The sequence below is a fragment of the Pseudonocardia thermophila genome (assembly GCF_900142365.1).
GTDB lineage: Bacteria > Actinomycetota > Actinomycetes > Mycobacteriales > Pseudonocardiaceae > Pseudonocardia > Pseudonocardia thermophila.
This window is the reverse complement of the sequence record NZ_FRAP01000009.1, coordinates 113,633-214,104: the sequence shown is the minus strand read 5'-3', so window position 1 is coordinate 214,104 and position 100,472 is coordinate 113,633. Positions and strand designations below refer to the sequence as shown.

Below are 100,472 nucleotides of genomic sequence, written 5' to 3'. Positions count from 1 at the left end.
GAGGTCGCGCTCGCCTGCGAGGGCACGATCGCGGTCGCCGAGCTGGACACCAGCTGGTTCCTGCACAACGCACCCGCCGCCGCACAGCTGTCCGGACACGGCGGCGACGGCCGTTGGCGGCCACTGCTGGCGCGCACCCCGCTCGTGCCGGACACCCGGCACCGGTTCGTGCTGGACGCGCACGAGCCGGTCACGCACGTGCGGCTGGACGTCCACCCGGACGGCGGCATGGCGCGGCTGCGGCTGCACGGGCGGCCCACCGAGCGCGGGCTGGCGGCGCTGACCCGGCGCTGGGGTTGACGGGAGGGGCCGGAAGACCGCAGTGCTGCCTGCGCTCTGCTCCTTCCGCGCAGAGCGCGGCTCGCGCGCCTGTGGGTCGACAACAGCCCTGCGCTGGATCGGTGAGTCGCTCGCGCGGTGCTCGCGCCCTCCGCCGTCGTCGACGCGCGCGAGCTGTGTGGGTCCGCCGTGGTCACCGTGCGGTGGTGCTCGGTCAGGAGCGGCGGGACAGTCCGGGTGGTGAGACCGGGGCGCTGTCGCAGCGGATCGCGTCTACCGGAGCTTCCTTCTCACCACGAAATGGCAGGAGAGTGGCTCTCCGACCATCAGGGCGGCGCGGCGGGTGTCAGCCGAGCAGGGCGTGCACCGTGTTGCTCAGCAGCCGCGTGACCGTGCCGATCAGGCCTCGTGGCTGATCACCCGCCGACTCGTCGTCCTCGGAGCCCTCCGCGTCAGCGTCGTCGTCGGCGTCGTCGGTGTCCTCGTCGTCGGTGTCCTCGTCGGTGTCCTCGTCGTCGGTGTCCTCGTCGGTGTCCTCGTCGTCGGTGTCCTCGTCGGTGTCCTCGTCGTCGGACGCGGAGTCGCTGCCCTCGTCGCGCTCGGCGCGGGAGCTGCCGCCGGCGGCGGGGGAGTCGTCGGACGGATCGGTCGCGTCGTCGTCAGCGTCCGAGTCCTCCTCCGTCGTCGAGCCGGTGCTGCGCGCAGCCGGCGCCGGGCCGGCGGACGAGCCCTCGCTCGACGGGCCGCTACCGGATGGTCCGCTGCTCGACGGACCGGCGCTGGAGGGGCTGCTGCTCGGCGGAGCGCTGCTGGAGGGGGTGCTGGTCGAACCGTCACTGGTCGGCTCCCCGGCGGACGGTCCCGGCGCCGAATCGGCCCCACCCGAACCTGAGGGCTCGGCCGGCGGCGAGGGTGGCTCGGAGACCAGTGCAGTCGGTTCGTTCGGCTCCGGTCGGGTCGAGCCGGCCGACACCGACGGTTCGTTCGCGGGTCCCGCAGTGATGGGCCCGGACGGCTCCCCAGCGGGCGGGGAATGGGTCGTCCCCGGCTCGGCGGGCGGTGCGGCTGGTCCGGCAGGGGCTGGACTCTGGTCGGGCGGTGGCGGAGGGGCCGCCGAGACACCCGGATCGGCCGGCGGCGCCCCGCTGGACGGCGGGGCGGGCTGGGCCGACACGGCAAGCCCAGTGGGTGGCGCAGCGGCCTGTGCCGATGGGGTCACCGTGGGCGCGGAGGCGAGCGGGCCGAGCCCGGTCGGGTCCGGGGACTCCAGCACCGGCGGAAGGCTCGGGATGATCTCGCCGCCGACGACCGCGACGATGATCTCGGCGTGCTCCTTGGCGAGGAGCTCGCGGCCTTCGTCGGGCCGCACTGCGGCCAGCTCCCGCTCGGCGACGGCCAGCGCGGCCGCGGCAGCGGGGCGGTCACCGCGGGCGAGTGCCTCCCGCGCGGCCAGGTGCAGCTTGCTCACGTCGAGAGCGGCCTCGATGGAGCGGGCCTTCTCCGCGTAGAAGACCTTGGCGACCGGCCACAGCGCGCCGCCGGGCTCGGCCTCGTACGCGGCGATGGCCAGCCCGGATCCGGCGATCGCGACGATCGTGGCGGCGACGGCGAACCGGCGCACGTACGGCCCGGCGCCCGCGGCTTCGTGCCGGCGACCGATGAGCGCGGGCGGCGGGGGCTGCGGATCGGGCACGGGCTGTAACCGAGGTGCGGCCCGCACCAGCTCGGGCTCGCCGTCCTGCGCCGGGGTCTCGGCCTCCGGCGCGGCCGACTCCGCCTTCAGCGCGCCCGAGTCGGCGGTCTCCGGTCGCACCTCCGCCACCCACGCCGCGAACATGGCGGCGAGCTCGTCCTGGACGGGATCACCGGTCGGCGGTTTCGGGGTACCCGAGGTCGCGAAGTGCTCGACGAACTCGTCGTCGGCTCGCAAGGCGGCGAGATCGAGCGGATCGCCCGACTCGGTACCGCGCTGCGGGTCGTCGTCGCGCAAGACCGGGCCCCTCCCATCGGGCGGTGTCGTCGAGCATCGGAACCGGTCGACCGGGACGCACTGTACCTCCCGTCGATCCGGAGGCCACTCCGGTGTCGCCCATAGGTCAGCTCGTCGTTCGTCTCGAAACCGTTACGACCCGCACGTGCGAACTCCGGTCCTGGTCAGGGCCCGATTTCGCGTGAACGTTCAATCGAGCAAGATCCGCTCGACGGCGTTCGCGCGGGCGGTCGCCGCGTAGAACCAGGCGCTGTCCTTCGGGGTGCGCCGCTGAGTGGCGTAGTCGACGGCGACGATCCCGAACCGCTTGGAGTAACCGTGCGACCACTCGAAGTTGTCCAGGAGCGACCAGACGTAGTAGCCGGTGACCGGAGCTCCCGCGCTGATGGCCTCGTGCACGGCGGCGAGGTGGTCGCGCAGGTACGCGATGCGCTCGGGATCGGCGACCCGCCCGTCCGGGCCGGGTTCGTCGGGGTACGCGGCGCCGTTCTCGGTCACCATCAGCTCCAGCCCCGGCCGCTCCGCGGCCACCCGCAGCAGCAGCTCGCGCAGGCCGCGCGGATCGATCGTCCACCCCATCGCAGTGCACGGTGCCCCGTGCTGGACGGGGAACTCGACGTCGTCGGCGGCCACCCACGGCCGTGCGCCGCCGCCGGCGTGCCCGTCCGCGCCCTCGCGGGGGCGTTCGCGGGTCCAGTGCCGCACGTGGGTCGGGTGGTAGTAGTTGACGCCCAGCGCGTCGATCGGCGCCGAGATCACCTCGAGGTCGCCGGGCAGCACGAACGACCAGTCGGTGACGGCCGCGGTGTCGGCGAGGACGTCGGCGGGGTAGCGGCCGTGCAGGATCGGGTCGAGGAACACCCGGTTCTGCAGGCCGTCGATGCGGCGGGCGGCGTCGGCGTCGCGCTCGGAGTCGGTTTCCGGGCGCACCCACGCGAGGTTCAGGGTGATGCTGACCCGCGCGTTCGGCGCGGCCTCCCGGATGGCCGCGACGGCGAGGCCGTGGGCGAGGTTGAGGTGGTGCACCGCCCGCAGCGCGGCCACGTCGTCGGTGCGGCCCGGCGCGTGCACGCCGCTGGCGTAGCCGAGGTAGGCCGAGCAGAACGGCTCGTTGAGCGTGGTGAAGCGGGTGACCCGGTCGCCGAGCCGGGCGGCCACCACGGAGGCGTACTCGGCGAACCGCTGCGCGGTGGCCCGGTTCGCCCAGCCGTCTGCGTCCTCCAGCGCCTGGGGGAGGTCCCAGTGGTACAGCGTCAGCATGGGCGTGATCCCGGCGGCGAGCAGTTCGTCCACCAGCGACGAGTAGAACGCGATCCCGGCCTCGTTGACCGGGCCGAGCGCGTCGGCGGTGACGTGCGGGGTGATCCGTGACCACGACACCGAGAACCGGTAGGCCGTGATGCCCAGCTCGGCCATCAGCGCGACGTCCTCGCGGTAGCGGTGGTAGTGGTCGGCGGCGACGTCACCGGTGTCGCTGTTCAGGACCTTGCCGGGGGTGTGGGAGAAGGTGTCCCAGATCGACGGGGTGCGGCCGTCCTCCGCGACGGCGCCCTCGATCTGGTAGGCGGCGGTCGCCGCGCCCCAGAGGAAGCCGTCGGGGAAGCGCAGCAGCTCGGTGCGCCGGGCAGGCTGGATGGCGGTCATGGTGCCTTTCGGGGAGAACGGGGTGGGCGGAGGAACCGGACGTCAGCCCTTGACGGCGCCGGCGATGATGCCGCCGACGATCTGGCGGCCGAGCAGCAGGAACACGACGATCACCGGCAGGGTGCCGACGAGCGTGCCGGCCATGATCACGCTCGTGTCGGGGACGTAGCCGGTGCCGAGGTTGGCCAGCGCCACCTGCACGGTCGGGTTCGACGAGTCGAGGGTGATGACCGGCCAGAAGAAGTCGTTCCAGGTCGTCATGAAGGTCAACATGGCGAGCACGGCCATGCCCGGCCGGCAGATCGGCAGCACGACGCTCCAGAATGTCCGCAGCATGGTGGCGCCGTCGATCTTGGCGGCGTCGAGCAGCTCGTCGGGCAGCGCCTGCACGACGTACTGACGCATGAAGAACACGCCGAACGCGCCGACCAGCGACGGCAGGATCACCGACGCCAGGTTGCCGGCCAGGCCGAGCGCGACCATGAGGCTGTAGAGCGGCACGACGCCGAGGCTCGGCGGGATCATCATCGTGCCGACGGCGAGCCCGAACAGCTGGGTGCGTCCGCGGAAGCGCAGCTTGGCGAACGCGAAGCCGGCCAGCGTGCACAGCAGCACGGTGCTGACCGTCACCACGCCGGCGACGAAGAACGTGTTCGCCAGCGCGAGCCCCAGGTCCTGCTGGGCGAGCGCCTTCTCGATGTTGTCCAGCAGCAGCGGGCCCGGGGTCATCGGGGGCGGCAACTGCGCCATCTCCGACATCGGCCGGCTCGCGGCGACGATCATGTAGTAGAAGGGCAGCACGAACAGCACGGCCGTCACGCCGAGCACGGTGCAGGCGAGCGGACCGGCCGAGGTGACGCCGCGCCGGGTGCGCCGCCGGGCCGGGGGCTCCTCGGTCACGGTCCGGGTGGACACGCGGTGGGTTCGCGTGGTGTCGGGGCCGGCGGTCACGGTCATGCCGCACGCTCCCGGCGCCGGGCGAGCCAGGTGTTGATCAGCACCAGCACGACGATCACCGCGAACGTCACCCAGGCCACGGTCGCGGCCCGGCCGAGCTGCCCGAACGTCCAGCCCTGCTCGTACATGAACAGGCCGAGGGTCTGGTACTGCCCGAGCGCGCCGCCGGTCGGCTGCCCGCCGCCGAAGATCAGCGGCTCGCCGAAGACCTGGCTGGCCCCGATCGTGGAGACGACGATCGTGAACAGGATGGTCGGGCGCAGCCCGGGCAGGGTGACGTGGAGGAACTGCTGCCAGCGGCTGGCGCCGTCGATCGCGGCGGCCTCGTAGAGGTCCTGCGGGATCGACTGCATCCCGGCGAGGTAGATCAGCGCGTTGTAGCCGGTCCAGCGCCAGATGATGATGATCGAGATGGCGATCTGGGCTGTCCAGTCGCCGTTGCGCCAGTCGATCGAGTCGATGCCGACCAGGCCGAGCAGCCAGTTGATGGCGCCGGCGTCACGGGCGAACAGCTGGGTGAACACCAGCGTCGCCGCCGCGACCGACGTCGCGTACGGCATGATCATCGAGACCCGGAAGAACGTGCGGCCGCGCAGCTTGTAGTTGAGCAGATGGGCCAGGCCCAGCGCCATCAGCAGCTGCGGCACGGTCGACAGGATGCCGATCGTGATCGTCTTCCAGAGCGCGTTGTAGAACTGCGGGTTCGTGAACAGCCAGATGTAGTTGTCCAGGCCGATCCACGACATCGAGCCGCCGAGCCGGTAGCGGTGCAGGCTGATCCACGCCGTGTAGATCAGCGGGAACAGCCCGAACGCCCCGAACACGAGGAAGAACGGCGCGATGTAGACGTACGGTGCACTGCGGCCCTCCCACCGGTGGAGGCGGGAGCGCCACGCCGGCCGGGCGGAGGTCGCGGTTCCGGCTGGCGTGGGGTCCAGGGAGAGCGTCACGGTCAGCCGACCTGCTGGCGGACGTCCCGCAGGGCGTTGGCCCAGGCGTCGGCGGGGGAGACCCCGTTCGCCTCGACGGACAGCAGCGCCTTGTTCATCGCCTTCTTCACCACGCCGTCGTCGGGACCGAGGACCTGCACCGGGGCGGCCTCCGCGGAGGCGGAGTAGATCTGGCCGATCGGGGCGCCGTTGAAGTACGGGTCGGTGGTGTTGCTGACCTGGGCGATGGCCTCCTTCGTCGACGGGAAGTTGCCGACCGAGTTGAAGATGCGTGCCTGCTGCTCGGGCGCGGTGAGCCAGGCGATCAGCTCGGCGGCCTCCTGCTTGTGCTCGCTCGCGGCGGGGATGCCCAGGTAGGAGCCGCCCCAGTTGCCGCCCTTGCCGCCGGGCAGCGGGACGACGTTCCACTTGCCCGAGCCGGCGTCGCCGGCTTTGCCCTTGATGTAGCCGATCATCCAGGACGGGCAGGCGATCGTGGCGAATGTGCCGGCGCCGAAGCCGGAGTCCCAGCCGGGGTCGATGAACTGCTCCAGCCGGGCGGTGAGCCCCGCCTGCGCGGCGCCCGCGGCCATGTCGAACGCGGCCTTCACCGCCGGGTTCGAGTCGACGACGAGCGTGCCCGACTCGTCGTAGTAGATCTTCTGCTCGGTGGAGACGATCGCGTTGTAGAGCCCGCCCGCGGAGTCGATCCAGGCGCTTCCGGCCGGGGCGTTGCGCTGGTACTCGGCGCCGAGGGCGAGGAAGTCCTGCCAGCTGCCCATGCGGGCGGCGAGCGCGGCGGGCTCGGTCGGCAGGCCGGCCTGACCGACGAGGTCGGTGCGGTAGCAGATGGCCATCGGCCCGATGTCGGTGCCGAGGCCGAGCACCGCGCCGTCCTTGGTGGTGGCGGCCTTCTGCTTCCAGTCGAGGTAGTTGGGCAGGTTCGCCGCGGCGGGGGTCTCGCGCAGGTCGGTCCACAGATCTGCCTGGTTGGTCACGACCTCGGAGATGCGGGCGACCTCGATGCCCTGCACGTCGGAGGCGCCCTTGCCGGACGTGAGTCGGGTCTGCAGGGCGGGCCAGTACTTGTCCTCGCCCTGCGTCGACTCGTACTTGATCGTGATGCCCGGATGGGCCCGCTCGTACTCCTCGAGCAGCCCGCTCTCCTGGTAGCCGAAGGTGCCGAACAGGCTGACCGTCAGCTCGACGGGACCGCCGCCGGACGCGCCGGCGCCCGAGCCGGATCCGCACGCGGAGAGGGCGAGCGCGGCGCTGGTGACCAACGCGGCCAGTGCCGCGACACGGCGCCTGCGCGGGGACGGGATGTGCATCGTTGCCTCCGGGAGCGGGATGAGAGAGCGCTCTCACGAACGGGTGACAGCGTGGCGCCGACCACGTGATCCTGTCAAGAGAGCGCTCTCACGAGCGTTCATGATCGGGTTCGGGTCGACCGGTCCGCGGTGCGCACCGCGGACCGGTCGACCCGAACGCGGTCTCATGCGCTGTCCCGGACCACCAGCTCGGCCGGCATGAGCACCGGTTCGGGCACCTCGCCGTCCTCGATGGTGCGCAGCAGCTGGCGGGCCAGCGTCGCACCCATGTCCACCACGGGCTGGCGGACGGTGGTCAGCCCGGGCCGGACCGTCGCCGCGAGCGGGGAGTCGTCGAACCCGACGACCGCGATGTCGTCAGGCACCGACCGGCCGGCGTCCGCGATCGCCTGGAACGCACCCAGCGCCATCAGGTCGCTCGCCGCGAACACCCCGTCGACGTCGGGATGGGTCGCGAGCAGGTCGGCCATCGCCCGCCTGCCGCTCTCCATCGAGAAGTCGCCGTCCACGACGACCCCGGTCAGTCCGCGCTCCGTCAGCTCGGTGAGGAACCCGTGCTCGCGGTCCAGGGCGGCGGTCATGTCCCGCGGGCCGGTGATCGTCGCCAGCTTGGTGCGGCCGATGTCGGCCAGGCGCGCCGCCGCGAGCCGGCCGCCCCCGACGTTGTCGGCGGACACGTAGCTCACACCCTCGATCGGCACGAGCGGGCGGCCCATGAGCATCACCGGGATGCCGGCCGCGTGCAGCGCCCGGGGGAGCGGGTGGTCGCCGTGCAGCGAGACCAGGATCGCGCCGTCGAGGTGCCCGGCGCGGGCGAAGCGCTCGAACCGCAGCCGGTCCGCCTCGAGGTGGACGATCGAGAAGACCAGCTGCACGTCCTGCTCGGCCACCGCCTCGTGGGCTCCGCGCAGCGCCAGCGCGAAGTGCGGATCGTTGAAGAACCGCTCCTCCGGCTCGGTGACGACGAACGCGATCGAGCCGCTGCGCCGCGTCATGAGCGCGCGGGCGGCCCGGTTGGTCACGTAGCCCAGCTGTTCGGCGGCGCGCAGCACCGCCTCGCGGGACCGCTCGGTGACCCGCGTCGACCCCGAGAGGACGCGGCCCGCGGTGGCCCGGGACACGCCGGCCAGCGCCGCCACCGACTCGAGCGTCGGTGCGGTGCGACCCGTCGATCGGGGAGCAGCCATGCGCAGATGATGCCAGCCGCCGCGCCGGTGGCCAGTCGGTCGCCAGCGCGGTCAGCCGTCCGGCCAGGCGTCCAGCCGGCGTCGCGAGCGGAAGCTGCGCAGCTCGCCGGTGATCGGGTCGGTGAACTCCAACGTGGCCGCGAGCAGCTGCAACGGGTTCGTGAAGTCGTCTAGCGGCCGCTCGGTGAGCACCGGGTAGAAGTCGTCGCCGATGATCGGGATCCCGAGCCGGTGCATGTGCAGGCGCAGCTGGTGGGTGCGCCCGGTGGCCGGGGCGAGCCGGTAGCGGCCGAGCCCGCCGCGGTGCTCGAGCAGCTCGACGAGCGTCTCGGCGTTGGGCGGTCCGTCGACCTCACGGGCCTGGATGATCCCGCGCTCCTTGACGATGCGGCTGCGCACCGTCTGCGGCAGCGGCAGGTCCGGGTCGTACGGGGCGATCGCCTCGTAGGTCTTGCGCACCCGCCGGTCGCGGAACAGCGTCTGGTAGGCGCCGCGGTGCTCGCGGTTGATCACGAACATCAGCAGCCCGGCCGTCATCCGGTCCAAGCGGTGCGCGGGTGAGAGCTCGGGCAGACCGTGCTCCCGGCGCAGCCGCACGAGCGCGGTCTCGAGGATGTGCTGGCCGCGCGGGATCGTGGCCATGAAGTGCGGCTTGTCGACAACCAGCAGCAGGTCGTCGCGGTGCACGACCTCGATCTCGAACGGCACCGGCGCCTCCACCGGCAGGTCCCGGTGGAACCACACGTACTCGGCGGGCCGGTACGGGGTGTCAGGCGTGATCGGGCCGTCCCGGCCGACGAACCGCTGCTCGGCGAGCATCGCGTCGATCCGCTCGACCGGGACCCGCTTGAGCCGTTCGACGAGGTGGTCGCGCATCGTCGCCCACCGCGTCTCGGCCGGGGTGCGCAGGCGCACCGCATCCAGCCCGTGGCGCTGCTCCAACGGTGACGCGGGCAGCCTGCGCCCTCGACCCAATCCGTGCCCGTTCCGTCCCGGTCCGTGCAGTCCGCCCGCTACAGCTCGTCCCGGATCGCCAGCAGGATCGGTTCCGTCCGGTTCGGCTGTTCGACCTGGGCGCACAGCCGGTCCATGACGGCGGCGTAGTGCTCGACGTCCGGCCGCTTGTCCAGGTACAGGGCGCTGGTGAGCTGCTCCAGGTAGACGATGTCCGGCAGGTCGGGCTCCGCGAACCGCAGGATCGTGAACGGACCGCCGGCCGCGGCGTGGCCGCCGTAGCGCAGCGGTGCGATCTGGATCGAGATCGAGGGCAGCCGGTTCATCTCGAGCAGGTGATCGATCTGCTCGCGCATCAGCTGCGGGCTGCCCAGCCCGCGGCGCAGCGCCGCCTCGTCGATCACCGCCCACAGCCGCGGCCCGTTGCCGGACAGGAAGATCTCCTGGCGGCGCATCCGCAGCTCGACCCGACGCTCGACCTCGAGCGTGTCGGTCCGGGCGAGCTGGGTGACCGCGCGGGCGTAGTCGCGGGTCTGCAGCAGCCCCGGCAAGAACTGCAGCTCGTACGTGCGGATCAGCGACGCCGCCTGCTCCAGCCCGAGGTAGGTCTCGAACCAGGTCTCCAGCAGGTCGGAGTAGCGGTGCCACCAGCCCGGAGCGTTGGCCTGCCGGGCCAGGCTGAGGAACTCGGCGCGTTCAGTGGGGTCGGTGACGCCGTACAGCGTGATGAGGTCGGCGACGTCGCGCTCCTTGAAGCCGACGCGGCCGAGCTCGAGCCGGCTGATCTTGGCGGGCGACGCCCGGATCGCCTCGCCCGCCTGCTCGCGCGTGACACCCGCGGCCTCCCGCCGGCGACGCAGCTGAGCCCCGAGAGCGATGCGCAGGACCGTCGGGCCGGAGGCCGACGAACCACTGGACAGAACGTCAGCGCGACCCGCGGAGTAGTCCGCGGACTCACCCCGCAGCACGTTCATATTCAGGACCTCCCCGTTCGGGGGAACACTGTGCCGTGAACGGGCGTCCCTCGGCAAGTCGCGGACGGGTGGAACCGCCTCGACGGCTACGGGGCGTGGTGGATCACACGGAAATCACACGGCCAGATCATCGAACTCACCCGCTCGGGCACCCTCGAGGAACGCGGCGATTTCGGCGGGTGTGTAGACGATCACAGGGCCGTTCGGGAAACGGGAGTTGCGCATCGCGACCTCGCCGCTGGGGAGTTTTGCCAGCTCAACGCAGTTTCCGGTGGGGTTGCTCGCGCTGGCCTTCCGCCAGATGAGGGGCTGCTCGTTCAGATGCACGTGCAGATGGTCATGCATCAGAGCTTGCGCGCGCAAGCCGGACGGGCCACGATCCCATGCGGGCGCGGAACCCGATCGGATGTCGACCAGAACGGGCGGCGCGTTCACGGACTGTCACATCCAGTCGCGTGGGGGGAAGAAGATGAGCTATGCGTGGGGGGCGGGTGGTGCGGGGAGAAGCCCCGCGCCGGGCCCGCTGCACACCTCGATCGGAATCGTCCGGGGGGTGAGCAGCAGGAGCCCGGCTCCCGCTTCGCCCCGGCGGCACCGGCAGGACGCACCGCCGGCCGCAGTGTCCCAGTCGATGTCCGGGCCTGCCGCACCGCAGGCCGAGGACGAGGAGGAGACCGGCACCGAGCCCGCCGCCGGCTCCCGGAAGCCCTCGGAGCTCGAACTGCGGCGCCTCGCCGCGGAGCTCGCGCCGATGGTGGACGTCTGGCAGCGCCTGCTCGACCAGCACCTCCCCGACCGGGCGGGCCGGTGCCAGACGTGCACGAAGGGCGGAACGGGGTTGCCGGCGGCTCCCTGGCCCTGTTCGATCCACGGCATCGCCGACCTCGCCCGGCAGTGGCACGACCGCTCGGCCTGACCTGACGGCCCCGACCGTCCCGAGCCTGACCCGGACCGCCTGGCCCCCGACCTCGCGGTCCGGGTCACCCCAGCAGGTCCAGCGTCACCGAGGCCGTCCACGAGTGCTCGTGCGGGCCGATCGGTTCCCCGGTGATCGGCTCGTAGAACTCGGCGAACGAGTGATCGCCGAGCATCTCCAGCGCGGCGTCGCGCAGCACGGCGCGCAGGTCCCACGCCCCGTCCCGGGTCGCCGCCCACACGAGCGCCAGCACCATCCACGGCGACACCGGGCCCCGCCAGCGCTCCCGGCGGCGGAACTCGGGGTGCGACGGCGACACCGTCGGCGGCAGCGGGTGGCGCAGCACCGGGTGCCCCATCCAGTCGTCGCCGAGCAGGATCGCTCGCTGCGCGGCGAGCACGTCCACGTCCCCGCCGGCGATGAGCGGGGCGAACCCGGCGATCGTCACCTGGTCCAGCCACACGCCGGCGCGCACGTCGTAGTCGCGGGCCAGGCCGGTCCGCGGGTCGATCGTGGCCGCGATCCCGGCCCGGAAGCGGGCGGCGTCCTGCTCGAGCTCCTCGGCGACCTCGGTGCGGCCCACCTCGTCGGCCAGTTCGGCCAGGACCTCCGCGGAGCCCGCCAGCAAGGCCGACGCCAGCACGTCCCGCACCCGGAACTCGGCCACTTCGCGCACCGCGGTCTCGTCCCAGCCGACCGCGTGCATCCGATCGAGCAGGTACCACTCGCGCTCGGCCCGGCTGGCCCCCGGATGCGGCCCGGTGCGCGACAGCGGGGCGTCCCAACGCGGACAGGCGGCGAACATCGACTCCCACGGGTGGTGGATCTCGACCAGCCCGACCCCGTCCGGGTCCCGGTGAGTGACCGTCCAGCGGTGCGCGGCGAGGAGGACGTCGAACACGTTCGCGACGTACTCCTCGGCGAGGTCCATCTCCGCGCCGCCGTTGTCGCGGCCGCGCTCCAGGATCATGCGCGCCGCGATCGGCTGGCCCGGCAGCGCGGCCAGCCCGCTGGTCGGCGCCGGATCCGGGTGCTTGGCGTACGCGGTGGTGCTCCAGCGCCGCGGGTCGAACCCCCAGCCGATGCCCGGGTCGTCGAACACGCACAGCGGCAGCATCCCGGTGCGCCACTGCGCAGCGAGCAGACCGTCCAGCTCCGCCATCGCGCGCCGCAGATCCGTCCGGGCCAGGCCGGCGACGACGAGGATCGATGCCCGGTGCCAGCGGTAGTTCCGGCTCGGATCGGGCACGGCCGCGATGATCCGGCCGCGGTCGTTCCGGCGCAGGACGGCCGCAGCGGCGTCGCGCAGGATCGTGCTCTGGAGCCGGGTCACCGGAGCATGGAATCCGACGGGCGGCGATCGCGGCAAGCGGACGTGAGATGTGCTGGCAGGTCTTGATCGCGTCCGGATCGTTCGTCCAGCGGGATCGTGGCCCGTTGCCCGGGCGCCCGGTCAGGTGCGGTGAGGGTCCGGACATCGGGACCGGTGAGCACGGAGGTGCGGCGAGGCGAGTCCGCCGGTCGGGGTGACCGACGCTGCGGGAACGGTGACGATGACGGCGGGCAAGCCGCAGTGTTGGTCAGGAAACCGCAGTGTTGATCAGGAAACCGCAGTGTTGGTCAGGAAACCGCAGTGTTGGTCAGGAACTGCAGTGTTGATCAGGAAAGGCCACGGTGCGATCAGGAAAGCCGCTGTGGTGATCGGGCTCTGCGGCGAAGGAGCAGAGTGCGGGCTCGTGCGCCTCGGTGTCGACGACGGCGAGCGCCGCGGTCGCCTCGCGGTGGCGCTCGGTCAGCGGTGGTGGGACGGTCCAGGGCGTGAGGCCCGGGGTGTTGAGGTGGATCGCGCCTGCAGAGGATTCCTCCCCGCCGTTTCTCGCTGGGGAAAGCTGCTGTCCTGCCATCACGCGTCCCGGAGCGGTATGAGGCGCGAGAACCGAACGCTCCGATCTTCGATTGCGGTCACGCGGCTTTCCCGGTCGTTCGCGTGGGGTGTCGACCGGGGATTCGTTGGGGGTGCCGGAAATCGGAAGCCGCGAACTCCGGATGCGCGGGTCCGGAAGTGCGGACGCGCCGCGCGGGATGCGGAGATCGGCTGACCCGATGCGGAACTCGCGGGACTACATGCGGAACTCGCCGCACCGTCTGCGCGACTCGCCGGGCCGAACGCGCGACTCGCGCTCTTCCCCCGGCCCGGCCCCGCCCGTCGTCGCCGAGGGGCGGTCCGGGGCGGCATACTCCGGGGGTGGCCGGCGAGCAGTGGTTCTGGTGCCTGAAGCACAACACCGTGGAGCCCCTGGAGGGCTGCCGGGCGGCGGACCGGCTCGGTCCCTACCCGGATCGCCAGACGGCGGCGCGCGCCCTCGAGATCGCCCGCGAGCGCACCGAGGCGAACGACGCCGCCGACGAGGACTGGGAGGAGGGCCGCCGGTCCTGAGCGGTGCGTCGGCGGGCCGGGTTGATCGAGGGCCGGGTTGATCGAGGGCCGCGTTGATCGAGGGGCATTGATCGAGCACCGCCCCGATCGAGCACCGCCCCGATCGCTACCGCTGCGCGGCCAGCCGCGCCAGGAGCGGGATCGCCGCGATCTTCTCCGGGGTGAGCTCCTCCCACCGGATCCCGTCGGCTGGGCGGACCCCGCGACCGGGCCGGCAGTCCACGACCCGCTCCGGGGTCACCACGAGATCGACCGGCGCGTCGTGCGGCGTCGTCGGGATCTCCCCGGCGCCGCGCACCTGCAGCTCGTGCACCGTCGTGACGACGGTGGTGTGCTCGCCGATCAGGCCCGCCGCCGTGGCCAGGGCGAACTCCAGGTCGGCGAAGCCGCCGCCCTTGCCGAGCCGCGCCCCGTCGACGCCGACCGCGACGCAGCCGGTCACCACCAGGTCGACCGGCTCCAGCTCGGCGACCGCCACTCGGCGCGCCGACCGGGCCGCTCCGGCGATCGAGGCGGCCTTGCGCGGCGGCTCGGCGAGGTGGTCGGGGTCGAGCAGGAAGAACGGCTCCTCCTCGGCCAGGCGGGGCACCGCCATGTAGAGGAGCTTGCCGTCCTCCAGCGCGCGTTGGCGCACCGGCAGCTGCGCGGAGTCGGGATTGCACTTCACCGTGCGCGCCGCCTGCCACACCGGGTGCGCGCGCAGCCGCTCAGCCGCCGCCTCCGCACCCACGAAGTTCGAGATCCGGTTCCGGGCGCCGGGGAACCGCGTCACCTTCGCCTCGGTGAGCGCGGTCCACACCTCCTCGCGCAGCGCGGCCTTCGCGGCCAGCACCTCGGGGTCGCCGCCGGCGTCGTGGTCGTGGCGGCGGGTGCGGCGGCCGGACGGCCGCGGGGACGAGACGCTCACCCGGTCATCCTCGCGCCAGCAGGTCCCGCAGCTCCGCCAGCCCCCGCTCCACCTCCGCGAACGTCGTCGACAGCGGGGCGAGCCCGAGCCGGATCCCGTCCGGTTCCCGGTAGTCCGGCAGCACCCCGCGCGCCCACAGGGCGTCGCAGACGGCCCGGAAGCCCGGCCGCGTGATCGTGACGTGGCCGCCGCGGCGAGCCGGATCCCGCGGCGAGACCAGCTCGACGCCGAGCGGGGCGAGCCACTCGTCGTACAGCTCGACCGCGAACTCGGTGAGCGCCACCGACTTCGCCCGCACCGCCGCGGTGCCGGCCTCCGCGAGCAGGTCCAGCCCCACCACGAGCGGCACTGCGCCGAGGATCGGTGGCGTGCCGCTGACGACGTGCCGGATCCCCGGCGCCGGCCGGTACCCCGGCCCCATCTCGAACGGATCGGCCCGGCCCATCCAGCCTTGCACCGGCTGGCGCAGCACGTCGTGCAGGTCCGGCCGCACGTACGCGTACGCGGGCGACCCAGGGCCGCCGCACAGGAACTTGTAGGTGCACCCGACGGCCAGGTCGGCACCCCAGCCGGCCAGGTCCAGCGGCACCGCCCCGGCCGAGTGCGACAGGTCCCACAGCATCCGCGCCCCCGCGGCCTGCACGGCCGCGGTGACGGCCGCGCCGTCGGCCAGCTCCGCCGTGCGGAAGTTGACGTGGCTGGCCACCACCAGCGCGGTCCGCGGCCCGGCCAGCGCCGCGGCCTCGTCGACGTCCGCCGCCCAGACCACCGCGGCGCCGCGCTCGGCCGCGATGCCCTCCACGACGTAGCGATCGGTGGGGAAGTCGTCGGTGCAGGCGATGACCTCGGTGCGGCCTGGCGGCGCCGCGTCGACGGCGGCCCGCGCGAGCTTGTACAGCAGTACGGTCGTGGAGTCCGCCAGGACGGTCGTCCCGGGCGCGGCGCCGAGCGCCACCTCGGCGATCCGGTCGCCGATCCGTTCCGGCCACTCCATCCACGGGCCCTCGGGCGAGGTCCATGGCCCGTCCCCGGTCCAGCCGCGGATCAGCGCGCCGGCCCACTCGTCGCGCACGAAGTCGGCCAGCCGCTGGGCGGCGGCCGCGGGCGGGCGGCCCAGCGAGTTCCCGTCCAGGTACGCAACGACGTCGGGCGAGGGCAGGAACCGGCCGGGGAAGCCCGCCAGCGGGTCGGCGGCGTCCAGCTCGGCGGCGCGACCGCTCACCGGCCGATCTCCGTCCGCACCGCGTACAGCTCGGGGAAGAACGAGTGCTCCAGCGCTCGCCGCAGGAACGCCACGCCCGCCGTGCCACCGGTGCCCCGCTTGAACCCGATGGTCCGCTCGACGGTCTTCATGTGCCGGAACCGCCACAGCTGGAAGTTGTCCTCGAGGTCGACGAGCTCCTCACACGTCTCGTACGCCGACCAGTGCTGCTCGGGGTGCTCGTAGATCGTGCGGAACACCGGGACCAACTCCTCGGTGAACTCGTGCGCGATGGTGACGTCGCGCTCGAGCACCGACTGCGGCACCGGGTGCCCGGCGCGGGCGAGGTGGCGCAGGAACTCGTCGTACAGGCTCGGCCGCCGCAGCGCGTCGGTGAGCAGCGCGGTCGCCCGGTCGTCCCCCTCCAGCACCCGCAGCATCGCTGCGTCCTTGTGCCCGAGCAGGAACTCGACCGCGCGGTACTGGTCGGACTGGAACCCCGACGACGCCCCGAGGAACCCGCGGAACTGCGCGTACTCGGTGGGGGTGAGCGTGGCCAGCACCGCCCACTGGTCGGTGAGCACGTCCTGGATGTGCTTGACCCGCGCCAGCCCCTTCAGCGCCGGTCGGAGCTCGTCGGCCGCGATCCGGTCGAGCACCGCGTGCAGCTCGTGCAGCACCAGCTTCATCCACAGCTCGGTGGTCTGGTGCTGTACGATGAACAGCAGCTCGTCGTGCTGCGGCGGCGAGCTCAGCGGGTGCTGCGCGGACAGCAGCTCGTCCAGGTGCAGGTAGGAGCCGTACGTCAGGCGTTCGCTCACCCGCACGACCCTAGGGCCGGAACGCCCTGCTCTCCCACGGTCGCGTCGTGGCGATCCCGGCGCGCACGGCGATCGCGGCCGCGCGTTCGGTCGCCGAGGCCAGCAGATCCGCTTCCGCTTCCGCGTCCAGCCAGTCGACCACGCCGTCGCGCACGACCACCCGGCCGTCGACGATCACCGTGCGCACGTCCCGCCCGGACGCCTGCCAGACCAGCACGGCCGGCAGCGACGACGCCGGCGTGAGGTGCGGCTGCCGGGCGTCGAGCAGGACGACGTCCGCCTTGAACCCCGGGGCCAGCCGGCCGATGTCGCCACCCATGCCGACCGCGTGCGCTCCGCCGATCGTCGCGATCTCGATCAGCTCCTCGGCTGTGACCGCACCGGGATCGTGGTGGGTCCCGCGCTGGAGCACCCCCAGCGTCTTGAGGTCGGCCAGTACGTCGCAGGCGTCGTTGCAGTTCGCGTCATCGGTGCCGATGCCGACGGTGACGCCCGCCTGGAGGAACGCCGGGACCGGCGCGATCCCCGAGCCGAGCACCCCGTTGCTGACCGGCTGGGTGGAGATCGACGCACCCGCCCGCCGGATCATCCGGATGTCGGCGGCGTCGACGTGCACGCAGTGCCCGAGCAGCAGGCGGGAGTCCAGCAGCCGGTGCGAGTCCAGGTACCGGACCGCGCTCATCTCGCCGACCGGGCGGTCGCCCGGGGTCTCGGACAGGTGCAGCGCCCAGATACCGCCGTGCGCCCGGGCGCGGTCACGGGCGAACGCCAGCGCCCGCAGCGACGTCGTGCTGGCCGTCGAAGGCGACGCGCACACGCGCACTCGGCCGCCGTAGCTGTTGTCGTGCTCACGGTAGATCGCGTCGAGATCCGCCAGGATCGCGTCCGTGTCCCGCAGGACGCTCGCCGGGCGGACGTCCGGTTCGCGGGCCCGCACGCTGTCGAGGAAGCCTGGGGAGGCCGGCCGGACGGCATCGGTGAACATCCGCGCGTAGACGGCTCGGATGCCGGTGCGCCCGAGCACCTCCACGGCCGTGTCGACAGCGGGGAGCGGGTCGAACGGGTGCACGTGGTCGTTCAGCACGACGGTGGTGATCCCGGCCCGGAGCGCCTCGAGGCAGAACAGCTCGAGCCCGACCCGCACGTCCGACAGCGTGTACGCGGCCAGGCCCGGGTACAGGTCGTTGAACATCCAGTCGAGCAGGTCCCGGTCCTGGTTGCCGCCCGCCCGCAGCAGCGACTGGGTGCCGTGGGTGTGGGCGTTGACCAGCCCCGGCATGACGATCCGGCCGCGCGCGTCGAGGACCTCGGCCCCGGCCGGAACGTCGATCTCGCGGTCCGGGCCGACCGCGGCGATCCGGTCGTCCTCGACGAGCACGGTCCCCCGGTCGAGGATCCGCCGTTGCTCGTCCATGGTGAGCACCCGCCCACCCGTGATCGCGATCAGCGTCACCGATCCGCCGCCTTCGACGCTGCTGAGATCTTCGAGGCTGCCGAGACGGCCGCTTGCACGACGGCCGTGTATCCGGTGCACCGGCACAGGTGGCCGGTGAGGGCGTTGCGGACGTCGTCCGCGGTGATGGGCTGCCCGACGGCTGCTGTGGTCCGCAGCAGCCAGGAGAGGGTCACGACGATGCCGGGTGAGCAGAACCCGCACTGGACCGCGCCGTGCTCGGCCATCGCGGCGACGAGCGCGTCGTCGGCGGCCGTGGCGACGGTGGCGACGCTGCGGCCGCGCGCTTCGGCGTGCGGGACGAGGCAGGACGGCACCGGTACGCCGTCGAGCAGGACGGTGCACGAGCCGCAGTGCCCGCTCGCGCACCCCAGGGGCAGCGCGACGCCGTGGTCCTCCAGGACGTCCCAGAGGCTCTCGGTGCCGGTCTGCGGCAGGGTGATCGGGCGGCCGTCCACCGTGCAGGTCGCGGCGCGCACGTCCGGTGCGGTCACGACCGTCCTCCGGGTTCGTGCAGGGCGCGGTGGACGCGCACGGCCAGGCCACCGACGAGCTGCCGTACGGGATCAGGCGCAGCCGAACAGCAGGCGGCCGCGAAGCCGGGCGAGCCCGCGGGGTCGCGCAGGAACTCCGCGGCGCCCTCGACCACGAGGGTGGGCCCGCCGACGCCGACGGAGATCGCCGCACCGCACCCGTCGCCGAGCGCCGCCGCCACCCCGATCTCCGTGCGGCTCAGCCGCGGCCGCAGGGCCACCCGGCGGAACGCGATCCGCTCGGGCACCGCCAGCTCGGCCGCGCACGCCACCGCGCCGGGCTCGAGCCCGTTCGGCGGTACCGCGGTCACGTCGATCGAGCGGGTGCCGCCCTCGGCCAGCACGACGAGCCGCGCACCGCAGGCCGCCAGCACCGGCACGACCTCTCGCGGCCCGAACGGCGAGACCGCGTTGCCCACCACGGTCGCCCGCCGCCGCACGGCGGGTGTGGCGAACCACACCGGCTCGGTCCCCCCGAACACCGGGCGCAGCGCCGGGTCCGCGACCGGGACCATCGCCCCGATCCGCAGCCTCCCGGCCATTCCGTCGACGGACCGGGCACCCGCTACGTCCCGCAGGTGCACCAGCACCGACGGCTGCGCCCCGGTACTGGTCAGCCACGGCTGGACACTCGTCGCGCCGCCGACGACGACCGCGTCGCCGTCGAGGGCCGCGTGCCCGGCCTGCTCCCAGGTGGCCGGGAAGACGTGCCGGGTCATGCGGGCACCCGCGGCGTCGCGCGCCGCAGTGGGATCGCCGGGACCGGGTCGCCCGAGGCCGCCCGCACCGCTGCCGCGACAGCGGCCGGCGAGGAGACCGCGGGGCCCTCGCCGATCCCCTTCGCGCCGAACGCCAGCTCGGGATGCGGATGCTCGACGATCACCGGCACGACCTCGGGCACGTCGGTGGCGCCGGCCAGCAGGTAATCGCCGAAGCCGGTGGTGAGCTGGCGCCCCGCAGCATCCACAGCGCGCTCCTCCCACAGGGCGAACCCAGCGCCCTGCACCGTCCCGCCCACCAGCTGGCCCTCGGCCCCGACCGGGTCGACGGCGCGTCCGCAGTCCTGCGCGCACACCAGCTGCACGACCACGCACTCCCCGGTCAGCTCGTCGACGTCCACCACGGCACGGTGCGCGATCACCTGGAACGCCTTGTGCGGCCGGTCCGGCCCGGTCCGCGGTTCGTCGAGGGTCACGCGCTCGCACCACACGGCGTCGCTGCCGAGCAACGCGGTGAGATCGGCCGGCGTCCACCGGTCCGGAACCGGCCGGCCCAGGACGCGGGCGCGGTCCCGGAGCCGTCCGGCGAGGCGCTCGGCGGCCCGGGCGGCCGCGCCGCCGCTCGCCATCGTCTGCCGGCTCGCCTTGCTGCCGCCCGCCGTGGGGAACCGGGTGTCCGCGGCCCGCACGGCCACGGGCACGCCGGGTAGGTGATGACCGACCACCCGGCGCAGCACCTCCTCGACGCCCTGGCCGGCGTCGGCCGCCGCGGAGACCACCTCGACGCCGTCCGGGGTGAGCCGGACCTCGGCGGTGGCCGGATCGGGCCGGCCGTGCCCGAGGCCCGCGCTCTTGATCCCCAGCGCCACACCCGTGCCGCGGCGCGCCGCGTACGCCGGGGGTCCGGCCGGCTCGGCAACGGCGAGCGCTGCGTCGAGCACGGCGCGCGGATCGGCGCACCCGGTGAGCGGCTGCCCGGTGGTGGCCAGCGGCTCGCCCGGCTCCAGGAGGTTCCGCCGCCGCAGCTCCACCGGATCGACGTCCAGCTCGGCGGCCACGGCATCGACCGTCGACTCGATCAGGAAGCACGCCTGCGTCGCGCCGAACCCGCGCATCGCACCGGCCGGCGGGTTGTTGGTGTAGACGGCGGTCGTCTCCAGGTCGACCGCGGCGAACCGGTACATGCCCGCGCTGAAGTCGTGCACGATGCCGGTGACCGGTGCCGACGTGTGCGCGTAGGCACCGCCGTCGAGCAGGGTGCGGGTGCGCAGCGAGACGAACCGGCCGTCGTCGTCGTAGGTCAGCTCCACCTCCGCCAGCATCGGATGGCGACTGGGGTGCGCGATCAGCGACTCGGCGCGGCCGTAGACCATCCGCACCGGCCGGCCGGTCCGCAGGGCGGCGAGCACCAGGTGCGCCTGGACCGTGATGTCCTCCCGCCCGCCGAACGCCCCGCCGATCCCGCTGTGGTGCAGCACCAGCTCGTCGGCCGACAGCCCGAGGGCGCGGCACACCTGCTGGTGGTCGGCGTGCAGGTCCTGGGTGGCCACCCACAGGTGCACGCTGCCGTCCGGGTCCGGCACCGCCAGCCCCGCCTCGGGAGCGAGGAACGCGGCGTCCTGCCGGCCGGTGCGCCAGGTGCGGCGCACCACCCGCCGGCCGCGCGCGTCACCGCGGCACGTGCGGGCAGTGGCCACGAGGTTGCCGGCGGGGCCGATCGGCGGCGCGCCGGGGCCCAGCGCCCGGCGCGGATCGATCAGCGGCGGCAGCACGTCGAGATCCAGGGAGACGGCGGCCGCCATGGCGCGCGCCGCCCGCGGCGACGTCGCGACGACCACCGCCACGGGCTCGCCGGCGTGCCGGACCTCGCGGTCGGCCAAGACCGGCTGGTCCACCACCTTCGAACCGAGCCGCCGACCCGGGACGTCGGCCCCGGTCAGCGCCGTGACCGCACCGGGGACCGTCAGCGCCGCGGCGGTGTCCACCCGCCGGATCACCGCACGCGCCACCGGCGACCGCACGGTGGCCGCGTGCAGCTCACCCGGGGCGTGCAGCATGGCCGCGAACCGGTGCTCGCCCCGCAGCTTGGCCTCGTCCCGCGGGCGGACGCCGCGCCGCCCGACGGGGACGGGCACGGTGCTCGATCGCGGACCGGCGGGCCTCACGGCATGATCGGCTGGCTGGGCAGGTAGTCCAGCGACACGAACTCCGCCGTCGGGCGGTCCTTGGCCAACCCGGCGCTCTCCAGGACCTCCTGCGTCTTCTCGATGCCGGCGATCTCGAACGTGCCGATGCCGTGCTCCTTCGCGTACCCGCCGGTGTAGCCGTCGAAGTAGGCCTCCATGCTGAACTTCAGCGCGGCGGGATCGACCTCGGGACACTTGCTCACCAGCAGCTGGTACGCCTGGTCCCAGTGGTCGACGACCCACTTGGCCGACTCCGACCACGCCGTCACGAACCCGCGGACCGCGTCGGGGTGCTCGGCGAGGTAGCGGTTGTTCGCCACCATCAGGTGGCCGTACGCGGGCACGTGGTCCTGCATGGGCAGGATCGTCAGGTCGGGTCGGGCCGCGAGCACCGCCTGCGTGGACGCGGTCGGGTAGAACACCACGAGCGCGTCGATCTTGCCGGCGAGGAACTCGGCGGTGGTCGCGTCGTCGGCCGGGATCACCTCGACCTTGCTGCCGTCGATGCCGGTGGCCTTGACGTAGGCCTCCCACATGGCGCCCTCGAACTGATCGGTCTGCACCGCCAGCGACCGGCCCTCCAGATCGGCGGGCTGCTTGATGTCCGGCGAGGCGAGGATCGTGACCGGGCCCGAGGTGGCGGCGGCACCCACGATCGTGATGGGCAGGCCCTGGCCCGCACCGATGATCGTCGGGGCGGCGCCGAGCAGACCCACGTCGAACTCGCCCGCGGCGACCATCGGGACGGTGTCCGAGCCGCCCTGCCCGCGGTCGTAGGTCAGGGCCAGGCCGTGCTTCTCGAAGATCTTCTGCTCGAGGCCGGAGTACACCACCGACCAGTCGCCCGAGCAGGTCCACTCGAACGCCATCTTCAGCGGGGTCGGACCGCCCGCGGGCACGTCCGCGGAGCTCGACGAGCCACCGCACGCGGTGGCCAGCAGGGCCGTGACGACGCCGACGGCAGCCGTCAGCCAGGCACGACGGGCACGGAGGGGCATGGTTGTCTCCAGGCGGGTGTGGGGGAGCGGGGTACGTCGGGGAAGGAGCGCCGGGGGGCAGCGCTCGATCGTCTCAGCGCACGACGTCTCAGCGCACGACCGTCCGCCACGGGACGACGATGCGCTCGAGCCAGACGCAGACGTTGAAGAACACGATGCCGACCAGGCACGACAGCAGCGCCAGCACGAACACCGCGGCGGTGTTCAACTGGGCCGAGTAGACGGTGATGAGGTAACCCAGCCCCCTGCGCGCGCCGATGAACTCGCCCAGGAGCGCGCCGACCACCGCCCCGGGGGCCGCGACGCGGAACGACGAGAACAGGTACGGCAGGGCGTTGGGGATGCGCACGTGCAGCAGGATCGACAGCTCACTGGCGTTGGCCAGCTTCATCACACTCACCAGGTCCTCGTCCACGGAGGTGAGGCCGTGCGCGACGTCGACGAGGATCGGGAAGACCGCGATCAGGAACGAGCAGATGATGATCGGCAGCGCGTTGCGGCCGAACCAGATGATCAGCAGCGGGGCGACCGCCACCGTCGGCATGACCCGCACGATGTTGAGGAAGGGGTAGACCAGCTCCTCGAACAGCGCACTGCGGGCCATCAGCACCGCCAGCGCCACACCGACCACCAGGGCGACACCGAAGCCGCCCAGCGACATCAGTGTCGTCATCAGCAGCCCGTCGAGGAACAGGCCCGCGTTGTCGGCGAACGAGGCGATCATCTCCGACGGCGCCGGCAGGATGTACGGGGCGATCCCGAACACCTCCACGACGACCTGCCACAGGACGACCGCCGAGCCCAGCACGAGCCACGAACGGGTGATCCGGAAGACGCGCAGCAGGAGCCCCGCGCGGGCGGCGGGTGGGATCTCCGCCCGCACGGGTGGCTCGGCGACGGAGGTGGTGGGAGCGGCGGCGGTCGTCATCGGTTGTGCTCCAGGGACACGCGGATGCGGTGGGCGATGCGGGAGAACTCGGGGGAGTCCTTGAGGTCGGTGCGCCGCGGCCGGGGGAAGTCGACTTCGATCGTGTCGGCGACGCGGCCCGGGTGGGAGGACATGACCACCACGCGGTCGGAGAGGAAGATCGCCTCGGCGAGGGAGTGGGTGACCAGGACGATCGAGACGTGCGTGGTCTCCCAGATCCGCAGCAGCTCGGAGTGCATCTCGTCGCGGGTGATCTCGTCGAGGGCGCCGAACGGCTCGTCCATGAGCAGCACCTCGGGCTCCATCATCAGCGCCCGGGCGAGGGAGACCCGCTGGCGCTGACCGCCGGACAGCTGCTTGGGGTAGCGCTTCTCGTAGCCCTTCAGACCGACCAGCTCGAGCTGCTCCGACGCGGTCCGGCGCGGGGTGCGCGTGCGGCCGCGCGCCACCTCGAGCGGCAGCGTCACGTTGCGCTCCACCGTTCGCCAGGGCGCGAGCACCGATTCTTGGAAGACCATGCTGATGAGGCCGGATCTGCGCGCCTCGTCGGGAGAACGGCCCATCACGGAGATCCGGCCCTGCACGGACGCATTCGGCAGAAGGCCGGCGATCGCGCGCAGCAGCGTCGATTTCCCGCACCCGGAATGGCCCACGATCGACACGATCTCGCGGGCCCCGACGTGCATGTCGACGCCCTCCACCGCCACGACGGCCTGGTCACCGCGGCCGTGGACGATGCACACGTCCTGTAGGCGGACCCGTTCGTCGCTCCTGGCGACCGCGCTCGATCCGGTGCTCGACTCGGCACGGCTGACGGTGATCTGGGACGCCCCGGGCACGCTGTCCTCCTGTAGCGAAATGCAGCCGATTCGACATCGACTGTCGCGGGATGTTGTATCCAGAATTGTTCGGATCAGGTTGGTGAGCCACTTCGGTGGCTCGCCTCATCAGTTCGAGCACCGGTTCGATCACCTTTCATCGGTAACGCCCTCCGATTCCGTACTGGCCGTACTGGTTCACGCGCGGTGCATCCCACTAGGCGGCCAGGCGGCTGCGCGCGGCGCACGTGGCCGCGACGATCCCGAGCACGACGGCGTGCTCCGGGTGCGGCGCGAAGCGGGGCCGGCACACGACCCGTCCGAGCGGGGCGGAGGTGACGTGCTGGGCGTACACCGCGTCGGGGCGCGGCACCTGCGCGGACAGGGCGCCGGCCACCAGCTCGTCGAGCATCGCCAGCGCACCGCGGCCGGTCTCCTCGGCGGGCTGGAAGACCCCACCACCGTGCCCCGCCAGCCCGCCCGGTCGCGGTCCAGCTGGCGGAGGCAGCCGACGAGGGCGGCGGTGTGCACATCGTGGCCGCAGGCGTGCATGACGCCGACGACCTGTCCGTCGGGGAGCGTCGCCCGCTCGGTGCCGGCGTAGGGCAGGCCGGTCTGCTCGGTCAGGGGCAGCGCATCGGTGTCGAAGTGCAGCCACACCACCGGGCCGGGACCGTTGCGCAGCATCGCGACCAGCCCGGTCCCGGCGCACTCGTGCAGATCCGCGCGCGTGCCGGCGAGCGCCTCGGCCACCCCCCGCTGCGTCCGGTGCTCCTGGCCGGACAGCTCGGGGTGCCGGTGGAGGTCCTGGTACAGCGCCACGACGTCGTCCTTCAGCCACCGGGTGTCGATCCCGCGCCGGGTGCCCTCCTGGATGACCGCCGCGACGATCCCGTCGGTCGTCGGCGTGGTGGACGGGGGAGCGCTGCCTCTACCCAACGGGGGAACCTCACTGTTTTGGATACAAGATGCACCAGCCGTGGGTGCGAGCACATCGTGACAGAGCGGCCCGGATCCGTGAAATACCAGGCATGCGAGGTTTTCTCCGGTGTCACATGTCGAAACACGCGTGTAACGGAGACTCCCTAGTCTGGATACAACATCCTCTCGAGTAAGGAGCCAACCGTTGAAGAGGCCCCTGAGTCCCCGCGCCATCGCGGCCGCCGAGAGAGTGCTCGCGGACGTCGACCGATGCACCGACCCCGTCGCGACCGCCCGGCTGCTCCCGCCCGAGGTCTACACCAGCGAGGACTTCTGGGAGTTCGAGAAGGAGGCGATCTTCTACCGCGAGTGGCTGTGCATCGGGCACGTCAACGAGATCCCCCGGCCCGGCGACCAGCTGCCGCTGACGATCCTCGACGAGCCGATCGTCATGCTCCGCGACCTCAGCGGCGAGGTGCGCGTCATGTCGGCGGTGTGCCGGCACCGCGGCATGCCGCTCTTCGGCGGGCTCGCCGCGGAGGGCCGCACCCCCGCATCACCCTGCCTCAACGGGCGGCGGATCAAGTGCCCGTACCACAACTGGCAGTTCGAGCTCGACGGCCGGCTGGTCGCGGCTCCGTCGATGACCGAGACCGTGCCGGTCAAGCAGCTGCGCGAGATGATCCGGCTGCCGCAGATCCGCCACGAGGTCTTCCACGGCCTCGTCTTCGTCAACTTCGACGACGAGGCCGAGCCGCTCGCCCCGACCGTGCGGCGCATGGACGAGGAACTGTCGACGTTCGGCCTGGAGGACCTGGTCCCGATGCCGGCGGTGGTCTACGAGAACCAGCAGTGGAACTGGAAGATCCACCACGACAACGCCCTCGAGCCGTACCACACCAGCTACGTGCACCGCGGCGTGCACGAGGCCGCTCCCGCCAAGAACGCCCGCTTCTACGAGTTCGAGGAGGGCGACGGCCAGATCATGCACCCGACGTACCTCGTCGACGAGGACGCCGGGCTCGCCAGCACCGACGGCAGGCGCACCACGCAGATCATCCCCGGCCTGACCGAGGAGCAGCGCAAGCGCGTGATGTTCGCGTCGATCCCGCCGATGCTGTTCAGCATCCTCCAGCCGACGTTCGTGCAGCTGGCGATGATCCATCCGACCGGCCCCGGCTCCTTCGACCTGCGGCGGGTGAACCTCTACCCGAAGTCTGCGGTCGAGTCGCCGGGCTTCCACGAGGCGTACCGGAAGTTCCAGGAGCGCAAGGAGCTGGCCATCCACCAGGACGCGGTGACCACGGCCGCGCTCCAGCAGGGGCTGCGCTCGCGGTTCGCCCCTCGTGGCCCGCTGTCCTGGCTGGAGTCGAACATCCCACAGCTCAACCAGTGGCTCATCGAGCGCTATCGAAAGGCCCTCGCCACCGATGTCTGACACCCTCTCCGGCGCCGTGACCGATCCCGGCGTCCTCGACGCCGTGCTGCGCCGACTCGACGAGCTCGAGTCCCGCGAGGCCATCACCGGCCTGATGATCGACTACATGGCGGCGACCGACGCCGAGACCGACAAGGGCGTCAAGGTCGCTCGGCTGTTCACCGAGGACGGCGAATGGGAGAGCGTCGGCCCGCACGGCAACCCCGGCTGGGCCGCCAAGGGCCGCGAGGCGCTGATCAAGAAGTTCGACCGCAACGTCGAGCGGATGCCGTTCTCGGCTCACTTCGTCACCAACCCGTCCATCGACGTCGCCGGCGACGTCGCCCGCGGCCGGTTCATGTACTTCCAGGCGTGCACCTACCGCGGCAAGCAGGCCTTGTGGATCGCCGGCAAGTACGACAACGACTTCCGGCGGGTGGACGGCAGGTGGCTGATCTCCCACATGCGGGTCCACAACCTCTTCACCACCCCCTTCGACCAGGGCTGGGTGAAGGTGCCGCACACGGACACCCCGTAGCCGGGCCACCTGTTCGCAGAGTTCGTCTCGTGAAGGACCTCGATGCCGACCTACCGCCACCAGATCCTGCGCAACCTCAAGTACGGCACGCTGCCGACGTTCCTCCAAGCGCAGCGCGAGAAGAACGCGCTGCTCACCGCCGCCGGCCTCACCCCGTACTCGGTGTGGGCCCCGGCGTTCGGCGGGCTGCACCACATGGTGCTGGAGGCGTACTTCGACTCGATGGCCGAGTTCGAGCGGCAGCACCTCGCGCAGAAGCAGATCCCCGAGATCGCCGCCCTCAACGCCAGGCAGCTCGAGTGCGTCATCGAGGGCACGGCGGAGGACCGGCTGCAGCGGATCGGCCTCGACGCGTCGGCGCAGGTGTGACGTCGTGGCCCCGCTCGCCGAGCCCTCGCTGAGGGAGTCCTCCTGGTACGTCTGGCACGCCCCCTACGACGCGCTCGACTCGGTGGAGACCGACCGGCTCAGCGCGGTCCAGGACGTGCTGGGCGAGGCGCTGGACGGGTCCCCCGCAGGGCCGCTGCGCGTGGTGAGCGCGTGCGCGGGCCAGGCCCGCGATCTGCTGCCCGTGCTCATCCACCATCCCCGCGGCAGGGACGTCACCGCGCGGTTGATCGAGCTCGATCCGCTCAACGCCGCGTTCCTCGACGGAGCGCTCGGCAGCACCCGCCTCACCGGTGTCGAGGTCGTCCGCGCCGACGCGGGGGAGACCTCCGCGTACGCCGGCGCCGTGCCCGCCGACCTCGTCCTGCTGTGCGGGGTCTTCGCCAACGTCGATCCCGGCGACGCCGCCCGGACCGCGCAGATCCTGCCCTGCCTGTGCCGTCCGGGCGGGCTCGTCGTGTGGAGCACCTACGGCGCGGCGGGCACCGGACCAGTGCGGGTGAACGCCGTGCTCGGCGAGAACGGCTTCGTGCCCGTCGCCGTCCGGGAACCGGCCGACCGGGGATGGACGGTCGGTGCGCACCGCTTCACCGGGCGGAGCCGGCCGCTGCCCGACAGCACCCGGTTCTTCCGGTTCGTGTCCTGACCGGCTAGGCCTGCGAGCGATGCAGACCACCCTGGTTGGCGTGCCGCTGGGTGAGGTGGCGGCGCATCAGCATCATCGCGAGCTCCTCGTCCTCGTCGAGGGTCGCGGTGATGATCGCGGCGTGCTCGGACCAGGACGGTTCGACCGCGTTGCTCTTGCCGCCCACGAGGTGGTGGGCCTGGTTGCGGACGGACCGCAGGACCTCGCAGAGGAAGCGGGATCCGCTGCCCTCGCCGAGGACGTCGTGGAACTGGTCGTTGATGGCGTCCAGGGTCTCGCGGTCGCCCGCCGCGCTGGCGGCGTTGCCCTTCTCGAGCAGGTCACGCAGGGTCGCGCGCACCTGCGGATCGGCCTTCATGATCGTGCGCCGGACCGCGATCAGCTCGAGCGCCACCCGCATCTCCCGGACGGTGTCCAGCTCGTGCTGGTCGAGCTCGACGACGCGGACCCCGCGCCGGGGGAGGGCCTCGACCAGGCCTTCCGCCTCCAGCCGCCGGAAGGCCTCGCGCACCGGCAGCCGAGAGACGCCCAGCCGCTCGGACATGCTCAGCTCGGACAGCCGCTCACCGGGTGCGAGCTCGCCGTCGAGGATGAGCCTGCGGATCTCGTCGACGGTCTCATCGCGAAGCGATCGATGGCGCGATCCGACAGACGACATGGGCTTCCTCGCTTGGCTACTGGATACGCAAACCGGTGGATGGTGCCGATCGTAGCCGAGTCCATGTGACAACCGTGTTCCGAAGTGGGAACACACCGTCGCAGGTCCGACCGAATGTGGAGGCGCCGAGGGCCACAGATCTGGGAAAGCATCTCGTTCATTCTTCGCGACCGACTACACCCATAGATTGGATACACCATCCCGATGACCGTCACGTACTCCCACATCCCCGCCACCGGACAGGGCTGCGTCACCGTCAAGCAGATCGACCACATCGTCCTGCGCGTCAAGGACCCCGAGGCGTCTCTGCGCTGGTACGTGGAGAAGTTCGGGTTCCTCGTCCACCGGCTCGACGAGTTCCGCGCGGGGACGGTCCCGTTCCCGTCGGTCGAGATCCGGCCCGGCCAGATCATCGATCTGGACGCCCGCCAGCCGAACACCGGAACGAACGTCTCGCACTTCGCCGTGGAGATCGAGGCGACCGATCTGAAGGCGCTGGTCGAGTCCGGTGCCTTCGAGAAGATCGAGGGGCCCTACCGGCGCTGGGGTGCCCGCGGCCTCGCCGATCTCGTCTACGTCACCGACCCCGACGGGCACGTCATCGAGCTGCGCCATTACGGGCCCAGCCAGGTCGAGGCCTGACCGTGCCCGGCGTGGGTGCCCGCAGCTGCGTCGCGTCCGGGACCATCGGCGCGGTCGCGGCCGGAGTCGAGGCCGCGGCCGCCGTCGGTGCCGCGGTGCTCCGCGACGGCGGCAACGCGTTCGACGCCGCCGTCGCGACCGCGCTGGCCGAGACCGTCGCGCTGCCGCCCAAGTGCGGCCTCGCCGGCGACGTGGTCGCGCTCGTCGTGACCCCCGAGCACCCGCAACCCCGGTCGGTGGTCGCGCTCGGCGGCGCCGCGGCGGGACTGCACGACGCCGCGGCCGCGGCGGGCTGGCGGGTCGCGCCCACCGGGCCGTTGTCCGTCGGCGTCCCCGGCGCGCCGGCGGGCTACGCCGCCCTGGCCGCGCGCGGGCGGCTGCCGCTCGAGCGGCTCACCGCCCCGGCGATCGACCTCGCCCGCTCGGGCATGCGGTGGTCGCCGATGAACGCCGTGCTCGAGGCGGAGTCGCGGGACCTGCTCGCCACCTACCAGCCCGGCGGCTGCCGCTACTCGCCGCGGTCACGGCCGCACGAGGTCGGCGACACCGTGGCGCTCCCCGGACTGGCCCGGGTCCTGGAGGAGTTCACCGAGCGGGGCGCGGCGCTGTTCCACGACGGGCCGGTCGCCGGCGCGCTGCTGCGCACCGTCGAGGGCCACGGCGGTGTGCTCACCGCGGCCGACCTGTGCTCCGTGGCCGTGGACGAGCGCGCCGCCCCGGCGTCCGCGATCGCGGACACGCCCGAGAGCCTGTGGGTGACCCATCTGCCCACCTACGGCGCCGCGCTCGCCGACGTGCTCGCCCGGACCGCTCCGGCCGCGATCTCCCCGCAGGCCGTCGCGGCGAGCCTGGCCGCGCTCCTGCGCGGTGACCTCGGCGCCGACGAGGGCACGTCGACGGTCGCCGCCGCCGACGCCGAGGGCAACGCCGTCGTGCTGGTCCACTCGAACTCGTTCCCCCAGTACGGCAGCGGCATCGTGGTCGAGGACTACGACCTCGTGCTGTCCAACCGGGCCGGCCGCGGCTTCACCTTCGCACCCGGTCACCCCAACGCCCCGGTGCCCGGCCGCCGGCCGCTGACCACGCTGCACGCTTGGGCGCTGCGCCACCCGACCGGCTGGCTGCTCGGCGCCACCCCGGGCGGGCGGCAGCAGGTGGCGTGGAACGCGCAGCTGCTCGGCCGGCTGCTGTGCGGCCCGCCGGATCTGCCCGAGGACCGGTTGACGGACGCGCTCACGTCGGCCCGCTGGCTGCTCGACGCCGACGGCACGGTCCGCGCGGAGGGCCGCGACCTGCCGGAGCTGGGTGCGCGGTGCACGCACACCCTCGTGCGCACCGCGCCGGACGGGATCACGGCGGCGGCGGATCCGCGCTGGGACGCGACGGCGGTGGCTGTATGAGCGGTGGCGGCATGAGCGGTGGCGGCGAGCGGGGGGTGTGCGTCGTCGGGGCCGGCGCCATCGGGTCCGCCGTCGCCGAGGCGATCCGCGGCGGGCGCGTTCCCGGGGCCCGGCTGGCCGCCGTGCTGCGGTCGGCCAGCACCGCCGCCGAGACCGAGCGGGCGATCGCGGTGAGCGACCTGGTGGTCGAGGCCGCCTCCGTCGCCGTGGCCCGCGAGCTGATCCCGCGGGTCACGCGGTGCGGCAAGGACGTCGTCGTCTGCTCGGGAGGTGTGTTCGCCGAGTACCCCTGCGCGTCGGCGCTCATCGCCGGGCCCGGCCGGGTGCTCCTGCCGACCGGCGCGCTCGGTGGCTTCGACATCCTCGCCGCGGCGGCCCGGGCCGGCACGGCCGTCGCCCGGGTGCGGCACACGACGATCAAACGGCCGGCGGCGCTCGGGGCCGGCGAGGGGGTGGCGCAGCCCCGGGAGGTCTTCCGCGGATCGGCCCGGGAAGCCGCGCTGAGGTTCCCCCGGACCTCCAACTCGTCGGTGACGCTCGCCCTGGCCACGCTGGGCCTGGACCGGGTCGAGGTCGTCGTGGTGGCCGATCCCGCCGCGACCTGCACCCGGCACGTCGTCGAGTGGGAGTCGCCGCTGGGCCGCTACGAGCTGCGGTTCGAGAACGCGGTCGACCCGTCGTCGGGCGGGCGCACGTCGGCGGTGACCGCGTGGTCGGTGATCGAGGTCCTCGCCGCGCTGGCCCGCGGCGCGGGACCCGGGGTGGTGGTGCTCGAACCGCGGGCCGGGTAGCCGGACGGGTAGCAAACCCTTACCCCGTGGCGATCACTCCCGCACTGCGCGGGGGATCCCGGCGCGGGGCTCGCCGGCGGATCCTCCTCTGCAGCAGGAGATCGACCCGGGAGGGACCCGTTGATGAGCACTCCGTACGCGCAGCCGATCGACGGGGCCACCGTGTGGATGGGAGCCGGGCAGTCGTGGCCGCCGCAGGGCGGCGGCCACCAGCCCGGGCCCCAGCAGGCGGGGTTCCACGGCCCGCCGCAGCCGTACCCGCCCCCGGCGTCCCCGTACCCGGGGCCGCAGCAGTACGGCACTCCGCCGCCGATGCCCGCGCGCCCGCCCGTCCCGGGCCGTGACCTCCCGCCGCAGGACGTGCCCGCCTTCCCGGCAGAGGGCGGCTGGGTGGTGGACGAGGAGACCGTGCGCCACACCGGCCGGCCGGGCCGTCCGCCCGCCCGGCGCTCCACCGGTCGGCGCACCGTGGTCCTGTCGGCGATCTCGGCGATCGTGGTCGCCACCGGCCTGCTCGTCGGGGGGTTCTTCGTGCTCGGCCGGGTCAGCGACGCGCCCGCGGCCGCGGTGGTCGGCGACTGCCTGGCCCGCTCCGGCGACAGCGCGGTCGTGGTGCCGTGCTCCGACCCGACGGCGGAGCTGATCGTGCTGGGCCGGCTCGACAGCCGCACCCAGGTCGAGGCGGGGTTGTCGGCGTGCACCGGGTTCCCGGGCACCACCGACGTGTACTGGCAGGGCCGGGAGGGGCAGCGCGGGCTGGTCCTCTGCCTGGGTCCGAAGACCTGACCGGGAGTCGGACGCCGGGGCGGCAGGAGACCGTGCTCCTGCCGCCCCGGCGGAACCGAAGCTCCCGCAGACGCGATCCACCTCAACAGCGCCCAGCTTCGACCCCGGACCGGCCCACCATGCCTGACCGAGCAGTGCCGGAGGGCGGTCACGGCGGCCGGCACCGAGGCACGCGAGCATCCCATGCAGCTCGCGTGCGTCGACGACGGCGGGGGCGCGCAGCGCCTGATGAACGAGGCGCGAGCACCGCAGATGCACTTCGCCGACTCACCGGGCCGCGAGCACCGGTCCGGTGCGGAGCCCTCGTCGACACCGAGGCGCGCGAGCGATCCGACAGGCTGGCGATCCGAACACTGCGCGAACCGCGCTCCGGCGACGATGCAGCCGTCCGCGGTCGACGCTGCGACTTCCCGCCGAGATCACCGGGCCGTCGGGTCCAGGCCTAGAAGTCCGTCCCGTGCCACGGCTCCCGCTCCGGTACGAAGGCGACGTCGAACCGCGCGAGCGCAGCGTCCTCGGCCTGCAGGCGAGCGGCCGCCGCCAGCGAGCGGGCCCGCACGTTTCCCGTCACGAGGCTGCCGAGATCGGCCATGCCCACGTGCACCTGCGCGGCGCCGGCCGTCGGTGTGCAGCTCGCGCCGTCCGGGCCGCCCTGCAACCGGAACCGGCCGCCCCTGCCGAGGAAGTCGTCGCGCACCTCCAGCACCACGTCGATCTCGCACCCGTACCGGCGCGCACCCAGCACCGCGGGCACGTCGAGCACCCGCAGCCAGAGACCGTCGGCCACCGACGTGGTGCGGATCAGCCGCGGATCGGTGAGCATCAACTGCAGAGGGTCGTCGAACGTGAGCCGGGTGGAGATCTTCTCGACCAGCTCCTGCGCGAGCAGCACCCGCCACAGCGCTGCGTGCGCCTCCGGCGTCACCGCGAACAGCTCGACGGACAGCGTGGAGCCCTCGGTACCCCACTTCGCGCGGTAGGCGGCCCACCCGTCGGGGTGCACCAGGTGGAACATCGAGCTCGCGCCGCCGCGGCGGTACTCGCGGTCGAGGAAGAACCGCTTCCACCACGCCTCGCTGCGCGACACCGCGCCCGGGGTCCGCGCGGCCCAGCGGCGGTGGATCCGCGGGGCGTGCTCGGTGACCTCGGAGGTCTCGGCGAACCGGACGCCACCCGGATCGGGTGCGTCCGCCCGCAGCTCGGCACGCGGATCGATCTCGACACAGCGGTTACGGGTGGCCTCGCCGTAGCCGAAGCGGCCGTAGATGGAGGCGTGGCTCGCGGTCAGCATCGCCAACGGCAAGCCCTGCGCGACGAACCCGCCCAGCTGCCCGGCCATGAGCGCACGCAGGATCCCGCGCCTGCGGTGGGTGGCCGGGACCGACACCCACGCCACGCCCGGGGACGGCAGCGCGGCCCCGCCGGGCAGCGTGACCGCCATGTCGTAGGCGGCGGTGACGCCGACCAGCCCGTCCTGCGGATCGACGGCGACCAGGAACCGCTCCGGCGGCAGCAGCGTGAGGGTGTCGGCGATCTCGGTGTCGGACATCCGGGCGTGGAAGCTGCGCTCGTCGGCCCGCTTGATCGCGGGGATGTCCGCCTCCGTGGCCGGGCGAATGATCAGATCGCTCACGACGGCCCAGTCTGGCGGGCCACCACGGGGCGCGCACGTCGGATTCCCGGTGGAGGATGCCGCGGTGCGTGACCGGCGCGGCCGAGATGCGCCAGGATGGCCCGATGCACGCCGATGAGTCACCGGGGACCACCGTTTCCGCTGGACCGGCCGCGGGCGGACCGGTGGTGCTGACCGACGCGGTGAGCGAGACCGAGCGGGCCCTCGTTGCCTCCTGGCTGCAGGACCGCGGGATGACCGCGGCGCAGGTGCTGCCGGTCGACGGAGCAGTGATCGCCGGCCCGCTCGGGCAGCTGCCGGACGACACGCTGATCGTCCCGGTGCGGGTGGCGTGGCTGCCGCGGGAGCGCGACGGGCAGCGCCGAGCCCGCTGGTCGGACCTGCTCTCGCTGACCAACCCGTGGCGGCCTGCGGCCCACGCGCAGACCAGGATCCTCAAGCGCGAACCGGACCGGGCCGCGGTGGTGGCCGGCGAGCCGGCGACCGTCGCCGATCTGCGCCGCACCTTCGCGTCCCGCGCCGGCGGCGCTGCGATCGGGTTCGGCGACTTCGTGGCCCGGCAGGCCGCGCTGGCGCTGGAACGGGCCGAACGCGCGCTCGTCGGGCGCCGCTACAAGGTGCCCAAGCGGATCGTCGAAGCCGTGGAGGCCAGCCCGGAGTTCCGCCGGGACGTCGCGGAGCTCGCCGCGAAGCTGGAGCTCGACGAGGAGGAGGTCGCCCGGCGCGCCTCCCACGACCTGCACGGGCTGGTCGCGTCGATGAGCCCGCTGGCCGTCGACCTGCTGAGCGGGGTGCTGCGACCGCTGCATTCGCGCGCGTGGAACGTGCAGGTCGACACCGCGGGCCTGGAGCGGCTGCGCGAGCTCAACCGCCGGTACGCGCTGGTGTTCCTGCCCAGCCACCGCTCCTACGTCGACCCGTTGCTGCTCGCCGACGTCCTCGCCGAGCACGACTTCCCCCGCAACCACGTGCTCAGCGGGGACAACCTCAACTTCTGGCCGTTCGGGCCGCTGGCCAAGCGGGCCGGGGTCGTGTTCATCCGGCGCACCTTCGGCGACGACGAGATCTACAAGCTGGCTGTCCGCCAGTACTTCGGCTACCTGTTGTCGAAGCGGTTCAACCTCGAGTGGTACATGGAGGGCGGCCGGTCGCGCACCGGCAAGCTGCGCCCGCCCCGGTACGGCCTGCTGGCCAACGTGGCCGAGGCGGTGGAGCGCGGCCGCGCCGAGGACGCCTACCTGGTGCCGGTGTCGATCACCTACGACCAGCTGCGCGAGGTGTCGGCGATGGCCGCCGAGCAGGTCGGCGTGCCGAAGAAGGGCGAGGGGCTCACCTGGCTGGCGAGCTACGCCAAGGCGCAGCTCTCGCCGATCGGGTCGGCCTACGTCCGCTTCGCCGAGCCGATCTCGCTGCGCGCCGCGCTGGCGGCCGGTGCCGCCGATCCGGGCGGCGAGGCGGGTCGCAGGCGGGCGCTGCAGAAGGTGGCGTTCGAGGTGGCGGTCGGGATCAACCGGGTCACTCCCGTCGTCGCGACGGCGCTGGTCACGCTCGCGTTGCTCGGTGTGCGGGACCGGGCGCTGACGCTGGGCCAGGTGCGCCGGGTGCTGCAGCCGGTGCAGGAGTACCTGGCCGAGCGGGACCTCATGGGCTCGGCGCAGAGCCTGGCCACCGACCGGGGGCTGCGCCGGGTGCTCGGCGCGCTGACCGAGTCGAAGGTGGTCACCACCTACTCCGGCGGCGAGGAGCCGGTCTACGCGATCGAGCGCGGATCGCACCTGGTCGCCGCCTTCTACCGCAACTCGGCCATCCACCACTTCGTCGACCGGGCGATCGCTGAGTGCGTGCTGCTCGCCCCGCCCGGCGAGCGGTTCGACCGTGCGCTCGCTCTGCGCGACCTGCTGAAGTTCGAGTTCTTCTTCCCCGACCGGGACGTCTTCCGCACCGAACTGGGCGCTGAGCTGGAACGGCTGGGTGCCGGCTGGGGCGAGCAGGACGCCGAAGCCGTCCTCGGGAGGGCCGGCTTCCTCATCGCCCCCCGGGTGCTGCGGTCGTTCCTCGACTCCCAGCTGGTGGTGGCCGAGCGGCTCGCCGTCCGCAACCCGCGCACCCCGGTCGTCGAGAAGGAGTTCCTCGACGAGTGCGGCGGCATCGGGCAGCAGATGCTGCTGCAGGGCCGGCTGCACGGGCCGGAGTCGCTGTCGCGGGAGCTGTTCGCGAGCGCGCTGAAGCTCGCCGCCAACCGCGACCTGGTCGACCCGGGCCGCGACGAGCTGCGGGAACGCCGCGAGGTGTTCCGCGACGAAGTGCGTGCGGCCGTGGCGGCGGTCGTGCGGATCGCCGAGATCGACGCGGTGCGGCTGCGGGAGGTGATGGACGGTGCCGCGTGACGGGGGACGGCAGCCGGAGGTCTGGGACGAGGCCCGGCTCGTCGCCGAGGTCCAGGCCGGTCCGCGGGGCCCGCAGATCGGAGCGTTCTTCGACTTCGACGGCACCCTGATCGACGGCTTCTCCTTGGCCGCGTTCGCCAAGCACCACCTGCGGTCCGGCTACATCAGCCCGGCCGACGCCGGGCGCATGCTGCTGATCGGGCTACGTGGGGTCACCACCGAAGCCGACTTCGAGCGGTTCTTCGTCACCGGCATGCGGGCCTGGGCCGGGCGCAGCGAAGACGAGCTCACCGAGCTGGGCGAGCGGCTGTTCGTGCAGGGCATCGCGGGCTCGCTCTACCCGGAGGCGTGGCGGCTGGTGGAGGCGCACCGCCGCGCAGGCCACACCGTGGTGCTGGCCTCGTCGGCCACCCGGTTCCAGGTGGAGCCCGCGGCGCGCGCGATGGGTGTCGAGCACGTCCTCGTCACGCCCGTCGAGTTCGAGAACGGGATCGCCACCGGACGGCCGGGCGGGCCGCCGCTGTGGCGCTCCGGCAAGGCCGCCGCCGTGAGGAAGTTCGCCGCCGAGCACGGCATCGACCTCGCCCGCAGCTACGCGTACTCCAACGGCACCGAGGACGAGCCGTTCCTGTCCGCGGTGGGCATCGCGCGGCCGGTGAACCCGGAGCCCGGCCTCGCCGCGGTCGCCGCTCAGCGGGGCTGGCCGATCGCCCGGTTCACCTCCCGCGGGCGCTCCGGGGCGCTGCGCCGGGTCGTGCGCACCGCGGCCGCTGCCGGCGGCATGATCGGCGGCTTCACCGCAGGGGCGCTGCTGGGGCTGCTCGGCGGCTCGCGCCGCGAGGGCGTCGATCTCGGCATCGCGCTGGCCGGCGACCTGGGCAGCGCGCTGGCCGGCGTCGAGCTGGACGTGCGCGGCGCCGAGCACCTGCGCACCCGCCCCGCGGTGTTCCTGTTCAACCACCAGAGCCAGCTCGACGTGGTGATCCTGGCGAAGCTGCTGCGGGGCGGGTTCACCGGCGTGGCGAAGAAGGAGGTCGCCACCATGCCGGGCTTCGGCCCGCTGTTCCGCTACGCCGACGTGGCCTTCGTCGACCGCGGCAACACCGAGCAGGCCAAGGCCGCGCTCGCGCCCGCGGTGGAGCGGCTGCGCGAGGGGATCTCGCTGGTCGTCGCACCGGAGGGCACCCGATCGCCCACCCCGGCGCTGGGCCCGTTCAAGAAGGGCGCGTTCCACGTCGCGATGCAGGCCGGGGTGCCGATCGTGCCGATCGTCATCCGCAACGCCGGCGAGCTGATGTGGCGCGGCGCCACCACGATCCGCGAGGGCACCGTGCAGGTCAGCGTGCTCCCGCCCGTGCCCACCGACGGCTGGCAGATCGCCGACCTCGACCGGCACGTCGCCGAGGTGCGCGAGATGTTCCGCCGCACGCTCGAAGACTGGGACGACACCGAGGTCACGGTCACGACCGGTCCCGACGGGCCCGTCGCGGCGGTCCCGGTGTGGCGCGCCGACCCGCAGATGTCCGCCCTGGAGACCGCCGTGTGGCGGGCCGAGGCTGCCGACGAGCGGTGGCGGGCCAACGTGACGCTGCTGGAGGTGCTCGACCGCGCACCCGAGTGGGAGCGGTTCGTCGCCGCGCACGAGTGGGCTTCGCGGATGGTGCCGAGGATCCGCCAGCGCGTGGTGGAGCCGCCGCTGGGCGTCGGGCCGCCCATGTGGGTCACCGTCGACGAGCTCGATCTCGACGCGCATGTGCAGCGCATCCGGCTGCCGGAGGGCGCGGGGGAGCGGGAGCTGCTCGACGCCGTGACCGCCTTCGCCGAACCACCGCTGCCGCGGGACCGGCCGCTGTGGCGCGCCGCGCTCGTGGAGGGCCTGCCCGACGGAGCGGCCGCGTACGTCGTGACGACCCACCACAGCGTCACCGACGGTATGGGCATCGTGCAGCTGCTCGGCATGCTGCACAGCCGCACCGCCGAGCACGACCCGCAGCGGCCCGAACCACCCGCCCCGGTCGCCGATCCGCCGCCTGCGCCGTCGGAACTGCTGGCCGAGCAGGTGGGCGAGGTCGCCCGGGGCGTGAGCGGGCTGGTCACGGCGCTGCCGCGCCTCCTGACCCGGCCGGTCCGCAAGCCGTTGGCCACCGTGACCGAATCGGTGTCGGCGGCGCGGACCGTCGGCGAGGCGATCGCTGGCCCGCACGGCGGCTCACCGCTGCTCGCGCAGCGCAGCGGGCACTGGCACCTGGAGACCCTCGACGTCGACCACGACGCGCTGCGGGCCGGGGCGCGGGCGGCCGGCGGCTCCGTCACCGATGGGTTCCTCGCGGCCCTGCTGGGCGCGCTGCGCCACTACCACCGTGAGCTCGGCGCGGCCGATGTGAGCTCGGTGCCGATCGGGCTGCCGCTGGGCCTGCGGCCGGAGGACGATCCGCAGTCCGGGCGGCTCACCGCGACCCGGTTCGACGCGCCGCTGGACCTCGTCGACGCCGCCGACCGGGTGCGCGCCGTGCGCCGGTTCGTGCTGGGCGCCCGGGCCGGAACGGCCGGGCCCGACGCGGCGCTCGCCCCGGCGCTGGCGTGGGTGCCCGGGCCGGTGCTCGGTGCGCTGTCGGGGCGGCTGACCCCGGTGAACGACGTGCAGGCCGCGACCGTCCCCGGCCTGGCGCATGCCGCGTACCTGGCGGGGGCGCGGATCACGCGCATGTACCCGTTCGGAGCGCTGATCGGCTGCGGCGCGGCGCTGACGATGGTCGTGCACGAGGGCGTGTGCTGCATCGGGCTGAACCTGGACCCCGCCGCGGTCACCGAACCCGAGGTGTTCGTCGGCGGGCTGCAGGCCGGGATCTCCGAGGTGATCGCGCTCGCCTGACCCCCGGCGGGCCGCGTCGAGAACGACCCTGACGTGATCGAGTCGGCCCGTTGATCACGGCACGTCGTTCTCGACGGGGCGCCCGCCGGGGGAAGATCTCGGCGTGACCGTGTTTCCTCTCGACGGGATCGTCGTGGTGTCCTGCGAACAGGCCGTCGCAGCACCGTTCGCCACCCGCCAGCTCGCCGAGCTGGGCGCTCGCGTGATCAAGATCGAGCGCCCGGGCAGCGGGGACTTCGCCCGCGCCTACGACACCACCGTCCACGGCCTCAGCAGCCACTTCGTGTGGCTGAACCGCTCGAAGGAGTCGCTGGTGCTCGATCTCAAGGCCGAGGTCGAGGTGATGTTCCGGCTCCTGGAGCGGGCCGACGTGTTCGTGCAGAACTTCGCGCCCGGCGCCGCCGAACGGCTCGGGCTCGGCGCCGACGCGCTGCGCGAGCGGTTCCCGCGGCTGATCACCTGCTCCATCTCCGGGTACGGGCCCGACGGGCCGTACCGCGACGCCAAGGCGTACGACCTGCTCGTGCAGGCCGAGACCGGGGTGATCGCGGTGACCGGCACCCCGGAGGAGCCGGCGAAGGCCGGCATCCCGGTCGCCGACATCGCCGCCGGCATGTACGCGTTCTCCGGCATCCTCGCCGCCCTCCACGAACGCCACCGCACCGGCACGGGTCGCCACGTCGAGATCAGCCTGTTCGACTCGCTCGTGGAGTGGATGGGCTTCCCGCTGCAGTACACCGCCGGATCCGGGACCGCGCCGAAGCGGGCCGGCACCAGCCACGCGGCCATCGCCCCGTACGGCGCCTTCGGCGTCGGCGACGGCGGCGAGGTCGTGCTCGGCGTGCAGAACGAACGCGAGTGGGCGTCCTTCTGCACCGAGGTGCTGCGCCGCCCCGAGCTGGCCACGGATCCGCGGTTCGCCACCGGCTCCGACCGGCTGGCCAACCGCCCGGCGCTGACCGAGGTGATCCACGCCGTGTTCGCCGAGCTCACCACGGATGAGGTCATCGCCCGGCTCGACGCGGCCCGCATCGCGCACGCCCACCGCCGCGAGGTCGCCGATGTGCTGGAGCACCCGCAGCTGCTGGCCCGCGGCCGCTGGACCGAGGTCGACTCCGAGGCCGGGCCGGTGCGCAGCCTGCGCCCGCCGCTGGAGCCCGCCCGGCTGGGGCCGATCCCGGCGCTCGGCGAGCACACCGAGGCGATCCGCCGCTGGCTCGACAGCTGAGTCACTCGCAGCCGATGCCGTCCTTGTCGGCGTCCAGGCGGTACGAGTCGGGGCCGATCACTCGCACCGGGTGGCCGATGTCCTTGCAGTCCAGGTCCGGGCCGTTCGGCAGGCACGGGTCGTAGCTGGGGTGGCAGCCGGAGCCGACCAGCGGCTGCGGCTTCGCGGCAGCGGTCTGCGGTGAACGCGTCGCGGGCGACGAGGACGGCTTCGGCGGGGCGGCCGCGGCCGCAGGCTTCGGTGCGGTCGTGCGGGGCGGTTGCACGCGCGGGGCAGGTGTGGCGCGTGGGGCAGGGGTGGCGCGTGGGGCAGGGGTGGCGCGTGGGGCCGCCGTCGGCGCGTCCGTGCAGGTCCGCGGGCCGTCGTCGGCGGCGCGCAGCCCCACCACGTAGGCGACGGAGGCGTCCCCGCCCTCGTACACGCCGGTGTGCGGGCGGGCGACCATGAGGACGGCGAAGTCGCGGCCGTCGGGCAGCGTCACGTAGCGCAGCAGCCGCCCGTACCGGTCGCGGTCGACGCCCGGCTCGGGCCGGATCGTGACGGTGGCGCCCTCGAGCAGGGCGGTCGCGTCGGCGGTGGCGGTCCGGCCGGGACCCGTGTCGCCTTCGCACGAGTCGATGCCCAGCACCCGCACCTTCCGGCCGTCGGTGAGGGTGAACGTGTCGCCGTCGTCGACGTGGTCGACCCGCACGGTCTCGGGGCCCGGCGCCGCAGTCGTCGTGGGGACGGGAGCTGCGGCCGGGAGCACGGGCGTGCTCGCGACGGGAGCGCTGCAGGCGGCGAGGGGGAGCAGGGACAGGACGATCAGGTGGCGCACACGCACCGGGGAGCCTCGCAAGACGTACGGACTACAGGGGAGCACGCCGGGAGTCGGGCCCGCCCCACCGGTCGTTAGCAGCTCCGCCGCAGAAGCCGAAGATCGGCGCAGCGGAAGACTCCACCCGGTGGCCGCACCGTTGCGCGGCTGGGCCGGTCACCAGGGCGACGGCCGGTAGTCCTTGAGGAAGCAGCCGTAGACGTCCTCACCCGCCTCGCCGCGCACGATCGGGTCGTAGACGCGCGCGGCCCCGTCCTCCAGGTCCAGCGGGGCGTGGAAGCCCTCCGCGGCCAGCCGGGCCTTCGTCGGGTGCGGGCGCTCGTCGGTGATCCAGCCGGTGTCGACGGAGGTCATCAGGATCCGGTCGGTCGCGAACATCTCCCCGGCGCTGGTGCGGGTGAGCATGTTCAGCGCGGCCTTCGCCATGTTCGTGTGCGGGTGGCCGGGGCCCTTGTAGCGGCGGGAGAACTGCCCCTCCATCGCCGAGACGTTCACGACGTACTTCCGGCGCGCCGGCGACGCCGCCAGCACCGGGCGCAGCTTGCTGACCAGTAGGAACGGTGCCGTCTGGTTGCACAGCTGCACCTCGAGCAGCTCCAGCGGGTCGATCTGGTGCACCACCCGGCTCCAGCTGTTCTCCGGCGAGGTGTCCGGCACCAGGCCGCCGGCGTCGACCTTCGCCTCGAGCGTCGGGGTGGCGGCGGTCAGCGCCAGCGCGGTCACCGCGTGCGGGGAGATGCCGGTGCTCTGCTCCAGCGCCGGCAGGCTCGCCGAGGCGAGGTGGCCGAACGTGATCGTTTCGACCAGCTCGGGTGCCGGTTCGCGTTCACCCGCCAGCAGCGCGGCGTAGGAGCCGGGCGGGCGGCGCACCGTCTGGGCGGCGTTGTTGATCAGGATGTCGAGCCGGCCGCGGCTCGCGACGTCGTCGGCCAGCGCCAGCACCTGGGCGGGGTCGCGCAGGTCGATGCCGACCACGCGCAGCCGGTGCAGCCAGTCGCCGCTGTCCGGGACCGCGGCGAACCGGCGCACCGCGTCGTTCGGGAAGCGGGTGGTGATCGTGGTGTGCGCGCCGTCGCGGAGCAGCCGCAGCGCGATGTACATGCCGATCTTCGCCCGACCGCCGGTGAGCAGCGCCCGACGCCCGGTCAGGTCCGTGCGGGCCGTCCGCTTCGCGTGGTGCAGCTCCGCGCAGCTCGGGCAGAGCTGGTGGTAGAAGGCGTCGACGACCGTGTAGCGCTCCTTGCACGTGTAGCAGGACCGCGCCTTGCGCAGCACGCCCGCGATCGGACCCGTGGCCCGGGCCTTGAGCGGCAGCCCGGCGGTCTCGTCGTCGATCCGGCCGGGGGCACCGGTGGCGGTGGCCTCGGTGACGGCCCGGTCGGCGGCCAGCACCTCGGCCCGCTTCGCCCGGCGCCGCTGCTTGCGCACGGCCTTGAAGATCCGGGCCGTCGCGCGCCGCACGGCCACCGCGTCGGGATGGTCCTCCGGCAGCTCCTCGACGGCGGCGAGCACAGCCAGGGTGGTGCGCAGATCGGCAGGATCGATGCCGGGACGGGTGCCCGGGTCGTGCGATGTCACGGCTGCCAGTCTCGCCGACGGGTTCGACGGGGACCTCGGGGAGGGCCATGGCCCTCGTGGTGCGGGCGAGGAGGGGAACGGTGGGAAAGCCGCTTGCTGCGCTCCCCTGGCGTGACGGCAACTCCTGCATGAGCGATCCAGCTCTCCAGCGCCCGGCCGCGTACCCCGATCTGCCCCACAGCACTCCACCGATCACCACCGGAAGGTGACCACGACCCCCGCGTCGGCCCTCGGAGGACCGACGCGGGGGTCGCGAGCACAGCACGAGCGGCCGTCGTCGAGGTGCGGGGGAGGGTGCGAGCACCGCGGTGCACCTCGACGACTCACCGGGCCGCGAGCACCGATCCGGTGCAGAGCGTCGTCGACGCGGGTCGAGCGCGCCGCGATCCGGCGACGAAGGAGCCGGGCGCGATCGACGCCGTGGCTTTCCTGCGACTCGTCCGGGCCGCGTCCCGATGCCTGGGACTCGAACGCCGAACTCGCCGGGTCGGGACGCGCGACTCGCCTTACGGAACGCGCGACTCGCTGGACCGGATGCCGCACTCGCCGGCCGAAGCGCGGGACTCGCTCGACCGGACGCGGGACTCGCGCCCCGGCGCGGGCCTACGGACCGGGCGCCTCTCCCAGCGGGTTCACCGGCCAGGCGTGCTTCGGGTAGCGGCCGCGCAGCTCCGCCCGGACCTGCGGGTACCCGGTCCGCCAGAACGACGCCAGGTCGCTCGTCACCGCCGCGGGCCGCCCGGCGGGGGAGAGCAGGTGCAGCACCAGCGGCAGCCGGCCGCCCGCGATCGTCGGCGTGGTCGTCACCCCGAGCAGTTCCTGCAGCTTCACGGCGAGCACCGGGGGATCGGTGGAGTAGTCCACCGCGAACCGGCGGCCCGACGGCAGGGCGATGCGCTCCGGCGCCAGCTCGTCGAGCCGCCCGGCCACCCGGGGATCGAGCAGCCCGCGCAGGATCGGTGCTGCGTCGATCTTCGCGAGGTCGGCGCGGGAGCGGGCGGTGGTGAGCGGCCCGGACCACCAGCGACCGGGATCCGCGAGGAGCGCCTCGTCGGACACGTCCGGCCACGGATCGCCGAGCACCCGGTGCAGCGTCGCGATCCGGTCGCGCAGCGAGCGGGCGTGCGGGGTCCAGTGCAGGAGCCCCAAGCCCTCGCTGCGCAGCCCGTCGAGCAGGGCGGCGCGCAGCCGCTCGGGATCGGGGCCGTCCAGGCGGCGCTCCTCCAGCACGATCGCGCCGAGCCTGCGCACCTGCCGGGCCACCACAGCGCCGCGCTCCCACGCCACTTCCTCGGCCGTCTCGACCAGCGCGGGCGCGGCGACCTCGGCCAGGTCGCGATCGGCCGCGGCGGCCAGCCGCACGGTGCCGTGCCGAGCACCCGGCGTCCGGTCGGCGACCGCCACGGCCAGCCACTCCTGCCCGGCCAGCGGGCTACCCGGCGCCAGCTCCACCGCGGTGCCACCGGCGAGCAGGTACACGTCCTCGGTCCCAGGGCGCCGCCGCGCCAGCCGCTCCGGGTGCGCCAGCGCCACCACCAGCGCCGCAGCCCGCCCCTCCGGGGCGCAACGAACGGCACTCTCGTCCACTCCTGGTGGACGAGAGTGCCGTTCGTTGCCTCCGGGGCCGGGGCGGGACCGCCGCAGAGCGCAGACCTGGCGCTCCAGCCTGCGCGCCTCCTCCCGCCACCGGCCACCCCGCCGACGCAGGCTGCGCAGCGCGGTGTCGACGTCGGCGGAGTCGGTCACCGCGTCGTCGTCGAGCCGCGCCACGACCTCCGCCGCCGTGCGCGCCCCGACCAGCTCAGCCCCGTCCAGCAGGGCCCGGCCCAGCCGGGGATGCAGGCCCAGCGCGGCGATCCGCCGGCCGCGCTCGGTGATCGAGTCACCAGCGAGCGCCCCGAGCGCGCGCAGCACCTCCTGCCCGGCGCGCAGCGGACCCTCCGGCGGTGGGTCCCACCAGGCCAGGCCCGATCCGTCCGGCGTGCCCCACTCGGCGAGAGCGAGCGCGAGCCGGGTCAGGTCGGCGGTGCGGATCTCCGGCTCCGGGAACCGGGGCAGCAGTTCGCCCTCCGGCCAGCACCGCAGCACCCGTCCCGGGCCCTCCCGCCCGGCCCGGCCCGCGCGCTGGTCGGCCACCGCCGCAGACACCCGCACCGTGACGAGGCCGGCCAGCCCGCGGCGGTGGTCCGTCCGCGGCACCCGCGCCAGGCCGCCGTCCACGACCGCCCGCACCCCGGGCACCGTCAGGCTCGACTCAGCCACTGCCGTCGCCAGCACGATCCGCTTCCGCGGGCCGGGCGTGAGCGCACGGTCCTGCTCCGCCGCGGGCAACCGGCCGTGCAGCGGCAGCACGTCGGCGTCGACGCCGGCCAGCGCGGCCTGCGTCCGGCGGATCTCCGCCGCCCCGGGCAGGAACGCCAGCACGTCACCCGGTCCGGCCAGCAGCGCCCGCACCGCGCGGGCCACGCACGCCTCGATCCGCTCACCGCGCAGCGGCGGCTGGTACCCGATCTCGACGGGGAACGCCGCGCCCGGCACCTCGATCACCGGGCCGTCGAGCAGCTCGGCGAGCCGGCTCGTCGCGACGGTCGCGGACGTGGCGAGCACCCGCAGGTCCGGCCGGAGCCCGGCGCGGGCGTCCAGCAGCAGCGCGAGCAGCAGGTCGGCGTCGAGGTGCCGCTCGTGGCACTCGTCGAGCACGACCGCGGTCACCCCCGAGAGCTCCGGGTCGGCGGCCAGCCTGCGCAGCAGCAACCCGGACGTGACGACCTCGACGCGGGTGCGGGCCGACGCCTTCCGGTCGCCGCGCACCGCGTAGCCGACGGTCTCCCCGACCGGCTCACCCAGCAGGGCGGCCATCCGCGCCGCGGCCGCTCGCGCCGCGAGCCGGCGCGGTTCGGCGACGAGCACCCGCCCGTCCTGCGCGGCCGCCAGCGCCAGCGGCACGAGCGTCGTCTTCCCGGTGCCGGGTGGCGCGACGAGCACGGCCGCCCCGGCCGCGTCGAGCTCACCGGCGATGTGCTCGAGGTGCGCACGGACCGGCAGATCGGGCAGCGCCGGCAGTCGCAGCGGTTGTGCCGTCACGGCTCCAACTCGGCCAGCTCGGCCCGCGCCCGCTCGGCCCGGGCCGCCGCGGCCTCGGCCGCCCGCGCCGACTCCTTCGCCCGCGCGGCCGCCGCTCGTGCTGCTGCCGCCGCCTCGCGCTCCCTCTCCCGCGCTGCCTCCAGCTCCCGCACCAGGTCGGCGACCACCTCCTGCGCGGCGGCGTGCGCGGACTCCGCGTCCTGCATCGCGGCGGTGTCCTCGTCGCGCCGCGCGGCGGCCGCGGCCTCGGCCTCCTCCGCCTCCTCGACGGCCCGGCGGCGCTCGGCCAGCTCCCGCTCCCTGCGCTCGCGCTCGGCCGGGTCCTCCTCCGGTTCGGGCTCCGGTCCCGGTTCCGGCGTCCGCGGCGTCGGGCGGGTCGCCCGCGTCGGGGTGACGTCGGGCTGGCCGACCGGGCCGAACCCGCTGTAGGCGATCGTGCGGGTCAGCTGCCCGGAGCGGACCTCGTCGGCGACGGTCGGATCGGCGAGCGCGGCATGCAGGATGTCCTGCAGCTCCCGCAGCACCGACTCGCCCGCCCGGTCACCCGCCTCGTACGCCAGCCGGCCCGCCTCCCGCGCCATCGCCGCGACCAGCCGGTTGCGCTGCGCGGACAGCGCCCGCAGCTGCGGCCCGTCGAGGTGCCGCTGCGCCTCGGCGAGATCGCCGCCGAGCGCGAGCAGCCCGTCGAGCTGCTCCCCGCGCTTGCGGGCCAGCAGGTTCGCCAGCCACGCGGCCTTCGTCGGCCGCCGCAGCCGCGCGATCGCCTTCGCGAGGTCCTTGTCGCCGGCCGCCTTCGCCTCCGCGACGGCGTCGTCGCGCGCGGGCACGAACTCGTCGGGACGCAGCTCGTAGAGCTGGTCGACGACCTCTTCGAGCGTCATGGCGATCGTCAGTGCTGCTGTCCGGCCAGCCGCTGCTGGATCGTCCGCTGCAGCTGCTGCAGCGAGGGCACGCTCAGCGTCTGCACCTGCCCCTCCAGCTGGCGCAGCAGCTGCGGGTCCGCCACCGCCTTCTCGCTGGACTGCAGCAGCACCGTGCCGGCTCCCGTGAAGTCGAACTGGCGCTCCTCGCCCGAGTTCTGGCCGAAGAAGCCCATGGCCGCGCCGAGGAAGCCCTGCATCCAGTTGGCGTCGTAGTGGTGCGACGGCGACGGGCAGTCCGCCCACCCCACCAGCGCGTCCGGGTCCACCCGGATCGGCGGTTCGGCGAAGATCACCGGCCCGGAGCTGGACGCCAGGAACTTCCCGGTGCCGATCAGCGTGAGGAACCCGGGCACGATCGACTGCTTCAGCTCCAGCGACGCATCGAACGCCAGCAGGTTCGCCGCGCGGATCGTGAGGTTGCCGTCGGTGAGGTCGTAGCTGTTGATGTCGTAGCCGCGGTCGCCGAGGATCAGGTGCCCCGAGCCGGTGGCCACCACCCAGTCGCGGGTGTAGAGCGGCGCCGAGAACCGGGCCGCCACCATGCCGGTCAGGTTCGCCGTCGTGAGCGGCTCGAACCGGATGCCCTGGCTGTGCGGCGCCGGGTAGTAGGCGATCATCCGCCCGGTCTGCATGAACAGCTGCCCGTCCAGCTTCACGCAGTACGCGTAGTGGTTGCCCGGGACGTTGTCGTTGTCCGGCAGCGTCGACGGGTTCAGCGGGGCCGGGGGTACTCCGTCGCTCATATCTTCTGCTCCGATGCCTGGACGTAGACGGTGCCGGTGCCGGTGCACTTGAGCTGGATCGCCTCGCCGGAGCCGCGGCCCACGGCGTCGCGCCAGCTCACCGACGCGGAGATGTCGACGTCGACGTGCCCCACGTGCGCGACGTAGGCCTGCGGGTCCACCGACACCGGGCCGGCCGGCCCGACCGGCACCGCGATCGTGCCGCCGTGCGAGACCACCGCGGCCGAACCGTAGCCGTGCAACTGGGTGGTGAACAGGCCCTGCCCGCTCACCGCGCCGCGCACCGCACCCCGGATGCCACCCTGCTGCCCGAGGAACACCACCGTCGACTGCAGCGCGGCGTCGTGGGCGAGCAGCCGGTCGGCTTCGACGGAGAGCGGACCGCTGCCGTCCAGCTCGATGATCGTGACGTACAGGCCCCGGTAGCCGTAGTAGACGGTGCCCTGGCCCTGAGCGACCATCATCGGCACCTGCTCGCCGGACACCATCCGCCCGGCGAACCCGCCGATCCCGCCGCTGCCCAGGTGCACGGGGGAGAAGGTGACGGCGCCGGTGTAGGCGAGCATCGCCCCGCGCCGGGCGAGCACCTCGCGGCCCGGCTCCACCGGCGCCGCGATCACCTTGCTGTTGACCGCCGAGAAACCCACGTCAGCGCTCCTCGGGCTGGATGTAGACGACGCCGTGGCCGTCGAAGCGCAGGGAGAACGCCTCGCCGCTGGACTCACCGATCAGGTTGCGCCACGACACGTCGGTGACGACGGTCTGGTTGAGCTGACCGCGGCTGGCGATGTATGCGTCCTTGTCGACCACCAGCGGGTACTGCGGGGTCACCTCCAGTGCGATCGGTGGCCCGCCCGCCGACAGCAGCGCCACGGTGCCGTACCCGGTCACCGACGTCGTGAACAGGCCCTGCCCCGAGGACATGCCGCGGAGCCCGGCGAACGCGACGTCCGTCGTGAGCTTGTCCGACAGGGCCAGGAGCTGCTCGGACTCGGCCTTCAGGGTGTCGCCGGCCAGCTCGATGATGATCACGTCCATCGCGTCCTTGGCGAACCAGACGGTACCGGTGCCCGAGCACGCCATCATCGACAGCGATTCGCCCGTCGCGCGCCGCTTGAGGCCGGCGAGGAGGCCGTCACCGCCGCCCATGCCGGCGTGCTTGAACTGCACCTGGCCGGTGTAGGCGACCATCGACCCCGTCGCCGCGCGGATCGTGTCGCCGGAGATGTCCACCGCCAGCATGCGGGGACTCTCGAGCCGGAACGACTGCATGTCCGCGATCCTGGCACACGAGCCGATCTCCCTCTCCCGATCACCCTGCTGATCGTCGGCGGGTTCTGCCAGCATCCGGGTCCTGCCAGCATCGCTGCGTGCGCGACGACGCAGAGCGGATCCAGCCGGCGACGATCGGGGGAATGGCGGGCCTGGCTCGCCGAGAACCACGCCCGCGGCAGCGGCGTCCGGCTCGTCACCTACAAGCGCTCCGCGGACGGGCCCACCCTCGGCTACGAGGAGTGCGTCGAGCAGGTGCTGTGCTTCGGCTGGGTCGACAGCACCGCGAAGCGGCTCGACGACGAGCGGAGGATGATCTGGTACGCCCCGCGCAGACGCGGTAGCGGCTGGGCGCGCACCACCAAGGCGCGGATCGAGCGGCTCACCGCTGCCGGGCTGATGACCCCGGCCGGGCAGGCCGTGGTCGACGCGGCGAAGGCGGACGGCAGCTGGACACTGCTCGACGGCGTCGAGGACCTCGTCGTGCCCCAGGACCTCGCCGATGCGCTGGCCGCGAACCCGCCCGCGCGGGAGCGCTTCGACGCGTTCCCGCCGTCGGTGCGCCGCGCGATCCTGCTCTGGATCGTCACCGCGAAACGGCCCGCCACCAGGGCCGCGCGGATCACCACGACGGCCGAGAAGGCCGCGCACGGGCTGACCCCACAGAGCGGAATTCCCGGAAATCCTTCCGGCCGGTGTCGAACGGGCCGGGGCGCGTTCGTGGACAGGGCGAGGGAGGGGCACCCCGCCGCTCCCCGCACCGCACCGGAGGTTCCCGTGACCACGACCGTTTCCGCCCCCACTGTTCGCACCGCCCCGTCGTTCGGCTCATTGCTGTTGACGGGCGCGGCCGCCACCGCCGGCGGGGCCGCCGCAGCCGTGCTCGTCGCCGCGGCAGGCCAGACCCTCGGCATCAGCACCGCCGTCGGCGGCGCTGAGATCCCGCTCTCCGGGTTCGCCGTGCTGACCGTCATCTGCTGCGTGATCGGGCTGGTCATCGCTGCGGCGCTGCGTCGTTTCGCCCGCAGCCCGCGCACCGCGTGGATCCGCACCACGGGCGCGCTGACCGTGCTGTCGTTCGTGCCCGACCTGATCGTCGCCGCCGCCGCGTCGACCCGGCTGCTGCTCATGCTGACGCACGTCGCCGCAGCTGCCATCGTGGTTCCCTCCGTCGCTCGACGCCTGCCCTGACCCGTTCGTCCCGACATCGAGGAGAAGCCGTGAACTACCTGCTGAGCGTCATCAACGACGAGTCCGTGCAGCTGTCCGACGCCGAGTTCCAGGAGATGCTCGCCCGCACCGGTGCGATCAACGACGAGATGAAGGAGCAGGGAGTCTGGGTGTTCGCCGGCGGGCTGCGGCCACCCGAGACCGCCACCGTGGTCCGTGCGCGCGACGGCGCCGTCACGACCACCGACGGGCCGTTCGTCGAGACCAAGGAGCACCTCGCCGGGTTCTGGGTGATCGAGGTGGCCGATCTCGACGCCGCGCTCGCGTGGGCCGAGAAGGCCACCACGGCCTGCCGCGCCCCCATCGAGGTCCGGCCCTTCGACGGGCTCGCCTGAGAGGAGTGATCGACGTGCGCTTCATGCTGGCCGTCCAGAACGACTGGAGCGTCCCCCTGCCCACCGGTGCCGAGTGGGACGAGTCCGTCGCCCGGGTGGAGGTGGTCAACGACGACATGCGGGCCCAGGGCGTCTGGGTGTTCGGCGGCGGGCTGACCGACCCGGACACCGCCACCGTGGTCCGCATCGAGAGCGGCGCCGTGACGATGACCGACGGCCCGTTCATCGAGACGAAGGAACAGCTCGGCGGTTTCTGGGTCATCGACGTCGCCGACCGGGCCGAGGCGCTCGAGTGGGCCCGGCGCTGCGCGGAGGCCTGTGCGGCGCCGATCGAGGTGCGCTCGTTCGACGAGCTCAGCCAGGGCTGATGCCCACCGATCTCGCGAGCGTCTACCGGGCCGAGTACGGCCGCTGCGTCGCCACCTTGACCCGCCTCCTCGGCGACATCTCGCTCGCCGAGGAGGCCGTCCAGGACGCGTTCACGATCGCGGTGCAGAAGTGGGCGGAGCTGCCGCCCAACCCGGGCGCCTGGATCGTCACCACCGCCCGCAACCGAGCCATCGACCGGATCCGCCGGGAGTCCACCCGCGAGGCACGCCACGTGCAGGCCCTGCTGCTGCACCGCGGCGACGACGAGCCCGAGGAGGTGGGACCGGTGCGCGACGACCAGCTGCGCCTGATCTTCACCTGTTGCCACCCCTCGCTGTCGCCGCTGGCGCAGACCGCGCTCACACTGCGGCTGCTCGGCGGGCTGGAGGTCCCCCAGATCGCCCGTGCCTACCTCGTGCCCGAGGCCACGATCTCGCAGCGGATCGTGCGGGCGAAGAAGAAGATCCGCGACGCCCGCATCCCGTACCGGGTCCCGACGGAGGCCGAGCTGCCCGCCCGGTTGCCGCCCGTGCTCACCGTGCTCTACCTGATCTTCAACGAGGGTTACACGGCATCGAGGGGCGAGCTCGTGCGGGCCGACCTGTGCCGGGAGGCGCTGCGGCTGGCCCGCGAACTCGCGTCGCTGATGCCGGACGAGCCCGAGGTGCTCGGGCTGCTCGCGCTCCTGCTGCTCAGCGAGGCCCGCCGACCGGCGCGCGTCGGGCCGTCGGGGGAGCTGGTGACGCTGGCCGAGCAGGACCGCTCGCTGTGGGATCGCGCGATGATCGCCGAGGGGCACGCGATCGTGCGCGAGTGCCTGCGCCGCAACCGGCCCGGCCCGTACCAGATCCAGGCCGCCATCAACGCTGTCCACACCGATGGGCCCACCACGGACTGGCGGCAGGTGCTGGCGCTGTACGACCAACTGCTGCAGTTCACACCGACCCCGATCGTCGCGCTGAACCGGGCCGTCGCCGTCGCCGAGGTGCACGGCCCGGAGGCGGCGCTGGCCGTCGTCGAAGAGCTGGAGCTGCCCGGCTACCACCTGCTGCCCGCTACGAAGGCTGAGCTGCTGGTGCGGCTCGGCCGGGTCGATGCGGCCCGGGCGGCGTACGCGGAGGCTGTCGCGCTCGCCGGGAACGACGCGGAGCGGGCGTTCCTGCAGAAGCGACTGGCCGAACTGAGCTGAGCCGCGCGGGATCGGCGAGTCCTGCGTTCGGGTCCCGCGAGTCGCGCACACGGCCCCACGTGTCCCGCGTTCGGTCTCGCGAGTCCCGCGGTTGGTCCGGCGGGTCGTGCACGCGGCGCGGCGAGTCGCGCGAATGGTCTCGCGAGTCCCGCACGCGGCGCGGCGAGTCCTGCGTTGGGGCGCGACCACGGAGTCCGGGCCCGCTGAGCACCGAGGACGGAGCTCGTGAGCTGCGCGTTCCCCGCACGGACTACACGACATCCGCACCGGGCACACCGGACGCGCAGCTCACCGGCCAGGGTGCGGGACTCGGACCGTTCGCGCGACTCGCCCGACGGGACGCGGGACTCGCCGCACGGCGCGATCCGGCCTCAGCTGGTGATGTCCTTCCGCGTGAACCGCCAGACCGCGAGCCCGCCGAGCACCGCGGCGTAGATCAGCGACGAGAAGACGCCGCGGGTCATCGTGTCCCAGTCGACGTCGGTGGCCAGCAGGTTCGCCCAGGCCGTGCCGTAGTGGGTGGGCAGGTAGTCGCGCAGTCCCTCCAGCGCGGTGATCTGGTCGAGGATCTGCGACACGATCGCCACCATCACGGTCCCGCCGACGGCGCCCAGCGGCGCATCGGTCGACACCGACAGCAGCAGCGCCAGCCCGGCCACCCAGCCCAGGTACAGGAACAGGTAGACCGCGCCGAGCAGCACCCGCCCCGCGCCCGTCCAGAACGACAGCGACTCGCCGGTGGGGCTGACGAGGTCACCGACGCCGTAGGCGATCGACCCCACCACCAGCGCGACGACCGGCAGCAGCACGATCGCCGCGAAGGACAGCACCGCGGCGACGATCGCCTTCTGCCGCACCAGCCTGGCCCGCGGGATCGGCGCGGCGAGCAGGTACCGCAGGCTCGACCACGACGCCTCCGCTGCCACGGTGTCGCCGAAGAACAACGCCACCACCACGACGAGCAGGAACGACGCCGAGGCGAACAGCGCGAACACGGCGAAGTTGCCGCCACTGCTCTTGGCCAGGTCGACGAGGTTGAGCGACCCGGACGGCGGCCCGGCCGGCGCCACGGTGAACGCGAACCACAGGATCACCGGCAGCGCCGCGATCAGCCCGAACGCCACCTGGGTGCGGCGGCGCAGCAGCTGGCGGCGCAGCTCCACCCGGATCGGCAGCGTGCGGTCCATCCGCACCGTCGGCTGCGTGGTCGTTCCGCTCACGGCGTGGTGTCCTCTCCGACGAGCTGCAGGAACGCGTCCTCGAGTCGGCGCCGCGGCCCGACCGCCGCGACGTCGACCCCCGCCCCGACCAACGCCCGGACCGCGGCCGCGCGCGGCATGCCGTTGAGCATCGCGTGCACCGCGCTGCCGTCCACGGCGACGTCACGGACCCCGTCGAGGGACGCGAGCACCTCGGCCGCGCGTTCCGGCGCGTCGACGGTGAACGACGCCGCACCGCCGCCCGCGATCACGTCCTCGACGCTGCCCGTCGCGACGACGACGCCGTGGTGCATGACGACGACGTGCGTACAGGTCTGCTCCACCTCGGCGAGCAGGTGGCTGGACACCAGCACGGTCCGCCCACCGGCGGCGTAGCGGCGCAGCACGTCGCGCATCGCGTGGATCTGCGGCGGGTCGAGTCCGTTGGTCGGTTCGTCGAGGACCAGCAGGTCGGGCAGCCCGAGCATGGCTTGGGCGATCGCGAGCCGCTGACGCATGCCCTGGCTGTACGTGCCGACGCGGCGGTGGATCGAGTCGCCCAGTCCGGCGATCTCCAGCGCTTCCTCGAGGTGCGCCTCGTCGGCGGGCCGCCCGGTCGCCGCCCAGTACAGCCGCAGGTTCTCCGTGCCGGACAGGTGCGGCAGGAACCCGGGCCCCTCGACGAACGCGCCGATGTCGGCCAGCACCGGTGCGCCGGGTCCCACGGGGGCGCCGAACGCGGTGATCCTGCCGGCGGTGGGCCGGATGAGGCCCATCAGCATGCGCAGCACGGTGGTCTTGCCGGCGCCGTTCGGGCCGAGCAGCCCCAGGACCATGCCGCGCTCGACGGTGAACGACACGTCCCGCACCGCCGTGAACCCGTTCTTGTACGTCTTGGCGAGCCCCTCGATGACCAGGGGTGGGGCGTGCGGGTCCGGTTCGACGTCGGCCGGACGGCGGCGCAGCCGGAACACCAGCCAGACGACGAGTACGACGGCCAGCACGATCCCGATCCCGATCGCCGGCCCGAGCGGCACGGTGTTGGGCGCGACCGAGCGGCCGGGCACCGTCGGGACGAGGAGCTCACCTTCGACACCGACCTGCCACACGGCAGGCGCCGTGCTGCCCGCGAAGCCCTGGTCGGTCGTGGAGAACGACACGAGCAGCTGGTTGCCCGCCTCGATCGGCGCGACCACCGCGGGCAGCGTGACCGTGACGCTCGCCGGGCCGGACTGGGGCACCGGTACCCGGACGGGGGCCACCGCACCGCCGAGCAGCGTGCGGGTGCCGTCCTGCGTGACCTCGTAGACCTTGCCGAACAGCACCGCTTCGTCGCCGGCGGGTTGGCCGGGGATCCGCGAGACGGTGAGCTTGACCCGCGGGGCCCCGGCGAGCAGCAGCTGCTGCTCCAGCGGCGCTGTGCGGAACTGCGCCGACTGCCCCGGCAGCTCGGAGGTCAGCGCGGCCACTCGGCCCGCGGCGTTGCCGAGCGCACCGCCCAGGCCGGGCAGCGACGTGAGCGCGGCCGGGTTGCCGCCCGCCGGGTTCAGCACCGGCTGCGGGTCGCCCTGCAGGTGCTGCCGCACCTCGGTGACGGGCGCCGCGCCGTCGATGCCCGGGTAGGCATCGGCGTGCACGGTGCGTCCGGTCGGGGTGGTGCTGCCGGCGCGGATCCCGCTCTGCACGGCGTAGCGGAACGTGCTCTGCTCGCCCTGCGGCGCCTTCCCGGCGAGGTGCTGGTCGAACCAGTCACCGATCCGCGCGCGGGTGGCGGCGTCGGGCTGGGCACCGTCGTGCCCACCGGCGAACCAGACCATCGACACCGGGGTGCCGTTGGCGGCGATCTGACGGGCGTTGGCGTCGGCGTGGTCGAGCCCGAACAGCGTGTCGGCCTCGCCCTGGACGAGCAGGGTGGGTGCGGTGATCCGGTCGGTGACCGATGCGGGGGAGGACAGTCGCAGCAGCTCGGTCAGCGCGGGGGAGGGGCGGCCGGTCGTCGCGGCCTCGGTGTAGCCGACGCAGATCTCCTCGCGGAACCGGCCGCAGGTCGCCGGGCCGGTCGGGGTGGCCCCGCCGCGCTGCGCCGGACCGAGCCCGGCGGAGAAGAACACCCCGGCCCAGCCGCGCTTGAACACCCCGTCCGGGGCGAACGCGGTGCGCGCGGGCGTGTCGACCGGCAGGTCCGTCGGCGTGGCCGCGTTCGGGAACAGGGCCTGGCCCAGGTCGTTCCAGGTGATCACCGGCGCGATCGCGTCGACGCGCTGGTCGTAGCCGGCCAGCAGCAGCGACAGCGCGCCGCCGTAGGAGCCGCCGGTGACGCCGACCCGCGGGTCGCCGGGGCCGTCCAGCCGGACCTCCGGCCGCTGCGCCAGCCAGTCGAGGAGCCGCTGCGCATCGGCGATCTCGTGGTCGGGCGAGTTCAGCCCGATCTTCCCGCCGCTCGCGCCGAAGCCGCGCGCCGACCACGTGAGCACGACGAAGCCGCGCGCGACCAGCTCGCGCGCGTCGGAGTCGACGGAGGTCTTGCTCCCGCCGAACCCGTGCGCGACCAGCACCGCCGGTGCCGGGGTCGTCTCCGGCAGGTAGAGGGTGGTGTCGAGCTCCACCGTCCCCTGTTCACCCGGGCCGGCGGGCACCTCGATGCGCTGCTCGGTCGCATTGGGCGGGGGAGCGGGGGCCGGCGAGGGGGTGGCGGTCGCGTACGCGGGCGCTGCGGAGAACGCCAGCACGCCGAGGGCGGCGGCGACCGCGAAGAGGACTCGGCGCACGCGATGAAAGGTATGCGACGGACGTCCGGTTCCGACCGGCCGACCTCAGAACTTTCTCAGCGTGTGGTGAGCAGCACGCGGGTCGTCCTCGACCGGCCACCTAGTCCTGCTCGGCCGCCCGCTTGCGCCGCTTGCCCTCGTGCATGGCCACCACGCGGGCGACCGGGATCGTGTGCCCCTCCTCGACCAGATCCGTCGGCAGCCGCCGCGGTTCGGGCATGCGCTCCCGCCACGGGTCGCGGTCGCCGAGCCGCTCCAGCGCGGTGTGGATGGTCAGCTGTGCGGGGACGACGTCGTCCAGCTCGGTCCAGTCCAGCGGGAACGACACCGGCACGCCGGGGCGGATCCGCGGGCTGTACGCGGCCGCGACGGTGGCCCCGTGCGCGCGGGTGGAGTCGAGGAAGACCTTGCCCTGCCGGTCCTCCTTGATGTAGGCGGTGGTGCCCGCGCCCGGGTCGATCCGCTCGGCCCGTCTCGCCAGCGCCCGGGTGGCGGCCGCGGCGTCGTCGGCGGAGGTGCCGGGCGCGAGCGGCACCACCACATGCAGCCCCTTCGATCCGCTGGTCTTCACCGCGCCCTGCAGCCCGGAGTCGGCCAGCGCCTGCTGCACCGCGCGAGCCGCTGCGACGACGTGGCCGAAGTCGTCGTCCGCCGGCGGGTCCAGGTCGAGCACCAGGTACTCCGGCCCCTCGGCGCCGATGCGGAACAGCGGCACGTGGTACTCGACGGCCCGCTGGTTGGCTAGCCACAGCAGGGTGCGCCGGTCGCCGCACACCGGGTAGGTGATCTCCCGCTTCGCGGCGAACGACCACACCGGTGTCGTCGGGATCCAGTCCGGCGCGTACGTGGGCAGGTTCTTCTGCATGAACGGCTCCTGCCCCACCCGCACCCGCATCACGGACAGCGGGCGGTCGGCGAGGCCGGGCAGGATCCGGTCCGCGACCGCGTCGAGGTAGTCGACGAGATCGCGCTTGGTGGCCCCAGCGCCGTCGAAGAGCGGCTGGTCGAGGTTGGACAGCTCGACGCCGTACCGCTCCTCCTTCGGCTGCCGGGCCGGGCTCATGCGGGTTCCTTGTGGTGCAGCTCCACGGACGCCAGCCTGCCGCCGGCGATCTCCGCCGTCATCCACGTGAACGTGGGTTGACGGCGCCGGTCGGTGGGCGAGCCGGGGTTGAGCAGCCGCATCCCGTTCGGCGCCGTGGAGTCGTACGGGATGTGGCTGTGCCCGAACACCAGCACGTCGACGTCCGGGAAGCGGCGGGCGCAGCGCTGCTCCCGGCCCTGCAGCGGGCCGGTCTCGTGCACCACCGCCAGCCGCACCCCGTCCAGCTCGGCCCGGGCGACCTCGGGCAGCCGCTCACGCAGCTCCGGGCCGTCGTTGTTGCCGTAGCAGCCGATCACTCGATCCGCGACGGCCTCGAGATCGTCGAGCAGGTCGGTGGTGACCCAGTCGCCGGCGTGCACCACGACGTCCACGGCGTCGATCACCTCCCACAGCTCGGTCGGCAGCGGCCGGGCGTGGGTGTCGGAGATGAGCAGCAGGTGCACGCCGCCCAGTATCGGTCCTGGATCAGCTGACGCCGACCAGGTCGACGACGAAGATGAGCGTCTCGCCGGGCTTGATCACCCCGCCGGCGCCGCGGTCGCCGTAGCCGAGGTGCGGCGGGATCACCAGCCGGCGCCGCCCGCCGACCTTCATGCCCTGCACCCCCTGGTCCCAGCCGGGGATGACGCGGCCGACGCCCAGCGGGAAGCGCAGCGTCTGGCCGCGGTTCCAGGAGGCGTCGAACTCCTCGCCGGTCGAGTGCGCCACGCCGACGTAGTGCACCTCGACCGTGCTGCCGGCGGTGGCCTCGGCGCCGTCGCCGACGGTGATGTCCTCGGTGATCAGGTCGGTCGGTGCGGGGCCGTCGTGCGGGTCGACGTCGGGACGGGTCAGGGTCACTGAAGTCACCTCCGGGTAAGGGGGCCCCAGGGTGCCAGACCCGCTGGCGCGGGGTAGACACGGGGACGTGCCAGAACCCGATCCCCGCCGGTGGAAGGCCCTCTGGGTGACGCTGACGGCGGGGTTCATGACCCTGCTCGACGTGAGCATCGTGTCGGTCGCGCTGCCGTCGATGCAGCAGGACCTCGGCGCGAGCCCCGCGGAGATCCAGTGGGTGGTCTCCGGCTACGCCCTCACGTTCGGGCTCGCGCTCGTCCCGTGCGGTCGGCTCGGCGACGCGCTGGGCAGGCGCACGATGTTCCTCGCGGCGCTGACGGTGTTCGTGCTGTGCAGCGCGGCAGCCGGAGCGGCCCCTTCGGTGTTCTGGCTGATCGTCGCCCGGCTCGCGCAAGGACTCGGGGCGGGCGCGCTCGCGCCGCAGAACTCCGGGCTCATCCAGCAGCTGTTCCGCGGGGCCGAGCGCGGCCGCGCGTTCGGGTTCTTCGGTGCCACGGTCGGCATCTCGACGGCGGTCGGTCCGCTCGCCGGCGGGCTCATCCTCGCGCTGGCCCACGGGCCCGGCGCGTGGCGCTGGATCTTCTTCGTGAACGTGCCGATCGGGATCGTCGCGCTCGTGCTGGCGGCCCGGCTGCTGCCGCGGGCCGCGGCCGGCCGGCGGGAGCACATCGATGTGGGTGGAGTGCTGCTGCTCGGCGCGACGGTGTTCACGGTGCTGCTGCCGCTGGTCCTGGCCTCGGCCGGGGGTGTGGCCCGGCTGTGGTGGCTGTTCCCGCTGGGTGCCGTGCTCGGCTGGTTGTTCGTGCAGTGGGAGCGCCGGGTGATCGCGCACGGCCGTCCGCCGCTGCTCAACCTGCGGCTGCTGCGCGGCACCCCGGGCTACGCCTCGGGCATCGCGCTGGGTTCGCTCTACTTCGTCGGGTTCTCCGGCATCTGGCTGGTGTTCGCGCTGTTCTTCCAGCACGGGCTCGGCTACACGCCGCTGGAGTCCGGCCTCGCGGTGACGCCGTTCGCGGTGGGCAGCGCCGTGTCGGCCGCGGTGGGCGGGCGGCTGGTCGCGCGGCTCGACCGGCTGCTCACGGTGCTCGGGCTGGGGCTGGTCGTGCTCGGCCTGACCGCAACAGCGGTGGTGCTGGCGCTGACCCCGGCCGGCGCTGCCGGAGCCGCCGCTGGGTTGCCCCTGCTCGTGGCCGGTGTCGGGGGCGGCTGGGTGATCTCCCCGAACACCACGATGACGCTGCGCAGTGTGCCGGTCGCGATGGCCGGCTCGGCGGGCGGGGCGCTGCAGACCGGGCAGCGGATCGGCGCCGCCATCGGCGGTGCGGCGCTCGCCGGCCTGTTCTACAGCGTGCTGGCGGCCAGCGGCGAGTCGTACCCGGTGGCGGTCGGGGCGGCGATCGGCGCGGCAGCCGTGGTGATCGCGCTCGCCTGGGTGATCGCGATCGCCGACTGGCGATCGGGACGGCGGGCGGCCGCGCACCCGGCGGAGCCGGTGCACGTGCCGGAGTGAGCGTTGCCTCCCGGCGGCGCATCGCGCCAGCGTGGTCGCACACCGACCGATCAACTCGGTCGCAGAACTGCTCGGCTGGCTGCCTGAGGGCTGGCCTGTACGTGCGCGTCCCAGGACTTCTGCGGGGCTTGTGTCTCGGGACACAGTTGCCTATCGTGATTGAACAGTCATTCAAGACGAATGAACGGTCATTCGATGGAGCAGCTGGGGCCAGAGGCGATCTCAGATGCAAGAGCGCAATGGCGGAGGCGGCAGATCGTCGACGCCGCCAGCCGGTTGCTGGAGCGCACCGACTTCCACTCGATGTCGATGCAGGAGCTCGCCAAGGAGGCGGGGGTCAGCGTCGGGCTGATCTACCAGTACGTGCCGAGCAAGGAGGACGTGCTTCTCCTCCTCTTCCTGGACATCCTCGAGGCCTACCGCCGAGAGGTGCCTGAGGCGATGGCCGGCGTCGAGGACCTGGTTGAACGGCTCGTCGCCGGGTTCCGGGCCTACAGCACGGTCATGGCGGAACGCAGGTTCCTCACCGTGCTCGGCTACCGGGAGAGCAAGTCATTGGACGTCGCTGGCAGGCGACGCACCCAGGAGCTAGAGGTCGAGACCATCGAGCTGCTTGCCGCCACGGTTCGGGAGGGCATCGAGGCGGGCATGTTCATCGAGGTCAATGCAGAACTGATCGCCTACGACCTCGTCGCGTTGGCCCAGAGCTGGGCGCTCAAGTATTGGTTCCTGCACAAGCGGTTCACCTTCGAGAGTTACGTGACACACCAGCTCCAGCTGTTTCTCACCGCGATCTTCACCGAGCAGGGGGCTCGGGAGTACCCGCAGTACGTGATCGGAGCGCCGATAACCGAGGAGTGACAACGATGTCTCACCGTGAGCTTTCTCGTCGCCAACTGCTGCGAGACGCAGGCAGATACGGCCTCGCCGTCGCTTCGCTCATGGGCGTTGGTGGCGCGCTCACCGCCTGCGCCGACTCACGCTCCACGGCGAGCTCCGGAGACATCACCGTGGGGCATTTGTTCTCGCGGACCGGCTCGGTCGCCGCAGTGGGTCAGGCCGCGGCGGGTGGTGTGCTGATGCGCATCGACGAGGCGAACGAATCTGGCGGGATCAAGTCCCTCGGTGGCGCCAAGATCAACCTGATCGAGGCGGACGACCAGTCGAAGCCGGAGGTGGCGGCCGGGGAACTCGCCCGACTCGCGGAACAGGGTGCACAGGTCTGCATTGGCAGTGTCGGCTCGCCGGCCATGCTACAGGCGACACAGGAGGCGGAGCGCCAGCAGGTGTCCATCGTGAACTCGGTCAGCGTGCTGGACCAGATCAACCAGCGCGGTTTCCGCTACACGTTCACCTCGTGTGGCAACTCTCAACGCTACACCGAGGACTTCGTCCTCAACACCAAGACCGTGCTGGACCAGGCGGGCTACCGGCCGAAGAAGGTCGGTGTGCTGTTCGAGTCGAACATCCAGGGTCCGTTCTACGCGGACGCGATGCGCAAGTTCTTCCCGCAGTACACCAAGTGGGACGTCTCCTACTACGATTACCCGCTGGACACAAACGACTTCGAACCACTGTTGCAGCGTCTGCGCGGTGACGGTGTCGATGTCGTGGTGCTCGCCTCCTACGCCAAGGACGGCGCGCTGATCCTGCAGTCGATGCAGACGATGCGCTACGACGTCGGACTGATCGCCGGGTGCATGGGCGGCCTGATCAGCCGAGAGTTCATCACTTCGGCCGGTGACGCCGCGGAAGGCTTCGTCGGTGAGTCGTACTGGGTGGAACACCTAAAGCTGCCCGGGCTGCAGGGATTCCTCGACAAGGCGAGGCAGGGGCAGTCCGGTCCGGTCGACCCGTTCACCGCATTGGGCTACGCGGCGGCCTCCGTCGTCGTCGACGCTCTCGAGCGCGCCGGTTCCACCGACAAGGCGAAGATTCACGAGGCCATCGCAGCGACCGATCTGAGTGCCGGGGAGAACGGGTTCATCGCGCCCGGCGGCGTCAAGTTCGATGCCACCGGCGCCAACTCCGCAATCCGAGGAGTCTATTATCAGATCAAGGACGGCCAGCAGCAAGCGGTGCTCCCGAAGGAGTTCGCCGTCACCGAACCGACCGTTCCGCACGCGACCTGGTAGGGAGCGCCGGAATGGTGCTGTTCTGGTCTGCATTGATCTCCGGGCTGCTCCTCGGCGGGTTGTACGCGCTGCTCGCGTCCGGGTTCCACTTGGCGCTCGGCGTGATCAACGTGGTCAACTTCGCCTATGGCACACTCGTGGTGAGCGGATCGTACGCCGCCCTGGTGCTCAACCGGTGGTTCGGGCTGGACCCGATCATCTCCGCAGTGCTGCTCACACCGGCCTTCTACCTAATCGGCCTCGGTCTGTGGCCGCTCTTGTTGAGGTGGTCAACGCACATGTTCCAGCTGATCACCACACTGGCCGTTGCGCTGATCCTGGAAGGGCTGCTGCTGACCTTCTTCGGCCCGGACGTCACCAGCGTTCACGCTCCGTACCGCGGCGCCGCAATCCACGTCGGTGAACTCTCCATCTCTGTACCCCGGCTCGCTATCGGGATAGCGGGCATGGCTCTGGTCGGGGCGCTTGGGATGTACCTGCACCGCACCTACGGGGGGCGTGCGATGCGCGCCATCGCTCAGAACGCCGCTGGAGCGGCGGTCGTCGGGGTGCCCATCAGGAGGATGTCGGCCCGGATCATCGGGCTGAGCACCGGTGTCGCCGGACTCGCCGGCGCACTAACCGCGATCTATCTCCCGTTCAGCCCATTCGATGGATTCGAGCTGTTGATCGTGGTGTTCATCGTTACCGCGCTGGGCGGCTTGGGCTCGCTCACCGGCCTCGTAGTCGCCGCGATGCTGGTCGCGCTCGTCGAAAGCTTCTCCCAGTCGTACCTGCCGGGCGTGGTCTACCAACCGCTCGTCTACCTGATGTTGATAGCGGTGCTGTGGTTGCGACCGGAAGGAATACTCGGGAAGGGCCGGGCGTAATGACCACCGCGACAGGGGGGCCGACGGCCACCGGGAAGCTCTCAGCCGGATCTGGTCGGCGTTGGGCAGGACCGTCGTTGTCTCGAATGCTCGACCACCAGCCGTGGTTGCGCTATCTCCAGCCGGTCGTGCTGCTGATCGTCGCCATCCTCGTGGCACAGGTGGTTCCGTCGCGCTATGCCAACGCCCTGGTGCTGTTCACGCTGTACGCCTACATCAGCATCTGCTGGAACTTCGTCGGCGGGCTCGCCGGCAAGCTTTCACTCGCCCACGGCGCGTTCTTCGGCCTCGGCGCATATATAAGTGCGGTCCTGTTCGTCGATCTTGGGGTCCCGCTCCTCGTTGGTGGGGTGATCGCCGCGGCGGTGGTCGCGATCTTCGCTTGGATCATGTCCGCGATTGCTTTCCGCCGAAGGATCGGCGCGCTGTACTTCGCCCTGCTGACCCTGGCATTCGCCTACGTCCTGCTGGAGCTGGTGCGCCAGTACGAGATCGCCTACAAGTTGCTCGGCGTGCATCTTCCGCTCGTCGACGATCCGTTGAATTTGATCTTCTTGAACAAGTTCAACTCCTTCTACATCGGCATGGTGATGGTGGCGATCGCTCTGGCAGTGTGGATCTGGGTGAGCAGGCATCGGTTCGGATACATGCTGGCCGCGATCCGCGAGGACGAGGAAGCGGCAAAGGCACTCGGTGTCAACGTGCCGTCGGTGCTCACCGTCACGATGGTCGCCACCGCAGCCGCGACCAGTTTCGCCGGCGTGCTCGCCGCGGGCTACCTGCTCTCCGTCGAGGCGAACTTCGTCATGTCCTTCGAGTGGATGAACATCGTCCTGGCTGTCACCCTCGTCGGCGGTCTGGGCAGGATGTACGGCCCTGTGGTCGGCGCGGCGTTCATCACGATCATCGGGGAGATCGTCCGGAGTCTGCCGCAGTCCATCGCTGCGGGCGGGATTTCCACCATTGTCTACGGGGCGCTCGTCCTGCTGGCGGCCACATTGCTGCCGTCCGGGATCGTCGGCATCGCCCGTCGGGATCGAGAGCTGGTGGTGCGCTGATGGCCCTCGTGGCCGAGAAGGTGTCCAAACGATACAGCGGGCTGCTCGCGCTTGATTCTGTGTCGCTCGAACTGCCTCCGGGGCGGATCCTGGCGCTGATCGGGCCCAACGGTGCGGGCAAGAGCACGATGTTCGAGGTGCTCAGCGGCATGCGCAAGGCGGACGGCGGCAAGGTCGTGCTCGACGGGACCGACGTCACCGAACTGCCGCCCTGGCAGCGATGTCGTCTCGGGATCGCCCGCACCTTCCAGGTCGTGCGTCCGCTCGCCGCCATGACTGTGCTGGACAACGTGAAGGTCGGTGCCTTCGTTCGACACCACGACGCGTCTGAAGCCGAGGCGGTGGCCCGAGAAGCACTGGAGCAAGTGGGGCTCGCCGACCGCGCTAGCCAGCTTGCGCGGTCGCTGACCCTGCTACAGCGCAAGCAGCTCGAAGTCGCCCGCGCGCTCGCCACCCAGCCGCGGTACCTGCTGCTGGACGAGTGTTTCGCCGGACTGCGCGCCGCGGAGCAGGACGTGAGCATGCAGCTGGTGCGCAGGCTAGCGGACCGGGGCCTCGGTCTGATCCTCGTCGAGCACTCAATGAGGATCGTCATGCGGCTCGCTGAAGAGGTGATGGTGTTGCACCACGGCAAGAAGCTCGCTCAGGGAACACCCGCACAGATCGCGAAGAACCCCGACGTGCGAGCCGCTTATCTGGGAGCGCGCGATGTTGTCGGTTGACGGGTTGGTCGTCGGGTACCAGAGCGGACCGGTGGTTCGCGGCGTGGAGCTCGACGTCTCCGCCGGCGAGTTCGTCGCGGTGATCGGCGCGAACGGCGCCGGAAAGAGCACGTTGCTGAACACGATCGCCGGTTTGCTGCCCCCGTGGGAAGGGCAGATCACGGTCGACGGCGAAGACGTGACCGGCGAGGACAGCGCCGACATGGTGCGCCGCGGGGTGGTGCTAGTTCCCGAAGGCAGGCAAATCTTCGGCAGGATGACGGTTGCGGAGAACCTGCGGCTCGGTGCGTACAGCCCGCGGTGCCGGGCCGATGCCGAGGCCAGTGAGCGGCGCGTCTACGAGCTGTTCCCTCGTCTTGCCGAACGGCGCGATCAGCTCGCCGCGACGATGAGCGGCGGCGAACAGCAGATGCTTGCACTCGGCAGGTCACTGATGGCGCAGCCCCGCCTCTTGCTGCTCGACGAGCCTTCGCTGGGGCTAGCGCCCGTCGCAGTCGACGTCATCTTCGCTGCGCTCGCCGAGCTACGTGGCGACCTCACCGTGGTGCTTGTGGAGCAGGACGCGTCCCGTGCGCTCGAGTTCTGCGACCGCGGTTTTGTCATGGAGCAGGGTGGGTTCACTCTGACCGGCGAGGCGCGTGCGCTGCTCGGTGACTCCCGGTTGATGTCCGCATACCTGGGAATGGAGGTGGGGCAGTGAGCACGGTGCACACCGCCATCGTCGGCCTCGGCTACACGGAGTTCATGAAGCGGTCCAATCGCAGCACGCTTTCTCTCGCCGAGGAGGCGTGCCGGAAGGCGATCGAGGACGCCGGACTGTCGTCCGAGGATGTCGACGGCGTGATCTCGTTCGCGATGAACGATTCTGCGCCGACTCAGGCGGTGGCGACGGCGCTCGGGCTGTCTGCGCCCGGCTGGATGCTCGACTGGCTGGGTGGCGGCAACGTCTCGGTGGCGGTGGTCGGTGCAGCGGACGCGGCGATCCGTGCCGGCCTGGCGACCACCGTCGTCGTCTACCGGGCGATGAACGGCCGCTCCGGCATGCGCCTCGGCGGTACCGGCCAGGAGATGACTGCCGACGGCTCCCGTCAGTACATGGCACCGCTCGGCTGGATGACCTATCCGCAACACGTGGCGATGTGGTGCCGCAGACACATGGAGCGCTACGGCACCAGCAAGGACGCGTTGGGCCGGATCGCCACTGTGACCCGCTCGCACGCCATCCGCAATCCGCGGGCGCAGCAGCGCAAACCGATGACCCTTGCCGACTACCACGGCAGCCCTCGCATCGTCGATCCCTTCAACCTCTACGACATCTGCCTGGAGACCGACGGCGCCTGTGCGGTGGTGGTGACTTCAGCGGAACGAGCACGATCGCTGCGCCATCGTCCGGTCGGTGTGCTGTCGGCCGCGTACGGTGGGCGCCAGTCGCCGGGCGTGGATCTGGACGACGACCTCGCCTGGCCGGACATGTCTGAGAACTTCACTGGCGCGATTCGCGAGCGGCTCTTCGGCCTGGCCGGTATCGGCCCGGACGACGTCGACGTCGCGGAGATTTACGACTGCTTCACCTACTCGGTCATCATGGCCCTGGAGGGTCTGGGATTCGCCAAGCCTGGCGAGGGCGGTGACTACGCCCAGGACCCGTCGACGTTGACGATGGAGTCGTCCATGCCGGTCAATACCCATGGCGGCCTATTGTCTGAGGCCTACATCCACGGATTGAACCACGTGGTCGAAGCCACGGAGCAACTGCGCGGCCAGGCCGGCGAGCGTCAGGTGCCAGACGCCGAGATCGCGCTGGTTACCGGTGGAGCGATGACGGTGGGCTCCGGACTGATCTTGGCAGCGCTTTGAGACTCGGTGCGTTCCTCCCTGCGTCGTTCCCACGCGGCGTGCCCCCGGCTCGTGAGGTGTGTGAGTACGCGGCGCTCGCCGAGGACCTCGGGTTCGACGCGCTATGGGCAGGTGATCATCTGCTGTGGCGGGCGCCGATGTTGGAACCGCTCACCACACTCGGATACTTGGCTGCCGCAACGAGTCAAATCCACCTCGGCATCAACGTCTATCTCGCGGGACTTCGTCCGCCCGTGCTGTCGGCGCGGATGCTGGGCAGCCTGTGGTGGCTCTCGGAGGGCCGGCTGGAGCTCGGCGTCGGAGTCGGCGGTGATCACGAGCCGGACTTCGAGGCGGTTGGCGTCTCGATTCGTCATCGAGGCAAGCTTCTGGACGAGGCGCTGTCGAGCATCCGCCGATGGTGGACCGGTGATGATCCGGGCCGTCGTGTCTCGCCTAGCCCCGAACGGAGTTGTCCGCTGTGGATCGGCGGGCGATCCGAGGCGGCGCTGCGCAGGGTCGTGGCTCAGCAAGCTGATGGTTTCACCGCCCATCTGGTCACCGTGGAGCAGTTGGGCAAGGCGGCGGCGAGACTGCGGGAGATGTGTGAGGAGGCAGGAAGGCCGATGGCACGCGTCGCCGTCACCGTCATGGTCGATGTGCACGGCCGCGGTGGAGGCGATGGTGAGGAATTCCTACGAGCCCACTTCGGCGAGAACTCCGCGCGTCTGGCCAGGTTCCTCGTCTCCGGGTCGGAGGATGAGTGCGCTGAACGCCTCCGGGAGTACCTGCAGATCGCCGACCACCTCATCCTTCTGCCCGCGACGTTCGCGCCCGAGGCGGCACTTCCGAAACTCCGTAGGATCGTGGAGGTCGCATGATTGTGAATACCGAGTTTCCTCTGCCCGGCGTTCCACATCCCGTTTCGGACTTCGAGAGTGCGCCGTTCTGGCAGGGCCTGGCCGGCGGCAAACTGCTTGCGCCCCGCTGCACGCGCTGCGAGCGTTTCCACTTCCCGCCGCTTCCCGCGTGTCCGCACTGCGGAGATTCGACCTTGGATTGGCGTGAGCTGGTATCTACGCCGGTGGTGTACTCGTGGATCGTCGTGCATCGAGCGACTCGCCCGGAGATCCCCGTCCCTTACACCGTGGTGCTCGCCGAGTTCCCCGAAGGAATTCGCATTCCGGGCAACATGGCCGGTGATGCTTCGCCGTTGCTGCGAGCTGGCGCTCCGCTGAAGGTCAGCATTGCGTCTCGAGACGGCTTGCACGTGGTGGTGTACGACCGTGCGTGAGATCGACGGCATGACGGCGGTGGTCACCGGTGGTGGCGGTGCGATCGGTTCGGTCGCTGCCGAGACGCTCGTCGACCTCGGCGCCTACGTGGTGATCGTGGGCCGCGGTGAGGAGCGGCTGCGCCGCGTCGCCGACAAGCACCCCGGTCGAATTCATCCGTTCTCCATGGACATCGCGGACACCGAGGCGTGGGACGGGCTACGCCGATGGATCGAGGAACAGATGTCCGGTCCTGCACGGGTACTCGTCACCGCGGCTGGCCTCAACCATCGCGCGCCGTTCGTGGAATCGTCTCCCCAGCAGTGGGAGGAGATGTGGCGCACCAACGTGCTGGGTACGATGCTGGCCGCGCACACGCTGCTTCCCGGGATGTTGTCCGCAGGGTTCGGCCGGATGATCTTCGTGTCCTCGGCGGGCGCGCACATCGGCCTGACCGAGAGATCCGGCTACACTGCAACGAAAGGTGCGGTCGAAGCGTTCGCACGCAGCCTCGCCGCCGAGGTCGCGTTGGCCGGCGTCACCGTCAACTGCATCGCACCGGGTGTGGTGCCCACCGAGCTGAACCAGAAGTGGCTGGACTCCCGACCGGATATCCGCGATGCGATGTTGCGAGCTGTACCCGCCGGCAGGTTCGGTCACCCGGGCGAACTCGCTGCAGCGTTCCGGTTCCTCGTGCAGTCCGAATACAGTCAGGGAAGCACTGTGGTCGTGGACGGGGGATGGACGGCGGTATGAGTGACGAGTCTCTTATCCTGTCACTCCCCGAGCTGCTCGATCGACGAGCTGCCGAGCTCGGGGAGCGGACAGCTTTATGCTTCGAAGGGGATCGAATTTCGTATCGAGAGCTCGCGGAGCTGTCCTCGCGAGCTGCAGGGATGTTTCGCTCACGCGGGGTGAACGCGGGGGACCGCGTGGTCGTCCTGCTACGCAACGCAAGAGAGCTCCCGGTCGCGCTGGGAGCGTGCGCACGTCTCGAGGCGATACTGGTACCACTCAACCCACAGCATCGCGGTGACGTGCTTCGCTACATGGTTTCGCACGCTGAGCCTGCTGCAATGCTCGTCGACTCCTCCCTGCTCGACGGTTCGCAGCAGGCCGATGTTCGGGCGAGTGCGGTCAAGGCCAAACTGTTCGAGGCAGCCGAGTTCCTCACCTCGGTCAGCAGCTCGACGCCGTACCCCGGCACCGCGGATCCCTTTGCCCCCGGCGCGATCGTCTACACCTCCGGCACCACCGGTCGCTCGAAAGGAGCAATACTCAGTCAAGCGTTCCTGCTTCACGAGGCGGACGCCTATTTGAGCGCGGTCGAGCCGATCGAGCGCGACGTGTTCTGGACGACGCTGCCGCTGTTCCACACGAATGCGCTCTGCTTGAGTCTGCTGGGCGGATTGCTCGCCGGCCGACCGGTGGTGATCCGCAACCGGTTCAGTGCCAGCCGGTTCTGGGAGCAGGTGCGCGGAGATGGCGGCACCGTGGTCAACCTGCTCGGCGCGATGGTGCCGATCCTGCTGAAAACCCATCCCGATCCGGTCACTGATCATCCGGTCCGGCTCGCCGTCGGCGGCGGTGTGTCCGCGCCCGCGGTCGAGGCGTTCGAGAAGCGGTTCGGCGTACGCTTCATGGAGATCTACGGTCTGACCGAAACCGGGATGAACGCTGCGCGCTCACCCGGCAGCGGCGGTGTCGGTACGGTCGGCAAGGCGCTGCCGAGCTGGGAGATCCGCGTGGACGCCCCGGACGGCTCCGACGGCGAGATCCAGATCCGGGCACGTCGCCGCGGGGCGCTGTTCGACGGCTACTGGCGCGACGAGGAACGGACCGCGGCAGCGTTCACCGACGACGGGTTCTTCCGTACCGGCGATCTCGGCCGTTACGACACCGACGGCAATCTGTCCTTCCGGGGCCGGGCCAAGGACTGCATCAGGAGGCGTGGGGAGAACATCTCGCCGTCCGAGGTGGAGTACTCGGTCGCGCAGCACCCCGCGATCGCCGAGTGCGTCGCGGTGCCAGTCCCTTCCGAGCTCGCCGAAGACGAGGTGAAGCTGGTCTACGTCATCCACGGCGGGGCACAGGTGACTCCGCAGGAGCTGCACGAGTTCTGCAAGGAGCGGATGGCGCCGTTCATGGTGCCGCGTTACTGGGAGCGGCGCGACGTTCTGCCAAAGACCCCAACCCAGAAGGTCGAGCGACATCGGCTGCAGGGCCTCGGCCCCAACGTGCACGACATGGCCGGCAGGTAGGACGACCGCCGCATTCCGGTCGAGACGCGGACGGGGCTCGATGCGTCCGTAGCCGACCGCGGCCGTCACTCTCAAGCGCCCTTTGCTATCTGAAGTGACGTCCGTGGAAGAGTGGCCGCAGTCAGGATGCTGCGGGCCTCACCGCGGAGCCCGCGGCATGCGGTCCCTCCTCGATCCCCAGCGCCTGCTTGAGGAACTGCACCTGCAGCAGCAGGAGGTTCTCCGCCACCACCTCCTGCGGCGTCATGTGCGTCACCCCGGACAGCGGCAGCACGGTGTGCGGCCGGCCCGCCGCCATGAGCGCCGACGAGAGCCGCAGGGTGTGCGCGGCGACCACGTTGTCGTCCGCCAGCCCGTGGATCAGCATCAGCGGGCGGGTGAGCTTCGGTGCGTCCGCGATCAGCGATGAGCGGGCGTACGCGTCCGGGTCGCCGTCGGGGGTGCCGAGGTAGCGCTCGGTGTAGTGGGTGTCGTAGAGCGCCCAGTCGGTGACGGGCGCACCGGCGACGGCGGCGTGGAAGACGTCGGGTCGGCGCAGCACCGCGAGCGCCGCCAGGTACCCGCCGAACGACCAGCCGCGGATGCCCACCCGGCTCAGGTCGAGGTCCGGGTGCCGTTCGGCCAGCGCGTGCAGCGCCGCCACCTGGTCCTCCAGGACGGGCCCGGCGAGGTCGCCGTGCACGGCCCGCTCGAACCGCGGCCCCTTGCCGGGGGTGCCCCGCCCGTCCACGACGACGACGGCGAAGCCTTGCTCGGCGAACCACTGGCTGGTCAGGAACGCCCGCCGGGAGGCGACGACGCGCTGGGCGTGCGGCCCGCCGTAGGGGTCCATGAGCACGGGCAGCTTCGTGCCGGGCTCGTGCCACGACGGCAGCAGCAGCGCCGTGGGCAGGTCGCGCTCGGTGACCTTCGCGAGGGCGGGCGCGGGTTCGAGGCCGGGCAGGTCGGCGAGCGACGCCACGGTCCACGTCGCCGAACCCCGGTGCACGGTCGTGACGGTGGAGTCGCTGTCCAGCGTCGCCGCCGAGACGACGAGCGTGCCGCCGGCGAGCCGCCCGGTGTGCACGCCGGGCCCGCTGGTGCGTTCGACCAGTCCGTCGGGGCTCCACGTCCACAGCCCCACCGACGCCGGATCGGTGCCGGCGCGCAGCAGCACCACGTCCCCGTCGACGTCTGCGACGCCGCGGACCTGCAGCCCCTCCGGCGTGACCGGTTCGCCGTCGACGGTGAGCCGGCGGGTGTCGCCGCTCTCGTCGACGTCGAGCAGCGCGCCCGACGCCAGCCGGGCCGGCACACCCGGGATGATGTCGACCCACGCCGGGTCGGTGCGCTCGGTGAACAGCGTCGTCGCGCCGGTCGCCGGGTCGACGGTGAGGGTGCGCAGCGCCCGCTGGTCCCGCGGCTGGACCACGACGAGCAGGCCGTGCGCGTCCCACACGACGTCGACGAGGTACTCGTCGCGCTCGACGTCCCAGTCGATCGGCACCCGGCTGCCGTCGAGGCCGATGATCTCGGCCGTGACCCGCGCGTTGTTCGTGCCGGCGGCCGGGTAGGCGACGACGGTGGGGGTGCGGTCGGGGTTGGCGGGGTCGGCGATGTGCCAGCGCCGCACCCGGTTCTCGTCCACCCGCGCGACCACGAGCGCGCTGCCGTCGGGTGCCCACCAGAACCCGCGCATCCGCCCGATCTCCTCCGCGGCGGCGAAGTCGGCGAGCCCGTAGGTGATCCCCTCGCCCTCCGGCTCGGCGAGCGTGGTGGTGGTCCGCGCGGTGAGGTCGTGCACGTGCAGCGCGCCACCGCTGACGTAGGCGACGCAGCGGCCGCTCGGATCCGGTCGCGGGTCGATCACCGGGCCGGGCGTCTCGAGCTGCCGCGGCGACAGCCCCGCCGTGAACTCCGCGACGTACAGCTGCCCGCCGAGCGGGAAGGCCGCCATCGTGACCGGCCGGTCGGTGGCGTAGCCGACCACGCCGCCCGCCTGCTCGCGGGCGCGTTCCCGCCGTGCCTTCTCCTCCGGGGGCAGGTCGGCGTCAGAGGCGCGGCCGAGCTCGCCGGGATCGACGACGAGGCGTTCCTCACCGGTCTCGAGGTCAAGCGTCCACAGGCAGGTCACCGGGTCGGTGCCGCCCTTGCTGCGCAGGAACACCACGCGCCCCCCGTCCGGGGAGACGGTGAACGTCCGAGGGGCGCCGAGGGTGAAGCCACGGGTGCGGGCCTGGCGGCGGGGGAAGCTGTCGGTCACGGGGTGCAGTCTGCCCGCTCGCCCTGGCCGAACGGTGCGGTACCGGTCCTCGCACCGGTCATCTACGGTCCGGTCATGATCTTCCGCCGCCGGGCGGTCCTGGCGCTGTGCGCGTCGGTGCTGGCCGTCCTCGCCGCCTGCACCACGGCGGGCACGCCGACCGCGGCCGCGCCGGCCGACCCCGCTGCCGTCCCCGACGAACCGTTCGCGGCCGCGCTGACGCGGTTCGGCGGCGGGGTCCGCGGCGTCGTCGAGTTCGTCGATCTGCGCGCGGTCGCGACCGGCTCCGGGACGTGGTCGCAGCTGGTGAGCGGCGGCCGGTTGGGCCCGTACGCGCAGCAGCTGGCCGAACGGCTGCGCATCGACGTGCTCGGCGCCGACTGGACCGCCACCGCCTCCGCGGGCGGCCCGCTGATCACGCTGGTGGCGGGCGGGCAGGACGCGGCGGCGATCCGCACGGCGGCCGAGGCCGCCGGCTGGACCGGCGCCGACGTGCTCGCCCGCGATCTCGCCGTCGCCGAGCCGCTGACCGTGCAGGCCGCCACGATCCGGCCGATCGGCGCGGACGTGGTCGTCGGCGGTGCCCGCGCGCCGGTGGAGCTGGTCGACGGCCCCGGCCCGGCGCTGGCCGACGATCCGCAGGTCGCTGCGCTGCGCGACTGCCTCGGCCAGGGGCTCGCCGTGGTGATGCTGCACCGGCCGGAGCGTGGATCCGCCTACGCGGTCGGTGCCGCACCGGCCCCGGACGATCCCGCGGGCGCGGTGAGCACGGTCTGCGCGACCCACGAGACCCCGGCCGCGGCCACGGACCGGGCCGCCGCCGTCCGGGCCGATGCGGCGCCCGGCGCGGCGGCACCGTGGGGCGGTGCGCTCGTCGATCCGCAGGTGACGGAGCTGGGCGGCCCGGCGAACGTCGTTCGGCTGACCGGCCGCAACGCCGCCGACCGCCCGCCCACGTTCGTTGTCGGGCAGATGTCGCGGCAGGACCTGCCGGGCGGGATCCGTTGAGCCCGCAGCACTGATCACGCATCCTGATCGCGCAGCGTCGATCAGGGCACGCAGGGCACCTCGTCCGCGCTGATCACCCGCGCGGTCGTCGTGGGGATGGGGGTCATCGGCGCCGTGGGGGACGGGCTCACCGACGAGGTCGTCGTCGGTGCCGGCGCGCTCGTGACGGCGAGCGGCTCGGGCGCAGCCACCGTCGTCGCCGCGATCTCCGGTTCGTCGGACAGCAGAGCGGTGGCGAACTCGCGGACCGCGGTGCGGTCGATCTGCACGGCGATCCCGTCGGCGGGCGTGGGTAGGTCCGGGCGGCCGGTCGGGATCGTGTGCAGGGTGAGCTCGTCCATCTGCAGCGCCTGGACCTGCGCGACCACCTGCGGGATGTCCCAGCTGCTGTCGAGCACGACGTGGCGGGTCACGATCCCGACGAGCTCGGCGAGCCGGTCGGGATCGGTGAGTGCGCCGGTGGTGCGCAGCTGCTGGACGAGCCCGGCCAGGAACGCCTGCTGCCGGCCGATGCGGTCGAGATCACCGCCGGTGAGCCCGTGCCGCTGGCGCACGAACGCGAGCGCGGTCGCGCCGCTGACGGTCTGCCGGCCCGCCGGCAGGTCGAGCCCCGAGTAGCTGTCGCGGGCGGGTGCGGCGAGGCAGACGGGCACGCCGCCGAGCGCCTCGGTGAGCTCGACGAACCCGGCGAGGTTGATCTCGGCGAAGTGGTCGACGGTGACGCCGGTGAGGTTCTCCACCGTCTCGACGAGCACTGCGCGCCCCTTCTCGCGGGTGCGCCGGTCGAGCTCGGGGCCGGTCACGCCCTGGCGGGCCAGCTCCTGCTGGGCCTCGCGGACACCCCGCCAGTACGCCGAATTGATCTTGTGGGTGCCCCGGCCGCCGGCGATCGGCACGTACGAGTCGCGGGGGATGGACAGCGCGACCGGGGCTTTCGCCGGGTCGCCGGGCACGTGCAGCAGAATGATCGTGTCGGTGTGCAGCTGGCCCTCGTCGGGGCCCGCATGCATCTTGTCGAGCAGCTCGGCGGGCAGCGGGTTGCCGGACGCGTCGGTGCGCGCGTCGAGCCCGACGAGCAGCGCGGTGAACGACTCACCCGCGACGACCGGTGTCTGCGGCACGGTCGCGTCGCTGGTGACCAGGGCGTCCTGCACGCGGTGCTGGAGGGCCCAGGCCAGCCCGGCCACGACGAGAGCACTCGCGGAGGCCAGCGCGACGACGGTGCGCGCGATCGCGCGTACGGCACGCCGTCGACCCGGCATCCCCACGGCATCCCCCGGTCACCCGAAGCTGAAACGGTCTTACCCCCCGAGCGACCGCGGTGATCACCACAGTAGAGCGTCGAAGGGGCCGTGGACCAGCGGATGTCCGGGGATCACGGGGTGTGATCCTGCCCGCAGCCGGGTGGGTGGGACCGTCGAGCACGACGTCGCCGTGATCGACGAGGCCCGTCGATCACGGCAGTGCCGTTCTCGACGCGGGGACCTGCACGGCTCACCAGCCGCGCGCCCGCCACTCCCCGAGGTGCGGCCGCTCCTCGCCGAGCGTGGTGTCGTCCCCGTGGCCGGGGTAGACCCACGTCTCGTCGGGCAGCGCGGCGAAGATCCGCTCCTCGACGTCGTTGATCAGCGACGTGAAGTCCTCGGGCGAGTTGGTCTTGCCGACCCCGCCGGGGAAGAGGGAGTCGCCGGTGAACACGTGCGGTCGCTCGTCGTCGCGGTAGATCAGCGCGATCGAGCCCGGCGTGTGCCCGCGCAGGTGCACGACGTCGAGCGTGATCTCGCCGAACCGGACCTGGTCGCCGTGGTCCACCAGCTCATCGACCGGTACGGGCAACTCGGGCGCGTCGAGCGGGTGCGCGATCGTGCGCGCCTCGAACATGCCCTTCATCGCGCCGAGCGCCTGCCAGTGGTCGAAGTGCCGGTGGGTGGTGACGATGTGGCGCAGGTCGGGCCGCTTCGGCCCGGAGCCGATGGCGTCGACGAGGCGGTCGGGATCGTTCGCCGCGTCGATCAGCAGCGCCTCGCCGGTCGCGCGGCACACCAGCACGTACGCGTTGTTGTCCATGGGGCCGACCGAGACCTTCGTGATGCTCAGCGCATCGAGGTCGCGGCGGGCCGCGGGGCCACCGGGATCGGTGTGTCCGGTGTAGGCGATGACGTCCACACCCGCCACCATAGGCCCGCGTCAGCGCCTCAGCAGCACCCGGACCGTCTGCAGCGCGATCAGCAGGTCGAGCCCGAGCGACCAGCGCTGCGCGTACTCGTTGTCGGCCGCGGCCCGCTCCACGATCGACGTGTCGCCGCGCAGCCCGCGCACGACCGCCAGCCCGGTCAGCCCGACCGGCACCCGGTGGCGGTCGGCGTAGCCGGGCACGGTCGTGGAGAACCGGTCGACGAAGTACGGCCGCTCGGGCCGCGGCCCGACCAGGCTCATGTCGCCGACCAGCACGTTCCACAGCTGCGGCAGCTCGTCGAGCGAGGTGCGCCGGATGAACCGGCCGACCGGCCCGAGGCGGGCGTCGTGGTCGATGTTCCACCGCACATCGCCCTCGCCGGCCACCGGTCGCAGCGACCGCAGCTTGTAGAGCGTGAACACTTTCCCGTGCTGCCCGACCCGCTGCTGCCGGAACAGCACCCCGGGCCCGCTCTCCAGGCGCACCGCCAGGGCGAGCACCGCGAGGACCGGTGCGACCAGCACGAGCGCCACCAGCGCCACGACCACGTCGACGGCGCGCTTCACCGCCCGCGCCACCCGCCCCCCGCGGGGCGGCGCGGTCGCCGTGTGCAGCACCGGCAGCGGCACGGTCGCCGGTACCCCCGTCGGCGCCGGCACCGCCGCTGTCTCCTTCACCCCCGTGTCCACTCGTTCGAGGATGCTCCGCACACGGCCGGGAGACCTCCGTGTTTCCCCCTGACCGCTCAGCGATTCCTCAGGGATCCGCCCGGAGGGCGCGGGCGATCTCGCCCCACCGCTGCATGGGTGCGCCGGCGGCCACCGAGTCCACGGTCAGGTAGCTGACGATCCGGGCCGCGACTCCGCGGTAGCGCTCGCGCAGGGTGTCGGCGATCGAGTCCCACGGGCCGACCACGGCGAAGTGCTCGACCATCTCGTCGGTGATCGTCTCGCGCATGCCGTCGAGATCGCCCGCCTTGAGCAGCTCGTTGAGCCGGGCGGACGTGCCGGTGAAGCCGAGGTCGTCGAACTGGAACGCGTAGTTCTTCGTGGAGCCGTAGAAGGCGATCTGCTCGCGGGCCCGGCGCAGCAGCGGCGCCCGCTCCTCCGGGGTGTCCCCGGGCACGATGAACACCGGGACGATCAGGTCGACGTCGTCGGGGGAGCGGCCGGCCGAGGCAGCACCTTCGGCGACCGCGGGCAGCAGCCGGGTGCGCAGGTAGTGCACGGAGTGCAGGGGATGGACGTGGATGCCGTCAGCCACCGCCCCGGCCATCCGGCACATCCACGGCCCGACCGCGGAGACGTCGACCTTGATGTCGCCGTACTCGTGGCGGGGCGGGACGAAGCCGTGCGGCAGCAGCGTGAGCCGGTAGTACTCGCCCTCGTACGCGAGCCGCTCCCGGCCGGCGAACGCGGCGAAGCAGGCCCGCACCGCGTGCACGTAGTCGCGCAGCCGCGGGCCGGGCGGATCGAACGCGGACCCGTAGCGGCGCTCGACGTGCGCGCGCACCTGGGTACCCAGGCCGAGCCGGAACCGGCCGCGCGTCGCACCCGCGAGCTCCCACGCGGTGGCCGCGGCGATCATCGGGCTGCGCGGGAAGGCGACCGCGACGCCGGTCGCGTACTGCAGCTCCGGCGCCGCTGTGACGGCGGCCGAGATCGACATCCACGGCGTCAGGTCGGTCTCGGTGAACACGATCCCGGACAGGCCGGCGTCCTGCGCCGAGCGGGCCAGCTGCGCGATGTGCGCCCAGTCGCCCGGCGGCGTCATGAGGTCGAACTCCACGCGCCCGACGCTAACCGACGCACGACGGCCGCGCGGCGGGGTGCCGCACGGCCGTCGTGGTGGTGGGAGCGGTCAGTCGTTGGTGGGCGTGACCTCGCCCATCTCCACCCAGGCATCGCCGGGCAGGTCCTGGTAGTTCAGGTTCGGCTTCTTGGTGACCCAGCGGCCCATGTCGACGAAGAACTGCTGGGCGTGCGCGGTCTTGACGTGCTCGGCGCCGGCCTCGCTGTCGCGGAACACCTCGATGATCGCGTACTCGTACGGGTCGGTGCCGCTGCGGTAGTAGTCGAACGAGATGTTGCCCGGCTCTTCGCGCACCTTCCTGGTGTACTCGTCGATGCCGGCCAACCACTCGTCGTGCCGGTCGGGACGGATCTGAGCCTGGATGACGATGAGGATCATGGGCGCACCTCCACGGACGCGACGACAGTGGCCGTCCGGAGTCTTCCACGCCGCCGCGGGCGAGCCGATCTCAGATTGGTACAGCTCGGATCGGTGCGCCACCGCGCGTCGACGGGCTGCCGTCGCGGGCTCTGCTCGCTAAGGTCTCGGACCTGGAGCGCCCGCGAGGAGCTCCACTCCCGGTGCTGCTCGCAGGAGGACGCCCGTGTCGCCGCGCAACCCCCAGACGATCGCGTACCCGTCCCCGACCTCCCGGCCCCGCCGGCGCGGCCTCGAACCGCTGCCCCCGCACGTGATCGTGCTGTTCGGGGCGACCGGTGACCTGGCCAAGCGCAAACTGCTGCCGGGCCTGGCTTACCTCGCGGAGTCCGCGCTCGCGCCGGACGTGCGGGTCGTCGGCACGGCGGTCGAGGACCTGTCCGACGACGCCTTCCGCGATCTCGCCAAGGACGCGATGCGCAACTTCGGCGTCCACAAGCTGTCCGACGAGGCGTGGGAGCGGTTCGCCCAGAAGCTCACCTACGTCGGGATCGACGCGGGCCCGGAGGGGTTGTCCGCCGCCGTCGCCGCCGCGGAGGAGAAGCTCGGCGAGGACGTGCAGCGGCTGCACTACCTGTCGGTGCCCCCGAAGGCGGCGCAGGCGGTGATCGCGATGCTGCGCGACGCGAAGCTCGTCGAGCGGTCGCGGGTGGTGATGGAGAAGCCGTTCGGGCACGACCTGCGCAGCGCGATCGAGCTGAACGACTTCGTCCACGAGGTGTTCGACGAGTCGCAGATCTTCCGCATCGATCACTTCCTGGGCAAGGAGGCGGCGCAGAACATCCTCGCGTTCCGCTTCGCCAACGGCCTGTTCGAGCCCATCTGGAACCGCAACTTCATCGACCACGTCCAGATCGACATCCCCGAGCAGCTCGGGCTCGACCAGCGCGCCAACTTCTACGAGGCCACCGGCGCGTACAAGGACATGGTCGTCACCCACCTCATGCAGGTGATGGCGTTCGTCGCGATGGAGCCGCCGACCGCGCTCGAGCCGCGGGCGATCAGCGAGGAGAAGAACAAGGTCTTCCGCTCCCTGCTGCCGATCCATCCGCACGACGTCGTGCGCGGGCAGTACGTCGGCTACCGCGACGAGGACGGGGTCGCCCCCGACTCCGACACCGAGACGTTCATCGCGCTGCGCGTGGGTCTGGACAACTGGCGGTGGGCCGGGGTGCCGTTCTACCTGCGCACCGGTAAGCGGATGGCCGAGGGCATGCGGATCATCTCGATCGCGTTCAAGGAGGCCCCGCGCACGATGTTCCCGCCCGGTTCCGGGGTGGGGGAGGCCGGGCCGGACCACCTCACGTTCGACCTCGCCGACTCGTCACGGGTCTCGCTGTCGTTCTACGGCAAACGGCCCGGGCCCGGGTTCCGGCTGGAGAAGCTGTCGATGCAGTTCTCCACGCAGGAGACCGAGTCGGCCGCCGACGTGCTGGAGGCCTACGAGCGGCTGATCCTCGACGCGATGCGCGGCGACCACACGCTGTTCACCACGGCGGAGGGCATCGAGTCGCTGTGGGAGCGGTCGCAGCCGCTGCTCGACGACCCGCCGCCGGTGAAGCCGTACCCGCAGGGCACGTGGGGACCGAACGCGATCCACCAGCTCATCGCGCCGAACGCCTGGCGCCTGCCGTTCGAGCGGGGCTGGCGGGAGCGGAAGTAGGGCCCGATCACCGCCGCGGACGTTCCCCGCCCACCGCGGCGAACGGGCCCAGCGAGCCCGTGGCGTGCCCGGCGTGCACGACCATCAGCGGACGACCGGTCATCCCGAGGTCCGCCATGCGCAGCGCCATCGGGTGCACCCCGAGCTGCACCGACGAGTTGCCCCGGCCGATCGTGGCCGCGGAGACCCGCACCGGCATCGTGCCGCGCAGCAGCCGCCCGGCCTGCGCGCCGAACGCGGGCCGGCTCCACACCGGCAGGGTCAACGCGGTGCGCGGCGGCACCGGAACCCGCCCGGCGGTCAGCTCGGCCTCCATGACGAACTCCGGCCCGTCGTGCACCACCACCCGGGCCCGGCGGCCGTGGAACTCCAGCTCCGCCCGCATCATCCACTTCGGCAGGCCCCAGAGGTCCTGCCCGGCCTCGCAGGTGAACGCGCCGGTGACCGGCAGGTCGAGGACGTGCAGGCCCGCCTTCAGGCCCGGTCCGGTGACCAGCAACCCCACCCCGACCTCGTCGTACGTGCCCAGCTCCCACTCGTCGTAGTGCACGAGCAGCAGCACCGACAGCGCCCGGCCGCCCACGGTCCACGGTTCCAGCTCGGTGCCGCGCAGGTGCTCTGCAGCAGCGTCGGCGGGTGCGGCGTAGACCGCCACCGCGCTCTCCGCGTGGGTGATCGACACCGGCAGGGTGACCGTCCGCCCCTGGATGGTCCACGTGCAGTCGGAGAGCAGTTCGGCCATCCGGCCACGGTAGTGCGGCACTGCCCGCCGCGCGACCTCCGCTCGCCGAAGGATGTTGCGCTCTGCGCGGGGTGCGAGGACCGTGTGCCGGCATGCGTGACGAGAGCGTGGACGTGGTGGTGATCGGTGGCGGGATCGCCGGGCTCTCCGGGGCGTTGACGCTGGTCAGAGCGCGCCGGTCGGTACTGGTGCTCGACAGCGGCGAGCCGCGCGGCGCACCGGCCGCGGCTGTCCACGGGCTGCTGTCCCGCGACGGGGTGCCGCCCGCCGAGCTACTCGCCGAGGCCCGCTGCGAGACAGAGCGCTGCGGTGGGCGCGTCGTGCTCGATCCCGCCGTGGCCGCCCGCCGCTGCGGCGCCGGGTTCGTCGTCACGACGGCGGCCGGGCGCAGCGTCGGGGCGCGGCGGCTGCTCGTCACGACGGGGCTGGTCGACGAGCTCCCGGCCGTGCCCGGGCTGCGCGAACGTTGGGGCCGCGACGTGCTGCACTGCCCGTACTGCCACGGGTGGGAGGTGCGCGACCGGCGCATCGGTGTGCTCGGTTGCGCTGCCGGAGCCGTCGAGCAGGCCCTGCTGTTCCGGCAGTGGAGCCCCCGGATCGTGCTGTTCCTGCACACCGCGCCGGAGCCGTCCGACGAGGAGTGGGAGCAGCTCGCGGCGCGGCGGATCCAGGTCGTCGACGGGGAGGTGGCCGGGCTCGTCGTCGATCCGGCTGTGGACCGGGTCACCGCGGTGCGGCTCGTGTCCGGCCCCGAGGTGGCGGTGGATGCGCTGGCTGTGCGGCCGCGGTTCGTCGCCCGCGCCGGCCTGCTCGCCGCGCTCGGCCTGTCCGTCGTCGAGGACGCGACCGGCGTGCGGGTGCCCGCCGATCCGACCGGCGCCACGGCGGTGCCCGGGGTGTGGGTGGCCGGGAACGTCACCGATCTCACCGCGAACGCGGTCGTGTCCGCGGCCGCCGGCACCACCGCGGCCGCGCGGATCAACCACGATCTCGTGCTCGCCGACACCGCCGCCGCGGTGGCCGCGCGGGAGGATTTCTCCGCGGCCGCCGAGGCGGCGCTGTGCGAGCGGGTGCTGGGGGATCGCCGGCACGGGCTGACGCCGGCGTGACCGGCTACGGGCGCGAGGTCGCGTAGATGGCGTTGAGCGCCTGTCCCGGTGCCGGGGTCACCGTGACCTCGCCGAACCCGGCCTCGGCGAGCATGCGCCGCGCGGTCTGCTCGCCCCACGCGGCACCGAGCCCGGCCCCGCCCTCGGCCAGCGACACCGTCATGCAGTGCAGCGTGCTCAGCCCGTAGATCCACGGCGCGAACGGGTTGTCGAGGTTGTCGGCCACCGCGCTCTGCGCGTTGATGTCGACCATCACGAACTGTCCGCCCGGCACCAGTGCATCGTGCACCGCGGACAGGACGGCGGCCGGATCGACCTGGTCGTGGATCGCGTCGAAGGCGAACACGACGTCGAACGGCTCCTCCGGAGCGAGCTCGGCCACGTCCGCGACGGCGAACCGCACGTTCGCGAGTCCGCCGTCGGCGGCCTCCTGCTCCGCCCGCGCGATCGCGTCGGCGGACAAGTCGTAACCGACGAAGGTCGAGTGCGGGAACGCGGCGCCCAGCAGGCACAGCGCGTGCCCGGTGCCGCAACCGATGTCCGCGACCCGCGCCCCGGCGGCCAGCCGCTCGGGCAGTCCGGGCACCAGCGGCAGCCACACGTCGATCAGCAGCTCGTCCAGCGGCCGCCGGTTGAGCTGGTCCATCACCCCGGTGAACTCGGGCTGGAACGCGCTGTAGGGCACCCCGCCGCCGGTGCGGAACGCGTCGACGACCTTCTCCAGGTTGCGGCCGAGCAGCGTCACCATCGCGGCCATCGGCGCCACGTTCTTCGCCCCGCCGCCGGTGAGCGCGGCCGCGTGCTCCGGCGGGAGGGTGAACGTGTCGCCGTCCACGGCCATGATCCCGCCGGTGGCCATGGCGCCCAGCCACTCGCGCACGTACCGCTCGTCCAGCCCTGCCCGTTCGGCCAGCTCCACGGACGTCGCCGGGCCGGCCGCGGCCGCCTCGAACAGCCCGGTGCGGTGCCCGATGTCGATCATGTAGGCGAGCGAGGCGCTGGTGTAGAGGCCGAAGACGTGGCGCGCGAACTCGCGGACCTTGCGGCGGTCGGGTTCGGTCATGGGGTGATCATGCACAGAAATCGTTCAGAAGTCCGTGAAGGTGCAGTAGACGAAGGCGCCGGGCTTCTCGTCGGTCTCGGTCACGAGGACCTCACCGGTGTCGTTGTTGATGATCGTGCAGGTGAGGGTGGTGTCGCCCTTGGTCGAGATGGTGCCCGCAGCCACCTTCGGGTAGGCATCGGCTCCCCAGTCCGCGGTCGTGACGACCTCCGACCACGGGGCGGGCACGGACTGGCGGCGGACCTCGTCGCCCTTGCTGTCGTAGTACGTCAGCAGCGAGAGCTCGTAGTTGCCGTCGACTCGGAGTGTGAAGGAGCTCGGCCGCCCGCTCGGTGCGTGGCCGTGCGCTCGGTGTGGCCGGGGGTGATGCGGTCTCGGCCGAGATGGGCGCCGCGGCGGCGGAGGGCGAAGGCGTCGGGGCGGGTGCCGCGGCGTCGGTCGACACCTGCCTCGGGGCCAGCAGCCCAGCGCTCAGGACCGCACCGACCGCACCCGCCACCACCGCGATGCCGGCTGCTGCAGCCAGCAGCACACCGGTCCGCATCGGCTGCCGCGCCGGCTGCTCCGGGACGGCCAGCGTGAGCATCTGAGTGCCGCCAGGGGCGTGGGCGGCGGCCCGGTGCAGATCGGCCGCGAACGTGCGGGCATCGGGGTGCCGGTCGCGCGGGTCCTTGCTCATCGCGCGGGTGACGACCTCGTCCAGCGCAGGCGGGATGCCCGGGCGGCGCAGGCTGGGCCGCGGCGGCGGCTCGCCGAGGTGGGCGCGCATGAGGCTCGGCAGGCTCTGGCCGGGGAACGGCCGGTAGCCGGTCAGGCACTCGACCAGCACGCAGGCGAGTGAGTAGAGGTCCGACCGCGCGTCCGGCGGCCCGCCCGCGAACCGCTCCGGCGCCATGTACGCGAGCGTGCCGATGGTCGATCCGGTGGAGGTGAGGCCGGTGCCGTCGTCGGCGGTGCGGGCGATGCCGAAGTCGACGAGGTAGGCGAAGCCGTCCGGCGCTACCAGCACGTTGGACGGCTTCACGTCGCGGTGGACGATGCCGTGGTCGTGCGCGTCGGCCAGGGCCTCGGCGATCTGCCCGACGATCCCGACGGCCTGCGGAACGGGCAGCGGTCCGTCCGCGACGAGCTGGTCGAGGCTGCGGCCCTCGATCAGCCGCATGTCCAGGAACAGCCGGCCGTCGATCTCGCCGAAGTCGTGGATCGGCACGATGTGCGGGCTGCTCAGGCGGGCGACCGCGTAGGACTCGCGGCGGAAGCGCTCACGGAACCCCTCGTCGTGGGCCAGCGCGGGGGAGAGGAGCTTGAGGGCGACGGTCCGGTCGCGCCGGGTGTCGTAGGCCCGGTGGACCTCGCCCATGGCGCCGCGGCCGAGCAACCCGTCGAGCCGGTAAGGACCGATCATCCCCGTTGTCTGCCCGGCTGTGTCCGTCATCCCTCTCCTCGTCGTCGATCTTCCCGCGATCGTGGTCGCCGTCCGGGCCCCCACCGTTACCGGCTCGCCACCGCGCGCGACGAACCGCTTGACGAAACGAAACGTTGCGTTCAGTATCTGTCTCCGACCTCGAGGGGAGCACGACCAACGAGGAGGACCCGCCGATGCGTCGTCGTACGACGGTTGCTTCCCTGACCTGTGCACTGCTCGCCGTCGCGCTCGGACTCGCGGCCTGCGCCGAGCCCGGCCGGCCGGACGCCGAGGCGCCGATCGTCATCGCCGAGATCGTCGACAAGACCGGACCGGCCAAGGACTTCAACGACGCGGCCAACCCCGGCTACGACATGGCCGTCGAGGACATCAACAAGGCCGGGGGGATCGGTGGCCGCCGGCTGGAGGTCGTCCAGCTGGACGCGGCCTCCCAGCCCAACCGCGCCCCGCTGGTGCTCCGCGACGCCACCCGGTCCGGCGCCGTCGCCGTCCTCGGCCCCTACAGCAGCAACGCCGCCTTCGCCGCAGCTCCGCTCGCCGAGCAGCTCACGGTGCCGATCGTGCTGCCGACCTCGTCGGCGGCGTGGAAAGGGGAGTTCAACGGGTTCACCTTCCGGCTCACCCCGACCCTGGAGAAGGTCGTCCCCGAGTTCGTCGAGCACGTCCTCACCGCGCTGCAGGTGACCCGGGTGGGCGCCGTCGTCGACCAGGCGAACGAGGCGAGCGTGACCGAGGTGCGGCAGCTGGCCGAGGCACTGCCTGCCGGCGTGGCGCTGGAGCCGGCGCCGCAGGCGTTCCAGACGGGCGACACGGACTTCACCGCCCAGGTGTCGAACGTGCTCGCCGCCGACCCGGACGTCGTGTGGATCGGCGCCCAGGCGACCGAGGCCAGCCTGCTCATGAAGCAGTTCCGCTCCCGCGGCTTCACCGGGCGGTTCATCTCGAGCTCGACGCTGAACAACCCGGCGCTGTACGAGCAGTCCGGCGGCGCGGCGGACGGCCTCATCACCTTCCAGCCGGTGCAGGACTACGACCCAGCGGGCCCGAACAGCATCGTCACGAGCATGCGGGAGCGGCTCGGCCGCGCCCCCACCGGGACGATGCTGCAGGCCTACTCGGCCGTGCAGGTCCTGGCCGACGCCCTGGCGCGGGCGGCGGACCCGGGATCCGGCGCGAGCGTCGCCGAGGCGCTGGGCGAGACGCGCGGATTCGCCTCGCTGATGGGGCCGATCAGCTGGAACGGCAGCGGCGACAACCAGCACACGTTCTTCACCCCGCTGGAACTGACCGCAACGGGGTTCGCGGTGTGGAAGCCGGGGGTCTAGGCGGCCCATGTCAGAGACATCGGGAACGACATCGGGAACGACATCGGGAACGACATGGGCAACGACAGAGTCGGCATCGGGAACCCGCCTCGTGGTCGACGGGCTGAACGTCCGCTACGGCGGTGTGCACGCGGTCCGGGACGTGTCGCTGACCGCCCGGGCCGGCCGGATCACGGCCCTCCTCGGCCCGAACGGCGCCGGGAAGTCGTCGCTGCTGAACGCCGTCATGGGGCTCGTCCCCACCGACGGCGGGGAGATCGCGGTGACGGTGGACGGCGCGCCCCGATCCCTCACCGCCCGCTCCGCCCCCGCCCGGGCGCGGGCCGGCATCGCCCTCGTCCCGGAGGGGCGCGGCGTGTTCGGCACGATGACGGTGCAGGAGAACCTCGAGGTCGGCGGTTACCTCCTGCACGGCAGGCGGGCCCGCGCGGCGCGGGCGGCGGAGCTGCTCGACCAGTTCCCCCGCCTCGGCGAACGGCGGACGCATCCGGCGGCCGCGTTGTCCGGCGGCGAGCAGCAGATGCTCGCGATCGCCAGGGCGCTGATGACCAAGCCGCGGATCATGCTGCTCGACGAGCCCTCGCTGGGCCTCGCGCCGGTCGTCGTCCGGGACGTCGTCGAGATCATCCGCGGGATCGCCCGCGACGGGACGGTGGTGCTGCTCGTCGAGCAGAACTCGCACATGGCGCTCGAGCTCGCCGACCACGCGTACGTGCTCAGCGCCGGGCGACTCGTCTACGACGGCGACGCCGCGGGGCTGCGCGGCGCCGGCCAGCTCGCCGACCTGTACCTCGCCGCGCCGGGAGCCGGGTGATGGACGTCTTCTTCCAGGCGCTGTGGGGCGGCACGGTCGTCGGGGTCACCTACGCGGTGCTCGCCCTCGGATTCACCCTGATCTTCGGGGTGCTGGGCGTGCTGCAGTTCTCGCACCCGCAGATCTTCGTCGCGGGCGGGTTCGTCGGCTACGCCGTCCAGACGCTGGTCGGCGGCGGTCTTCCGGTCGTCCTCCCGGCGACGATGATCGCGTGCGCCGCGATCGGGCTGCTCGTCGAACGGGTCGCCATCCGGCCGCTGAAGCAGTCCTCGTTCCTCGCGCCGGCGATCGCGACGATCGCCGCCGGGATCGCGATCCAGAACATCGTGATCGTGGTGCGCGGGCCGGATCCGGTGTCGTTCCCGCCCCTCGTCCCGCCGGCCGACCTGCAGGTGGGCGGCGTGACGCTGCGCAGCGCGGAGATCTGCGCGCTGGTCGTCGGGGTGCTGGTCATGGCGGGCCTGCACCTGCTCATCCACTCCACCCGCTTCGGGCAGGCCATCCGGGCCACCGCGGACCGGCCGGACGTCGCCCGGTCGTTCGGCATCGACACGCGGCTGGTCTCCGTGACGACGATGGCGTTGGCCAGTGCGCTCGCCGGGGTGGCGGCCGTGCTGCTCGCCTCCGTCTACGGCACGCTCTCGCCGTTCATGGACACCTCGCTGGGGTTCAAGGGCCTGGTCATCATGGTCGTCGCCGGGCTCGCGAGCGTGTCGGGCAGCATGCTGTGCGGCGTCGCGCTCGGTGTGCTGGAGACCTTGCTCTCCCAGTACGTCTCGCCCGCGTACCGCGACGTCTTCGTGTGGGCGCTGCTGCTGGTCGTCCTCGTGGCGCGGCCGACCGGGATCTTCGGCCGCCGGGTCGTGACGAAGGTGTGACGGCGATGGACTACTACGAATACCTGGTGGCGCTGGCCGCGGTGAACGGGCTGATCGCCATCTCCTACCAGCACGTCCTCAGCAGCGGGATCATGCAGGCGTGCCAGGCGGCGCTCGTCGGCGTCGGCGCGTACGCCAGCGCGTTCGCCACGCGGGACTGGGACTGGCCGTTCCTGCCCTCCCTCCTGCTCGCCGCCGCCGTCACCGTGGCGCTCGGTGTCCCGCTGTCGGTGCTGGCCTCGCGGCTCGGCGAGTTCTTCTTCGCCATCGCCACGCTCGGGTTCGCGCAGGTGCTCGTCGTCGTCCTCTACAACAGCGAGCAGGCGGGCGGAGCCGTCGGGTTCGTCGGCCAGCCCACCGCGACGACCGCCCCGGCGGCGCTCACCTTCTGCGGTGCCGCCCTCGCCCTGCTGGCGGTCCTGCAGAACTCGGGGTACGGGCACCGGTCCCGCGGCACCGCGGCGGACCCACTGGCCTGCTCGGCGCTGGGCATCGACGTGAACCGGCACCGGGTGGTGGTCTTCGCCCTCGGCAGTGCGCTCGCCGGTCTCGCCGGAGGTCTGTACGCGCACCTCGTCGGTGTGCTCGTGCCGGGCGAGCTCGGGTTCGCGGCGACGGTGACGCTGTTGGTCATGGTCGTGCTCGGCGGCATCACGACCCCGTTCGGGACCCTCCTCGGTGCGGTGGTGATCACCCTGCTGCCGGAGGTGTTGAGCGCCTCGGACAGCGTCCGGCTGCTGATCTACGCCGTCGTCGTCCTCGTGCTGATGATCGTGCGGCCGCGCGGGCTCGTGGGCCGCCGCCCGCTCCGTGCCCCCGCGATCGAGGCCGTCCCGGCCGCTGCGTCCGCGGTCGACCGCCCCGCCGGGCGGCTGGAGGTGTCCGGGATCGCCAAGGCGTTCGGCGGTCTGCAGGTGCTGCGCGACGTCGGAGTCGTGCTGACGCCGGGGGAGATCCACGGCGTGATCGGGCCGAACGGGGCCGGCAAGACGACGTTCCTCAACATCGTCTCCGGCCTGGAGACGCCCGACGCCGGCACCGTCGTGCTCGACGGGGTGCCCGCGACCACCGCCCCGCCGCACGCGCGCGCCCGCCTCGGAATCGCGCGCACCTTCCAGCACACCCGTCTGTTCCCGGAGCTGACCTGCTACGAGAACCTCCTGGTCGCGGCGGCGGCACCCGGCCGTAGCGGGCCGGTGCGCACACCCTGGGCGAGCCGCCGCGACGCCGCACGCCGGGCGGTCGCGATGCTGCACCGGTTCGGGCTCGCCGCCGTCGGCGACGTTCCGGCCGCTGCGCTGCCGTACGGTGTGCAGCGGCGGGTGGAGATCGCGCGCGCCCTCGTCACCCGGCCGCGGTTCCTGCTGCTGGACGAACCGTCGGCCGGCATCCCCGAGGAGGAGATCCCGGCCCTGGCGGCGCTGGTGCGTGAATTGGCCGACGACGGGATCGGTATCCTCATGATCGAGCACAACATTCCTCTGGTGCGGCAGCTGTGCGACAGCCTGTCGGTCATCAACGATGGAATCGTGGTCACGACAGGAAATGTCGAGGAGTGCCTGAGTCATCCGGCGACCGTCGCGGCGTACCTCGGGGTGCCGGAGGTCAGCGGTGCCTGAGATCACTCGTGAATCAGGTGGTGCAGCGATGCGGAATTCCCGGAGCTCGGCGAAGTCGAGCAGATTCGTGGGGGCGCGGGACCGCCCGAAGATCCTCGCTGCGACCATCGAACTGCTCAAGTCCAAGGGGTACGCCGCCGTCACGATCGAGGCCATCGCCAAGGCGACCGGTGTCAGCAAGGTCACGATCTACCGGTGGTGGCCGAACCGTGCCGCGGTCGTCATGGACGCGTTCCTGGAGTACAACTCGCTCAGCGTCCCCTTCGAGGACGCGGGCAGCGCCCGGGAGACGATCCGCAAGCAGATGTCGCGCGTCTCCGCCTTCTTCGCCGGCGTCGGCGGCGAGATGATGCGGGGCCTCATCGCCAACTGCCAGACTGACCCGGAGCTGGCCGAGGTCTTCCGCACGGATTTCCTCCAGATTCGCCATGAGGCTGGTGCTGCGGTGGTGAAGGCCGGTGTCGAGAACGGGGAACTGCGCCCCGACATCGACGTCCAGACGGTGCTCGACGCGCTCTACGCCCCGCTCTACCACCGGCTTCTGACCGGCCACGCGCCCATCGACGAAGAATTTCTCGACCGATTGGTGGACACTGTTTTCCGGGGAATCACCCGTAACGGCTGAGAATTCGGTCCCGTAAATCCGATTGGGGGACACTCATGTCTTCTCCGATCCCCGGCCGGGGAGTGATCGCCTGCCCGCTCACCCCGTTCGACTCGACGGGGCGCGTGCACCGCGCGACGTTCCGCCGCCAGCTCGAGTTCCTCGTCGACAACGGGGCGGCCGGCGTGTGCGTGTTCATGCACGCGGCCGAGTCGCTGTTGCTGACCGAGGCCGAGCGAGCGGAGATGCTCGACGACGCCGTCGCGACCCTCGCTGGGCGGGTGCCGATCCTGGTCCACGTCAGCAGCGCGTCCACGGCGCAGGCCCGCGACCGGGCCGCACGGGCGCACGAGCAGGGCGCCGACGGCGTCGTGTGCCTGCCGCCTTACCACGTCCACCTGGACGAGGTGGCGCTGGAACGGCACTTCGCGGCGGTGGCGGACGCGTCGCCGCTGCCCCTGGTCGTCTACTCCTACCCCGCGGCGGGCGCGCCGATCGGTCCCGAGCTCCTCGATCGGCTGCTGCAGAAGGTCCCGACCGTGCAGGGCATGAAGAACGCGGGCGGAGACGTCGCCGAGATGCTGCGCCTCGTGCACGTCGCCCGGGAGCGGCGCGAGGAGTTCTCGATCTTCCACGGCATCGAGTACCTGCTGCCGAACCTCGCGATGGGCGGCGCCGGCTGCTTCTCGATCACCGGCCTGGTCGCGCCGCGGCTCGTCCGGGAGCTGTGGCGGTCGGCCGTCGCCGCCGACCACGCGACCGCCCTGCAGCGCCAGCTCGAGGTGAGCGAACTGCTCCGCGCGCTGCTGCCGCTGTACCCGTCGACGATCAAGGCCGCTGCCGGGCTCATGGGCCGCGACGTCGGCCCGCCGCGGCCACCGCACCGGGAGCTGTGCGCGGGGGAGCTGGGTGCCCTGCGGCGAGCGCTCGACTCGCTGCCCGCGCTGCGCGGCGAGCTGCGCGGCTGGGAGCTGCAGCGCGCCGAGCAGGTGATGGCCCGATGAGCGCGAGCGACGTGGTGGAGGAGTACATCGCGCAGCTGAGCCGATGGGGCCGGTGGGGCCCCGACGACGAGCTGGGCGCCTTCAACTTCACCAGCGCCGAGACCGTCCGTGCCGCGGTCGCCGAGGTGCGCTCCGGTGAGGTGATCTCGTTGACCCTCCCCTACGACCAGCGCGGGCCGCAGCCCGGCGGGTTCCGCAGCAACCCGCAACTGATCACGACCGCCACCGGTACCGACCACGTCGCGGGGGCGCAGGAGCAGCTGCCGTGGGGCCCGGCGAAGGGATTCGGCTACGCCGATGACGTCGTCGTCATGCCGCTGCAGTGCGGCACGCAGTGGGACGCCCTCTCGCACATCTTCCACCGCGGGCAGATGTGGAACGGCTACAGCGCGGCCGAGCACTCCAGCGCCGGCGCGAAGCGCAACGGCATCGAGAGGTGGTGCGGCCGCATGGTCCTGCGGGGCGTCCTGCTCGACATCGCCCTGCTGCGGGGCGTGGCGGCGCTCGAACCCGGTTACGCCATCTCGGTCGCCGACCTGGAGGCGGCGGTGCAGGCGGAAGGGGTGGACGTCCGGCCCGGCGACGCCCTGCTCGTCCACACCGGGCACCTCGAGGCCCGCCGCAACCGGTGGGGCGACTACGCGGGCGGCCCCGCCCCCGGGCTGTCGCTGCACACCGCGCCGTGGCTCGCCGAACGGGAGATCGCCGCGATCGCGACCGACACCTGGGGGGTGGAGGTCCGGCCCAACGAGGTGGACCGGTTCCAGCCGCTGCACACCGTCGCGCTCGTCCACCTGGGGATCGCCTTCGGCGAGATGTTCGACCTCAGCCGGCTCGCGGCGGCCTGCCGGGCCGAGGGGCGCTGGAGCTTCCTGCTCGTCGCCGAGCCGCTCCCGATCACCGGCGCCGTGGGCTCCCCGGTCGCCGCCATCGCTGTTCGATGAGGGGGAATGGGATGAAAGCCGTCGTCGTCAGCCGGTTCGGTGGGCCGGAGGTCCTCGCCGTCGAGGAGCAGGCGGAGCCTCGCCCGGGCCCCGGCGAGATCACCATCGCGGTGCGCTACGCCGGGGTCGGCTTCGTCGACACCCTGTTCCGCAGCGGGCACTTCCGGTTCCTGGCCCCTCCGTTCACGCCGGGGATCGAGGTCGCCGGTGACGTGCTGGAGATCGGTGAGGACGTGACCGGCCTGGAGCCGGGGCAAGGCGTGGCCGCGCTGCTGAACGACTTCTTCCGCGGCGGCCGCGCCGGCGGCTACGCCGAGGTCGTCGCGGCGCGCGCCGACCTCGTCACTCCGCTGCCGGCCGAGATGGATCCCGCCGACGCCGCCGCGTTGCTGGCCAACGGCGTCACGGCGTGGATCGCGCTCACCGACGTCGCGCGGCTCGCGCCGTCCGACACCGTGGTGGTGCTCGGGGTCTCCGGCGGGGTCGGCGGGCAGGCGGCGCGGATCGCCCGCGCATCCGGGGCCGCGCGCGTGATCGGGATCGTCGGCTCACCGGAGCGGGCCGAGCTCGCGACGGTGAACGGCTGCGACGAGGTCCTGGTCGCCGGGGACGGGGCTGGACCTGACCCGCTCGCGCCCGACGTCGTCTTCGACCCGGTCGGGGGAGATCTCCGCCGGAGACTGATCGGCAGGCTCGCGCCGTTCGGCCGCTACGTCGTCGTCGGGAACGCCAGCGGCGACGACATCGAGGTCTCCACCGACGGGCTCTGGCACGCGTCCGCCACCGTGACCGGGTTCAGCCTCGGCGGCATCGCCCACCTGCGCCCCGGACTCGTGCGGGACGCGATGGCCGCGGTCCTGGACCGGCAGGCGAAGGGAGAGCTCGGTGAACTGACCCACACGGTGCTCGACATGGCGGAGGCGGCCACCGCGCACCGCTGGCTCGCGGAGCGCAGCGGGCCGGGGAAGGTGGTGCTGGCGGTCCGTCCGTAGGAGAGCGTTCGTCGCGGCGGGGGTGGGCACTAGGGTTCGGGCGAGAGATCACGAGCACGAGCGGTTCCTCCCCCACGTCCGCGGGCGGGGCTGTGGTGCAGGAAGCGGAGGGACCGCATGACCGACTCGTCCGAGCTGGCCGCGCTGGTACGCGAGGTCGAGCAGCACGCGGCCGAGGCCGGCTGGGACCGCCCAGCGCAGCTGTTCGCCGTCGTGCCCACCGCGGCGCTGCTCGCGGCCCAGCCACACCTGGCCGCGCACCTCGACGCCCGCTCCGCGTTCACCCCCATCGCGCAGGACGCGTTGCCCTCGCCGGACCTCGCGGCGGCACTGGCGTCGATCATGTGGCCGGACGAGGTGGCCGGCTGCGCCGTCGTCCAGGAGATCATGCTGGCCCCGCCGGACGCCGATCCCGACGGCGAGCCGACCCGGGAGGCCGGCTACCGGGAGGCCCGGCTCGTCGCCGCGGTCCTGCGCGACGGGCCCAGCGCGTGCGCGCTGCGCCTGCGCGACCCGCGCTCGGACGCGGAGGAGCAGCTGATCGAGGCGGCTGATCTCGCGCCGAACCTCGTGGGGGCGCTGCGCGAGACGTTCGCGCCGGCATGAGCGGCGGACGGCGGACGGTCGGCGGTTCACGTGGCCGTCGATGAGCCGCTCCTCGCCGCAGCCGTGCGCCGGCTCGGGCTGCGAACGGCGAGCGCGGCCGGGCGATCTCACCCTGCGCCGGTAGCTTCCGCGCGCGGCCCTCGCCCGAAGCCGTGGACAGCCTCTTCAGCGCCGGCTGGGGGCGTGGGCTGGGAGGGCGGCCTCACGACATGCGCGACAGCGACATCGCAGAGATCGACATCGCAGAGATCTGAGCACAGCGAGCGGCGTCCGCCTCGGCGCTGCAGCGTCACACCTCGGGCCCGGAGGACCGTGCTTCCACCGCGGGCCATTCCTTGACAGGGAGTGCGGCGGGCTTGCCCTGGTCGTCGAGCGCGTTTCCGGCGAAGGAGCTGACCCGGGTCGGGGCGATGCCCGGAGCCACCGAACGATCCGCGTTCCGGTGCGGGCAACGAGGACGACGTGGCCGGTGCTCGTCCGCCCGCAGAGTGCTCCGTGCCAGAGGCCGCGAACCTCCGGGCGATCCGGTCGTTGCCGGGATCGGGAAGGCTCCGCAGCTGCTCGCCGGTGGACCCGTCGTGCGCGACCAGCGTCGCCCCTGGTCCGGTCCGGCTGCAGACGATGACCGATTGTTCGTCGTAGGCGCACGGAATCCGGTTGCGAGGGCTGATCGACAGGTCCCGGCGACCGTGCATCGCCGCCCGGGCTTCGCCGTTCGCGGGTTCGAGGAAGAGCAGCTCGTCCGCCCGCTGCCGTAGTCGGTTCGGGCCGGCACGAACAGGCTGGGGCGGGCTTGGAGGGTCGACACGCTGGCCGATCGGTCGGCGGCCGTCCAGCGCTCTTCGCCGGCGATCATGGCCACCGCCGGTGGCCGGGACCCATCAGCGGATCGCCGCCGATGGTCGATCCGGTCCCCGGGATCGTGGTGTCGATCGCGGCTTCTGCGAGGTAGCGGGCACGCCGCCGCAGCACCCTACGGATCTCGGGGTCGATGCCCGTCGTGGACGTCTGATCGGTGCCGTGGTCGTAGGTCACGATCGCCGCGTCCTCCGACGCCGCGACCACTCGCGTGATCACGGGGCCGGTGTGCGAACCAAGCTGCGCGTCCGAGACGGCGACGAGCAGGGACCAGGCCGGTTCGCCGGACGCCGCATCCACGGCCAGGACGGAGACGCCGCTTCGGCCTGCTGGTGTCGAACGCTGAGCGGGTCCGCGCGGACGGCTCCGGCAGTCGCCGTTGCGCTGCTGTCGGCGATCTGGCCGCCGACGACCGTGTCGCTGGTGCCGGGGCCGCAGCTGGTGAGAGCCGGCGCGAGTGCTGTGCAGGCCACTGAGACGCGGATTCGCCGCATGCACGTCCCCGTCGACGAGCTGGGGCGGAGGGAGCTGAGCCGCGATCGCGGTGCGGGCGGGATCGGAGGATCCGCGCCGCGGGGTACGGGATCACCCGGCGGCCGGCGGCGTCAGGCCGGTAGCTCCCAGGTGTGCACCGGCTGGTTGGCGTGCATGTGCTCCACGTACCGCTCCAGCATCGCGTGCAGGGCCGGGACGCGCTCCAACCCGCGCTCCTGCAGCGCCTGCACGGTGCGGACCTGCCACGCCGCGCCGTTGATCCCGGTGAGGCAGCGCTGCTCGATGATCCCGAGGAGGCGTTCGCGATCGGCGTCGGCCACCCCGAACGCGGCGAGGCCCTCGTGCGCGAGGGGGAGCAGGCGCCGCAGCACCAGCTCCGTCGCCGGCACCTGGCCGACGCCCGGCCAGTACAGCTCCGCGTCGATGCCGTCGCGGGCACCCGCGTGGAAGTTCTCCTCCGCCGCGTGGAAGCTCATCTGCGTCCACACCGGGCGGGTCGACGTCGCGAGGGTGCGGACGAGCCCGTAGTAGAACGCGGCGTTGGCCAGCGCGTCGACGACGGTGGGACCGGCCGGCAGCACCCGGTTCTCCACGCGCAGGTGCGGGGTCGCCGCGTCCCCGCTGCCGACGACGGCGTAGATCGGCCGGTTCCAGCGGTAGATGGTGCCGTTGTGCAGCGCCAGCTCGGCCATCTCCGGGATCTCGCCGGCGGCCAGCTGCTCGATCGGGTCCTCCGGCTCGCAGATCGGCAGCAGCGCGGGGAAGTAGCGGGCGTTCTCCTCGAACAGATCGAACACCGACGTCACCCAGCGCTCTCCGAACCACACCCGCGGGCGCACCCCCTGCTCCTTCAGCTCCTCGGAGCGGGTGTCGGTGACCTGCTCGAACAGCGGGATGCGGGTCTCGCGCCACAGCTGCATCCCGAACAGGAACGGGGAGTTCGCGCCGACCGCGAGCTGGGCCCCGGCGATCGCCTGGGCGGCGTTCCAGTACGACGCGAACTCCGCCGGACTGACCTGCAGGTGCAGCTGCACGCTGGTGCACGCCGCCTCGGGGGTGATCGAGTCGGTGTAGGTGGACAGCGATTCCACCCCGCGGATCGACAGGTGCATGTCCTCGCCGCGGGCCGCGAGGATCTGCTCGTTGAGCAGCGCGTAGCGGGGGTTCTTCGACAACGAGTCGATCTTCACGTGGCGCGGCATCAGCGTGGGCAGCACGCCGATCATCACCATCCGCCCGCCCGAAGTGCGCGCCCGCTCGTCCGCCGAGTTCAGGCTCGCCCGCACCTCCTCCTCCAGGTCGGCGAAGGCCGGGCCGCCGAGCTCGCGCGGCGCCACGTTGATCTCGATGTTGAACTGGGCGATCTCGGTCTGGAACGCCGGGTCGGCGATGCTGGCGAGCACCTCGGCGTTGACGTTGGCCGGTTCGCCGGCGTCGTCGACGAGGTTGAGCTCGATCTCCAGGCCGGTCATCGGACGTTCGAAGTCGAACTTGGCCTCGCGCAGCATCACGGTGAGCGCGTCGAGGCTGCGGCGGATCTTGTCGCGGAACCGGCGGCGGTCCGCCCGAGTGAACTCGCGGTGATCCACGTCACGGCCCATCGCGTCATCGTGGAGAAACCGGGGGTCCGGGGCAAGGGATCGACGCATCCGCGATCGCGGCCTGGGATACCGTGCGGGCCGTCGGCTCACGAGAGGTCGGTCATGAGCGGTCGCTGGCTGCCAGGATGGCCGGAGGAGTTCTCCGGCAGGCTGCCCATTGCCAGCGACGTGAGCGCGGCGCTGGGCATCGATCCGCTGGCGGTGCTGCTGCGGTCCACGGCGGCCATGGCGCTGACGACGCTGCGCGGCCGGGAGTCGACGGTCACCGCCGGGTCGCTGCGGGTGCGCGGGGTGCTCGAGGAGCTGACCGTGGGGCCCGACCGGCGCGGCGAGCTGGGCCGCCTCGGCGAGGTGCGGCTGGCCGCCCGCGACGTCACGTCCCCCGGCGTCCCGCGGCTGCGCCGGGTGGTCCTCTCCGCCCGCGACGCGCGGCTGCGGCCGGCGCTGCCGGTCGTCGAGCTGGTCGCCACGCCGGTCCTCGTCGAGGTCGAGATCGATCCGGCGGACCTGCCGATGCGCCGGCGGATGCGGCTCGCCGTCGACCCGGCCGGGATCGCGACGCTGCACCTCGGCCGCATCGACCGCGTCCGGTTGGAGGTGGTGCTGCGCCGCACCGCGCGGACCGTGACGGTGGGAGCGCGGGCGCTGCGGGTGTTCGCCCTGCGCATCCCGCTGCCGGGGCGGGTGATGCGGCGGCGGATCGCGATCGACCGGCTGCCGCAGGGTGTGCGGCTGACCGGGGTGCGCACCGGTGTCGGGGTGGTGCGGGTGTCCGCCGTGCTCGACCGGTGGAGCACCCCGATCACCGCGTCGGCGCTCGGCGACGTGGCCGCGGCGCTGGCTGCGGGGGCGACCGAGCTGGTGCTGCCCTGCGGCCGGGCTAGCGAGAGGTGAACTCCGGCGGGCCGTACGCCCGCACCGGCGGCGGGGTACCCGGGTAGCGCTCCACCTCCACCAGCGCGTGCTGGCCCGTGCAGCCCTGGCCCAGCGACGACGTGCCGCGGTCGCGGGTGAGCACGTTCGGGTTGCCGTTCGCGCACGTGCCGTCGGGCAGCGGGTCGTACCACGCCCCGGTGGGCAGCACGACCACGCCGCGGCGGACACCGTCGGAGATGCGGGCCCCGGCGAGGCAGGCGCCGCGGTCGTTGAACACCCGCACGACGTCGCCGTCGGAGATGCCGCGGACGGCCGCGTCCTGCGGGTGCAGGGTGATCGCGGCGCGCCCGGCGACCTTCGTGCGGGCGCTCTGCGGGCCGAAGTCCAGCTGGCTGTGCAGCTGCCCGCGCGGCTGGTGGGCGATCAGGTGCAGCGGATACCGCTGCGCCAAGGGGGAACCGAGCCACTCCTCGGGCTCGATCCACGTCGGATGGCCGGGGCAGTCGGCGTCGCCGAACCCGGCGATCCGCTCCGAGTACAGCTCGATCCGCCCGCTCGGTGTGCGCAGCGGGCGGCCGTCGGGATCGGCGCGGAACGCGACGAGGAAGGCCCGGTCGGCGGGCTGCGCCGGCAGGGCGATCACGTCACCGGCGAAGAACTCCTCGGCGTCGGGCAGGTCGATCCCCAGCTTGCGCCGTGTCGTGTCGGCCCAGCCGGTGTAGAGGTGGACGAGCCACTCGCGGGCGGTCCGGCCCTCGGTGAACTCCTCCTCGACGCCGAGCACCCGAGCGAGGTCGGCGAAGACCTCGAAGTCGTCGCGCGCCTCGCCGTACGGGGCGGTGATCGGGTGCATGGGCACGATGTGCCGGTCGGTGGAGGCGGCGCCGATGTCGGTGCGCTCCAGCGGGGTGGTCACCGGCACGACGATGTCGGCGTGCTTGGCCATCGGCGTCCAGAACGGCTCGTGCACCACCACGGTCTCCGCCCGGCCCAGCGCCCGCCGCAGCCGGTTGAGGTCCTGGTGGTGGTGGAACGGGTTGCCGCCCGCCCAGTACACCAGTGCGATGTCCGGGTAGGTCAGCGTGCGCCCGTCGAAGCGGAACGGCTCACCGGGGTGCAGCAGCATGTCGGCGACCCGCGCGACCGGGATGCACTCCGCGACGGGGTTCTGGCCCTGCGGCACCCGGGGCATGCGGGTGCCGGCGCCGCGGATGCCGACGTCGCCCATCGAGCCGTAGCCGTGCCCGAAGCCCTGCCCGGGCAGCCCGATCCTGCCCAGGACCGCGGCGAGCGCCAGCCCGGCCCACGGCACCTGCTCGCCGTGCTCCGTGCGCTGCAGCGACCAGGTCACCGTGACCAACGTGCGCCGGGCCGCCATGCGCCGGGCCAGTGCGCGGATCTCGTCCGCCGCAACCTCGCACAGCGGCTCCGCCCACTCCGGTGGGGTGGTGGCGACGTAGGCCTCCAGCACGTCGGCGCCGGTGCAGTACCGCTGCAGGAACCCGCGATCGGCGAGCCCCTCGGCGAACAGCACGTGCATCAGCGCCAGCATCAGCGCGACGTCCGAGGCCGGGCGCACCGGCAGCCAGCGGGCGCCGCGGATGTCGGGGGTGTCCTCGTGCAGCGGGCTGATCGCGATCACCTCGACCCCGGCCGCGTCGAGCGCCCGGAGGTGCCCGGGCACGGCGTGCTCGGTGATCCCGCCCGACGCGACGAAGGTGTTCTTCCGCGGGATCCCGCCGAACGCGACGATCAGTTCGGTGTGCTCGACGATGACCGGCCAGTCGGTGAGGCCCGCGGTGACCGGGACGTCGGGGCCCACCACGTGCGGCATGATCACCGCGGAGGCGCCGAAGCTGTAGTTGTGCACGGAGCGGACGAAACCGCCGAGGCAGTTGAGGAACCGGTGCACCTGGCTCTGAGCGTGGTGGAAGCGTCCCGCGCTGGCCCAGCCGTACGAGCCGCCGAACACGCCCTGCGGGCCGCGCTCGGCGTAGACCCGGCGCAGCTCGCCGGCCAGCAGCTCGATCAGCTCCGGCCACTCCACCTCGACGAACGGTTCGCGGCCGCGGGCGTCCGACGGGCCCGGCCCGTTCCGCAGCCAGCCCGCGCGGACGGCCGGGCGGGCGATCCGCACGGCCGGGTCGCGCATCGCCGGGATGTTGTGCAGAAGGGGAGAGGGAGCCGGGTCGGCGGGGTGCGGCCGCACCTGCACGCCCGATTCCGTGTCGCGGGCGAGGAACGTGCCCCAGTGGGTGCTGCTCGGGACGAACGCGGCGCCGGTCACAGCACCATCCTCGCCCACCGCGCGGCGGGTGCGGGTGCACCGTGACGATCGGCTCGGGGCGCGGGACTGCGACTGGGCGATTCGACCGCCCCGGACGGCGTGTCCGCGCCCCTAGAATCCGTTCGATGTCCGTAGATCCCGCGGTCGACGCACTCGATCTCGCCCTGTTGACCGCGCTCAAGGAGAACCCCAGGGTCGGGGTGCTCGAGCTGTCGCGGATCCTGCACGTCGCCCGGGCCACCATCGCGGCTCGGCTGCAGCGACTGGAGCAGCGGGGCATCGTCACCGGCTACGGACCGGACATCGATCTCGCCCAGGCCGGTTACCCGGTGCAGGCGTTCGTCACGCTGGAGATCGCGCAGGGCTCCCTCGACGACGTGGCAGCCGATCTCGCCGCCGTGCCCGGGGTGCTGGAGGCGTACGCCACCACGGGTTCCGGCGACGTGCTGTGCAAGATCGCGGCGGTGTCGCACAGCGACCTGCAGGCCACCCTCGTGGAGCTCACCAGGGCCCGCTCCGTCGTCCGCTCCACCAGCGTCATCGTGCTCTCCACGCTCGTGGAACCGCGCACGCTGCCGCTGCTCGCATCGCGTTTGCGGACCACCGGGACCCGGGCGCCCGCCTACCGCGACGGCTGACGTCCCGGCCGCGACGGACCGTGCCACCATGGTCGCGTGGCGCAGGAGACCGAGGGCGGGCGGAAGCCGGAGATCCGGATCGGCGACGCCGAGCGACGCGCCGTCGACGCTCGGCTCCAGAAGGCGCAAGCCGAGGGCCGGATCACCCTCGTCGAGTACGACGAGCGAGCAGCGCGCTGCTGGGCCGCGCGCACCCAGGCCGAACTCGACGAGCTCACCGCGGACCTGCCGCCCGAACCCGTCAGCGCGTCGGAGGAACCCGTGAAGGTCGAGCCCGAACGCACGGAGGGGCAGCAGGGCGTGCTCGCCCGCATCGGCAACGCGATCGGCAGCGTCGCGGTGCTCGCCCTGCTCGGCTACGCGGCGGTGACCATCCTCGGTGCGGACGACGGCGCCGCGATCTTCGGCAACCTCAGTGTCTCCGTCCCGCCCGGCCAGCAGCGGGTCGAGGTCGGCATGCTCTTCGGCAACGCCGAGGTCGTCGTGCCCGACGGCGTACGGGCGCGCACCACCGGCACCGTCCTGTTCGGCAACCGCGTGTGCGAGGAGGCGTGCAGCCCGTCCGCCGCGAACGCCCCCACCGTCGTGGTGGACGCGACCGGCGCGTTCGGCAGCGTCCGCGTGCTCACCGAGTCGGAGAAGCGCGCGCACGCGGCCGATCGGGCCGGTGCCCGGTCGGACCGCGACGACGACTGAGCGGCGCCGATCCGATCCGCTCAGTGGACCAGCTTGAGCCCGACCACGCAGCCGACGATGCCGAGCAGGAGCAAGATCTTCACCAGTGACACCGGCTCAGCCCCCGTCGCCATCCCGTAGGCCACGGTGAGCGCGGCGCCGATGCCGACCCACACCGCGTACGAGGTACCGACCGGTAGCTCGCGCATCGCGTAGGCGAGCCCCGCCATGCTGCCGATGATCGCGACGAGGAAGACCACCGACGGCCAGAGCCGGGTGAACCCCTCCGAGCGGCTGAGCGCGACGGCCCACACGGCCTCGAGCACACCGGACAGGACCAGCACGATCCAGGACACGGCACACCTTCCATGAGCGCCGTCGTGTCGCACACCGGGTACGGCGCCCGCTCGTCCGGGAGGTCCGCAGCGGACCTCCCGGAGATCATCGCACCGCGGCGGGGGCGGGCACCGGGACGGGCGTGAGCACCGGCGCGGGAGGCGTCGCGCCGGCCAGGACCGGCGGATCGGCGCCGATCCCGGTCACCGCGAACTCGGTGGTCGTGAGCCCCTTGCCACCGACCCACGGCTCGAACCCGGCCTGGACGCTGGTCATGTACCACTCCGGCGGCAGCTTGCCGCGGGCCGTCGCGTCCTTCGCGAACGCCATCAGGTCGAGGTCGTCCACGCGGTCGATCGGCTCGACCCGCACGTACGACAGCACGTCGGCGCCGTTCTCACCTTCCCAGACCTCCCACTCGGCCCCGTCGACAGTCGCGGTGCCGGTGCGTTCCCCGATCGGGGCGGGCCCGGTGGTGCGCAGCCAGATCATCAGCTCCAGGCCGGTGACGGTGTCGTTCCGCCGCGGGGTGGGGTCGAACCAGATGTCGTAGGCCGCCACCCACGTCCCGTCCTCGGGAGCCTGGATCGCGAACGTGCTGGTCACCGGGCCGAGGTCCTGGACAGCGCGGGGGAGCACCGTCCCGGCCGTGCACGTGCCGTAGTGGCAGCCGGCGAAGA

The 100,472-nt window shown here is 72.6% G+C and carries 94 protein-coding genes, 2 pseudogenes and 1 riboswitch (1 of these 97 cut by a window edge); of the genes and pseudogenes, 45 read left to right on the top strand and 51 right to left on the bottom strand.

Annotated elements, in window-relative coordinates:
• Positions 1-300, top strand: a pseudogene (locus BUE41_RS13920) (allantoicase); the annotation flags it as partial.
• Positions 301-625: 325 nt separating this feature from the next.
• On the opposite strand, the gene BUE41_RS13915 reads toward BUE41_RS13920, so the two are convergent.
• The 9 genes from BUE41_RS13915 to BUE41_RS13875 all read right to left on the bottom strand — a co-directional run bounded on the left by BUE41_RS13915 (position 626) and on the right by BUE41_RS13875 (position 10,590).
• Positions 626-2,269, bottom strand: coding sequence for a hypothetical protein (locus BUE41_RS13915; protein WP_073457492.1), 1,644 nt, complete (start codon positions 2,267-2,269; stop codon positions 626-628).
• Positions 2,270-2,458: 189 nt separating this feature from the next.
• The gene (locus BUE41_RS13910) at positions 2,459-3,913 is read right to left on the bottom strand and encodes a GH1 family beta-glucosidase (protein ID WP_073457491.1); all 1,455 of its coding nucleotides are present in this window, start codon (positions 3,911-3,913) and stop codon (positions 2,459-2,461) included.
• A 42-nt stretch (positions 3,914-3,955) separates the two neighbouring features.
• Positions 3,956-4,870, bottom strand: coding sequence for a carbohydrate ABC transporter permease (locus tag BUE41_RS13905; RefSeq protein ID WP_073457490.1), 915 nt, complete (start codon positions 4,868-4,870; stop codon positions 3,956-3,958).
• Complete coding sequence (locus BUE41_RS13900) at positions 4,867-5,820, bottom strand: carbohydrate ABC transporter permease (RefSeq protein ID WP_143172144.1); 954 nt, start codon at positions 5,818-5,820, stop codon at positions 4,867-4,869. Before BUE41_RS13900 ends, BUE41_RS13905 begins: the two co-directional genes overlap by 4 nt.
• Before the next feature lie 2 nt (positions 5,821-5,822).
• Positions 5,823-7,130 (bottom strand): ABC transporter substrate-binding protein, encoded by a 1,308-nt coding sequence (locus tag BUE41_RS13895; protein WP_073457489.1) that lies wholly within the window; start codon positions 7,128-7,130, stop codon positions 5,823-5,825.
• A 164-nt stretch (positions 7,131-7,294) separates the two neighbouring features.
• Positions 7,295-8,317, bottom strand: a complete 1,023-nt coding sequence (locus BUE41_RS13890; protein ID WP_073457488.1) for a LacI family DNA-binding transcriptional regulator — start codon at positions 8,315-8,317, stop codon at positions 7,295-7,297.
• Between the two features lie 51 nt (positions 8,318-8,368).
• Entirely contained in the window at positions 8,369-9,259 is an 891-nt protein-coding gene (locus tag BUE41_RS13885; RefSeq protein ID WP_234997244.1) for a pseudouridine synthase, read from the bottom strand.
• A 71-nt stretch (positions 9,260-9,330) separates the two neighbouring features.
• Entirely contained in the window at positions 9,331-10,245 is a 915-nt protein-coding gene (locus BUE41_RS13880; RefSeq protein WP_073457487.1) for a helix-turn-helix domain-containing protein, read from the bottom strand.
• A 114-nt stretch (positions 10,246-10,359) separates the two neighbouring features.
• Positions 10,360-10,590 (bottom strand): DUF397 domain-containing protein, encoded by a 231-nt coding sequence (locus BUE41_RS13875; RefSeq protein WP_073457486.1) that lies wholly within the window; start codon positions 10,588-10,590, stop codon positions 10,360-10,362.
• A 286-nt stretch (positions 10,591-10,876) separates the two neighbouring features.
• Between BUE41_RS13875 and BUE41_RS30230 the strand changes: the two genes are divergently transcribed.
• Positions 10,877-11,161 carry a hypothetical protein gene (locus BUE41_RS30230; protein ID WP_073457485.1) on the top strand — a complete coding sequence of 95 codons (285 nt, stop codon included), beginning with the start codon at positions 10,877-10,879 and terminating at the stop codon, positions 11,159-11,161.
• 64 nt (positions 11,162-11,225) lie between these two features.
• Here BUE41_RS30230 and BUE41_RS13865 read toward each other — a convergent pair whose 3' ends face one another.
• Both BUE41_RS13865 and BUE41_RS30225 read right to left on the bottom strand, forming a co-directional pair.
• Entirely contained in the window at positions 11,226-12,494 is a 1,269-nt protein-coding gene (locus BUE41_RS13865; protein WP_073457484.1) for an MGH1-like glycoside hydrolase domain-containing protein, read from the bottom strand.
• 307 nt (positions 12,495-12,801) lie between these two features.
• Entirely contained in the window at positions 12,802-13,065 is a 264-nt protein-coding gene (locus tag BUE41_RS30225) for a hypothetical protein (RefSeq protein WP_143172143.1), read from the bottom strand.
• Between the two features lie 341 nt (positions 13,066-13,406).
• On the opposite strand from BUE41_RS30225, the gene BUE41_RS13860 reads away from it, so the two are divergent.
• A complete protein-coding gene (locus tag BUE41_RS13860) occupies positions 13,407-13,598 on the top strand; it encodes a hypothetical protein (protein WP_073457483.1) in 192 nt (63 codons plus the stop codon).
• Positions 13,599-13,704: 106 nt separating this feature from the next.
• Here the strand turns inward: BUE41_RS13860 and BUE41_RS13855 are convergent, their stop codons facing one another.
• The 12 genes and pseudogenes from BUE41_RS13855 to BUE41_RS32910 all read right to left on the bottom strand — a co-directional run.
• A complete protein-coding gene (locus BUE41_RS13855; RefSeq protein ID WP_200803889.1) occupies positions 13,705-14,505 on the bottom strand; it encodes a 5-formyltetrahydrofolate cyclo-ligase in 801 nt (266 codons plus the stop codon).
• Between the two features lie 4 nt (positions 14,506-14,509).
• Positions 14,510-15,727 carry a kynureninase gene (locus tag BUE41_RS13850; RefSeq protein ID WP_073457482.1) on the bottom strand — a complete coding sequence of 406 codons (1,218 nt, stop codon included), beginning with the start codon at positions 15,725-15,727 and terminating at the stop codon, positions 14,510-14,512.
• Positions 15,724-16,527, bottom strand: a complete 804-nt coding sequence (locus BUE41_RS13845) for a tryptophan 2,3-dioxygenase (RefSeq protein WP_234997242.1) — start codon at positions 16,525-16,527, stop codon at positions 15,724-15,726. Before BUE41_RS13845 ends, BUE41_RS13850 begins: the two co-directional genes overlap by 4 nt.
• 10 nt (positions 16,528-16,537) lie before the next feature.
• On the bottom strand, positions 16,538-17,980 hold the full coding sequence (locus BUE41_RS13840) for an amidohydrolase family protein (RefSeq protein WP_073457480.1): 1,443 nt from the start codon (positions 17,978-17,980) through the stop codon (positions 16,538-16,540).
• On the bottom strand, positions 17,977-18,474 hold the full coding sequence (locus BUE41_RS13835) for a (2Fe-2S)-binding protein (RefSeq protein WP_084754950.1): 498 nt from the start codon (positions 18,472-18,474) through the stop codon (positions 17,977-17,979). Before BUE41_RS13835 ends, BUE41_RS13840 begins: the two co-directional genes overlap by 4 nt.
• The gene (locus BUE41_RS13830) at positions 18,471-19,232 is read right to left on the bottom strand and encodes an FAD binding domain-containing protein (RefSeq protein ID WP_073457479.1); all 762 of its coding nucleotides are present in this window, start codon (positions 19,230-19,232) and stop codon (positions 18,471-18,473) included. Before BUE41_RS13830 ends, BUE41_RS13835 begins: the two co-directional genes overlap by 4 nt.
• A complete protein-coding gene (locus tag BUE41_RS13825) occupies positions 19,229-21,367 on the bottom strand; it encodes a xanthine dehydrogenase family protein molybdopterin-binding subunit (protein ID WP_073457523.1) in 2,139 nt (712 codons plus the stop codon). Before BUE41_RS13825 ends, BUE41_RS13830 begins: the two co-directional genes overlap by 4 nt.
• Positions 21,368-21,393: 26 nt before the next feature.
• Entirely contained in the window at positions 21,394-22,416 is a 1,023-nt protein-coding gene (locus BUE41_RS13820; protein WP_073457478.1) for an ABC transporter substrate-binding protein, read from the bottom strand.
• Positions 22,417-22,504: 88 nt separating this feature from the next.
• Positions 22,505-23,344: an ABC transporter permease gene (locus tag BUE41_RS13815; RefSeq protein ID WP_084754945.1), complete on the bottom strand. Its 840-nt coding sequence runs from the start codon at positions 23,342-23,344 to the stop codon at positions 22,505-22,507.
• Positions 23,341-24,183: an ABC transporter ATP-binding protein gene (locus BUE41_RS13810; protein WP_200803888.1), complete on the bottom strand. Its 843-nt coding sequence runs from the start codon at positions 24,181-24,183 to the stop codon at positions 23,341-23,343. Before BUE41_RS13810 ends, BUE41_RS13815 begins: the two co-directional genes overlap by 4 nt.
• A 196-nt stretch (positions 24,184-24,379) precedes the next feature.
• Positions 24,380-24,574 (bottom strand): hypothetical protein, encoded by a 195-nt coding sequence (locus BUE41_RS13805; protein WP_073457477.1) that lies wholly within the window; start codon positions 24,572-24,574, stop codon positions 24,380-24,382.
• 86 nt (positions 24,575-24,660) lie between these two features.
• A pseudogene (locus BUE41_RS32910) lies at positions 24,661-24,849 on the bottom strand (M20/M25/M40 family metallo-hydrolase); the annotation flags it as partial.
• 439 nt (positions 24,850-25,288) lie between these two features.
• Here BUE41_RS32910 and BUE41_RS13800 point away from each other — a divergent pair.
• The 4 genes from BUE41_RS13800 to BUE41_RS13785 are packed head-to-tail and all read left to right on the top strand — an operon-like array spanning position 25,289 to position 28,071.
• On the top strand, positions 25,289-26,521 hold the full coding sequence (locus tag BUE41_RS13800) for an aromatic ring-hydroxylating oxygenase subunit alpha (RefSeq protein WP_084754943.1): 1,233 nt from the start codon (positions 25,289-25,291) through the stop codon (positions 26,519-26,521).
• Positions 26,514-27,038 carry a nuclear transport factor 2 family protein gene (locus BUE41_RS13795; protein ID WP_084754940.1) on the top strand — a complete coding sequence of 175 codons (525 nt, stop codon included), beginning with the start codon at positions 26,514-26,516 and terminating at the stop codon, positions 27,036-27,038. The genes BUE41_RS13800 and BUE41_RS13795 overlap by 8 nt, the downstream gene beginning before the upstream one ends.
• 42 nt (positions 27,039-27,080) lie before the next feature.
• On the top strand, positions 27,081-27,407 hold the full coding sequence (locus BUE41_RS13790; protein WP_073457474.1) for an NIPSNAP family protein: 327 nt from the start codon (positions 27,081-27,083) through the stop codon (positions 27,405-27,407).
• Between the two features lie 4 nt (positions 27,408-27,411).
• On the top strand, positions 27,412-28,071 hold the full coding sequence (locus BUE41_RS13785; protein WP_200803887.1) for a hypothetical protein: 660 nt from the start codon (positions 27,412-27,414) through the stop codon (positions 28,069-28,071).
• Between the two features lie 4 nt (positions 28,072-28,075).
• Here the strand turns inward: BUE41_RS13785 and BUE41_RS13780 are convergent, their stop codons facing one another.
• On the bottom strand, positions 28,076-28,729 hold the full coding sequence (locus tag BUE41_RS13780; RefSeq protein ID WP_073457473.1) for a GntR family transcriptional regulator: 654 nt from the start codon (positions 28,727-28,729) through the stop codon (positions 28,076-28,078).
• Positions 28,730-28,933: 204 nt separating this feature from the next.
• On the opposite strand from BUE41_RS13780, the gene BUE41_RS13775 reads away from it, so the two are divergent.
• The 4 genes from BUE41_RS13775 to BUE41_RS30215 all read left to right on the top strand — a co-directional run bounded on the left by BUE41_RS13775 (position 28,934) and on the right by BUE41_RS30215 (position 32,348).
• Entirely contained in the window at positions 28,934-29,371 is a 438-nt protein-coding gene (locus tag BUE41_RS13775) for a VOC family protein (protein ID WP_073457472.1), read from the top strand.
• A gap of 11 nt (positions 29,372-29,382) precedes the next feature.
• The gene (locus tag BUE41_RS30220; protein WP_143172142.1) at positions 29,383-30,771 is read left to right on the top strand and encodes a gamma-glutamyltransferase; all 1,389 of its coding nucleotides are present in this window, start codon (positions 29,383-29,385) and stop codon (positions 30,769-30,771) included.
• A gap of 11 nt (positions 30,772-30,782) precedes the next feature.
• Positions 30,783-31,562 (top strand): aspartate dehydrogenase domain-containing protein, encoded by a 780-nt coding sequence (locus BUE41_RS13765; RefSeq protein WP_200803886.1) that lies wholly within the window; start codon positions 30,783-30,785, stop codon positions 31,560-31,562.
• A 123-nt stretch (positions 31,563-31,685) separates the two neighbouring features.
• Positions 31,686-32,348, top strand: a complete 663-nt coding sequence (locus tag BUE41_RS30215) for an LppU/SCO3897 family protein (RefSeq protein ID WP_073457469.1) — start codon at positions 31,686-31,688, stop codon at positions 32,346-32,348.
• A 442-nt stretch (positions 32,349-32,790) separates the two neighbouring features.
• Here BUE41_RS30215 and BUE41_RS13755 read toward each other — a convergent pair whose 3' ends face one another.
• Positions 32,791-33,981, bottom strand: coding sequence for a GNAT family N-acetyltransferase (locus tag BUE41_RS13755; protein ID WP_073457468.1), 1,191 nt, complete (start codon positions 33,979-33,981; stop codon positions 32,791-32,793).
• Between the two features lie 104 nt (positions 33,982-34,085).
• Between BUE41_RS13755 and BUE41_RS13750 the strand changes: the two genes are divergently transcribed.
• The 3 genes from BUE41_RS13750 (at position 34,086) to BUE41_RS13740 (ending at position 40,468) form a co-directional block, all read left to right on the top strand.
• Entirely contained in the window at positions 34,086-36,368 is a 2,283-nt protein-coding gene (locus tag BUE41_RS13750) for a glycerol-3-phosphate 1-O-acyltransferase (RefSeq protein WP_073457519.1), read from the top strand.
• On the top strand, positions 36,358-39,240 hold the full coding sequence (locus BUE41_RS13745; RefSeq protein ID WP_073457467.1) for an HAD-IB family hydrolase: 2,883 nt from the start codon (positions 36,358-36,360) through the stop codon (positions 39,238-39,240). The genes BUE41_RS13750 and BUE41_RS13745 overlap by 11 nt, the downstream gene beginning before the upstream one ends.
• 103 nt (positions 39,241-39,343) lie before the next feature.
• Complete coding sequence (locus BUE41_RS13740) at positions 39,344-40,468, top strand: CaiB/BaiF CoA transferase family protein (protein WP_073457466.1); 1,125 nt, start codon at positions 39,344-39,346, stop codon at positions 40,466-40,468.
• A gap of 1 nt (position 40,469) precedes the next feature.
• On the opposite strand, the gene BUE41_RS13735 is transcribed toward BUE41_RS13740, so the two are convergent.
• The 7 genes from BUE41_RS13735 to BUE41_RS13705 form a co-directional block, all read right to left on the bottom strand.
• Positions 40,470-41,291 (bottom strand): thermonuclease family protein, encoded by an 822-nt coding sequence (locus tag BUE41_RS13735; protein ID WP_143172141.1) that lies wholly within the window; start codon positions 41,289-41,291, stop codon positions 40,470-40,472.
• A 150-nt stretch (positions 41,292-41,441) separates the two neighbouring features.
• On the bottom strand, positions 41,442-42,863 hold the full coding sequence (locus tag BUE41_RS13730) for an SDR family NAD(P)-dependent oxidoreductase (protein WP_084754933.1): 1,422 nt from the start codon (positions 42,861-42,863) through the stop codon (positions 41,442-41,444).
• Between the two features lie 603 nt (positions 42,864-43,466).
• Positions 43,467-45,947: an ATP-dependent helicase HrpB gene (gene hrpB / locus BUE41_RS13725; RefSeq protein WP_234997240.1), complete on the bottom strand. Its 2,481-nt coding sequence runs from the start codon at positions 45,945-45,947 to the stop codon at positions 43,467-43,469.
• On the bottom strand, positions 45,944-46,828 hold the full coding sequence (locus BUE41_RS13720; RefSeq protein WP_073457464.1) for a hypothetical protein: 885 nt from the start codon (positions 46,826-46,828) through the stop codon (positions 45,944-45,946). Before BUE41_RS13720 ends, hrpB begins: the two co-directional genes overlap by 4 nt.
• Before the next feature lie 8 nt (positions 46,829-46,836).
• On the bottom strand, positions 46,837-47,613 hold the full coding sequence (locus tag BUE41_RS13715; protein WP_073457463.1) for an AIM24 family protein: 777 nt from the start codon (positions 47,611-47,613) through the stop codon (positions 46,837-46,839).
• Positions 47,610-48,260, bottom strand: a complete 651-nt coding sequence (locus tag BUE41_RS13710; RefSeq protein WP_073457462.1) for an AIM24 family protein — start codon at positions 48,258-48,260, stop codon at positions 47,610-47,612. Before BUE41_RS13710 ends, BUE41_RS13715 begins: the two co-directional genes overlap by 4 nt.
• A gap of 1 nt (position 48,261) precedes the next feature.
• Positions 48,262-48,885 carry an AIM24 family protein gene (locus tag BUE41_RS13705; protein ID WP_073457516.1) on the bottom strand — a complete coding sequence of 208 codons (624 nt, stop codon included), beginning with the start codon at positions 48,883-48,885 and terminating at the stop codon, positions 48,262-48,264.
• Positions 48,886-49,140: 255 nt separating this feature from the next.
• Here BUE41_RS13705 and BUE41_RS31900 point away from each other — a divergent pair, with 255 nt between their 5' ends.
• From BUE41_RS31900 to BUE41_RS13685, 4 genes are read left to right on the top strand one after another with little or no spacing between them, the layout of a single operon-like run.
• Complete coding sequence (locus BUE41_RS31900; RefSeq protein WP_073457461.1) at positions 49,141-50,076, top strand: DUF6069 family protein; 936 nt, start codon at positions 49,141-49,143, stop codon at positions 50,074-50,076.
• 29 nt (positions 50,077-50,105) lie between these two features.
• Positions 50,106-50,450, top strand: a complete 345-nt coding sequence (locus BUE41_RS13695) for a YciI family protein (RefSeq protein WP_073457460.1) — start codon at positions 50,106-50,108, stop codon at positions 50,448-50,450.
• Between the two features lie 23 nt (positions 50,451-50,473).
• Complete coding sequence (locus BUE41_RS13690; RefSeq protein ID WP_073457515.1) at positions 50,474-50,818, top strand: YciI family protein; 345 nt, start codon at positions 50,474-50,476, stop codon at positions 50,816-50,818.
• On the top strand, positions 50,818-52,008 hold the full coding sequence (locus tag BUE41_RS13685) for an RNA polymerase sigma factor (protein ID WP_073457459.1): 1,191 nt from the start codon (positions 50,818-50,820) through the stop codon (positions 52,006-52,008). The genes BUE41_RS13690 and BUE41_RS13685 overlap by 1 nt, the downstream gene beginning before the upstream one ends.
• 371 nt (positions 52,009-52,379) lie before the next feature.
• Here BUE41_RS13685 and BUE41_RS13680 read toward each other — a convergent pair whose 3' ends face one another.
• The 5 genes from BUE41_RS13680 to BUE41_RS13660 all read right to left on the bottom strand — a co-directional run bounded on the left by BUE41_RS13680 (position 52,380) and on the right by BUE41_RS13660 (position 57,920).
• Positions 52,380-53,228 (bottom strand): ABC transporter permease, encoded by an 849-nt coding sequence (locus BUE41_RS13680; RefSeq protein WP_407691664.1) that lies wholly within the window; start codon positions 53,226-53,228, stop codon positions 52,380-52,382.
• A complete protein-coding gene (locus tag BUE41_RS13675; protein ID WP_073457458.1) occupies positions 53,225-55,975 on the bottom strand; it encodes an alpha/beta fold hydrolase in 2,751 nt (916 codons plus the stop codon). The genes BUE41_RS13680 and BUE41_RS13675 overlap by 4 nt, the downstream gene beginning before the upstream one ends.
• A 100-nt stretch (positions 55,976-56,075) precedes the next feature.
• On the bottom strand, positions 56,076-57,038 hold the full coding sequence (locus BUE41_RS13670) for a DNA polymerase domain-containing protein (RefSeq protein WP_073457457.1): 963 nt from the start codon (positions 57,036-57,038) through the stop codon (positions 56,076-56,078).
• A complete protein-coding gene (locus tag BUE41_RS13665; RefSeq protein ID WP_073457456.1) occupies positions 57,035-57,523 on the bottom strand; it encodes a metallophosphoesterase family protein in 489 nt (162 codons plus the stop codon). Before BUE41_RS13665 ends, BUE41_RS13670 begins: the two co-directional genes overlap by 4 nt.
• 22 nt (positions 57,524-57,545) lie before the next feature.
• Positions 57,546-57,920 carry an FKBP-type peptidyl-prolyl cis-trans isomerase gene (locus BUE41_RS13660; protein ID WP_073457455.1) on the bottom strand — a complete coding sequence of 125 codons (375 nt, stop codon included), beginning with the start codon at positions 57,918-57,920 and terminating at the stop codon, positions 57,546-57,548.
• A gap of 67 nt (positions 57,921-57,987) precedes the next feature.
• On the opposite strand from BUE41_RS13660, the gene BUE41_RS13655 reads away from it, so the two are divergent.
• The 12 genes from BUE41_RS13655 to BUE41_RS13600 all read left to right on the top strand — a co-directional run bounded on the left by BUE41_RS13655 (position 57,988) and on the right by BUE41_RS13600 (position 69,582).
• Complete coding sequence (locus BUE41_RS13655) at positions 57,988-59,427, top strand: MFS transporter (protein WP_073457454.1); 1,440 nt, start codon at positions 57,988-57,990, stop codon at positions 59,425-59,427.
• Between the two features lie 195 nt (positions 59,428-59,622).
• Positions 59,623-60,288, top strand: a complete 666-nt coding sequence (locus BUE41_RS13650; RefSeq protein ID WP_073457453.1) for a TetR/AcrR family transcriptional regulator — start codon at positions 59,623-59,625, stop codon at positions 60,286-60,288.
• Positions 60,289-60,293: 5 nt separating this feature from the next.
• Positions 60,294-61,562: an ABC transporter substrate-binding protein gene (locus tag BUE41_RS13645; RefSeq protein WP_143172140.1), complete on the top strand. Its 1,269-nt coding sequence runs from the start codon at positions 60,294-60,296 to the stop codon at positions 61,560-61,562.
• Between the two features lie 11 nt (positions 61,563-61,573).
• Positions 61,574-62,431 carry a branched-chain amino acid ABC transporter permease gene (locus BUE41_RS13640; RefSeq protein ID WP_073457451.1) on the top strand — a complete coding sequence of 286 codons (858 nt, stop codon included), beginning with the start codon at positions 61,574-61,576 and terminating at the stop codon, positions 62,429-62,431.
• Positions 62,432-62,517: 86 nt separating this feature from the next.
• The gene (locus BUE41_RS13635; RefSeq protein ID WP_073457450.1) at positions 62,518-63,489 is read left to right on the top strand and encodes a branched-chain amino acid ABC transporter permease; all 972 of its coding nucleotides are present in this window, start codon (positions 62,518-62,520) and stop codon (positions 63,487-63,489) included.
• Positions 63,489-64,211 carry an ABC transporter ATP-binding protein gene (locus BUE41_RS13630; protein ID WP_073457449.1) on the top strand — a complete coding sequence of 241 codons (723 nt, stop codon included), beginning with the start codon at positions 63,489-63,491 and terminating at the stop codon, positions 64,209-64,211. The genes BUE41_RS13635 and BUE41_RS13630 overlap by 1 nt, the downstream gene beginning before the upstream one ends.
• Before the next feature lie 43 nt (positions 64,212-64,254).
• Positions 64,255-64,911, top strand: coding sequence for an ABC transporter ATP-binding protein (locus BUE41_RS13625; RefSeq protein WP_234997239.1), 657 nt, complete (start codon positions 64,255-64,257; stop codon positions 64,909-64,911).
• A complete protein-coding gene (locus BUE41_RS13620) occupies positions 64,908-66,068 on the top strand; it encodes a thiolase C-terminal domain-containing protein (protein WP_200803885.1) in 1,161 nt (386 codons plus the stop codon). The genes BUE41_RS13625 and BUE41_RS13620 overlap by 4 nt, the downstream gene beginning before the upstream one ends.
• Before the next feature lie 38 nt (positions 66,069-66,106).
• A complete protein-coding gene (locus BUE41_RS13615; protein ID WP_159444907.1) occupies positions 66,107-66,928 on the top strand; it encodes an LLM class flavin-dependent oxidoreductase in 822 nt (273 codons plus the stop codon).
• Positions 66,925-67,341, top strand: a complete 417-nt coding sequence (locus BUE41_RS13610) for a Zn-ribbon domain-containing OB-fold protein (RefSeq protein ID WP_073457446.1) — start codon at positions 66,925-66,927, stop codon at positions 67,339-67,341. Before BUE41_RS13615 ends, BUE41_RS13610 begins: the two co-directional genes overlap by 4 nt.
• Positions 67,334-68,077, top strand: a complete 744-nt coding sequence (locus BUE41_RS13605) for an SDR family NAD(P)-dependent oxidoreductase (protein ID WP_084754925.1) — start codon at positions 67,334-67,336, stop codon at positions 68,075-68,077. Before BUE41_RS13610 ends, BUE41_RS13605 begins: the two co-directional genes overlap by 8 nt.
• On the top strand, positions 68,062-69,582 hold the full coding sequence (locus tag BUE41_RS13600; RefSeq protein ID WP_084754923.1) for an AMP-binding protein: 1,521 nt from the start codon (positions 68,062-68,064) through the stop codon (positions 69,580-69,582). The genes BUE41_RS13605 and BUE41_RS13600 overlap by 16 nt, the downstream gene beginning before the upstream one ends.
• Before the next feature lie 121 nt (positions 69,583-69,703).
• Here BUE41_RS13600 and BUE41_RS13595 read toward each other — a convergent pair whose 3' ends face one another.
• Positions 69,704-71,824 carry a S9 family peptidase gene (locus BUE41_RS13595; RefSeq protein WP_073457445.1) on the bottom strand — a complete coding sequence of 707 codons (2,121 nt, stop codon included), beginning with the start codon at positions 71,822-71,824 and terminating at the stop codon, positions 69,704-69,706.
• 75 nt (positions 71,825-71,899) lie between these two features.
• On the opposite strand from BUE41_RS13595, the gene BUE41_RS13590 reads away from it, so the two are divergent.
• Complete coding sequence (locus BUE41_RS13590) at positions 71,900-72,832, top strand: hypothetical protein (protein WP_143172139.1); 933 nt, start codon at positions 71,900-71,902, stop codon at positions 72,830-72,832.
• Between the two features lie 41 nt (positions 72,833-72,873).
• Here BUE41_RS13590 and BUE41_RS13585 read toward each other — a convergent pair whose 3' ends face one another.
• The 5 genes from BUE41_RS13585 to BUE41_RS13565 all read right to left on the bottom strand — a co-directional run bounded on the left by BUE41_RS13585 (position 72,874) and on the right by BUE41_RS13565 (position 77,198).
• Positions 72,874-74,094: an LCP family protein gene (locus tag BUE41_RS13585; protein WP_073457443.1), complete on the bottom strand. Its 1,221-nt coding sequence runs from the start codon at positions 74,092-74,094 to the stop codon at positions 72,874-72,876.
• Between the two features lie 232 nt (positions 74,095-74,326).
• Positions 74,327-75,010, bottom strand: coding sequence for an MBL fold metallo-hydrolase (locus tag BUE41_RS13580; protein ID WP_407691663.1), 684 nt, complete (start codon positions 75,008-75,010; stop codon positions 74,327-74,329).
• 9 nt (positions 75,011-75,019) lie between these two features.
• Positions 75,020-75,697 (bottom strand): sugar transferase, encoded by a 678-nt coding sequence (locus BUE41_RS13575; protein ID WP_234997236.1) that lies wholly within the window; start codon positions 75,695-75,697, stop codon positions 75,020-75,022.
• 67 nt (positions 75,698-75,764) lie between these two features.
• On the bottom strand, positions 75,765-76,796 hold the full coding sequence (locus tag BUE41_RS13570; RefSeq protein WP_200803884.1) for a TIGR03617 family F420-dependent LLM class oxidoreductase: 1,032 nt from the start codon (positions 76,794-76,796) through the stop codon (positions 75,765-75,767).
• A gap of 72 nt (positions 76,797-76,868) precedes the next feature.
• Complete coding sequence (locus tag BUE41_RS13565; protein ID WP_073457441.1) at positions 76,869-77,198, bottom strand: putative quinol monooxygenase; 330 nt, start codon at positions 77,196-77,198, stop codon at positions 76,869-76,871.
• A 205-nt stretch (positions 77,199-77,403) separates the two neighbouring features.
• Between BUE41_RS13565 and zwf the strand changes: the two genes are divergently transcribed.
• Entirely contained in the window at positions 77,404-78,900 is a 1,497-nt protein-coding gene (zwf, locus tag BUE41_RS13560; RefSeq protein ID WP_143172138.1) for a glucose-6-phosphate dehydrogenase, read from the top strand.
• A gap of 7 nt (positions 78,901-78,907) precedes the next feature.
• On the opposite strand, the gene BUE41_RS13555 is transcribed toward zwf, so the two are convergent.
• Positions 78,908-79,642: an acetoacetate decarboxylase family protein gene (locus BUE41_RS13555; RefSeq protein WP_073457440.1), complete on the bottom strand. Its 735-nt coding sequence runs from the start codon at positions 79,640-79,642 to the stop codon at positions 78,908-78,910.
• A gap of 92 nt (positions 79,643-79,734) precedes the next feature.
• Between BUE41_RS13555 and BUE41_RS13550 the strand changes: the two genes are divergently transcribed.
• The gene (locus BUE41_RS13550; protein WP_073457439.1) at positions 79,735-80,751 is read left to right on the top strand and encodes an NAD(P)/FAD-dependent oxidoreductase; all 1,017 of its coding nucleotides are present in this window, start codon (positions 79,735-79,737) and stop codon (positions 80,749-80,751) included.
• A 4-nt stretch (positions 80,752-80,755) separates the two neighbouring features.
• Here BUE41_RS13550 and BUE41_RS13545 read toward each other — a convergent pair whose 3' ends face one another.
• The gene (locus BUE41_RS13545; protein WP_073457438.1) at positions 80,756-81,814 is read right to left on the bottom strand and encodes a class I SAM-dependent methyltransferase; all 1,059 of its coding nucleotides are present in this window, start codon (positions 81,812-81,814) and stop codon (positions 80,756-80,758) included.
• 91 nt (positions 81,815-81,905) lie between these two features.
• On the bottom strand, positions 81,906-83,249 hold the full coding sequence (locus BUE41_RS31300; protein WP_234997235.1) for a serine/threonine-protein kinase: 1,344 nt from the start codon (positions 83,247-83,249) through the stop codon (positions 81,906-81,908).
• A 164-nt stretch (positions 83,250-83,413) separates the two neighbouring features.
• Between BUE41_RS31300 and BUE41_RS13535 the strand changes: the two genes are divergently transcribed.
• The 9 genes from BUE41_RS13535 to BUE41_RS13495 all read left to right on the top strand — a co-directional run bounded on the left by BUE41_RS13535 (position 83,414) and on the right by BUE41_RS13495 (position 92,026).
• Positions 83,414-84,565: an ABC transporter substrate-binding protein gene (locus BUE41_RS13535; protein ID WP_073457436.1), complete on the top strand. Its 1,152-nt coding sequence runs from the start codon at positions 83,414-83,416 to the stop codon at positions 84,563-84,565.
• A 91-nt stretch (positions 84,566-84,656) separates the two neighbouring features.
• Entirely contained in the window at positions 84,657-85,379 is a 723-nt protein-coding gene (locus BUE41_RS13530) for an ABC transporter ATP-binding protein (protein WP_073457435.1), read from the top strand.
• The gene (locus tag BUE41_RS13525) at positions 85,379-86,257 is read left to right on the top strand and encodes a branched-chain amino acid ABC transporter permease (protein ID WP_073457434.1); all 879 of its coding nucleotides are present in this window, start codon (positions 85,379-85,381) and stop codon (positions 86,255-86,257) included. Before BUE41_RS13530 ends, BUE41_RS13525 begins: the two co-directional genes overlap by 1 nt.
• Before the next feature lie 5 nt (positions 86,258-86,262).
• Positions 86,263-87,876, top strand: a complete 1,614-nt coding sequence (locus BUE41_RS13520; RefSeq protein WP_143172137.1) for a branched-chain amino acid ABC transporter ATP-binding protein/permease — start codon at positions 86,263-86,265, stop codon at positions 87,874-87,876.
• Between the two features lie 67 nt (positions 87,877-87,943).
• A complete protein-coding gene (locus tag BUE41_RS13515; protein ID WP_159444905.1) occupies positions 87,944-88,501 on the top strand; it encodes a TetR/AcrR family transcriptional regulator in 558 nt (185 codons plus the stop codon).
• A 35-nt stretch (positions 88,502-88,536) separates the two neighbouring features.
• On the top strand, positions 88,537-89,484 hold the full coding sequence (locus tag BUE41_RS13510; protein WP_084754917.1) for a dihydrodipicolinate synthase family protein: 948 nt from the start codon (positions 88,537-88,539) through the stop codon (positions 89,482-89,484).
• Positions 89,481-90,428 carry a cyclase family protein gene (locus BUE41_RS13505; protein ID WP_073457430.1) on the top strand — a complete coding sequence of 316 codons (948 nt, stop codon included), beginning with the start codon at positions 89,481-89,483 and terminating at the stop codon, positions 90,426-90,428. The genes BUE41_RS13510 and BUE41_RS13505 overlap by 4 nt, the downstream gene beginning before the upstream one ends.
• Positions 90,429-90,439: 11 nt before the next feature.
• Positions 90,440-91,420, top strand: a complete 981-nt coding sequence (locus tag BUE41_RS13500; protein ID WP_073457429.1) for a quinone oxidoreductase family protein — start codon at positions 90,440-90,442, stop codon at positions 91,418-91,420.
• A gap of 117 nt (positions 91,421-91,537) precedes the next feature.
• On the top strand, positions 91,538-92,026 hold the full coding sequence (locus BUE41_RS13495; RefSeq protein WP_073457428.1) for a PPA1309 family protein: 489 nt from the start codon (positions 91,538-91,540) through the stop codon (positions 92,024-92,026).
• An 852-nt stretch (positions 92,027-92,878) separates the two neighbouring features.
• Here BUE41_RS13495 and BUE41_RS13490 read toward each other — a convergent pair.
• Together BUE41_RS13490 and BUE41_RS13485 are read right to left on the bottom strand one after the other, a co-directional pair.
• Positions 92,879-93,103, bottom strand: coding sequence for a hypothetical protein (locus tag BUE41_RS13490; RefSeq protein ID WP_143172135.1), 225 nt, complete (start codon positions 93,101-93,103; stop codon positions 92,879-92,881).
• Between the two features lie 386 nt (positions 93,104-93,489).
• On the bottom strand, positions 93,490-94,980 hold the full coding sequence (locus BUE41_RS13485) for a glutamate-cysteine ligase family protein (protein WP_073457426.1): 1,491 nt from the start codon (positions 94,978-94,980) through the stop codon (positions 93,490-93,492).
• A 102-nt stretch (positions 94,981-95,082) separates the two neighbouring features.
• Here BUE41_RS13485 and BUE41_RS13480 point away from each other — a divergent pair, with 102 nt between their 5' ends.
• Entirely contained in the window at positions 95,083-95,874 is a 792-nt protein-coding gene (locus BUE41_RS13480; protein ID WP_143172134.1) for a hypothetical protein, read from the top strand.
• Here the strand turns inward: BUE41_RS13480 and BUE41_RS13475 are convergent.
• Positions 95,861-98,143: a molybdopterin-dependent oxidoreductase gene (locus BUE41_RS13475; protein WP_073457424.1), complete on the bottom strand. Its 2,283-nt coding sequence runs from the start codon at positions 98,141-98,143 to the stop codon at positions 95,861-95,863. The two genes, BUE41_RS13480 and BUE41_RS13475, sit on opposite strands and share 14 nt — an antisense overlap.
• A 125-nt stretch (positions 98,144-98,268) precedes the next feature.
• Between BUE41_RS13475 and BUE41_RS13470 the strand changes: the two genes are divergently transcribed.
• Both BUE41_RS13470 and BUE41_RS13465 read left to right on the top strand, forming a co-directional pair.
• On the top strand, positions 98,269-98,781 hold the full coding sequence (locus tag BUE41_RS13470; RefSeq protein WP_073457423.1) for an Lrp/AsnC family transcriptional regulator: 513 nt from the start codon (positions 98,269-98,271) through the stop codon (positions 98,779-98,781).
• 36 nt (positions 98,782-98,817) lie between these two features.
• The gene (locus tag BUE41_RS13465; protein WP_073457422.1) at positions 98,818-99,477 is read left to right on the top strand and encodes a DUF1707 SHOCT-like domain-containing protein; all 660 of its coding nucleotides are present in this window, start codon (positions 98,818-98,820) and stop codon (positions 99,475-99,477) included.
• Positions 99,478-99,497: 20 nt separating this feature from the next.
• Here BUE41_RS13465 and BUE41_RS13460 read toward each other — a convergent pair whose 3' ends face one another.
• The gene (locus BUE41_RS13460) at positions 99,498-99,812 is read right to left on the bottom strand and encodes a DMT family transporter (protein ID WP_073457421.1); all 315 of its coding nucleotides are present in this window, start codon (positions 99,810-99,812) and stop codon (positions 99,498-99,500) included.
• A 13-nt stretch (positions 99,813-99,825) separates the two neighbouring features.
• A riboswitch (guanidine-III (ykkC-III) riboswitch) is annotated at positions 99,826-99,893 on the bottom strand.
• 4 nt (positions 99,894-99,897) lie between these two features.
• Positions 99,898-100,472, bottom strand: the 3' portion of a protein-coding gene (locus BUE41_RS13455) for a GH12 family glycosyl hydrolase domain-containing protein (RefSeq protein ID WP_073457420.1). It continues 256 nt past the right edge of the window; the window shows 575 of its 831 coding nt (coding positions 257-831); its start codon lies beyond the right edge, outside the window; the stop codon is at positions 99,898-99,900.

Bases quoted from the DNA above. Each gene is read 5' to 3' on its own strand.
- BUE41_RS13910 (WP_073457491.1), bottom strand. From the start codon at position 3,913: ATGACCGCCATCCAGCCTGCCCGGCGCACCGAGCTGCTGCGCTTCCCC.
- BUE41_RS13905 (WP_073457490.1), bottom strand. From the start codon at position 4,870: ATGACCGTGACCGCCGGCCCCGACACCACGCGAACCCACCGCGTGTCC.
- BUE41_RS13895 (WP_073457489.1), bottom strand. From the start codon at position 7,130: ATGCACATCCCGTCCCCGCGCAGGCGCCGTGTCGCGGCACTGGCCGCG.
- BUE41_RS13890 (WP_073457488.1), bottom strand. From the start codon at position 8,317: ATGGCTGCTCCCCGATCGACGGGTCGCACCGCACCGACGCTCGAGTCG.
- BUE41_RS13880 (WP_073457487.1), bottom strand. From the start codon at position 10,245: ATGAACGTGCTGCGGGGTGAGTCCGCGGACTACTCCGCGGGTCGCGCT.
- BUE41_RS13875 (WP_073457486.1), bottom strand. From the start codon at position 10,590: ATGCATGACCATCTGCACGTGCATCTGAACGAGCAGCCCCTCATCTGG.
- BUE41_RS30230 (WP_073457485.1), top strand. From the start codon at position 10,877: ATGTCCGGGCCTGCCGCACCGCAGGCCGAGGACGAGGAGGAGACCGGC.
- BUE41_RS30225 (WP_143172143.1), bottom strand. From the start codon at position 13,065: ATGGCAGGACAGCAGCTTTCCCCAGCGAGAAACGGCGGGGAGGAATCC.
- BUE41_RS13830 (WP_073457479.1), bottom strand. From the start codon at position 19,232: ATGACCCGGCACGTCTTCCCGGCCACCTGGGAGCAGGCCGGGCACGCG.
- BUE41_RS13820 (WP_073457478.1), bottom strand. From the start codon at position 22,416: ATGCCCCTCCGTGCCCGTCGTGCCTGGCTGACGGCTGCCGTCGGCGTC.
- BUE41_RS13815 (WP_084754945.1), bottom strand. From the start codon at position 23,344: ATGACGACCGCCGCCGCTCCCACCACCTCCGTCGCCGAGCCACCCGTG.
- BUE41_RS13805 (WP_073457477.1), bottom strand. From the start codon at position 24,574: ATGCTCGACGAGCTGGTGGCCGGCGCCCTGTCCGCGCAGGTGCCGCGC.
- BUE41_RS13795 (WP_084754940.1), top strand. From the start codon at position 26,514: ATGTCTGACACCCTCTCCGGCGCCGTGACCGATCCCGGCGTCCTCGAC.
- BUE41_RS13790 (WP_073457474.1), top strand. From the start codon at position 27,081: ATGCCGACCTACCGCCACCAGATCCTGCGCAACCTCAAGTACGGCACG.
- BUE41_RS13780 (WP_073457473.1), bottom strand. From the start codon at position 28,729: ATGTCGTCTGTCGGATCGCGCCATCGATCGCTTCGCGATGAGACCGTC.
- BUE41_RS13775 (WP_073457472.1), top strand. From the start codon at position 28,934: ATGACCGTCACGTACTCCCACATCCCCGCCACCGGACAGGGCTGCGTC.
- BUE41_RS13765 (WP_200803886.1), top strand. From the start codon at position 30,783: ATGAGCGGTGGCGGCGAGCGGGGGGTGTGCGTCGTCGGGGCCGGCGCC.
- BUE41_RS30215 (WP_073457469.1), top strand. From the start codon at position 31,686: ATGAGCACTCCGTACGCGCAGCCGATCGACGGGGCCACCGTGTGGATG.
- BUE41_RS13750 (WP_073457519.1), top strand. From the start codon at position 34,086: ATGCACGCCGATGAGTCACCGGGGACCACCGTTTCCGCTGGACCGGCC.
- BUE41_RS13720 (WP_073457464.1), bottom strand. From the start codon at position 46,828: ATGACGCTCGAAGAGGTCGTCGACCAGCTCTACGAGCTGCGTCCCGAC.
- BUE41_RS13715 (WP_073457463.1), bottom strand. From the start codon at position 47,613: ATGAGCGACGGAGTACCCCCGGCCCCGCTGAACCCGTCGACGCTGCCG.
- BUE41_RS13705 (WP_073457516.1), bottom strand. From the start codon at position 48,885: ATGCAGTCGTTCCGGCTCGAGAGTCCCCGCATGCTGGCGGTGGACATC.
- BUE41_RS13690 (WP_073457515.1), top strand. From the start codon at position 50,474: ATGCTGGCCGTCCAGAACGACTGGAGCGTCCCCCTGCCCACCGGTGCC.
- BUE41_RS13685 (WP_073457459.1), top strand. From the start codon at position 50,818: ATGCCCACCGATCTCGCGAGCGTCTACCGGGCCGAGTACGGCCGCTGC.
- BUE41_RS13670 (WP_073457457.1), bottom strand. From the start codon at position 57,038: ATGAGCCCGGCCCGGCAGCCGAAGGAGGAGCGGTACGGCGTCGAGCTG.
- BUE41_RS13650 (WP_073457453.1), top strand. From the start codon at position 59,623: ATGGAGCAGCTGGGGCCAGAGGCGATCTCAGATGCAAGAGCGCAATGG.
- BUE41_RS13645 (WP_143172140.1), top strand. From the start codon at position 60,294: ATGTCTCACCGTGAGCTTTCTCGTCGCCAACTGCTGCGAGACGCAGGC.
- BUE41_RS13640 (WP_073457451.1), top strand. From the start codon at position 61,574: ATGGTGCTGTTCTGGTCTGCATTGATCTCCGGGCTGCTCCTCGGCGGG.
- BUE41_RS13635 (WP_073457450.1), top strand. From the start codon at position 62,518: ATGCTCGACCACCAGCCGTGGTTGCGCTATCTCCAGCCGGTCGTGCTG.
- BUE41_RS13630 (WP_073457449.1), top strand. From the start codon at position 63,489: ATGGCCCTCGTGGCCGAGAAGGTGTCCAAACGATACAGCGGGCTGCTC.
- BUE41_RS13610 (WP_073457446.1), top strand. From the start codon at position 66,925: ATGATTGTGAATACCGAGTTTCCTCTGCCCGGCGTTCCACATCCCGTT.
- BUE41_RS13600 (WP_084754923.1), top strand. From the start codon at position 68,062: ATGGACGGCGGTATGAGTGACGAGTCTCTTATCCTGTCACTCCCCGAG.
- BUE41_RS13590 (WP_143172139.1), top strand. From the start codon at position 71,900: ATGATCTTCCGCCGCCGGGCGGTCCTGGCGCTGTGCGCGTCGGTGCTG.
- BUE41_RS13585 (WP_073457443.1), bottom strand. From the start codon at position 74,094: ATGCCGGGTCGACGGCGTGCCGTACGCGCGATCGCGCGCACCGTCGTC.
- BUE41_RS13580 (WP_407691663.1), bottom strand. From the start codon at position 75,010: ATGGTGGCGGGTGTGGACGTCATCGCCTACACCGGACACACCGATCCC.
- BUE41_RS13565 (WP_073457441.1), bottom strand. From the start codon at position 77,198: ATGATCCTCATCGTCATCCAGGCTCAGATCCGTCCCGACCGGCACGAC.
- BUE41_RS13555 (WP_073457440.1), bottom strand. From the start codon at position 79,642: ATGGCCGAACTGCTCTCCGACTGCACGTGGACCATCCAGGGGCGGACG.
- BUE41_RS13550 (WP_073457439.1), top strand. From the start codon at position 79,735: ATGCGTGACGAGAGCGTGGACGTGGTGGTGATCGGTGGCGGGATCGCC.
- BUE41_RS13545 (WP_073457438.1), bottom strand. From the start codon at position 81,814: ATGACCGAACCCGACCGCCGCAAGGTCCGCGAGTTCGCGCGCCACGTC.
- BUE41_RS31300 (WP_234997235.1), bottom strand. From the start codon at position 83,249: ATGACGGACACAGCCGGGCAGACAACGGGGATGATCGGTCCTTACCGG.
- BUE41_RS13535 (WP_073457436.1), top strand. From the start codon at position 83,414: ATGCGTCGTCGTACGACGGTTGCTTCCCTGACCTGTGCACTGCTCGCC.
- BUE41_RS13525 (WP_073457434.1), top strand. From the start codon at position 85,379: ATGGACGTCTTCTTCCAGGCGCTGTGGGGCGGCACGGTCGTCGGGGTC.
- BUE41_RS13520 (WP_143172137.1), top strand. From the start codon at position 86,263: ATGGACTACTACGAATACCTGGTGGCGCTGGCCGCGGTGAACGGGCTG.
- BUE41_RS13510 (WP_084754917.1), top strand. From the start codon at position 88,537: ATGTCTTCTCCGATCCCCGGCCGGGGAGTGATCGCCTGCCCGCTCACC.
- BUE41_RS13505 (WP_073457430.1), top strand. From the start codon at position 89,481: ATGAGCGCGAGCGACGTGGTGGAGGAGTACATCGCGCAGCTGAGCCGA.
- BUE41_RS13500 (WP_073457429.1), top strand. From the start codon at position 90,440: ATGAAAGCCGTCGTCGTCAGCCGGTTCGGTGGGCCGGAGGTCCTCGCC.
- BUE41_RS13495 (WP_073457428.1), top strand. From the start codon at position 91,538: ATGACCGACTCGTCCGAGCTGGCCGCGCTGGTACGCGAGGTCGAGCAG.
- BUE41_RS13485 (WP_073457426.1), bottom strand. From the start codon at position 94,980: ATGGGCCGTGACGTGGATCACCGCGAGTTCACTCGGGCGGACCGCCGC.
- BUE41_RS13480 (WP_143172134.1), top strand. From the start codon at position 95,083: ATGAGCGGTCGCTGGCTGCCAGGATGGCCGGAGGAGTTCTCCGGCAGG.
- BUE41_RS13470 (WP_073457423.1), top strand. From the start codon at position 98,269: ATGTCCGTAGATCCCGCGGTCGACGCACTCGATCTCGCCCTGTTGACC.